Source organism: Leifsonia virtsii (assembly GCF_030433675.1).
GTDB lineage: Bacteria > Actinomycetota > Actinomycetes > Actinomycetales > Microbacteriaceae > Leifsonia > Leifsonia virtsii.
Genome location: NZ_JAROCB010000002.1, coordinates 562772 through 675315, shown reverse-complemented (window position 1 = coordinate 675315; position 112544 = coordinate 562772). Strand labels below are relative to the sequence as shown.

Genomic DNA, 112544 nt, shown 5'->3' with positions numbered 1-112544 from the left:
AGGTCCCCGTCGGCGAGCGCTATCCCGCCGCCTGACCCCCCTCCATCGAGTCCGCAAAGACTGCACGCCCGGACGGCGTGTCGCGTGCAGTCTTTGCGGACTCGACGGTGGGGGTCAGCGGGCGACGAGGGTGAGGCGCTGGGTGGGGCGCGTCATGGCGACGTAGAGGGAGGCGGCGCCGCGCGGGGACTCGGCGGCGAGGGCGTCGGGGTCCGCCAGGACGACGGCGTCGAACTCCAGGCCCTTCGCCTCGTAGCCGGTCAGGACGGCGATCGGCCGCGTCAGGCCCGCGGCGCCCCGGCCGGCCTGATCGCCGAAGCGGGCGGCGACGGCCTCGGCGACGGCGGAGAGGTCGGCGGCCGTCGCGATGACGGCGACCGTGCCGGTGTCGTCGATCCCGCGGTCGTGCGCGACGGCCTCCGCCACGGCGTCGCCGAGCGCGCCGGGCTCCGCGGAGGCGGCGGCGACCCGCCGGATCGGCCACTCGCCCTCCCGCACCGCGCGGGTCGGCGTGATCGGCAGGCCCGCGTCGGCGGCGATCCGCTCGGCCTCGCGGGTGATCTGCGCGGGCGTGCGGTAGTTGACCGTCAGCTCCTCGAGCCGCCAGGCGTCCTTGAACAGCGGCTGGAGCGCATCCCGCCAGCTGATCGCACCCGCAGCCGACGCGACCTGCGCGATGTCGCCGACGATCGTGAACGACTTCATCGGGCAGCGGCGCAGCAGCACCCGCCACTGCATCGGCGAGAGCTCCTGCGCCTCGTCCACGACGACGTGGCCGTACGTCCAGCTGCGGTCGGCGGCGGCGCGCTCGGCGGTAGTGCCGCGGTCGACCTGCTCGGCGAAGCCGTCCGCCAGCTGCTCGGCGCTGACCAGGCCCTGGACGCCCATGTTCCGGATGGCGGCCCGCGCATTCTCGAGGTCGCGCTTGCGCTGCCGCTCCCGCTCGCGGTCGGCGGGGTCCGGCCTGCCGGGGAAGTCCCCGAGCAGCTCGGCCGCCTCATCCAGCAGCGGGACGTCGGAGACTGTGAACGGCTCCGACCGGTCCCGCAGCAGGGCGGCCCGCTGCGCCTCCGACCAGCGCGGGGTCAGCTCGGCGAGCCAGGCGGGCCGTGCGTAGAGGTCCTGCAGCAGCTTCTGCGGGGTCAACGGCAGCCAGGCCGTGTTGAGCAGCACCCGGACGTCGTACGAGGTGCGCAGGTCCTCCCGCAGCACCTTCAGGTCGGCGTCGTCGATCGTGGAGCCGGACGCGCGCAGCTGGGCCGCGAGCTGGTCGGTCAACTCGGCGAGCGCGTGCTTCACGAAGGTCACCCGGGCGACGTTGTGCGGCTTGCCGGTGCGCTGGGCCTTCGCGATGGCGCGCTGGACGAGCTCCGGCGCCACCGTCAGCCGCTCGTTGTCGACGACGATCGTCTGCTCCTCGGCCGGCGCCTTCTGCCGCGACTTCACCGCGCGGGAGAGCAGCCGCGCCATCTGCGCCGAGCCCTTCAAGACCGCGGCCTCCGGCGCGTCCTCGGCCGTCGCCTCCACGCCGGGGAACAGGTCGCCGAGCGTCGACATGACGACGCCGGTCTCACCGAGCGACGGAAGCACGGCCTCGATGTACCGCAGGAAGGCGGTCGACGGGCCGACGACCAGCACACCGGAGGCGCTCAGCCGCTGCCGGTTCGCGTACAGCAGGTAGGCGGCGCGGTGCAGGGCCACCGCGGTCTTGCCGGTGCCCGGTCCGCCCTGCACGACGAGCGCGCCGCGGAGGTCGGACCGGATGATGCGGTCCTGCTCGGCCTGGATGGTCGCGACGATGTCGTGCATGCGCCCGGTGCGCTGCGCGGTCAGGGCGGCGAGCAGTGCACCCTCGCCCTGCACCTTCTCCTGCGCCTGATCGCCGTCGAGCAGCGCCTCGTCGAACACCTCGTCGTCGATGCGCGTGACCTGCCGCCCGGACATGGTCAGGTGGCGCCGGGCGCGCACCCCCATCGGCTCGCTCGCGGTCGCCTGGTAGAACGCTCCGGCCTGCTGAGCGCGCCAGTCCACCAGCACCGAGCGCTCCTCCTCGTCGCGGAGCCCCACCCGTCCGATGTAGCGGTGGTCGGAGCCGTCCATCGGCTGCTCCAGCAGCAGACGGCCGAAGACGAGGCGCGAATCCACCTCCCGCAGTTGGGTCAGCTGATCCTCGTACAGCCGCGCGAACGCGTCCCGTTCGCTGCGCGCCTGGTGGTTGCTCCCGACGCTGTCGCGGCGGACGCGGGCCAGCCGCTCCTCCGTCTCCGCGCGCAGTCGATCGAGCCGCTGGTACAGCTCCGAGACCACGGCGCGTTCGCGTTCGAGCTCCGACTCCACCACGCCCATGGCCACCTCTCGTTTCCGGGCCGACAGTCTACGACCTCCGGATGTGTCCGCGCTCTCAGCACCCGCACGGCCGTATGCCCTAGAGTGGTGGTGCGGGCCGATTCTGCCCGCTGCGTCGTAGAAACGCTTCGCGTCGCGCCGGGCCTGTGTCGGTCACCTTCCGACTCCGCCCCGCACGCTTCTCTTCATACGGCGAACGATCGCGCCGCTCGGTGCGCTCGCCATCCGCCCGGTCCGCCGCATGCCGACCGGGTCCCCGCCCGAAAGGCACACCTTTGTCTCAGACTTTCGCCGACCTCGGCGTCCCCACCCCGCTCGTCTCGGTCCTCGCGGCCGACGGCAAGACCACCGCGTTCCCCATCCAGGCCGACACGCTGCCCGACGCCCTCGCCGGCAAGGACGTTCTCGGCCGCGGCAAGACCGGCTCCGGCAAGACCATCGCCTTCGCGCTGCCGCTCGTCGCGCGCCTCGGCACCGTGCTCGCCGGCGGCCGCCGCCGGGCCGGCCGTCCGCTGGCCCTCGTGCTCGCGCCGACCCGCGAGCTGGCCACCCAGATCGCGGCCACCTTCCGCCCGCTCGCCGACGCCTACTCGCTTCGCGTGTCCACCGTCTTCGGCGGCGTCTCGCAGAACAAGCAGGTCGCCGAGCTCAAGGCCGGCGTCGACATCCTGGTCGCCTGCCCCGGTCGCCTCGAAGACCTCATGAAGCAGGGCTTCGTGTCGCTGGACGCCGTCGAGATCACCGTGCTCGACGAGGCCGACCACATGGCCGACCTGGGCTTCCTGCCCGTCGTGACCCGCATCATGTCCGCCACCCCCAAGGACGGCCAGCGCCTGCTGTTCTCGGCCACGCTGGACAACGGCGTGGACAAGCTGGTCACCCGCTTCCTGCACTCCCCCGTGCTTCACTCGGTCGACGACGAGACCAGCCCGGTCGAGGCGATGACCCACCACGTGCTGCAGGTCGACACCCCGGACGAGAAGAAGGCGCTCGTGGAGGCCCTCGCCTCCGGCACGAGCCGCCGTATCCTGTTCACCCGCACCAAGCACCAGGCGAAGAAGCTCGCCAAGCAGCTGACAGCCTCCGGCATCCCCGCCGTCGACCTGCACGGCAACCTCGCGCAGGGCGCCCGCGACCGCAACCTGGCGGCGTTCGGCGACGGCAGCGTGAAGGTGCTCGTCGCCACGGACGTCGCGGCACGCGGCGTGCACGTGGACAACGTGGAACTGGTCGTTCACGTCGACCCGCCGGCGGAGCACAAGGCGTACCTGCACCGCTCGGGCCGCACCGCCCGGGCCGGCAGCGCGGGCGACGTCGTCACCGTGATGCTGTCCTCGCAGGCGGACGACGTCCGCACCCTGCTCCGCAAGGCCGCGATCGCGGTCGCTCCGCAGCGCGTGACGGCGGGCTCGCCCGCCGTCGTCTCCCTGGTGGGCGATGTCGCGCCGCGCGTCGCGCCGGCCCCGGTGCAGCCGCGGAACGCGGGCGGCGGGACGTCGCAGGGCGCGAACGCGCAGCGCAAGCGCGCCCGCCGCGCGGGCGGTGCTGCGGCCGGTCAGGGCTCGGGAGCCGGCCGGAACGGCCAGGGCGGATCCGGCAGGCAGGGCGCCGCGTCCGGTTCCGGTCAGGGCCGCATCGACGGTGCCGGGGCGCAGGGCGGCGGCTCGCGTCGCCGCGGGCGCGGCCAGCGTCCGGGCGGGGCTCCGGCCGTAGGCGGCCGCACAGGTCACGCCGAGCACGGCGCGTCGGGTCAGCGCTCGTCCGCATCCGGTCAGCGCTCGGGCAAGCAGGGCGCGTCGCAGGGCGGCGGTCGCGCTTCGGGCGCCGTCTACTCGACCTCGTCGTCCGGCGACGGGTCGGTGCGCCGCGGTCGCGGCTCGCGTCGCGCCCAGGGCTGACGCCCACCTCCCCGAGATGTGAGTAATGGCGGCTATTCGGTCCGAATAGCCGCCATTACTCACATCTGGGGCGCTTTTGCGAGGCGCTCGATGCCGGCGGTGACGCCGTCGACCAGCACGGCATAGCTGCGGTCGAGGTCGTCGGGGAGGCCGAAGCCGCCGCCCAGCTCGAGGGTGACGAAGCCGTGGATGGCGCTGCGCAGCATTCTGATCGCATCCACCAGTTCGTCGTCGGGCAGGCCGAAGCCCCGGAGCACCCCGGCCAGCACGGCGATGGTCTCCTCGGCGCGCGCCACCAGTTCGGCGTCGGCCGGCTCCGACCCGTGCGGCGCGACCTGCGTCGCGGCGTACCGGCCCGGGTGCCGGCGGGCGAAGTCCCGAATCGCGTCCGCCGCCGCGCGCACCGCCTCGGGCCCCGCGCGGCCGATGGTCGCCGCGGCGAGCACGCGGGTGAGCTCGGCGAGCGACTCCGTCGCCACCAGCCGGCGCAGGTCGTCGAGCGATGCGACGTGCTTGTAGAGGCTCGGGACGGCGACCCCGGCACGCGCGGCCACGGCGGCGAGGGTGAGCCGCTCGAAGCCGGAGGTGCCGCCCTCGTCCACCAGCTCGATCGCCACCGCCGTGACGGCGGCCCGGGTCAGCCCCGCCCTAGGCACGCGCGGCCCAGGCCGACGCGTCGGCGGTGCGGAGGGGCGCGAGGAACTCGAGCGTGCCGGGCACCGCGACGTCGGGACGCTGCGCGTGCGGGTAGTGCGCGGCCTCCGGAACCCGGACGACCCGGACGCGCTGCGACTCCATCCACGCCACCTCGGCGTCCGTGTCGCGGTAGTCGGGGTCAAGCTCGCCGACGAACGCGAGCATCGGCGCCGTGATCTCCGGAAGGCGCGGCTCGACGACCGAGTGCGTCAGCTGCAGCGTCAGGTGGCGGAAGCCCGCGAGGCGCCCCGGCTCCTTCAGCGAGGACCGGATGGCGGCGACGTGCTCGTCCAGCCACGGCGCCTTCGTGCCGCGGTTGAGCGTGCTGCGGTAGTAGCCGGCCCACGCCGACGCCCCCCACGGCCGGGCGAACAGCACCCGGTACGAGAAGTGGAGGAGGCCGGTCATCGCGGAGCCCATCGCGGGATCGCGGAGCAGGGGGCCGTAGAACGCGAGACCGGCGATAAGATCCGGGCGCTCGGCTGCGGCCCAGGCCGCGGCGGCGGCGCCCATCGAGTTGCCGAGGACGACGGCCGGGCCGCCGAGCTCCTCCACGAGGGCGAGGACGTCGCGGGCCGTGGCGATGTCGCCGAACTCGCGGAAGGTGGTGTCGGAGTCTCCGTGGGCGCGCAGGTCGGTGACCGCGACGCGGTAGCCGGCGGCGACGAGGGCCGGAACGAGCTCGCGGTAGCTGGAGCGGAGGTCGCCCATGCCGGGGACCGCCACGACGAGTGGCCCGTGGCCCTCGACCGTATAGCTGATGCGCCCGTCGGGGCGCTGCAGGTAGCGTACCTGCGACGCGACTGAAGTGGTCATAGCCATAAAGCTAATACCACTAGCCAAGCTCGTCAAGAGGCGATCCGAAGCGGTCGCGAAGGCTCAGGCGATGCGACCGAGCGACGCCATCGCCGCCTTGACGAGCGCGCCCCTGCCCCCTTCCAGCTCCTCGCTCACCGTGAGTGACGTGGCCTCCTCCGGCGTCATCCAGGTCAGCTCCAGCGCATCCTGGCGCGGGTCGCACGTGCCCGTCACCGGGACCACGTAGGCGAGCGAGACAGCATGCTGACGCTCGTCGGTGTACGGCGACACCCCCGGCATCGGGAAGTACTCGGCTACCTGGAAGGGCACGGGGCTCGCCGGCAGCTGCGGGAAGGCCATCGGCCCGAGGTCTTTCTCCAGGTGGCGGAAGAGCGCCTCGCGCAGTGTCTCGCCGTACATCACGCGGCCGGAGACGAGCGTGCGCGTGATCTGGCCCACGGCGTTGGCCCGCAAGAGGATGCCGACCTCGGTCACCTGCCCGAGCCCGTCGACCCGCACCGGCACCGCCTCGACATAGAGCAGCGGAAGCCGCCGCCGGATCTGCTCCAGCTCGATGTCGGACAGCCAGGCGGGGCCCGGCTGCGGCCCGTCGCCGGGCAGCGGATCGGGCGTTGGGTCCGGATCGGGAGTGCGTACGCTCATGCATGAATCCTACGGAAGGGGCATGCATCCACCTACGAGGGACAAGACGATCTGTGGATGGGCGGCACTCCGACGGGGGCTGTGGACGGAATGCCGGGTGGGATCAGAATGGAGGGTGCCCTTCCCCGCTCCCGACCTGCGAATCGACCGCGACGCCGTGCTGTGGTCCGCGTCGGAGCGCGACCGCGCCGGTCGCCCCCTGCTCGTCCTCCTGCACGGGTACGCCTCAGACGAGGCCGACCTCTTCGGAATCGCCGCCTACCTCCCGCTGGAGCCGGTGATCGCGTCACTGCGCGCGCCCATCCCCGAGGGCGCGGGGTTCGCGTGGTTCTCGCGCTTCACGAACCTTCCGGGCGACCCGCTCGCGGGCAATGCCGACGCCGCCGCCCGCGCCGTGCTCGAGTGGCTCGACGAGCAGCCGCGGGTGCCCACCGGCCTGCTCGGCTTCTCCCAGGGCGGTGCGATGGCGCTACAGCTGCTCCGGCACGCACCGGAGCGCTTCGACTATGCAGTCCAGCTCTCCGGGTTCGTCGTGCAGGGCTCGCAGCCCCGGGATGCGGAGCTCGCGCAGGCGCAGGTCCCGGTGTTCTGGGGGCGCGGGACGCTCGACGACGCGATCCCGGCCACCTCGCTCTCCCGCACGACCGAGTGGCTGCCGCAGCACTCCGCCCTCGACGCGCGCATCTACGAGGGGATGGGCCACGCGATCTCGCCGCTCGAGCTCGGCGACATCTCCACGTTCATCCGCGGCAACCTGCCTCGCTGAGCGTTATCCACAGGTCTTGCGGCCGCCCCTGACAGTGTCGGTGGTCGGGTGCAGGATGGGGGGATGAGCGACGTGCTCGATCGATTCTCCCCCGCGACCCGCGAGTGGTTCCGCGGGGCCTTCGCCGCGCCCACGGCAGCGCAGCAGGGGGCGTGGGAGGCGATCTCGCATGGCAAGCACGCACTGGTGATCGCGCCCACCGGTTCGGGCAAGACGCTCGCGTCGTTCCTGTGGGCGATCGACCGGCTCGCCACCGATCCCCGCCCGGCCGAGGCCAAGGCGGGCACGCGCGTGCTGTACATCTCTCCACTCAAGGCGCTCGGCGTCGACGTCGAGCGCAACCTCCGCGCCCCTCTGGTCGGCGTCACCCAGACGGCCAAGCGCCTCGGGGCTGAGCCTCCGCACGTGAGCGTCGGCGTCCGCTCCGGCGACACCCCGGCCTCCGACCGGCGGGCGCTGCTCAGCAACCCGCCGGACATCCTGATCACCACGCCGGAGTCGCTGTTCCTGATGCTCACCTCCCAGGCGCGCGAGACGCTCGCCGGGGTGGAGACCGTGATCGTCGACGAGGTGCACGCCGTCGCGTCCACGAAGCGCGGCGCCCACCTGGCGCTGTCGCTCGAGCGTCTCGACGCGCTGCTCGAACGCCCGGCGCAGCGCATCGGGCTGTCGGCGACGGTCCGTCCTCCGGAGGAGGTGGCGCGCTTCCTGGCGGGCGACGCACCGGTGGAGGTCGTGGCGCCGCCCTCCGGCAAGCGCTTCGACCTGCGGGTCGTGGTCCCGGTCGAGGACATGAGCGAGCTCGGCACGTCGACGTACGCCAGCGAGAACCCGGGCGACGGCTCCCCGCCGCAGGCCGGCTCCATCTGGCCGCACGTCGAGGAGGCGATCGTCGACCGGGTGCTGGAGAACCGGTCCACCATCGTGTTCGCCAACTCCCGGCGGCTGGCGGAGCGGCTCACCGCCCGGTTCAACGAGATCTACGAGGAGCGCGTGCTGGGCGGCGCCGTCGACACGGGCGCCCCCGACGGCGACACCCCTCGGCGGGCGCCGGCGGAACTCATGGGCGGCTCCGGGCAGACGCGCGGGTCGCAGGCGGTCGCCGACGCCGAGACGCTGGTGCTGGCGCGGGCCCACCACGGCTCGGTGAGCAAGGAGCAGCGGGCGCTGATCGAAGACGACCTCAAGACGGGAAGGCTCCGCTGCGTCGTCGCCACGTCGAGCCTCGAGCTCGGCATCGACATGGGCGCGGTCGACCTGGTCGTGCAGGTCGAGGCACCGCCCTCCGTCGCGAGCGGTCTGCAGCGCGTCGGCCGCGCGGGCCACCAGGTGGGCGAGATCTCCCGCGGCGTGGTGTTCCCGAAGCACCGGGCCGACCTCATCCACTCGGCGGTCGCGACCGAGCGGATGACCGCCGGACTGATCGAGTCGCTGCGGGTGCCCGCGAACCCGCTCGACATCCTGGCGCAGCAGACGGTCGCCGCCACGGCGCTCGAGCCGATCGACGCCGACGACTGGTTCGACATCGTCCGCCGCAGCGCACCGTTCTCCACCCTCCCGCGCAGCGCCTACGACGCCACCCTCGACCTGCTCGCCGGCCGGTACCCGTCGGACGAGTTCGCCGAGCTGCGCCCGCGCATCGTCTGGGACCGCGACACCGGGGTGATCACCGGTCGCCCCGGCGCCCAGCGACTCGCCGTCACGAGCGGCGGCACCATCCCGGATCGCGGCCTGTTCGGCGTCTACATGGTGGGCGAGAAGGCCAGCCGGGTCGGCGAGCTCGACGAGGAGATGGTCTACGAGTCGCGGGTGGGCGACGTCTTCGCGCTGGGCTCGACCAGCTGGCGCATCCAGGAGATCACCCACGACCGCGTGCTGGTCACGCCCGCGTTCGGCGAGCCCGGGCGTCTGCCGTTCTGGAAGGGCGACGGCATCGGGCGACCGGCCGAACTCGGTCGCGCGGTGGGAGCGTTCACCCGCGAGCTCAGCAGCGCCTCCCCCGCCGACGCCGAGCTCCGCTGCGTCGAGGCCGGGCTCGACGCCTGGGCGACGAGCAACCTGCTCGCCTTCCTGCGCGAGCAGAAGGAGGCGACCGGACACGTCCCGACCGACAAGACGCTCGTCGTCGAGCGCTTCCGCGACGAGCTGGGCGACTGGCGCGTCGTGCTGCATTCCCCGTTCGGCATGCAGGTGCACTCGCCGTGGGCGCTGGCGGTGCAGGCGCGCGTGCGCGAGCGCTACGGCATCGACGCGGGGGCGATGGCGGCCGACGACGGGATCGTCGTGCGCATCCCCGACACCGAGGCGCAGCCGCCCGGCGGCGAGCTGTTCGTGTTCGAGCCGGCCGAGCTCGACGAGCTGGTGACCGCCGAGGTCGGCGGGTCGGCCCTGTTCGCCTCGCGGTTCCGCGAGTCGGCGGCTCGGGCGCTGCTGCTCCCGAAGTACAACCCGGGCAAGCGCTCCCCGCTCTGGCAGCAGCGGCAGAAGGCGGCGCAGCTGCTGGATGTGGCGCGCAAGTACCCGAGCTTCCCGATCATCCTGGAGACCATCCGCGAAGTTCTGCAAGACGTCTACGACCTCGGCGCCCTCACCGACGTCGCCAAGCAGATCGAGCAGCGCAGCATCCGGCTGGTCGAGGCCGCGACCGAGACCGCATCGCCCTTCGCCCGCTCACTGCTGTTCGGATATGTCGCTGCGTTCATGTACGAGGGCGACAGCCCGCTCGCCGAACGCCGCGCCGCCGCGCTCTCGCTCGACGCCGGTCTGCTGGCCGAGCTGCTCGGCCGTGCCGAGCTGCGTGAACTGCTCGACCCCGCGGTCATCGAGCGCGTCGAGCTGCAGCTGCAGCGGCTCGCCCCGGAGCGGCGCGTGCGCGGTGTGGAGGGCGTGGCCGATCTGCTGCGCCTGCTCGGCCCGCTGTCGGTGGACGAGGTGGCCGAACGACTCGAAGCCGACGCCGCTGCGGTCGCCAGCGCGGCGACCGATCCCGATGAGACGTCGTCGGGCCCCGACGCCGACGACGTCGCCGCGACGCCGCACGCCGACCGCGAGACGGCCTCCGCGCACCTGGCGACCCTGGTCGACACCCGCCGTGCTCTCGTGGTGACGATCGCGGGGGTGGAGCGGTTCGCCGCGATCGAGGATGCCAGCCGCCTGCGCGACGCGCTCGGCGTCCCGCTGCCGATCGGCGTGCCCGTCGCGTTCATCGAGCCTGTGGAAGACCCGCTGGGCGACCTGGTGAGCCGCTTCGCCCGCACGCACGGTCCGTTCGAGACGGCCGAGGTCGCCTCCCGGTTCGGGCTGGGGCCCGCGATCGTTCACGACGCCCTGCGCCGGCTGGCACGCGACGGACGCGTGGTGGAGGGCGAGTTCCGTCCGCACGCGCACGGCAGCGAGTGGAGCGACGCCGAAGTGCTCCGCCGGCTGCGGCGGATGTCCCTCGCGGCGCTCCGCCACGAGGTCGAGCCGGTCGACACGACCACGTACGGGCGCTTCCTTCCCGAGTGGCAGCACGTCGGCTCCACGCTGCGCGGGGTGGATGCCGTGGCCTCGGTGATCGAGCAGCTGGCCGGCGCGCGCATCCCCGCGTCCGCCTGGGAGTCCCTCGTGCTGCCCAGCCGCGTCTCCGACTACAGCCCGGCCATGCTCGACGAGCTGACCGCGACCGGCGAGGTCATCTGGGCGGGCGACGGCAGCCTGCCCGGCGACGACGGCTGGATCAGTCTGCACCTGGCCGACAGCGCCCCTCTCACGCTCGCCCCGCCCTCGGATCACGAGCCCGACGAGCTGCAGCGCGGCATCCTGGAGGCCCTGGGCCGGGGCGGCGGGTACTTCTTCCGGCAGCTCTCCGACACGCTCGGCGCCGAGCGCGGCTCGGCGATCGACGACGCCGAGCTGGTCACCGCGCTCTGGGACCTGGTCTGGGGCGGGCGCGTGACCAACGACACCCTCGCTCCCCTGCGCACGCTCACCGCCGGCGGCTCCGGCGCCCACAAGCGACCACGGCAGCCGACGCGGGCGAGGATGTACCGCGGCAGGGCGGCCACCCGCTCGGCGATGGTGACCCGGATGGGGCCGCCGACGGTCGCCGGCCGCTGGTCGCTGCTCCCCGTTCGCGACCTCGACTCGACGGTGCGCGCCCACGGGCAGGCCGAGACCCTGCTCGACCGGTACGGCGTCGTCACCCGCGGCTCGGTGATGAACGAGGGCACGCCGGGCGGCTTCGCCCTCGCCTACAAGGTGCTCAGCGGTTTCGAGGAGACAGGCCGCGCCCGGCGCGGATACTTCATCGAGACGCTCGGCGCCGCCCAGTTCGCGAGCGGCGCCACGGTGGACCGGCTGCGCTCGTACGCGCGCGACCACACCCAACAGCGTCCGTTCGAGGCGGTCGCGCTCGCGGCCACCGACCCCGCCAACCCGTACGGCGCCGCCCTGCCGTGGCCCGCGGTGCCCGGCGAGAGCGGCACGGGCCATCGGCCGGGCCGCAAGGCCGGCGCCCTGGTGGTGCTGGTCGACGGCGAGCTCGCCCTCTACGTCGAGCGCGGCGGCAAGAGCCTGCTCTGTTTCGTCCCCGGTGCCGCGACCGCTTCCGGAGGCGCTGCCGAACCCGCTGAACCGGCCGACGCCGACGCTCCCCACATGCTCGCTGCGGCGGCCCGGGCCCTCGCCGCGCTCGTCACCGGCCGCCGGGTCGACAAGCTCGCGGTCGAGACCGTCAACGGCGGTTTCGTGCTCGGCTCACCGCTCGGCGACGCACTGTCCGAGGCGGGCTTCCTCGCCACGCCGCGCGGGCTGAGGCTGCGCGGATGACCGACACGAGAACGGCCCGGTCGACACCCGCCCAGCCGACACCGGCCCTGGTCCCGGGACGCGCCCGTGCCTGAGGGCGACACCGTCTACCAGGCGGCGCAGCGGCTCCATCGCACCCTCGCCGGGCAGGTGCTCACCGCGACCGACTTCCGCGTTCCCCAGTACGCGACGGTCGACCTCTCCGGGCAGCGGATGGACGAGGTGGTGAGCCGCGGAAAGCATCTGCTGATGCACGTCGGCGACCAGACCATCCACAGCCACCTGAAGATGGAGGGCTCGTGGGAGGTGTACCCGCCGGGCGGCCGCTGGCGGCATCCCGGCTACCAGGCGCGCGCGGTGCTCACCACCGAGAGCGCGCAGGCGGTCGGGTTCCAGCTCGGGATCCTGGAGGTGCTGCCGCGCGAGCGCGAGGACGACGTGGTCGGTCACCTCGGACCGGACCTGCTCGGGCCGGATTGGGACGCCGACGAGGCTCTGCGGCGGCTCGCGGAGCATCCCGACACTCCGGTCGCGGTCGCCCTACTCGACCAGCGGAACCTCGCCGGGCTCGGCAACGTCTACGCCAACGAGCTCTGCTTCCTGCGCGGGATGCTGCCCACCCGGCCGGTGCGCGAGGCCGACCTGCCGGCGGCGGTCGCTCTCGGCCACCGTCTCATCACGGCGAACCGCGACCGCACAGTACGCGTCACCACCGGGGACACCCGGCGCGGACGGAACACCTGGGTCTACGGCCGGCGCGGCCAGCCATGTCGGCGATGCGGCACGCCCATCCGTTCGTCGTCGCTCGGGCGCACCGAGCTGGAGGAACGGGTGACGTACTACTGCCCGGTCTGCCAGACGTAGCGAAGCCGGCAGACCGGGCAGGTCTCACCCGGGACCGCGGTGACGGCGGCGCCGGAAGCGATGTGCGCGAAGCGGGTCAGGCCGCGGCGTCGTCCTCGTCCTGGTCCTCGTCCGAGGCGGAGGCCGTACGGACGGTGGCGAGGGCGCCGGACCACGACTCGAGCTGGTCGAACAGCGGCGTCAGCGCGGCCGTCTGCTGCTCGGTCGGCTTCAGCTGCCAGTTCTCGAAGTCGTGCGCGAGGCTCAGGCCCACGAAGGCGCTCACGGTCGCGACCTGCAGCTGCGACAGCACGAGACGGAGGTGCTCGACCGCGCGGGCGCCGCCGAAGACGCCGTAGCTGACGAAACCGGCCGCCTTGTTGTACCACTCAGCGCCGACGTAGTCGATCGCGTTCTTGAGCGCGCCGGAGGTGCTGTGGTTGTACTCGGGGGTGACGAACAGGTAGCCGTCGAACTCGGCGATCTTCGCCGCCCAGGCCTTGGTGTGCTCTCCCGCGTACTGCCCCATGGCGGCGGGCATCGCCTCGTCGAGGTGCGGGAGGTCCCAGTCCTTCAGGTCGACGAGCTCGTACTCGACGCCGGTGCGCTTTGCGGCGTTCTCGTACACCCAGCGGGCGACGGCCTCGCCGTTGCGTCCGGGGCGGGTGCTCCCGATGATGATCGCGATCTTCGTCATGTCAGCCTTCCTTTTGATGACGTGTCATCCAACGCGAACGCGGTCACTGCGCCGATCATTCCCGGGCCTCCCGCTAGGCTCGCGGCATGTCCGACGAGCGCATCCACCGCAACGACGACACGCATCTCCCGCCCGACGCGACGGAGGAGGAACGCCGCCAGGCCGGCGACCGCCTGCGCGAGCGGATCTACGTCACGTTCACGACGCTCGCCATCCTGATGGCGACGAACGCGCACGGCGACGCGCTCGACTCCCCCGGCATCCTGTGGACGCTGGTCGTCTCGGTCATCGGCGTCCTGCTCGCGGGCCTCGCCTCCGACCTCGTTTCGCACATGATCGCGCACAGCACCCTGCCGTCGGTGCGGGAGTTCCGGCACATGGTGGCGGTGTCGTCGCGCGCTCTCGGCGTGCTGGTCGTGCCGCTGATCAGCATCGGGCTGGCCGTGTTCGACGTGATCGAGGACCGCACAGGACTCGTCATCGCGATCGTCGCCCTCATCGCCTCGCTCGCCGTCATCGCACGCATCGCGGTGTCGCGCACCGGTCTCTCCGGCTGGAGGCAGTTCGCGGTGCTGCTGGTGCTCGTCGCGCTCGGTGTGCTGGTCGTCTTCCTGGAGTCGCTCGCGCACTGAGGCCACTGCATCGCCTGCCCGACGTGTCAGGATGGCGTATGGCCACCGCGCGCACCCGTCCGGACCCGCGCAAGCTCACGGACGACGAGCTGGAGCTGTTCCGCGCCTTCCACCTCATGCGCCGCGGATTCGACCGTACCCTCGACGCTCAGCTCCAGCACGACGACGGCATCTCCATCTCCGAGCTGGAGGTGCTGATGGCTCTCGTGCGCTCGCCCGGCCGACGACTTCGGGTACGCGACCTGGTCGATATCACCGGCTGGGAGAAGAGCCGCGTCTCGCACCAGGTGACGCGGATGGTGTCCCGCGGCCTCGTCGAACGGCAGGAGTGCGCGGAGGACCGGCGCGCCATGTGGATCCACCTCACGGGCGAGGGACGCCGCGTGGTCGTGCGTGCGCTGCCGAAGCACTCCGCGACCATCCGCCGCATCCTGTTCGACGCGCTGACATCGGATCAGCAGGACGCCCTGCTCGGGATCGCGCGGACGATGAACACGGCGATCTCGGACGAGGACTGCCCGCAGCAGGACGACTGCGACGACTGACCGCGGGCACGCCGGCACGCCCGGCACCGCCGCGAAGGTGAGCGTTCTCACACGGCCGCGGCCCCGATCGACCGCCGTCCGCTGGGAGGCCGTGGCGGAATTCCTGGCGATTCGTCGGGAACACGGCGCGAAACCAGCGGGTTCCAAGCCGACGCCCCCTAGCGTTTCCGTGTGCGACGCCCGAATTTCCCCGCCTCCGGGCCCGGCGCCGACGGCAGCGACCAGCAGCCGCCGGCGACCGAGGTCTTCGGACGCGTGCCACCGACCGACCCGCGCCGACCCGTCCGCGCCACGAGGCCGGCCTCCGGCGTGCCGACGGGGGGCGGGACGCCCGCGCCGTTCGACCCGTTCGGGCTCGGCGGCGACGCGCCCGGGCTCGGCGGTGAGGGCGCCGGACGCAACGGCGGAGGCGGACGCAACGGCGGAGGCCGCGGCGGCGACGGCGGAGGCCGCGGCGGCGACGACGGCACGGGCGGAGCCGGCGGCACGGGCCCCGGCCGCGGCAAGGGCTCCCGCAAGCGCCGCCGCACCAAGCGGATCATCGCCTGGACGGCCGGCGCCCTCGCCGTGCTGCTGATCGTGGTCGGCGGCTATGCCGCCTACAGCTACTTCCGGTTCGTCGGCGGTGTGAAGCACGTCGACGTCATCTCCAAGTCGGGCAACGACGTGGACGGCCAGGACCAGAACATCCTGCTCGTCGGCGACGACCACCGCCCGGCCGGGGCGACCCAGGCCGAGCTGGACCAGCTGAGCACCACAGAGGACGGCGGCGGCACCAACACCGACACGATGATGGTGCTGCACATCCCCGCCAATGGGAAGTCGGCCACGCTCATCTCGCTCCCGCGCGACTCGTGGGTGGACGTGCCCGGCCACGGCATGAACAAGCTCAACGCCGCCTTCTCCCTCGGCGGCGGAGCGTCCGACCCGACGGCCGGCGCGAAGCTGCTCATCCAGACGGTGCAGAACCTGACCGGGCTCAGCATCGACCACTACGTGCGCGTCTCGCTGCTCGGCTTCTACACGATCGCCCAGGCGCTGGGTCCGGTGCAGGTGTGCCTCAACGAGGCCGTCGACGACCCGTACTCCGGCGCGAACTTCCCGGCCGGGGTCTCGACCCTCGACGCCAAGCAGGCGCTGTCGTTCGTGCGTCAGCGCCACGGGCTCCCCCGCGGCGACCTGGACCGCGTGGTGCGGCAGCAGTACTTCCTCTCGGTCGAGGCGCACAAGTTCCTCTCCGCGGGGACGCTGCTGAACCCGGGCAAGCTGACCAAGGTGCTGGATGCGGTGAGCGGCTCGCTCGAGACCGATCCGGGCCTCAACTTCCTCCAGCTCGCGGCGCAGCTGCAGGGCCTGACCGGCGGCAAGATCCAGTCGGCGACCATCCCGATCACCGGCACGCCGACGATCACGGTCGACGGCGAGGACCTGTCCATCGTCGAGGTGGACACGGCGGCGATGCCCGCGTTCATCCAGAGCCTCATGGGCACCCCGAGCGACTACGACAAGGCGACCGCGGCGAAGCCGGCCGACACCTCGGTCACGGTCCTGAACGGCGGCAGCGAGAACGGTGCGGCGACCACGGGCACCCAGACGCTCGCCGCCGCGGGCTTCCGCACGGGCACCCCTGGCGACGCCGACTCGCGGCCGACCACGGTCATCCAGTACCCGGCGGGCAAGGAGGCGCAGGCCAAGGCCGTGGCCGCCTACCTGCCGGGCGCGGCGGTGCAGCAGACCGCCGACGTCAGCACGGTCACCGTCATCCTCGGCGAGGACGGCATCATGCCCACTGCGCCGGGCGCCGGCGGCTCGAGCGGCGGGGGCTCGGGCGGCGGCACCACCGCACCGCAGCCCTCGCCCACGCCGACCGGCCCCGCCACCAACTACAGCGACAAGGTCTGCATCAACTAGCTCAGCGTCTGCTTCTCGCCGGTCGAGGTGACGTTGAGGACGACCGTGTCGCCCGGCTTCAGCGTGACCGTCCTCGAGTAGACGGTGTAGCCCGGTGCCGAACCCAGGTCGAGGTAGTAGGCGTACGGGCCGCTGACGTGTCCGGAGTACGCACCGTTGACCCGGGCAGACACGTCGGGCGTCTGGTACAGCGTGTTCAGCGGGACCCACACCTGGAGCGAGTAGGTCGTGTCGCCCGTGCGGACCAGCTGGCCGGTCACCCCTCGGAAGGAATCGGGAAGCGGCGTCAGCACCTGACGGGTGCCGTTCTGGTACACCCGCAGCTCGACCTGATCGCGCGGCGCCACGGTCACGGGCTGGGCGTACGTGATGGTCTGGGCGCCGACGCGCTTACTCAGGTAGTAGCCGCTGCCTCCCTTGACGTTGGCCAGGTACTGGCCGTTCTTCGACGCGAAGACGTCGGGCATGTCGCCGAGCGTCTTCGGCACCACGATCTGCAGCTCGTACGCGTCGCCTCCCTGCGGCACGAGCTGGCCGCGGATGCCCTGGAAGGCCGCCCGCGTGCTCAGCGCCGACGTGGCCGACTGCCCGGCGAACGCGAGCCCCGCCTCGTTGGGGTGCAGCGAGGTCGGCGTCGCACCGGAGAGTCCGTTGATCGTGAGCGGTGCGATGTACGGAGCGCCGGCCGCCGAGCAGGCCGTGTGACCGGCCGCCACCGTCAGCTGGGAGAGGTACTCGACGCCCGCGTCCTCCGCCGCCCGGTCGAACTGCACGTCCATCGCGCGCTGGATGGAGTTCATCCACTCGAGGTCGCTCGTGACGAACGGGAAGCTCGTGCCCTGGAAGGTGAGCTTGGAGTAGCAGCCTCCGGCCGGCGTGTGCGCCGCGTCGGGCATCAGCGGAAGGTAGCCGACGACCATGATCCGCGCGGCCGGGTACGTGGAGCGCAGTTTCGCCAGCGTCGCGGCGAACTTCGGCGTCACCTCGTTCGTCAGCTTCGCCAGCACGTCGTCCGTGCCGTTCGCGGTGTGCTTCGCCTTGCAGGACGCGTCGCCGCCGGTGAGCGGGCCGGCGGGCGAGACCGCGAGGCACTGGGTGAGGATGGGCGCGAAGCCGAGGTCGTTGCCGCCCATGGTGAGCGTGATCAGCGAGATCGAGTCGGCGGGTGCGCTCGCCTGCGGCGCCCGGCCGGCCGCCGACGTGGTGAACACGTCGTCGAGCACGGCCCCGCTGCAGGTGTTGTCGGTGAGTGTCAGCCCGAGGTTCTCGGCCACCTGCGAGGGGTAGTTGTGCGCCGACTGCAGACAGGCGGCGTCCGCTCCCTTCACCCCGCCGATCGCCTGCCCGGCGGCGTAGGAGTCGCCAAGAGCGAGGTAGCCCTTCGGCGCGGCGCTGGCGGCCGTCCCGGTGAGCAACGAGAGCGCGACGGCGGTCGCGGCGGCCGCCGCCGCGACGAACCGCGTGCGGCGCGACCAGGGCCGGAGCCCCGTGTGTTTCCGGCGTTCGAGCATGATCCATCCCTTCGTCGTGAAGACGACTGGAGCATCGCCCTCACTCCTGTAGACGGATCAGTTCACCGTTGATAACGCGGAATACAGAAATTCGTTGTTCTCAGTCGAAGAGGCGCCGGAACACGTTCGTGTCGGCGAGGTCGATGAGCTCGTCGCCACGGCCGTTCATGATGGTCCGCAGGGCGTAGAGCGTGAACCCGCCGACCTGCTTGGCCGTGATCGCCGGCGGGATGCTGAGCTCCTGCCGCGCGGTCACCACGTCCACCAGCGCGGGGCCGTCGTGCGCGAACGCGTCGCGGAGGGCGCCCTCCAGCTCGTCCGGCCGCTCGACGCGCCGCCCGTAGAACCCGACCGCCTCGGCCACCTTGGCGAAGTCCGGGTTCTCGAGGCCCGTGCCGAAGGTGACGAACCCGGCCGCCTTCATCTCCACCTCCACGAAGTTCAGCGAGGAGTTGTTGAAGACGACGATCTTCACCGGAAGCTTGTTCTGCCGGAGGGTGAGCAGCTCGCCGAGCAGCATGGCGAGCCCGCCGTCGCCGGCGAGCGCCACCACCTGCCGCCCCGGGAACGCGGTCTGCGCCCCGATCGCCTGCGGCAGCGCGTTGGCCATGCTGCCGTGGGTGAACGACCCGATCAGCCGCCGCTTGCCGTTCATGTGCAGGTAGCGGGCCGCCCAGACCACCGGCGATCCGACGTCCGGGATGAACACCGCGTCGTCGGAGGCCAGCTCGCTCACCAGCCGCGCGACGTACTGCGGGTGGATGGGCGTGCGGTTGCGGTCGTTGACGGCCAGGTCGTCGAGGCTCTTGCGGGTCTTGGCGTAGTGGGCCAGCGACGAGTCGAGGTGCTTGCGGTCGGTGCGCTGGTCGAGCAGCGGGAGCAGCGCCTCCACCGTGTCCTTGACGCTGCCGACGAGGCCGAGGTCGAGCGGGACGCGCCTGCCGAGGTTCTCGCCGCGGATGTCGACCTGGACGATCTTCGCCTTCGACGGATAGAACTGCTGGTACGGGAAGTCGGTGCCGAGCATGAGCAGCGCGTCGCACGACTCCATCGCGCGGTAGCCGGAGGAGAAGCCGAGCAGTCCGGTCATGCCGACGTCGTACGGGTTGTCGTACTCGACGAACTCCTTGCCGCGCATGGCGTGCACGATCGGGGCCTTGAGGGCGCCCGCGATCTCGACCAGCTGCGCGTGCGCGCCCTCGGCGCCCGCGCCGGCGAGGATCGTGACGCGCTTCGCGGAGTTCAGGATGTCGGCGGCGGCGGCCAGCTCGGGATCGGTGGGCCGGGTCACGCGCGGCGAGAACGTGATCGGGGCCGACTTCTTGCGGCCCGCGCTGTCGGCCAGGAAGATCTCGCCGGGGACGACCACGACGGCGACCCCGCGGCGCTCGACCGCGGTGCGCATCGCGATCTCGAGGATGCGCGGCATCTGGTCGGCCTGGCTGACCAGCTCCGTGTAGACCGCGGCCTCGCGGAAGAGCTCCTGCGGGTGCGTCTCCTGGAAGTAGCCGCTGCCGATCTCCGCTCCGGGGATCTGCGCGGCGATGGCGAGCACGGGGACACGGCTGCGGTTGGCGTCGTACAGGCCGTTGATGAGGTGGGTGTTGCCGGGGCCGCAGCTGCCCGCGCACACCGCGAGCTCTCCGGTCAGCGCCGCCTCCGCCGAGGCCGCGAACGCCGCCGCCTCCTCATGCCGCACGTGCTCCCAGCGGATGGCGCCGCTGCTGCGGCGGAGCGCATCCGTGAAGCCGTTCAGCGAGTCGCCGGGAATGCCGTAGACGCGGCTCACCCCGGCATCCTGGAGGATCTCGACGATGGTGTCGGCGACAGTCGGCATGCGGTGCTCCCTCGGCTCGGTCGATGATGGTCCGAGCGCACGGAGCGCACCCGGCAAGCCCAACGCTACGCTGTGCGAGCAGATCATCCATCCCGCGCACGGGAACTGTGCGTTAACGTGAGGGCCATCATGGTGAAGCAGGAGCGGGCGCACGTCACACGCGGGACGATCGTGGCGGGTGCCGCCGCGGTGTTCGGCCGCCGGGGCTACGGCCTCGCCTCCATCGCGGACATCGCCACGGAGGCCGGCGTCACCAAGGGCGCTCTGTACTTCCACTTCCCGTCGAAGGACGACCTGGCGCGCGCCGTCATCGCCGAGCAGCACGCGCGGACGATGACGATTGCGGCCCGCGTGGTCGACGAGGGGCGGCCGGGGCTGGAGACGATGGTGCTGCTCAGCGTCGCGCTCGCACGGCAATTGCTGACCGACCCCGTGGTGTCGGCCGGCATCCGGCTGACGACGGACGTGTCGCTGTTCGACCCGCCGGTGACCGAGCCCTACGAGGACTGGCTGCACACGGCCGAGTCCCTGTTCCGCCGCGCGGCCGAGGAGGGCGACCTGCGGCCGGAGATCGACACGACGATGCTCGCGAGCGTCGTGGTGCCGGCGTACACCGGCATCCAGCTGGTCTCGGAGACTCTGACGCACCGGGCCGACCTGCTCGCGCGGGTCAGGGACCTGTGGACGGTGCTGCTGCCCGGGATCGTGCCGCCGGCCGAGTTCGAGCGGCTGCGGTCGCTGACGGAGCTCGTGCGCTGAGTCCGCGGCCTTCGCGTCGCAGCCGACCCGGCCGCAGCGCCCCCAATCCGCTACGGCCGCGCCGGGAGACATCCCGAGTCTACCCCCGGAACCGGACGATCGGTATGGACTCTCAGGCTCGGCCTCCGGGTGCAGCGGCGGCCGTCCCGTAGACTGGCGGCCGGGGAGCGCCGGCGACGGCCGGAGCTGCAGTGGGGAAGGTCGGGAATGGCGTCTCGGGGCAAGAAGCAGAAGAAGCGCGCGACGATGCGGCTGGTCTACATCGACTTCTGGTCCGCCCTGAAGATCTCGTTCCTGGTGAGCATCATCGTGGCCGTGATCACGGTCGCCCTGGGGCTGGGCGCGTGGTGGCTGCTCGACCGCTTCGGCGTGGTCGGCTCGGTGAGCGCCTTCCTGGCCGACATCGCCGGCGACCAGGGCGCCGCGCTGGTCGCGGGACTGACGTTCTCGAACGTGATGACCTTCACGCTGGTCGTCGCGCTGCTCGAGGTGATCGTGGTGTCCGCCCTCGGCGCGATCTTCGCCGCCCTCTACAACCTGGCCGTGCACGTCGTGGGCGGCTGGAAGGTCACCTTCGGGAGCGACTGAGCTCCAGTCCCCCGACCAGCAGCCCAACGCCGAACGCGAAGGCAGCAGCCGGGTCGTCCTCGTCGAGCGGCGACGTCTCGGCGTCGGCGAGCACGCCGAGGGAGTCGTACTGCAGCCGCTGCTGCTCGTGCGAGACGTGACCGAGCACGAAGTGCAGGAGCGCGGTCGCCGCGCGACGTGAGGTCTCCTCGTCGAAGCCGCCCAGCGCCACCGCCCGGGCCAGGCGCTCCACAGTCTCGGGCGAACCGAGCCCGAGGGCGAGCGTGCTGGAGACGACTTCAGCGCCGTCGCGGTAGGCGAGCAGCGCGTCGCGCAGGGCGTCGGCTTCGGCGCGCACGGCGGCCTGCCACGGAGCGACGTCTGGCTGAGCCACGGGGCGGCGGGCCGCAACGATGCGGTCGGCGACCTCGGCCAGCATCGACTGCTTGTTCGGGAAGTGATGGTATAGCGCGCTCGGCTGCACATCCAGCGCCGACGCAAGCCGCCGCATCGTGAGGTCGGGCAGGCCGAGGTCATCGAGGATGCGAAGGGCCGCCTCCGCCACGTCGTCGCGCGAGTGCCGCCGTCCGGTTTCGTTCCCTGCCATCTCGTCAGTATAGTGAACGCTGTTCAGGTGAACACCGTTCAGGTAAGGATGCGCCCGTGACCCTCTCGACTCCCACCCGACGCCGGCTCGACGCCACCGACCTCGCCCGCGTCGCCGTCTTCGCGGCGATCGTCGCCGTTCTCGGCCTCCCCGGCGGCATCAGCGTCTTCGGCTCCGTGCCGATCACGGCGCAGACACTCGGCGTGATGCTGGCCGGCGCCATCCTGGGCCCGTGGCTCGGCGCCCTCTCGATGGCGGTCCTCCTGGCGCTCGTCGCCCTCGGCCTGCCCCTGCTCTCCGGCGGGACGGGCGGCCTGGGCGTGTTCGTCGGCCCGACCGCCGGCTACCTGTTCGGCTGGATCGTCGGGGCGTTCGTCATCGGGCTCATCGTCCACGCGGGCAACCGCAGGCCGGTGTGGTGGCGCACGCTCCTCGGGATGGTCGTGGGCGGCATCCTCGTCGTCTACGCCTTCGGGGTGCCGGTGACGAGCCTGGTGCTGCGGCTGCCGCTCGACGTGATCGCGAAGTCGAGTCTCGTGTTCGTACCGGGCGACCTGGCCAAGGCCGTGATCGCGACCGCGATCGTGATGACGCTGGTGCGGGCGTACCCGCGGGCCTTCCGACGGAACTGGGTGACGCCGCGCGGCGCGGCTGCGCCGGAGGCGGAGGCTGCCGTCGCCCCGGCGTCGGAGGCGTCCGAGCCGCGGGTGCCGTGACCTCGCGCGCTCTGCTGCTCGACGGGGTCGGCGTGCGCCTGGGCGAGGTCGACGCCCTCCGCGGCGTCGACCTCGACCTCGACGCGCGAACGGTCGCCGTCGTGGGAGAGAACGGCTCGGGCAAGTCGACCTTCGCGCGCCTCGCCGCGGGCTTGGTGGCGCCGACCGCGGGCACCGCGCGCATCCTGGGTCTCGATCCGGTGCGGCAGGCAGCCGAGCTGCGCCGCCGCGTCGCCGTGGTGTTCAGCAACCCGGACGCGCAGATCGTCATGCCGACGGTCGCCGAGGATGTCGCCTTCTCGCTTCGTCCCGACCGGCTCGGCCGGGACGAGACACGGCGACGGGTGCAGGAGACGCTCGCACGCTTCGGGCTGTCCGAGTTGCGGGAGCGGTCATCGCACGAGCTCTCCGGCGGCCAGAAGCAGCTGCTCGCCCTCGCCGGCGCGTTCGTGCGCCGTCCCGAGCTGGTGATCGCCGACGAGCCGACCACCTACCTCGACGCACGCAACGCGCGACTCGTGGCCGACCACCTGCTGGCGGACGCCGGTCATCGGCTCGTGCTGGTCACGCACGACCTCGCCCTGGCGGCTCGCTGCGACGCGGCCGTCCTGTTCGCGGGCGGGCGCGTGGAGGCGGTCGGGCGTCCGGCCGACGTCATCGCCGAGTACGAGGCGGTGCTCGCGTGCTGAGCCTGTACCGGCCGGGGGACGGCATCCTGCACCGGATGCCCGCCGGTCCGAAGCTGCTGCTCCTGCTGGCACTGGTGCTCGCGGTGTCGCTCCTTCCATCGTGGTGGTGGTCGGCCGCCGTGGCCGCCGGCGTGGTCGTCGTCGTCTACGCGTGTGCGGGGCTGGGCGACGGGCTGCTCGGAATGCGCGAGCTGGCGCGCCAGACGCTCGCGCTCCGCTGGCTGATCGTCATCACCCTCGGCTTGCAGTCGATCCTCCTCGGGCCGGAGGCGGCGGTCGCGAACACGGCGCGGGTCACGGCGGCGGTGCTATTGGCCGGCCTGGTGTCGCTGACCACCCGCCTGACCGACCTCCTGGACGCGGTGGAGCGCGGGCTGCGCCCCCTCGACCGCCTCGGCCTCGACTCCGAGCGCGCCGCTGTGCTGCTGACCGTGACCTTGACGACCGTGCCCGTCGTCGCCCGCCTCGCCGGCGACGTGCGGGAGGCGCAGCGGGCGCGTGGCGCGCGCCCGGGGTTACGCTTCTTCGCGGTGCCCTTCCTCATCCTCTCGCTCAAGCACGCCGACCAGCTCGGCGAGGCCCTGGCCGCGCGGGGCGTGCGATGACCGGCCGGCCGCGCGTGCTCGGACCGGTCGTCGACGACGCGACCCGCTGCATCCACTACCGGACGCCGCTCGACGTCGTCGCGCTGAAGTTCGCCTGCTGCGGCGAGTACTACCCGTGCCACCTCTGCCACGCCGAGGCGGCCGGCCATCCGGCCCGGCAGTGGCCGCGGTCGGACCGCCGCGAGCACGCCGTGCTGTGCGGCGTCTGCGGGCACGAGCTGACCATCGCGGAGTACCTGGAGGTGGACGCCTGCCCGCGCTGCGCCGCCGCGTTCAACCCCGGCTGCAGCCTCCACGCGCACCTGTACTTCGAGGTCTGACCCGACTCAGCCGTCGAGAAGGGAGGAGCCGGCGGGTCTGCCAGCCGCGGAGTTCCTCCCTTCCCCGCAGTCGACGGCGTGTCGCCGGCCGACCTCCTCCGTTTCCGGCCGTCGTCGAGAAGGGAGGAGCTGCGGCCCGGATCGGCGGTGTGGCGCGCCGAGCGGCGGAGGATCGCGAAGGAACCGCGTCACTCCTCCTCCGTTCTCCACTGCTCCGGGAACGCGGAAACGCCGGGCGCGCCATCAGCGCGCCCGGCGTCCGCCGCGTTCCGGCTAGAACCAGCCGAAGATGCGGTCCAGCAGGTCGAGCAGCCAGTCGAGCACCGGGATGCCGGTGTGCGGCTTGTCGGCCTTCACCTTCAGTGTCGTCCAGCCGATCACGTCGCCCGTCGCGCTCTGCACCGACAGCTTGTGCTGGCCGTTGCCCGCGTCCTTCGGAAGCGTGAGCTTCAGGACGCCGTCCGCCGGCACCTGCACCCAGCCGCCGCCGACGTTCTGCGCCGGCGAGTACAGCCAGACGGAGACCCACTCGCCCGCGTGCGCGGCGCCCACGGTGACGCGGATCGCCTCACCCGGCTTGTAGGTGTCCTTGTCGACGGTCACCTTGTCCTCGAGCGCCTTCTTGAGCGCCGACTCCTTGGCGGCCTTGGGGTCGGTGCCCGGCTTCGGGTTCGACGGGGCGTCGGCCACGGCGAGCGGGACGCGCACGACCGTTCCCGAGTCCGGCGCGGTCAGCACCAGCGTGCTGGCGCCTGCCGCATCCGCCGGGACCGTGAAGGTCACCGTCGCGTTGCCCGCGGCGTCCACCGGGGCGGAGCCGAGAGCGGCCGAGCCGTTCCAGGTGAGGTCCAGCTTCGTGTTGGCCGGGCTGCCGAGCGAGGTCAGGTTCAGCTTGGACACCTGGAGGGTGACCTGCTGGCCGCGCTGCAGCGTGCCGGTCGGCACCCCGCTGACGCCGACGCCGAGCTTCGCGAAGCTGGGCGAGAGCGGGCTGTTCTTCTGGATGTAGGAGATCCAGGCGTCCCGGTCGATCAGGCCGGAGTCCTTGGTGTCCTTCCCTGCCGCGAAGGCGCGGAAGTTGTCACCGCCCTGGAGCAGGAAGGAGAACGACCCGATGCGGTACGACTTCGCCGGGTCGATCGGCTTCCCATTCACGATGATGCTCGTGATGCGGTCGCCCTCGGCGCGGCCGGCGTCGTACGTGTACGAGACGTTCTTCGACAGCCCCAGGTTGAGGAACGGCCGGCTCGGCACGGTGCCGTCGGCGTTGCGCTGCCACTGCTGCTCGAGCGCCTGCTTGAACTGGGCCCCGGTGAGGGTCGTGGTCCACAGGTTGTTCACGAACGGCAGCACCGCGTTGGCCTGGGCGTAGGTGACGCTGCCGTCGGTGCCGTAGAGCAGCTCCGCACGGAGGCCGCCCGGGTTGACGACGCCGATCTCGGCGCCACCGAGCTCCGCCGGCGACAGGGTCGACAGCAGGGAGTCGGCGACGAGGTTCCCGAGGGTGGACTCGCTCATCCGGTCATCGCGCGCACCGTTCAGGTAGGCGGTGGTGATGTCCTTCGTCACCGAGCCGACCTTCTGGTTGCCGATCACGGCCGCATCCGCGAGCGCCTTGTCGACGATCGTCTTGACCGCCGCGACCCGCGGGTACGCGGCGACGAGGGCGGTGTCGGCGTCCGTCGTGCGGGCGACGTTGCGGGCGGTGTAGGCGGTGACCGCGTCCGACTCCGGGTCGACCGTCAGCGTGATCTGGCCGATGTTCTCGCCATAGCTGCCGGTCTGGAGGATCGGGCGGGTCTTGCCGGAGACACCCGGGATCGGGGCGTCCCACGCGTACTGCTTGTGCGTGTGACCGGTGAAGATCGCCGAGACCTTCGCACTCGTCTTGGTGACGATGTCGGCGAACGCTCCGCCCGCCGCCACCTCCTGGTCGAGCGTCGCACCCTCGGGCGTGCCGAAGCCGGCGCCCTCGTGGTACTCGGCCACGATCACATCCGCCTCGCCGTTGGACGGGTCGCCGTCGGTGAGCTGGCCGGCGACGCGGTTGACCGCATCCACCGGGTCGCCGAAGTCGACCGTCGAGACTCCGCCGGGCGAGACCAGGGTCGGGGTCTCCTCGGTGACCGCGCCGATGACGCCGACCGTCAGGCCGTCGACCTGGAAGGTCGCGTACTCGGGCAGCGCCGGGTCCTTCGTGCCCTTCTTGTAGACGTTCGCGCCGAGGTAGGAGAACGCCGCGGCGTCCTTCACACGCCCGGTCAGGTCGGCGTAGCCCTTGTCGAACTCGTGGTTGCCGACCGCGCTCGTCTTGAGGTCGAGGGCGTTCAGCACGTCGATCGTCGGGATGTCGCCGGCCGAGGCCGAGGCGAACAGGGAGGCGCCGATGTTGTCGCCCGCGGAGAGGAAGAGCGAGTTGGCCTCGCCCGCCTCTGAACGGAGCTTCTCGATCGTGCCCGCGAACTTCACGGTGTTGGCGTCGATCCGGCCGTGGAAGTCGTTGATGTTCATCAGGTTGAGCGTCACCGGCTTCGGCAGGAGCCCGAGCCCCACGACGATCGGGTCGTGGTCGGAGGACCGGTACGGTCCTGGCTCGTAGAAGTTCGTGACGTTGTAGTTGTAGCGGCTGTACTCCAGCGCCACCGACTCGCCCGAGTTGATGTTCCAGACGTCCGCGCCGGTGATCGTGCTGTTCAGCGCGGGCGAGGCGAGCACGTGGTCGAGGGAGCCGACCGTGCCGCCGAAGGAGTACGTGGCCTTCGACGTGCGGGTGCTGACCTGGTCGACGTAGCCGGCGTCGGTCAGGACCTTGATCGGGTCCTCCTTCAGGTACGCGTTGAAGTCGCCGATGAGGAGCACCTTGTCGGTCTTCAGCGCCGCCTTGCGCTCGTCGGCGAAGGCCACCAGGGCCTGCGCCTGCTTGACGCGCGAGGCGTTCGAGGCGCCCTGTCCGTCGCCCTGGTCCGCGTCGGCGCCCGAGCCGGAACCCTTCGACTTGAAATGGTTCACGATCGCGAGGAACGCCGTGGAGTCCTTCGCGCCGACCTTCTTGAAGGCCTGCGCGAGCGGCTGTCGGGCATTGGAGAAGGCCGGGTCGTCGAGGATCTTCGACGCGCCGACCGGCTCCGCGGTCGCCTTCTTGTAGATGAACGCGGTGCGGATGACGTCCTCGGTCGCCGGCAGTGCCGACGGGGACTTCACGTAGCCCCAAACCTCTCCGCCTGCGGCCGCATTGAGCGCCGCCACGAGGGTGCTGAGGGCGGAGTCGCGGTCCTCGCCGAAGCGGGCCGAGTTCTCGATCTCCTCCAGCGAGACGACGTCCGCCGTGAGGCCGTTGATGGCCGAGACGATCTTGTCCTGCTGGCGCTTCAGATTCTCCGCGTTCGCGGCACCGCGGGCGTCGCAGCCGCTGTTGACCGTGATGGGGTTGCCGTCGCGGTCGGTGTAGAACGTGCAGCCGGTCAGCTGGTCACCGGTGGTGGTGAAGTAGTTGAGCACGTTGAAGGTCGCCAGGCGCAGGTCGCCTCCGACGTTCTCCGGGGCCGCCGCTCGGGTGTTGGTGAACGTCACCGGCTGGACCGCGTCCGCGTTCGCCGGGGTCAGCTCGCTGGTCGGCTGGAACTTCCACGTGTTGTTGCGGTAGTCGAGGATGACCGGCTTGGTGAACGCGACCGGGGCGCCCACGCGCACCGGGTTCGTGACCGACAGGTAGGGCAGCGGCTTCGACTTGTTCGCGTTGCTGAGGAAGTTGGTCGACGCGCCGTCGTCGAGCGTGACCGCGCGCGCCGCGTTGTCGGCGACGACGGCGGTGTACTCCGCGGTGCCGGGGCGCGCGGCCTCGGTCGGCTGCACGAGCGGCTTGTCGCCCGCCGCAAGACCGATCTCGCCGTACTGGTTCGCCGAGTAGACGTCGGTGACGGTGAACGCGCCCTGCGGCGCGATCAGCATGCCCTCCAGGCTCTCGCGCTGCGCCGCGGTCGCGGGCAGGCCGACGGTCGCCGGCACCGGTGCGGTGACGGTCGAGGCGTCGAGCTTGGTCACACCGGTCGCGGTGATCTCCGTGAGCCCGTTGAACTCGCTGACCGCTCCGGTGACCTTCACGTAGTCGCCCGCGGCGACCTGTCCGGCGAAGGACGAGCCGAAGACGAAGACGGCGTCGGACGCGGTGTGCGTCGCGAGGTCGACCGCGCCGCCGGTGCCCGGGGTCTGGATGTAGAAGCCGTTGAAGCCGCCGGTCGCGTACTGCGCGGTCACGACGCCGGAGGTGGTCACCGTGGTTCCCGCCTTCGGGCTTGTGTCGCCGGTGCCCTGGATCTCGGCGATCGGGAGGGTGTCTCCCGGGGTGCCGGGGTCGCCGGTCCCGGGGTCTCCCGTGCCCGGGTCGCCGGGCGCCGACGCCGCGTTCTGCGGGGTGATCGTCGCGCTCAGGGTGAAGTCGGCGCTGTTGTCGTCCGTGTCCTTCGCGCTCGTGCGCACCAGCGACTTCACGTCGGTGTTGCCGCTGGGTGCGGTCGCCTTCGCGGTCTCGAACGTGTTGGAGGTGCCGTAGCCGAGGAGATCGGCGACGCTCGCGTTCCCGGTCACCGAGCCGGTCGGCAGCGTGAGGGCGGAGGCCGTCTTGGCCAGGATCAGCGTGCCCGTCGTGCCGCTGGGGTTCAGGGCGTTGCTCGCCAGGTCCGGCGTCGGCAGCGCCTGGCCGTTCGAGCCGTTGGAGCCGCCGCCGACGAGGTAGTAGCCCTTCGCGCCGATCGAGCCGGTCAGCGGCACGACGCCGGTGGAGGCCGCCGTGCCGGTCGCGGGGCGGTACTGCAGGCTCCAGCCGGCCAGGCTGACCGCGCTGTCGCCCGGGTTGTAGAGCTCGACGAACTTGTTCGTGAAGGCCGCCCCGGCGCTGCCGCCGGAGAGGTAGGCCTCATTGATGACGACACCGCTGCCGTCCGTGCTGGCGAACGCGGGGGTCGCGACGAGCGCACCGGCCGCGAGGCCGGCTCCCGCGATGGCGGCGGCCGCGGCGCGCGCCAGCCTGCCGAATCTGGTTGACATTGTTCTCCTCGGTCGGTGAGGTGCGTGTGGGATGGTCCGCGGCCAACGTAGAGAATCCGTCGAACGGGACTGTTTCTCGTGTGTGAACGTACAGAAAACTCGTTCAGGGGTAGACCGCTCATTTGAGCACCGACCGGGTGACGTTCGCGATGCGCCATGATGAGAGGCATGCGGATCGACGAGATCGCCCACTTCCGGGCCCTGGCAGCGGAGGGCCATCCGGCCCTCGCCGCCGAGACCCTCGGCGTCTCGCAGTCGACCCTCACGCGCTCGCTGGCCCGGCTGGAGCAGGAGATGGGCGTCGAGCTGTTCGAACGCCGCCGCGGGCACCTGGAGCTGAACCAGTACGGCGAGATCCTCCTCGCCCACGCGGTCCGGGCCGAGTCGGAGCTGGAGAACGCCCGCGCCCGCATCGCGGCCCTGCGGGACCCGTCCGGCGGGACCGTGTCCATCGGCTACGTGTCGTCGTTCGGCGGCTGGCTCATCCCGCGCGTGATCAGCGAGTACCGCGCGCTGTTCCCCGACATCCGGTTCGTGCTGAGCGGCGGGACGGCCGACACCGTGCTCGACGCGCTGCGCGACGGCGCGACGGACGTGGCGTTCCTCAGCCCCGACCCGCGCGATCCCGAGATCGAGTGGCTGCCGCTCACCGCCGAGCGGCTCGTGCTCGGCGTGCCCGAGGGGCATCCGCTCGCCGAGCGGGATGCCGTGAGCGTGCCCGACCTCGAGCCCTACGACCTCGTCGCGCTGCGCACCGGGTCCGGCCTCCGGCACATCGCCGACGCCTACTTCGCCGCCCACGGGGTCGTGATGGATCCGGTGATCGAGGTGAGCGAGCTCTCCACGCTGCGCGGACTGGTGCGGGACGCGGTCGGGGTCGCCCTCATCCCGGACACCCCGGCCGAGCCCGGGATCGTCGCGGTGCCTCTGCGGGACGAGGCGACGCGCGTGATCGGCCTCGCCCGCAACCGCACCCGGTCGCAGTCGGCCGCGGCGGAGCAGTTCGCCCGCTTCGTGCACGAGGAGCTCGACTCCCTCGGCTGAGCCCCGTCGAGGGGTCGTCACGGCGCTGGCCCACCGGCAATGGAGGACACGCCACGTCACGAAAGACGCACAGGTCGCTCCCATGCGATTGACTGTGCCCGCTCCACCTCACCGACCACGTGGCTTGGAAAGGACTCCCCGTGACGTCTCCGCAGTATCAGCCCGCACCGCCCGCACAGAGCGGCGCCGGCGAGACCCCGCTCTGGGCCCCGCTGTACGGCGCCTCGCTCCCCCAGGCGTTCCAGCGTTTCTTCAAGAAGTACGCGGACTTCAGCGGCCGCGCCAGCCGCAGCGAGTACTGGTGGTGGTACCTCGTCAGCTTCCTGGTCACGGTCGCCCTGGAGCTGCTGGCCCTCGCGCTGGGCGGCCGGGGCACTTTCGTCAACGCCGACGGGGCGTCGACGCCCGGCCCCTTGTTCTGGGTGCCGAGTCTGCTCATCCTCGTGTGGACCTTCGGGACGCTGGTGCCGTATCTCTCGCTCACCTGGCGCCGCCTGCACGACGCCAACCTGCCGGGGCCGCTGTTCTTCCTCGGCTTCATCCCGTTCGTCCTGCTCATCCTCACGCTGCTGCCCTCCAAGCCCGAGGGCGCGCGCTTCGACCGCCCTCGGGCCTAGCGCTGACCGGGCCGGCGCCTCAGCAGGAGTCGGCCCACAGCCGGCGCGGCCGCTCGGGGTCGGTGTCGTCAAGCAGGACGGACGCGACCTCGCGCGGCGCGCCGAGCGGGTCCTTCTGGCCGGTCGTGACGAACGACCAGTCAGGGCTCCGCTCCGGGTCGTGCTCGACCCACAGCGAGAAGTTCCAGAAGCCGCGGAAGTCCGGCCCGAGCAGCCCGGGGCCGTCGACGACGAGCACCGCGTCGCGCGACCGGAACGCGCCGACCACGTCCGTCCGGAAATCGTCGGCGCCGGTCTCCAGCGAGCGCGTCGTCCGCTCCGCCTCCTGGCCCGCGTCGCGCAGCGCCGCCGCGAACCCGTCGGCGATCCGGCCGGGATCGGCGTCCGGCACCCCGGTGACCGCGACGAACCGGGGTCCGTGCGTGTAGTGCTGCAGGAACTCCCGGGCCACCTCCGCGAAGAACTCCCGCGTCCCGGTGCCTACTCCGCCCGTCTCGCTCATCGCGCTCCCTCCGTCGTCGTCCGACATCCGGAACGCTACGCGCCCGCCGCCCATTCCGGCACCGCGCGCCGACGCTCAGTCGTTGCGGTCGAGCCGCCCGATCGACTTCCCCGACGAGTCGTACATCGTCATGATGTTGCCGTCGACGGTGCCCTTCTCGGCCTTCGACATCCACGTGTCCACGTCGCTGCACTGCTTCTGGGTCATGGCCACCGTGCCGAGCTCGATCGTGTTGCCGGAGATGGTGCCCTTTCCGGTCATCGTGTTGCAGCCGTCGGAGCCACTGTAGGAGCCGTCGGAATTGACGATCAGGTTCGGCTGCCCCGGATCGGTGCTGCCCCACTTGCCCGAGACGTCCGTGCCGCCCTGCGGGCTGGTGCACGCCGTGAGGAGCAGGGCGGCGAAGAGGGCCGCCAGTCCGGCCGTGCGCATCCTGTTCATGGCCCCGGAGGCTACGCGCGGCAGGGACGCGGTGGCTAGACACGATCGACGGACGCCCTGAGTGTTCCCTGCGACCCCTGCCCAGCGGCCGAATCGCGATATATCGTGTCAGCACGGACCTGTCACCGTGTGGGGAGGAGCAGCGCATGAACGTCGCACCCGAGGAACCGTTGCGGCCCCCGGAGGCCGTGCCCGAGCTGCCGGAGGACCAGGCCGTCGGCATGGTCGCCGTATCGCCCGAGCGCGAGGCGGAGCTCGAGACGCGAGCGCGCGACTTCATCCGAGAGCTCGCCGCCGCCGAGCCGGGCAGCGAGGCCTTCACCCGCAAGATCATCGGCTTCTCGCACCTCGGCGACGCCGAGATGCGCGCGTCGAGCGACGCCTCCCGGCAGCTGCTCGACCGGCCCGCCGCGTCGCTCGCCGCCGCCCGCGGCAAGCAGATCAAGACGGACCCGCAGTACGGGGTCATCCGGACGCTGCAGGAGCTCCGAGCCACGGTCAGCGACTTCGACCCCCAGCACCTCACCGGCCGCAACCGGATGCTCACGCGGATGCCCGGCGGCCGCCGCCTGCGCGCCTACGTGCAGCGCTTCGAGTCGGCGCAGAAGCAGCTCGACGGCATCGTCGCCGCGCTCGACCACGGCGAGGAGTGGCTGCGCCGCGACAACGTCGAGATCGAGAAGGAGCGCGCGGCACTCTGGAAGACGACCGAGCGGCTCAACGAGTACGTCGTGCTGGCCGCCGCGCTCGACCGCGCCACCGTCGAGGCCGCAGCGGACCTGCGCATGACCGACCCCGACCGCGCGACGCTGCTGGAGAAGGAGGCGCTGTTCCCCATCCGCCAGCGCCGCCAGGACCTGACCACCCAGATCGCCGTCTCCGTGCAGGCCTACCTCGCGCTCGACGTGATCAAGAAGAACAACGTCGAACTCATCAAGGGCGTCGACCGGGCCAAGACCACCACCGTCTCCGCACTGCGCACCGCCGTCGTGGTCGCGCAGGCGCTGGAGAACCAGCGCCTGGTCATCGACCAGCTGTCCGCGCTGCACCAGAGCACGAACGCGCTCATCGGCCGCACCGGCGAGGTGCTGCGCACCCAGACCGAGCAGGTGCAGAAGGAGCAGACCTCCTCGGCCGTCGACGTGGAGGTGCTGCAGCGCGCCTTCGACGACGTCTTCGCGACCATGGACAGCATCGACACCTACCGGAACGAGGCGATCGGCAGCATGGAGCGGACGGTGGACGCTCTCGACCAGCAGATCGCGCGCTCGCGGCAGTACCTGCGCCGGTCGCGGCCGACGACGGAACGGAGGCCGTGATGCCCATGGACCGGCTGTTCCGGATGAGCTTCGCGAGCATCCATCCCCTCTACGTGGCGAAGGTGGAGCGCAAGGGCCGCAGCGCCGACGACGTCGACACCGTCATCTGCTGGCTGACCGGCTACGACCGGGACGGGCTGCGCGCCGCGATCGACGACGGCCGCGACCTCGAGACGTTCTTCGCCGAGGCGCCGCACCTGAACCCGGACGCGTCGCTGATCACCGGCGTCATCTGCGGGGTGCGCGTGGAGGAGATCGAGGACCCGCTCACGCAGCGCATCCGCTACATGGACAAGCTCGTGGACGAGGTGGCCCGCGGCAAGAAGATGTCGTCGATCCTGCGCGGCGCGAACGCGGGCGCCGCCCTGGCGGACCGCACCACCGGCCGCTAGCCTCGCACCAGGCGGCCACCGCGGCCGCGGATCGGAGGACATCGTGGACGACCTTCGCGGTTCGGCGAACGAACGCCTCGCCCGCCTCGACTCGGTGGTGGCCGGCGGCGAGACGTCGGAGGAGTGGCTCATCCGCCAGCTCCGCGCGGCCCTGCTGGAGCTCTCGGAACTGGAGCCGGTGGTCGACGCGGAGCAGGACCGGCGCGAGGACTACTGATCGGGGCCGCCCCTCAAACCCGCGCGACCCCCGCGATGTGCGTGTTGAACGGGACGAACGGCGTGCGCAGCCGGTAGCGCTCCACCTCCACCTCGGCGAACCCGGCGGCGCGGATGGCGCCCTCCAGGTCGCGCTCGCACGAGCAGCCCTCGAAGGTCCACGCCCACGGGCGGCGCAGCACGCGCTGGGTGGTGCGCGTCGCGGTGCCGTCGGGGGCGGCGACGTGCTCGGCGAAGCGGAAGGTGCCACCGGGGCGGAGGATGCGGCGCACCTCGGCGAGCGCGGCGGCCGGGTCGGCGACCGAGCACAGCACGAGCGACGAGATGACGGTGTCGGCGCTCGCGTCCGGCAGGCCGGTGCGCTCGGCGGTGCGCTCGTGGAGGTCGAGCCGGATGCCGTGGCGGCGTGCGGCGGCCCGCAGTCCGGCTTGCATGGCGCGGTTGGGTTCGATGGCGACGAGGGTCGCACCGGCGGGCAGGTACGGAAGGTTGGCGCCGACGCCGGGGCCGAGTTCGACGACCCGGTCCCCCAGCCCGGCGAAGACGCGCCGCTTGCGGGGGCCGAGTTCCGCATCCAGGTACGGGCCCATCGCCCGGAAGAACGCGGCGTTGAAGCGGCCTCGCCCGGCGTGCTGGCGGAAGCCGGTGTCGGACCCGGTGTCGGCGATGCTCTCGGTCATGCGTCCACTCTGGCCGCGCACCGCAGGCCGGGCAGGCGTGGAGTCACCCCACTTCGCCGCGGCCGGCCTCCTGCTGCTCCACGAACCAGGCTGCCACCTGCGCCCGCGACCGGAACCCGAGCCGCAGCAGGATACGCTCGACGTGCCCCTCGGCGGAGCGCTCGTCGATGCCGAGCCGGGCGGCGATCTGCCGGTTGGTGCAGCCCTCGGCGATCAGGGCGGCGACCTCGCGCTGCCGCGGGGTCAGCGTCCCCGGCGCGGTCCGTGCGACCCGCAGCCCGAGGAAGCGGCGGATGGTCGCCACCAGCTCCGGAGCGTCTCCCGCCCACGGGAGGTGCGACCGGCCCGGCAGCACCACCAGCTCCGCGCCCGGGATGCCGGCCGCGAGCGCCTCCGCCTGGGCGACGGGGGCCGCGCGGTCCAGGACGCGGTGCACCACCAGGGTCGGCGCGCGCACCGAGCCGAGCAGGTCGGAGACGTCGAGCCGGTAGCTGAGGGCGAGCAGCGCCCGCGCGGTCTGCGCGTCGGACGACTCGCGCTGGTACCGGCCGAAGCGCGCGCGGGCGGCGGCCGGGGCGTCGGGGGCGAAGATGTCGGTCAGCACGTCCGAGCCGAGACCCCAGTGCGACTCCACCAGCCCCAACACGTGCTCGCGGGCGCTCGGCGGCGACACGGCGTCGCCGGAGACCCAGCCGCCGTACAGCACGAGTCGGCGGACGGTTCCGGGATGCGCGGCTGTCCACGCCACGGCGACCAGCGCCCCGAGGGAGGCGCCGACGAGGTCGAACGGCTCCGGGCCGAGCGGCGCGACGACGGCGGCCAGCTGCTCGAGCTCGTAGTCCAGCGACGGCGGCCTCCCGGTCGCGGGCGACAGGCCGCAGCCGGCACGGTCGTAGCGGACCAGCCGGACGCCCTCGGCCATCCCCTCGAGGAAAGCCCGCTCCGGCGGCAGCTCCCAGCCCCGTTCGAGGTGACTGAGCCAGCCGGAGACGTACACGACCGGACGGCCCTCGCCGACGGTGGCGACGGCCAGCTCGGTGCCGTCGGTCGTCGTGACCCGACTCAGTCGCTGCTGCACGCGACCATTCTGGCGGGCGCGCGCCGCGGCGGCACGGGCCTTCTCGCTAGCGCGGTGCGCTCGGCAGGCCGGCGGCGAGCTCCGCGAACACCTCCACGGCGTCGTCGTGACGGGCGAGACCGGCGCTCTGCCCCATCCACAGAGACAGCAGATCCGCCTCGCCCTGCTGCGACGCCGCCCGGCGGAAGACGCCGGTGAGGATGTTCTGCAGCGGGAACGGCGCGATGGCGCCCGACCGCTCGATGGTGCGGACGGCACGGTTCGGCAGCCCGCGCGCCGAACGCCCGCTCATGGCCCGGGTCAGCACGGTCTCGTGCGCCTGCGCCGAGCGGATGCGGTCGCGGTGCACCGCGGGCGCGACCGACTGGCGGGTGGCGAGGAAGGCCGAGCCGACCTGCACGGCGCTCGCACCGAGGGCGAACGCGGCGGCCACGCCGCGGCGGTCCGCGATGCCTCCCGCGGCGATGACGGGGACGTCGACGGCGTCGACGACCTGCGGGATGAGCGAGAAGCTCCCCACCAGGCTCGACTCGGGGTCGGCGAGGAACGACGGGCGATGCCCGGCCGCCTCGGCTCCGGATGCGACCACCGCATCCACTCCACCCTCCTGCAGCGCCACCGCCTCGGGCACGGTCGTCGCGGTGCCGACCACGCGGATGCCGCGGCGGTGCGCTTCCTCGACCAGCTCGGGCGACGGGACGCCGAAGACGAAGCTCAGGACGGCTGGGCGCGCCGCGAGGGCGGCCTCCAGCTGCAGGTCGAAGCCCGGCAGCGGCGCGACCGGCCAGCCCGGGACCTCGGCGCCGGCCTCCTCGAACAGCGGGCGGAGGGCGTCGACGGCGCGGTCGTAGTCGCCGCGATCGAAGCCCTCACCCGGCGCGGCCTCGCCCGGGCGCCGGAGCGGAAGCCACAGATTGAGGGCGAACGGGCGCGAGGTCCGCTCCCGCAGCTCGCGGGCGACCTCGGCGATGCGGTCGGGCCCGAGGCCGTAGAGGCCGAAAGAGCCCAGGCCGCCTATCTCGCTGACGGTCGCGGTCAGCTCGACCGACGACATCCCGCCGAACGGGCCGAGCACGAGCGGCGTCTCGATGCCGAGCAGGCTGGTCAGATCCATCGGGAGCGTCCCTCCTTCGCCGCGAAGCCGTTGCGGTGTCGCAACTGCCGGCACGATCCTAGCGCGCGGGTCTGGCCGGGAGCCCGCCGCCGGAGCTACCCTGCGGGCGTGGACGACGACGACCCGGTGGTCAGCAACCCCGCGCACTACTCGGTGCTGTGGGAGAACGACCGCGTCCGCGTCCTGGCGTACCGTGACGAGCCGGGCGACCGGACGACAGAGCACCGGCATCCCGACTCGGTCATGGTCACGCTGACCGCGTTCTCCCGCCGCCTCGAATCCGGCGGCCGCAGCGCCGACGTCGAGCTGCCCGCCGGACAGGCGGTGTGGATCCCGGCGCAGACGCACGCGGGAAGCAACACCGGGGACACGCCGACGCGCACGATCATCGTGGAGCTGAAGGGCGGCAGCGGAGCCGAGCAGGGCGGCGCCACGCTCGGACCGACCATTCCCGGCTAGCGACCGCGGCGTCCCGTCACGTCTGCGCCTGCTCGCGCACCCGCAGACGACCCGAATCGCAGCAGTCGGCGCGGCGGCCGGGCCGCTGGTAGCATCCCGCGCATGGCCATCCACCTGGAGAATGTCGGCATCGCGGTCCGCGACCTGGAGGAGGCGATCTCGTTCTTCACCGACCTCGGGCTGACGGTGGTCGGCCGCGACACGGTGAGCGGCGAGTGGACGGACACCGCCGTCGGCCTCGACGGCAACCACGCGAACATCGCCATGCTGCAGACGCCCGATGGGCAGGGCAGCCTCGAACTGTTCGAGTACCTCCACCCGGACGCGATCGAGACGGAGCCGACGCTTCCGAACGAGATCGGGATGCACCGCGTCGCGTTCTCGGTCGACGACATCGACGAGGCGCTCGCGATCGCGGCGAAGCACGGCTGCCGTCCGCTGCGCGGTGTCGCGAACTACCGCGACATCTACAAGCTGACGTACCTGCGCGGACCGAGCGGCATCCTGGTCATGCTGGCGCAGGATCTGACGAAGGGCTGACGGAGACCGTCGCGGCCCGCGCGATCACCACCGGCAGGCGTGCGCGCAGCAGCACGTCGTGACCGACTGACCCGAGCACGACACGCTTCACGCCGCGCCGGTCGTGCGTGCCCAGCACGAGCATCCTGGCGCCGTGCGCCTCGGAGACGAGGCCGGCCGACGGCGCCGCCTCGACCACGCGCGTGCGCACGACGAGCCGGAGGTGCCGCCGGCGGGCGCGGTCGACGGCATCCTCGACGATCCGCTCCCGCACATCGCCCACCGTGGCCGGGCCGGCAGGTTGGCGCCCGTCGCGCACCGCACCCACGGCGTAGCCCGCGTACACGACCACCAGCGGCTCTCCCAGCCGCGCGGCCTCGTCGGCCGCGAAGTCCACCGCCGGCCCGGTCGGAGGCTCCCCGTCGACGCCGACGACGACCCCGTGCCCGTGACCGCGCCAGCCGTGCGGGACCGCCACCACCGTGCACGCGGCCGCGGACGCGACCCTCGCCGCGATCGAGCCGGCCAGGGCGCGCTGCGTCCGCGCGGCGGGCGGAGTGCCGACGACCAGGAGCACGGCTCCGGCGGAGGCCGTCACGACGTCGCGTCCGGCGTGCCCGACCACGACCCGGCTGCGGATCTCCGGCTCCGCGCGCGGCGGGTCGGCGTCCGCGTGCTCCAGGTGCAGTGCGGCACGGGCGCGCCGCAGCGCGTACCGCTCCTCCTCCGCGACCAGCGCACGCCCGGCGAGCGTCAGCATCCGGCCCGACTGCTCCCCGCTGTCGGCGAACGAGCGCTCGACGACGTGGATGAGCTCCAGCCTCGCCGGCATCCACGCGGCACGGGCGGCGGCCCAGTCGAGGGCGGCGCGGTGCTCCGGCTCCCCGTCCACCGCCACCATGATCGTGTCCGCCATCGGCCCCTCCGCGTGCTCGCCGTGACACGACAAACGGTAGCGTCCCGGCGCGCCCACGGCACGGTCGCGTGCCATCCCGGGCAGCCGCGGGCAGAATCGTCGCGAGCGCGCGCGACGGGGTGCGCGCCGCGACGGCGCAGCGACGGAGGAACCGTGACGAAGGTCAGGCTGGAAGCGTTCAGCGACGGCGTGCTGGCGGTCGCCATCACCCTCCTCGTGCTCGACCTGCACCTGGAGCCGAGCCGGGAGCACAGCCTGCTGGCGCAGCTGCTCGCGGCGTGGCCGTCGTTCGCCGCGTACGTCGTCAGCTTCCTCGTGATCGGCGTGATCTGGGTGAACCACCACTCGATCTTCCGGCTGACCACCTCCGTCGACCGGCTGCTGCTGTTCTGGAACCTCATCCTGCTGATGTTCGTCACGGCCATCCCGTTCACCACCTCCACGCTCTCCGGCGCCCTGGTGGAGGGCGACCCCGCCGACATCCGCGTCGCCGCCGTGCTGTACGGGGGCGTGTGCACGGGTTTCGCCGTGGCGTTCACGCTCCTGTACGGGCGCATCACGCTCGGCGCGGTGCGGGCGGGGGCGATGCAGCCTCCGGTCCGGCGTGCCGCGCTGCTGCGGTTCGGGGCGGGGACGCTGTTCTACCCGCTGCTCACCGTCATCGGCGTGCTCTACGCCCCGGCGATGCTCGTCGGGTTCGCGGCGCTGAGCGTGTACTACCTGTTCAATCAGACCGGGACGGCGGAGTCCGCGTAGCGCAGCCTCCGGTACTCCTCGTAGACGACCCGGCCGCCGAAGGTGCGCGTGCCGACCAGGGCGAGCGGCAGCCGCTGGTCGAGGTCCGGCCAATAGCGGGTGCCCCTGCCGATGACCACGGGGTAGCGGAACAGCCGGTACTCGTCGACGAGATCGAGCCGGATCGCCTCGGCGGCGAGGTCCGCTCCGCCGATCGAGACGTCGCCCTCCGCCGAGGCGAGGGCGGCCGCCACCTCCTCCTCGACCGAGCCGGTCGCCAGGCGGGCGTTGCCCTCGACCTCGGTCAGCGTGCGGCTGAAGACGACCTTCGGGAGCGCCGCCCAGCTCTCCGCGAACGCCGCGCCCGACCGCGGAGCGCGCAGGGACGGGTCGGTGTCCCACACGCGCATCGTCTCGTACAGCCGGCGCCCCAGCAGGTAGCCGCCCAGCCGCGCCACCTGCCCGGCCTGGAAGCGGAACTGCTCGTCACCCGGCGCCGTGAAGTCGAACGCGCCCTCGTCGTCGGCGATGAAGCCGTCGGCCGAGACCCCCATCGAGTAGATCAGCACGGGATCACGGTAGTGCGCGGCAGGCGCGGAATGAAGCCTCCGCTCGTATAGTGCAGATAGCGGAGGGAGCGACATGGCCAGGCACAGGCGGGAGCAGGAGGCGTCCGACGCCGCGGAGGCGGAGGCCCTCGCGGCCGTCCGCGCGACCGAGTCCGACGACTCGTTCGTCGACGCCGACGAAGAGCTCGAGGCCGACGAGGAGCGCGACTAGCGCCCTGCCGCAGCCGTCAACTCCTGAGTTCTTCGCGTTCTCGGCGGCGTGTCGGTCGAACAAGTCCGGAGCTGATGGCGGGGAGGTCCGGACGGTCGATCAGGTGAGGCGGACGATCGGTCGGGTGCGGCAGACCGGCCGCCGCCAGACTGAGGGCATGAGCGTCGAGACCTCCCCCGTGCCGGACACCGCCTCCGTTCCCGCCGTCAAGCCCGAAGGCCGGGCGTCGTGGGGCGGGGTCGTCGCGCTGATGGCCGGCGTGTTCGCGCTGGTGACCGCGGAGTTCCTCCCGGCCAGCCTGCTGTCGCCGATCGCCTCCGGCCTTCACATCACCGAGGGGACGGCGGGGCAGGCTGTCACGGCCACCGCCCTGATCGGCGTCGTCGCGGGCCCCGCGATCGGGCCGCTGTTCCGTCGCCTCGACCGGCGCACCCTCCTGGTCGGGCTCGCGCTGCTGGCGGCGCTGTCCAACATCCTGGTCGCCACCGCGCCGCAGTTCTGGGTGCTGCTCGTCGCCCGCGTGCTGCTCGGGATCGCGATCTCGGGCTTCTGGTCGATGGCCGTCGCCGTCGCCGCGCAACTGGTGCCGCCCGCCCACCTCGGCCGGGCGATGATGATCGTCAACACGGGCGTCTCGCTCGCCACCGTGGTCGCCGTGCCACTCGGCGCGTTCCTCGGCGCCCTCTGGGGCTGGCGTGCGGTGTTCGTGCTGGTGGCGGTCATGTCGGTCGCCGCGGCCGTCGCGCAGCGGTTCCTCCTGCCGCGGGTGGCGCCCGCCCAGGGCTCCGGAGTCCGGGCGCTCTTCGGGGCACTGCGGTCGCCGGTCATGCTCGTCGGGCTGCTCGGGATCGCGCTGCTCGCCGGGGGCCACTTCGCCGGCTTCACCTATATCCGGCTGGGGGCGGCCGACATCCCGGGCCTGACCACGGCCGGCCTCGCCGCGCTGCTCGCCGCCTACGGCCTCGGCGGTTTCGCCGGGAACCTCGTGGCCGGCGTCGTCGCCGACCGGAGGCTGCGCACCGGGCTCGTGGTGATGCCCGCCGTGCTCGGGGCCGCGGTCACGGTGTTCGCGCTGCTGCCGAACCAGGTGCCGCTCGCCGTCGCCGCCGTCGTGCTGTGGGGCTTCGCGTTCGGCGGCGTCCCGACGCTCGTGCAGACCTGGGCGGCACGCGTGGAGCCGGAGCGGATGGAGGCGGCCGGAGGGCTCGTGGTCGCCGCGTTCCAGCTCGCGATCGCGCTCGGCGCCGCGGCGGGCGGCCTGCTGGTCGACGGCGCGGGCGTCAAGGAGGCGCTCGTCGCCGGAGGCATCGTCGCCGTGCTCGGCGGTGTGCTGCTCAGCACGGCGCGCCGCCGGCGCACGGACGGCTGACACGGACGGCTGACACGGACGCCTAGGCCGGGAGCGCGGTCGCGCCCGCGGTCTCCCGCCTCCAGGTCGCCGGGCTCTCCCCGGTGTGGCGGCGGAACGCGCGGCTGAACGCGACGTCGGAGCTGTAGCCGAGACGGGATGCGACGTCGGCGACGCTCAGCCGGCCGTCGCGCAGCAGCCGTGCAGCGTGCTCCATCCGCACGGCGGTCAGGTAGCGGTTGGGCGAGTCGCCCACCAGCTCCCGGAACCGCTCGGCGAACACCGTGCGGGAGGCGCTCGCGACGCGGGCCAGCCGCTCCACCGTCCACGGCTCCCCGGGCGCCTCGCGCATCGCGGCGACGGCCCGGGCGATGTGCGGGTCGCGGACGCTGACCAGCCACTGGTCGGGAGCGCATCCGTTCTCCACCCAGGAGCGCACGGCGGCGGAGGCGATGATGGTCGCGATCCGGCTCGCCATCAGGCAGTTGCCGGTCCGCATGCGCCCGAACTCGATGCCGAGCGTCTGGATCAGCGGCCCCATGGACGGCTCGCGCACGACGAACCCGCACGCGCCGAACGACTCCGGCAGCGCGAGGGTGAACGGCTGCCCGGAGGTGCTCGCCGCGGCCAGCTCGCCGGAGGCGACGACGGCGTCCTCGCTCGCGGTGACCCGGTGCGCCCCGGCGCGCGGCAGCATCAGGAAGTCGCCCGCGGTCAGCCTGACCGGCAGCGCACACCCGGCGATCTCGACGGAGCCGGAGACCACGTAGTGGAAGCGGACCGAACCGGCGGGCACCACGGTGCTGCGGCCGGCGGCGAGCGCGGTCTGAGCGAAGCCCAGCAGCGTCCAGTCGAGGCGCAGCAGAAGGCTCTCGAGGTCTTCCAGCACCGGGCGGACGGGCGACTCTGCGGTGGCGGCGCTCGCGGTCTCACTCATGAGAGGTCGAACCCCGCGGCCGCGCCGGTCATTCCCCTGCGCTCGTCCCCGCGCTCCCCTCCCCGCATTTCCAGGATATCCGAGGGGACCCCTCTTGCAGCAAGGCCCCGGTGGTGGTCCAGAATCGTCACCCTGCGCTTTCTCGAAGGGACCCCATGACCGTTGCCGCCCTCCCTCCGTTCGCCCTCGACGCCCACCCCGCCAAGGCCGACCCCGCCCTGATCGGCGACGATGTCGAGCACTTCGCCCGGCTGGAGCGCACGCTCTCGGCGGAGGTCGAGGAGCTGGAGCGGCGGCTCGCCGCGGAGCTCGGCACGACGGCGACAGGTCAGGACGCGTACGAGCGCGACCTGGAGGTGCGCCGCATCACGCAGCGCCTCCGGCTGCTCCGCCGCTACGGACCCGACCTCTGCATCGGGCGGGTGGTGGGCGAGTCCGGGACGCTGTACATCGGCCGCGTCGGGGTGACCGACGGCGACGGCGACCGGCTGCTGGTCGACTGGCGCGCTCCCGCGGCCGAACCGTTCTTCGGTGCCACCCGGGCGGAGCCGATGGGCGCCCGGTCGCGGCGCCGCTACCGCTGGAGCGACCGCCGGATCACCGACTACTGGGACGAGGCCCTCAGCGACGACGGGCGCGGCGACGGGGAGCCGACCGCGGCGCTGGACGACCAGTCCGTCTTCATCGCGAGCCTCGGCGCCTCCCGCACCCGGCGAATGCGGGATGTGCTCGGCACCATCCAGGCGGACCAGGATCTCATCATCCGGGCGAGCGGACGCGGCACCCTCGTGGTCGACGGCGGCCCCGGCACCGGGAAGACGGTGGTGGCGCTGCACCGGGCGGCCTACCTGCTGTACTCCGACCCCGTGGTGCAGAGCGGGCACGGCGGCGTGCTGTTCGTGGGGCCGTCGCACGCGTACACCGACTACGTCGCCGACATCCTCCCCGGGCTCGGCGAGGAGGGCGTGCGCACGTCCACGCTGGCCGACCTCGTGCCCGGCGTCGACGCGGCAGTCCCGGAGGCGGACGGCCGCGTCGCACTGCTGAAGGGCGACGCGCGCATGCCCGGAGCGGTCGAGGCGGCCATCCGGCTCGCCGAACGACCGCCCGCCGGCGCGACAGTCGTCGAGACGCCGTGGGGCGACCTGCGGATCGGCCAGCGGGAGTGGGCGGAGGTGATGGGCGCCGCCGACCCCGCCGCGTCGCACAACGACGCACGCGGCGAACTGTGGCGCGCCCTCCTGGAGCTGCTGGTCGACGTCGTCTCCGCGCAGGCCGGTGACGACGGTCCGCGCCGCGACGGCCCGTGGGGCGACGGGGGATGGGGCGACGCGGGCTCCGGCTGGGACGACGAGCAGCGGCGCGGCTTCGACGACGAGGAGCAGTTCGACGCCTACGGCCTGAGCGGCCCGGACGCGGATGCCGACACGATCCGCCGCGGGCTCTCCGAGGACCCGGAGTTGCGGCGCGTGTTCGACACGGTGTGGCCGCTGCTCGATCCGTTCGCGCTCGTCCGGAGTCTGTGGGGTTCGCCCAGACTGCTGCGGCGGTGCGCGCCGTGGCTGACCGCGGAGGAGGCGGCCCTCCTGCAGCGGCCGGCGTCGAGCCCGTGGACACTGTCCGACGTCCCGCTGCTGGATGCCGCCCTCCAGCGCGCGGGCGACCCGGAGCGCGAGGTGCGCCGCCGCCGCGCGGAGGCCGCCGCCGCGGCGGACCGGGCCGTGATGGACGACGTGGTGCAGACCCTCATCGCGACCGACGACTCCGACCTCAAGACGATGTCGATGCTGCGCGGCCAGGACCTCCGCGGCGCACTCGACACCCTGGGCGCGCCGGTCACCTCGGCGGAGGAGGTGCTCGCCGGGCCGTTCGCGCACGTCGTGGTCGACGAGGCACAGGAGCTGACGCCGGCCGAGTGGGGCATGCTGCTCCGGCGAGTGCCGTCCCGCAGCCTGACCGTGGTGGGCGACCGCGCCCAGGCCCGGCACGGCTTCCCCGAGAGCTGGGAGGAGCGGCTCGGCGGCCTGGGCCTGACGGACGTGACCGTGGCCTCACTATCGATCAACTACCGGACGCCGGCCGCCGTCATGGCGGAGGCGGCGCCCGTCATCCGCGCCGTGCTGCCCGACGCGAACGTGCCGTCGTCGATCCGCGACAACGGCATCCCGGTGCGCCGCGCCGCACGCTCGGAGCGCGACCGAATCCTCCGGGAGTGGCTGGCGGCGCACGACGAGGGAACCGCCTGCGTGATCGGCGACCCCGCCTTCCGTGCGACCGAGCGCGTGCGGTCGCTGACCGCTGTCGAGGCGAAGGGACTCGAGTTCGACCTGGTGCTGCTGGCCGACGACGCTCCCGGCATCGTCGCCGACCCGGCCGCGGTGATCGAGGCGGCGGTGATCGAGGCGGCGGTGGACCGCTACGTCGCGATGACGCGCACGACCGGCGAGCTGGTGCTGCTCGGCGACGGCTGACTCGGCGAGGCCAAGGTCCCGCGCCGTCACCTCGCACCGCAGTATCCTGGCGGCGTCCGGTGCGCCCGGCGCCGGATCGAGGGGGTCACCATGATCGAGCCCGGAACGCAGGCGGCGCCGCGCGCGCCCCTGTGGGCGCCCTGCTATGGCGCCTCGTTCGGCGAGGCCTTCATCCGCTACTGGAAGAAGTACGCACGGTTCGACGGCAGGGCGAGCCGCAGCGAATACTGGTGGTGGGCGCTCGCCGACGCGCTCATCCTGTTCGCCCTGTACCTGGTCGCGCTGGCCGGTGCGATGGTCGGCTCGAGCGTCGACTCCGAGGGGAGCTTCACTCCGGGGCCGGGGATCGCGGTCGGCGTGATCCTGCTCGTCGGCTGGTGGCTCGCCACGGTCATCCCGGGGCTCGCCCTCGCGGCGCGGCGGCTCCACGACGTCGACCTGAGCGGGCTCTTCCTGCTGCTGCTCCTCATCCCGAGCCTCGGCGGCTTCGCGATCCTGGTCATGACGATCCTGCCGCCCAACCCGCGCGGTGCCCGGTTCGATCGCCCGGACGGCGAGGTGCCCGGCTACGTCGCGCCCACCCCGGGGACGTTTTCGACGCCGCAGGACTACAGCCGCCCGCAGGTCCCCCTCCCGTACGCCGGTCCGGCCGGAGGTCAGCCGCTCTATGCCGCGCCCCCGCCGGAGGAGCCGCCGGGCGACGCTCCGCGGTAGCAGACTCCTGGGTCCTCTGCGAGTACCGTGCAGCGCAGACGGGCACCCGCCGCGGGCGCCGCCGAGGAAGGAGTCGCCGTGGACATCACCGAGGTCATCCTCTCCGACCACCACGAGCAGCGTCGCATGTTCGCGATGCTGGAGGAGATCGACACGTCGGATCGGGACGCGCTGTCGGCGGTGTGGGGCCGCCTGAGGATCCTGCTGGAGGTCCACGCGAAGGCGGAGGAGCTGCTCTTCTACCCGCGGCTGGTGAAGCTGCAGCGCGACCTGGTCGAGAAGGAGTCGCCGCAGGAGGAGACCGAGGACGCCATCCACGACCACAACGAGATCCGCGACGCGATCGCGGGCGTCGACGACCACGAGGTGGGCTCGATCGACTGGCTGAAGGCGATCGCGGAGGTCAACGAGGTCAACAGCGACCACATGGCGGAGGAGGAGCGTCAGGGTCTCACCGACGTGCGACGGCACCTCGACCGCGACGAGCGGCACCGGATGGCGGTGGCGTTCCTCGCCTTCGAGTCCCGCCATGCCGCGGCCGGTGTGGCCCCGCACGACGAGGACCCGGAGGAGTACGTGGAGGAGCACTCCTGAGCGGAGACGCTCCCTACTGACCGGACCGCCGCCGAGCCACGATCGCGCCCTGGGGGCGGGCACCCGACTGCGTCCGTTCGTACGTCTCGACCACGTCGAACCCGGCGGCCTCCACCTCTGAAGCGAGGAGCGGCACAGGCCAGCGGTAGCCGTCGACCACAGCGTGCGGGAACCGTTCCAACGTCGGCCAGGTGAAGAATCCGACGAGCAGGCCTGCGCCGGGGCGCAGCACCCGGGCGAACTCGCGCAGCGGCGCCCGGATGTCGTCCGGTTCCCGGTGGATCAACGAGTACCACGACAGAACGCCGCCGATCGAGGAGGTCTCGGCGTCAAGCCGGTCGAAGCCGCCGACATCGAACCGGACTCCGGGATAGCTCCGCCGTGCTCGGGAGATGAACTCCGGCACAAGGTCGACGCCGCTCACGTCCTTCCCGCGCGAGGCGAGGTGATCCGTCCACTGCCCCGGACCGCATCCCGCATCGATCACCGGGCCCTCGAGGGAGTCGGCCCACGTGGTCACGAGTTGCAGATCGGCGGGATGCACGGGCTCCATGGAGCCGAACAGGTCGATGTATTCGGCCGACCGGCGCGCGTACGCATCCCTCACCCCACTCGACACGTCGTCCAGCTTAGGGACCGGAGGCGTGGCGACGGAACCGTCACGAGGGCGGACGACGTCAGCGCTCAGGCGATCGCCTCGTAGTCGCGGAGCGCACGGAGGACCGGCTGGGAGGCCGGGTCGGCCACGGCGTCGGCGGCTACCGCGGACGCCGTGGCGAGAGCCCTCGGCGCGTCGACGCCTGCGGCCAGGCAGAGGGCGACGGCCGCGCAATAGGCGTCGCCCGCGCCGACCGAGTTGACGACCGTCGCCTGCTTGGCGGGGACCTCCACTCGCCGCTCGCCGTTCTCGACGAGCGCGGAGCCCGCGCTGCCGGAGGTGACGATCACGCGTCGAGCTGTGCCGAGCGACAGCTGCGCATACTCGTGCTCGTTGACCACGATCAGGTCGGCCCGCCGCACGAGCGCCTCGGGGAGGTCGCGCGTCGGTGAGGCGTTCAGGACGGTGAAGGCGTCCGTGGACAGGAACGCTGCCTCCACTACCTCCACCGGCACCTCGAGCTGCGCGATCAGCAGGTCGAACCCGCCGACCGCGGGCGGCCGTGCCTCGTCGTTCGCCCCGGCGCTGACGACGATCTGGTTCTCGCCGTCGTCGCCGGTCACGATGAGCGCGACACCGGTCGGCTCGCCGACGCGACGCACGTTCTCGACGTCCACCCCCGCATCCCGCAGCGCGGCGAGGGCAAGGTCACCGTCCGCGTCCTCGCCGACTGCGCCGAACATGGTCACGTCGGCGCCCAGGCGCGCGGCGGCGATCGCCTGGTTCGCGCCCTTGCCGCCGGGCTCGCGATGGAAGCCGCGCCCGATGACCGTCTCCCCCGGCTTCGGAAGGCGAGGCGCGGTGGCGACGAGGTCGATGTTGATGCTGCCCAGCACCGCTGCCCTCATGGCGTCATCGCTCCAGCACCCGTCTCGTCGCCGCGGCGACCAGGATAGCGCGGGCGACCTCCTCACGTCGCCGCGGGCACCGCGTCCGGGCGCTTGTGCGGCAGGAACCCGGAGACCACAGCGCCGCCGAGTGCGACCACGACGAGCACCAGCATCGCGAGCACGTAGCCGCCGGCGCGCTCCCCCGCACCGAAACCGAGCACCGTCGCCACGATCGCGGTACCGAAACTCGAGCCGAGGTTGGAGACGCTGCGGGAGAGTCCGGAGATCTCCCCCTGCTGCGCCTCCGGGAAGGCGGACTGGACGACGTTGACACTCGGCGTCAGCATCACGCCGACGCCGAGCCCGATGACGAGCAGCCCGGGCGCGAACGGCCAGGCGCCCGGGATCGCGCCCACCAACAGGAGCAGCAGCGTGCCGATGCCCGTCACCACGAAGCCCACGAGGATGAGCGTGCGCTGGGCGACCAGCCGCACCAGGCGTCCCGCTGCGAGCGACGACGCGAGGATGCCGACGGTCGCCGCGGTGAAGATGACGCCGGTCTCGATCGCGCTGTACTGGCGGACCACCTGCAGGTGGCTGGAGACGAGGAACGAGATGCCCATCAGCAGCAGCCACTGGAAGTTCTGGGTGGCCAGGCCCAGGTTCGAGACCCGGTTGCGGAACAGCGCGGTGGACAGCAGCGGCTCACGACCGCGGCGTTCGAGTCGGCGGATCCAGACGAAGAAGAGTGCGACGATCCCGGCGCCGGCGATCAGCAGGACGACCGCGAGCAGCGGCACGCGGTCGATGGCGAGGATGCCGGCCACGAACACCACCAGGCCGCCGCCGGAGAGCACCGCGCCGAGCACGTCGTAGGGCCGTGAGAGGTCCGCGGCCAGCGGGTCCTTGAGCGCGAGCGCGAACACGATGATGACGACGATGATCAGTGCCTGGAAGAGGAAGGCGGCGCGCCAGCTGATGGCGCTGCAGATCCAGCCGCCGATGAGCGGACCCGTGGCGGCCCCGACGCCGCCGGCCGCGCTGACCAGGCCGAATGCCCGCGCCCGACCCTGCACGTCCTTCCAATAGAGCGTCACCAGGATGTAGACCGGCGGGATGAGCAGGGCGGTTCCCGCGCCCTCCAGGATCGAGTTGCCCAGGATGAGCAGCCCGAGCCCCGGCGACAGCGCGCTGAGCACCGCGCCGACCCCGTAGACGCCGAGGCCAAGCAGGAAGCACACCTTGCGGCCGAGCACGTCGGTCAGCTTCCCGAACGGCACCATCAGCGCTGCCATCGTGAGCAGGAACAGCGTGATCGACAGCTGGATGCCCGCGACGGTCGTGCCGAGGTCGCGGCTCATGTCGTTGAGCATCACGTTCATGTTCGAGCCGGCGAAGGAGCAGATGAACTGCGCCAGCGCCAGCGGGACGAGCGTCCACGAACCCCTCACGGCGATCCCCCGTCCGCCCGGTTCAACGCCGCGAGCGTGCCGCGAGCGCCGCGTCGAGGTCGTTCGCGGCGCGGATCAGCGCCAGATGGGTGAAGGCCTGCGGGAAGTTCCCCAGTTGCAGGCCGGAGGGGTCGATCTCCTCCGCGTACAGGCCGACGTGGTTGCCGTAGGTGAGCATCTTCTCGAAGGCGTACTCGGCCTCGTCCAGGCGCCCGGCGTCGGTCAGCGCCATCACGTAGAAGAAGGAGCAGAGCGAGAAGGTGCCCTCCTCCCCGGGCAGCCCATCGGGCGAGGCGGCCGGGTTGTAGCGGTACACCAGGCTGTCGCTGACCAGCTCGTCGCCGATCGCGTCGAGCGTCGACAGCCACTTCGGGTCCTGCGGCGAGATCATGCCCACCCTCGGCATCAGCAGGGTGATCGCATCCACAACATCGGTGCCGGGATACTGCGTGAACGCCTTCCGCTCCGGGTTCCAGCAGCGGGTGAAGACCTGCTCGTAGATCGCGTCGCGCGCGGCCATCCAGCGCTCGAGCGGCGCGGGGAGGCCCCGGTCGCGGGCGATGCGGATGGCGCGGTCGAACGCGACCCAGCACATGATCCGGCCGTAGGTGAAGTCCTTCCGGCCGCCGCGGGTCTCCCAGACGCCCTCGTCGGGCTGGTCCCAGTTCTCGGCGAGCCAGTCGAGGATGCCGCGCAGCTTGGTCCAGCCGGGGTCGCCCAGAGGCCGGAACCGCTCGCCCACGGCGAGCGCCTCCAGCGCCTCCCCGTAGATGTCGAGCTGCAGCTGGTCGGCGGCGCCGTTCCCGACGTGCACCGGGGTCGACCCGGCGTAGCCCTCGAAGTGATCGAGGGTGAGCTCCTCCAGGTCGGAGGAGCCGTCGATCCGGTACATGATCTTCAGCGGCCCGGAGTCCTCGCCCACCTGCTCGACGACGCGATCGCCCACCCAGAGCATGAACGAGACGGCCTCCTCGGTGTAGCCGAGGGACAGCAGCGACGAGACCGAGAACGACGCGTCGCGGATCCAGGTGTAGCGGTAGTCCCAGTTGCGCACGCCGCCGAGCTGCTCGGGCAGCGCAGCGGTCGGTGCGGCGACGAGGGCTCCGGTCGGGGCGTACTGCAGCAGTTTGAGGACCATGGCGGAGCGCTCCACCGCCTCGCGCCAGCGGCCGGTGTAGGTGCTCCGGGACAGCCAGTCGCGCCAGAAGGCGACGGTGTCGCGGAACAGCCGGTTGCCGCGGGCGCGGCCGAGCTCCCGGGGTTCGCCGGTCGGTTCCGTCTCGAAGGCCAAGAGCCGGCGCTCCCCCGCGGACAGCGTGATCGTGGTGTCGACGTCGTCCCCGTCGAGCGCGTCCTCGCCGACGCCGTGCAGCGCAGCGCTCATCCCGTCGGCCTCGAACAGCACGCCGTGACGGGAGGCGCGCGCGGTGTAGGACCGGCGGCCGTAGTCGAAACGCGGACGGCATTCCACGTGGAAGGTCAGCTCGCCGCGCACCACGCGCACGGCCCGCACGATGGTACGGCTGGGGGTCGCGACAGTCGGCTCGTCGGCGACGGGCATGAAGTCGATCACCTCGCCGACGCCGCCCTCCGACATGAACCGGGTGATGAGCACCGCGGTCTGCGGGAAGTACATCTGCTTCACGCGCATCCGCTCCCCGCGGGCGTGGATGCGGAAGTACCCGCCCTTCTCCCGGTCGAGCAGCGAGGCGAACACCGAGGGCGAGTCGAACCGCGGGGCGCAGAACCAGTCGATGCTCCCCGCGTCGGAGACGAGCGCGACGGTCTGCAGGTCGCCGATCATGCCGTGGTCGTCGATCTCCGGGAAGGCCTGCTCCCCGTGCGCGTCCGCGTCCATCTCCACCCCCGCGTCCCCCCGGATGACCCCGGTCTCGCGCGCATGGTAACGCCGTGCTCCGGGGCGCGGGAAGACGGATCATCGGGGGCAGTCGTCCCCTTGCCGCACCGGGCGGCGCGGAGGCATCATGCCCCCGAGCGAGGAGGCGCGGATGACCGGCGTCCGGCACGGCGGAACGGAGCGGATGTCGGCGCGTGCCGCCGCCCTCGACCTCGAAGGCGCCTCGATCGTGGTCGGCGCCGCAGCACTCGTCGTCGGCGTGATCGTGTCGGCCCCGTTCTTCTGGGGGCGGTCCCTGCCGATCGCCGGTCCCGGCTCGTGCTCCCAGTTCGCGGCCCTCGCGGCCGGGGTGATCGGCGTCGCCGCCTACGTCGTCGGCCGGCTCTGGCACCGCACGTCGCTGACCGCGTTCGGCGGCCGGCCGGACCGTCCTGCGGGCGAGTCCCCCGCCCCCGCTCGGCGACCGGGACGGCCGTCTTCGACACCGCTGTGATCGCGATCGCGCACGGCATCACCGCGACGCTGGGCTGGCTGGTGCTCGGCGCGATCCTCGCGAACGGCTTCACGGATGCGACCGTCTACGCGCTCTCGGCGAGCGTGCTGGTCGGCGCCGCCGTCGGCTTCACCGCCTACGCCGTGTTCCTCTCCGCCGCCCGCATCGACCTCATGCGGCTGTCGAGCCTGCTCGCGGTGTTCGCCGTCGTCGGTATCGTCGCCGCCATGCTGAGCGCCCCGGACCCGTACTGGTGGAAACTGCACCTGAGCGCCCTCGGGATGTCGGACAGCGTCTCGTCGCTCACCTTCAATCTGACCCTCATCGTTGCCGGGCTCATGATGGCCGCCATCGCCCGGTACGCGACGGACCTGACGCACGTCGAGCCGGCGGACCGGCCGGCGCGGCTGCGCGTGCGGGTCTGCCTCATCCTGATCGGGCTGCTCCTGGCCGGGGTCGGGCTGTTCCCGCTGGATGTCTCCCGCATCCTGCACAACGTCTCGGCGGTCGGGATGCTGATCGCGTTCACCCTGCTCGTGTTCTGGGTGCGCCGCGCGCTGCCGGAGGCGCCGCGTTCGTTCCTGGTGTTCGGCTACGTGTCGTTCGCAGTGATCGTGGTCGCGGCCGTCTTCTTCGTCACCGGCTACTACGTGCTCACCGCGACCGAGTTGATCGCCGGCGTGATCGTGTTCGCCTGGCTCACCGTGTTCCTGCGCGTGAGCGGGGCCGCGGCGCGGGTCTAGGGTGGTCGGCGATTCGGCATGTCGGTCGGGGAGGTCGTCGATGAAGCTGCTGCTCACCTCGGGCGGTGTCACGAACCAGGGCATCCGCGACGCGCTGATCGGGATGCTCGGCAAGCCGATCGCCGAGAGCGACGCCCTGTTCATCCCCACCGCTCAATGGGGACAGCCCGTCTGCGGTCCGCAGAGCGTCTGGAGGTCGACGGCAGGACGCGGTGACGGCAGCCTCGTCGGCCTCGGCTGGCGATCCGTCGGCGTGCTCGAGCTGACCGCGCTGCCCAGCATCGACGACGAGCGCTGGGTGCCGTGGGTGCGCGAGGCGGACGTGCTGCTCGTCGACGGCGGGGAGGCCCGGTACCTCGCGACCTGGCTGCAGCGCTCGAAGCTCGCCGACCTGCTGCCCGAGCTCACCGACACAGTGTGGGTCGGAGTGAGCGCGGGCAGCATGGTGCTGACCCCGCGCGTCGGCGGCGAGTTCCTCGACTGGCAGCCGGACGGCCCGGACGACACACTCGGCCTCGTCGACTTCTCGATCTTCCCCCACCTCGACTACCCCGGATGGAGCGGCAACACTCTCGAGGCCGCCCGGCGCTGGGCGACGCGCATCCCCGGCCGGTCGTACGCGATCGACGACCAGACCGCCATCGCCGTGGTCGACGGAGACATCGAGGTGGTCGGCGACGGACGCTGGGAGCGGTTCGATCACTGACCCGGAATCCGTCGCGAGGACGACGCGCGCGTTCACCTGAGGTTCCTATGCTGTGGCCATGGTGATGCGAACGGTGGATCGGCTGGTCCCCTGGATCGTCGGAGCGCTCGTGGCGACGGTGGCGATCGGCGCGGTGTACGGGGCTGTCCAGCAGGGCGACAGGTCGTCGGCCGACGACGCCCCGCAGGCGCTGATCTCGCAGCTGGTCTCGGTGTCGGGCAGCGACACCCCCGGGGCGGCGCAGAACCCCCGTGTGAACGTCGCCGAGAGCAGGATGCCGTTCTACGTCGTCTACAACGCCGACGGACGGCCGATCGCGGGCGACGGCTACCTCGACGGGAAGCGGGCACGCATCCCGGAGGGCGTGCTGCAGAGCACGGTCGCCAACGGGTCGGACCACCTCACGTGGGAGCCGGAGCCCGGGGTGCGGCTGGCCCTGACGACCGCCCGCGAGGGCCAGGTCGTGATCGCGGCCGGCCAGTCCCTCGCCGCCTTCGAGCAGCGGACCGACCGCCTCGGCCTGCTGTTCCTGCTCGGGTGGGTGCTCACTCTCGCGGCACTCGCATGCGGGGCCGTGCTGCACGTCGTCCTCGGCCGACGCCTCGACCGTCCGGGCTCTTAGCGCGAATCGATGCGATGGAAACGCAGCGCGCGCGTGAAGGCTGCGTCGGTCAGCTCGATCGGCTCTCCGCTATCGACACCCACCGGCTCGACGGATAGCCCAGCGTCGATCGTCCGCATCCAGTAGGCCCATGAGGTCCCGTCTGTCTCAGCGGAACGCCCGTACTTCGAGGTGAATCGGATGCCTAGCGGCTGCGTTCCGTCTTCCAGCGTGACCTCTTCGCGGAGCCATGTCGCGATTCGCGTCGTCAGCTTGCGGTCGTTCGAAGTGACCTCCGACAGCGTCAACGTCCCGCTGATTCCCCGCTTGAGGAGCACATCCTCGAGCCCGGCGGAGATCGCAGACAGCGTGCCGCTGCTCATTACATCGACCCACCAGCCTTCCGGGAACGTCAACTTGTATACACGCCGACCGTCGCGCCAGATGGAGGGGAGCCAGCCTGGCTGCATGTTCCCCGCCTTGAGCCAATCCGCTTCGACCATCTCGCGTGCAGCTTTTGCCGAAATCCCGAAGAGGTCTGCCGTCTTCCGAATGGCTCGGTTTCGGCTCGCGGCTTCGTCGTGAGCCCAGGCCAACGCTTCGATGAAGGCGGTCTCGGGGCTGTCGGACGCGTAGACGGTGCGGCCCGGCGTGTCCCAGCGACTCCACGCGCGCCTCTTAGTCCCCTCCCGCACGGGCGGATTCATGGGGCCGTAGGACGACTTCGCCACGCGGTAGACGGGCATCACCGGACTCGAAACGAGGTGCAGTCCGGTCGCTGCATCCACCCGATCCGTCACCCGACGAAGCCGTCCTCGACCATCGCCGCGGCGGCCGCAGCCGCCTCCTTGAATCGGTTCTCGCGAATCGCATCGACCGGGGTGTCGTAGTCCAGGAGTGGGTTCGAGCCGATGAACCACATCCGCGCCACGTGCTCGCCCTCCGATGCCGTGATCGCCAACCACTGGGTATGGGCGAACTGAAGCCTGCGTACGGCATCGTAGTTCGGCTCGGGACCGTCGGCGCGAGCCCACTTGTAGCTGATCTTCGGGTCCTTGCTCCCGGCGAGGGACGCGACCAACGTCGCCCCCAACGCGGAGTTCAGGCGCCTCGTGATCTCGCGGATGCCGATCTTCGCGGATGCCGCGTGGGCATTGCGAGTCGTCGTCGCCATGTTCATCGGGACCACCTCCGCCATCACCCTAGCACCCGGAACCCGAAAGGAGCACAGATAATCCACGGATGGATTCCTCTGAAAGCCACGACAAATCTACCGTTTCACCACCCTGACGTTCGAGCGGAGGGGCGCGTAATCTCCAGAAATGGCGAAGCGTGTTCCCGGTGCCGTAGGCATGGTCGTACTGGCGCTCGCGCTGTGCGCGTGCAGCGGGGACGCACTGCCGGCTCGCCCCGGGAGCCCGACCGGCGACGCCGGGACCAGTCCGTCGCCGACGCCGGGGGCGATCCAGCACATCGTGGTCGTCGTCGAGGAGAACAAGCCGGCGCAGTCGATCGTCGGCAACCCGGCAGCGCCGTACCTGAACGGACTCGCGCAGTCGTCGGCGCAGGCGAGTCGGTACTCGGCCGTCGCGCATCCCAGCCTGCCCAACTACCTGGCGCTGACCAGCGGCACGACCGCGGGCATCACCACCGACTGCAACCCGCCGGGCGGATCGTGCCTGGACACCGGCCCGAACATCGCACAGGCGCTCGACCCGGCCGGCCGGACCTGGCGGATGTACGCCGAGAGCATGCCGACGCCCTGCGCCACGGCCAACACCCCGCTGTACGCGGTGAAGCACAACCCGTTCCTTTACTTCCCGAGCGTCACCTCCGACCCGGCCTACTGCCGCAGCCACGACGTCCCCTACGACCGCCTGGCGGGCGACCTCGCCACGACCACGTCGCTGCCCGACTTCGCCTTCATCGGCCCGAGCCTGTGCGACGACATGCACGACTGCTCCATCGCCCACGGGGATGCGTGGCTGCGGGACAACATCCCGCGCATCCTGGAGTCGCCCGCCTTCACCGGGCAGCGCTCGCTGCTGGTGATCACCTTCGACGAGGGCGACTCGGCGGACAACACCGTGGCCTGCATCTTCGCCGGCCCCGCGGCACGCCCGCACGCCGTCGCGTCGCAGCCGTTCACCCACTACTTTTCGCTGCTGCGCACCATCGAGGACGCGTGGGGCCTGCCTCCACTGACCGCCGAGGTCGCCCAGGCGACGCCGATGACGGCCATGCTGCGCTGAGACACGGGTCACTCTGCCCGCCTCCATCTGTCAAGCGGGTCCGCCGGCGGGATTCGCGCCTACGGTGCGTGCGGTAGCGGAGCGACGCCCGGATCGGGATGAGCGAGCGCCGCCCCTCGTATCCATCGATGGAGGGAAGAAGCAATGAAAGCAGTCGTATACGACGGTCCGCGTCAGGTCAGCGTCCAGGATGTCCCGGACGCCCGGATCGAGCGGCCGACGGACGTCCTCGTGCAGATCACCTCGACCAACATCTGCGGGTCCGACCTGCACATGTACGAGGGCCGGACGGACTTCGAGACCGGGCGATGGTTCGGCCACGAGAACCTGGGCCGGGTGGTCGAGGTCGGCTCGGGTGTCGACAAGGTCCAGGTGGGCGAGTACGTCGTCCTGCCGTTCAATGTCGCGTGCGGGCACTGCAAGAACTGCGAGCGGGGCCTCACCAACTACTGTCTGACCGCGCAGCCCAAGAAGGAGTGGGCCGGGGCCGCGTACGGGTTCGCGGACATGGGTCCGTGGGCCGGCGGGCAGGCCGACCTGCTGCGGGTGCCGTGGGGCGACTTCAACTGCCTGCGGCTGGGCGAGGACGCCGCGGAGAAGCAGTCGGACTACGTGATGCTGGCCGACATCTTCCCGACCGGGTACCACGCCACCGAGATGGCCCAGGTGAAGCCGGGCGATCAGACCGTGATCTACGGCGCCGGCCCGGTCGGCCTGATGGCCGCCTACTCGGCCACGCTCAAGGGCGCGAGCCGTGTGATGGTGGTGGATCGCCATCCCGACCGCCTGAAGCTGGCGGAGGAGATCGGGGCCATCGCGATCGACGACTCCAAGGTGGACCCGGTGGAGGCCGTCAACGAGCTGACCATGGGGCTCGGAGCCGACAACGGGTGCGAGTGCGTCGGCTACCAGGCGCACGACGTCGAGGGCCACGAGCACCCGAACATGACGCTGAACCGGCTGGTGCAGTCGGTTCGATTCACCGGCACGATCGGGGTGGTCGGCGTCTACGTCCCGCAGGATCCCGGTGCATCCGACGAGCTGGCGAAGCAGGGCGAGGTCGTGTTCGACTACGGGCAGTTCTGGTTCCGTGGGCAGACCATGGGCAGCGGGCAGGCGCCGGTGAAGAAGTACAACCGGCGACTGCGCGACCTGATCGCCGCCGGCAAGGCGACCCCGTCCTGGATCGTCAGCCACGAGCTGAGCCTCGATGAGGCACCCGACGCGTACGAGCACTTCGACAACCGCGACGACGGCTGGACGAAGGTCGTCCTCCACCCGGCTGGCGCGAACGCCTGACGGCCGGATGAGCCCCGGCGGCGCCCGGCACCCTCCGGGCGCCGCCGTCCGGAGGGAATCGCCCGCGGCGCTCCCCGGTTGTCCCCGACATGGATCTCGACTTCACGAATCGCGTCGCCCTGGTCGTGGGCGGCACCGGCTTCATCGGCTCGGCGGCCGCCGACCGGCTCCGCGCCGAGGGGGCGACCGTGGTCGTCGCCTCCCGCAGCGCGGGCGAGGACGACGGCCGCGTGGCACTCGACGCCTCCGACGAGGACAGCGTGCGCCGCGCCATCGCCACCGTGCTGGAACGCCACGGCCGCATCGACGCGCTGGTGGTCACCGCCGCCCCACCCGCGCAGACCCTCGACCCGGCGCGCAGCTCGGACCCCGAGCAGATCCTGAAGGCCGTGGACGGGAAGGCGCTGGCGTTCCTCCGCGTCGCCAACGCCGCGACCCCGTCGATGCGGGAGGCCGGCTTCGGCCGGATCGTCGTCATCAGCGGCCAGAACGCCTACTTCACCGGCAGCATCACCGCGTCGGTGCGCAACGCCTCCACCATCCTCATCGCCAAGAACCTGGCCGACGAGCTGGCCGGCACCGGGGTCGCGGTCAACGTCGTCAACCCGGGGCTCGTGACGACCACGCCCGACACGACGGTCGCGCCGGGGCGCGGCGGCGAGTCGTCGCCCGAGCAGATCGCCGACCTCATCGCGTTCCTGGCGTCGCCGCGCTCGGTGGTGAGCGGCGAGTCCATCTCCGTCGCACACCGGGTGCTGGGCAGCACCCTGCTGTAGGGCCGGCGGGGGCGGCTCAGAGCGCGAGCGACCACGCGACCTCGCGGTCGAGCTGGCCGCTCTCGGTGAAGAGCCGCACCTGGTAGGCGTCGGGGAGGGCAGCGGCGAGTTCCTCGCGGTCGGCACTCGCGAAGCCCAGCTTCTGCCAGAAGCCGCCCGACCGTCGCGAGAACAGCCACGCCCGCCCGGCGCCGGCCGCACGCGCCTGCTCGATCGCGAACAGCGCCAAACGGGAGCCGGCACCGGAGGCCCGGCGGCCCGGGGCGACCGCGACGCTGCGCACGAGCGCGTGCGCGCCGTCCCTGCTCAGCTCGAAGCCCGTGCTCCCGACGATCGTTCCGGTGTCGTCCCGCTCCACCCACAGCGCCACGGTCGGCTCGTCCAGCCCGGCCAGCGTGAGGTCCGCCTGCTGCAGGAAGCCGCGGACATCGGCGACATCGGCGGCGAGGACGCGGTCGAGGGCCATGCCCCCAGTTTTCCCCGGGGGTCCGACCCGGCGCAAATGGTGCGCGCGGCGTTTAGGCTGAAGGCGCCCGCCCGATTCGGAAGGACCCCATGCGCCCCGAACTCCCCGTCGACTCCTGGCAGGCCACCCGCGAGACGCTCCACCTGTGGACGCAGATCGTCGGCAAGATCCGGATGGCCCTGACGCCGCCGGTGAACCACTGGTGGCACGTGACGCTGTACCTGAGCGCGCGCGGACTCGGCACCGGTCCCATCCCGGTGCCCGCCGGCATCCTCGACCTGGAGTTCGACTTCGTCGAGCACGAGCTGGTCGTCCGCACGAGCGACGGCGGCCGGCGCACGGTGCCCTTCGCGGGCCAGTCGGTGGCGTCGTTCTACGAGGCGACGCTGGGCGCCCTCGGCGAGCTCGGCGTCGAGGTGCGCATCCACCCGGTTCCGAACGAGGTGGAGGTCGCGATCCCGTTCGCGGAAGACACCGGCCACTGCACCTATGTGCCGGAGCAGGCGCAGGCGTTCTGGCGCCAGCTGATCGACGCCGAGCAGCAGCTGCAGCGCTTCCGTTCCGGGTTCGTCGGCAAGGTCAGCCCGGTGCACTACTTCTGGGGCGCGATGGACCTGGCGGTCACCCGGTTCTCCGGCCGCACCGCGCCGCAGCATCCCGGTGGCGCTCCGAACTGCCCTGACAGCGTGATGCACGAGGGGTACTCGCACGAGCTGAGCAGCGCGGGATTCTGGCCGGGCGGCGGTGCCGAGGGCGCGTACTACTCGTACGCGTACCCGGCGCCGGAGGGCTACGCGGACGCCCCGGTCCCGGAGGGTGCGTACTTCAGCGCGGAGCTGGGCGAGTTCCTGCTGCCGTACGAGGTGGTGCGCCGCTCCGCCGACCCGGAGGCGCTGGTGCAGGCGTTCCTGCACGCGACCCACAGCGCGGCGTCCGAGCTGGGGCGGTGGCCGGGCGAGCTCGAGGTGACCCGGTGAGCGACGCGGCCGCCGAGCTTCCGGACGCGGCCGACTCGGCCGCCTCCCTGGGCGACCGCCCGCTCGCCTTCTACAACGCGCTGCTGACGGAGCACTTCGTGCTGGAGTCGGCGCGCGGCATCACCGTCAGCGAGTCCAGCAGCCGGGCATCCCTGTACCTGATGACGCTGTCGAGCGCTCTCGTCGCCTTCGGCTTCCTCGCCGCGACGCCGTTCGCCTTCGGCTTCCTCGGCGTGATCATCCCGGTCGTCGTCATCCTCGGCGTCTTCACCTACGAGCGGCTGGTGCAGACCTCGCTGGAGGACGTGGCCGCCCTCGCGTCGATTCAGCGCATCCGCCGCTACTACGCGGGTCTCCTCCCCGGCGCCGGCGCGTACTTCCCGATGCCTGCGGGACGGGCGCCCAACGAGCTGCTGGAGATCGGCCAGCGCGGGTACCGGCGCGGCGTCTTCTTCACGATCTCCTCCGCCATCGCGATCGTCAACTCGATGGTCGCCGGGGTCGGGGTCTCGCTCCTGGTCTACCTGCCGTCGCGCAGCCTCCCGCTCAGCATCGCGGTCGGCGTCGCGGCGGCGATCGTGCTCATCGTCGTGCACGGCGCCTACCAGGAGACCCGCTACGGGCGGCTGCGCGACCTGCTGGCCGCCGGCCCGGCCTCCGCGACGGACCGCTCGTGACCGGGCAGCCGACGGCCGCGCCTGCCGCCGCGGCAGCGCCCGCCGTCTCCCCCTGGGCGCCGCTCGCCCGCACGGTGTTCCGCACGCTGTGGTTCGCCCAGCTGGGCAGCAACATCGGCACCTGGATGCAGACGGTCGGCGCGCAGTGGTTCCTGGTGGAGGCGCACGCCGACAGCATCGTCATCGCCCTGGTGCAGACCGCGAGCCTGGTGCCCGCGGTGCTGTTCTCGCTGCCGGCCGGCGTGCTCGCCGACTCGTTCGACCGCCGCAAGCTGCTGATCTGGGGGTCGGTGGCGAGCGCCGTGCTCGCGGTCGCCCTGACGATCGTGACGGCGGCGGGGGCGCTGACCGCTCCGCTGCTGCTCCTGGTGACGCTGCTGCTGGGGGTCGCCTCCACGCTCACCTCGCCGGCCTGGCAGGCCATCCAGCCGGAGCTCGTGCCCCGGGAGGAGGTGGTCGCCGCCGCCGCGCTCGGCGGCGTGACCGTCAACGGCGCCCGCGCGATCGGCCCCGCCCTGGCCGGCGTCGTGCTCTCGCTGTTCGGCACGGCGGTCGTGTTCGGCATCAACGCGCTGAGCTTCGTCGTCGCGGTGGTCGCGCTGATCTGGTGGCGCCGGCCGCAACAGCAGGGACTCGACGACCGCGAACGGTTCCTTCCTGCCCTGCGCGCGGGGGTCCGCTACACGCTCTCCGCCCACCTCGTGCGCCGCATCCTGCTGCGGTCCGTGCTGTTCGCGTTCCCGGCGAGCGCGCTGTGGGCTCTGCTGCCGCTGACCGCGACGCGGCTCGGGCTGGACTCGAGCGGCTACGGCCTGCTGCTCGGCGCGCTGGGCGTCGGCGCGGTGGCGGGCGTGTTCCTCCTGCCGCTCGCGCGGAAGCGTGTCAGCGACAATGCGATCATCGCCGCCAGCGCCGTGCTGTTCGCGGCCGGGTCGGCCGCGGCCGCCTTCGCCCCGTTCGTCGTCGCCCTCGTCGTGCTCGCCATCGCGGGCCTCGCGTGGATCGGGACGCTGACCGTGCTCAACGCCGCGCTGCAGCTGACCCTGCCGCAGTGGGTGCGGTCGCGGGCCGTCTCGGTCTACATCCTGTTCTTCATGGGCTCGATGGCCGTCGGCTCGTTCGCGTTTGGCCTGGTGGCTCAGGGCCTCGGCACGACCGCAGCCTTGATGATCGCGGCCGTGCTGCTGCTGGCCGTTGCGGCAAGCGTCGCGATCCTGCCGCTCCTGCCGGGCACCTCCACCATCGACCGCAGCATCGCGAACTCCTGGCCGGAGCCGATGCTCGTGTTCGAGCCGGAACCCACTGACGGGCCGGTACTGATCGAGATCGCCTACCGGGTGCCGCAGGCGGACCAGGCGGCGTTCGGGGAGGCGATCCGCCGCGTGGGCGACAGCCGGCGGCGCACCGGCGGTTACCGGTGGCGGCTGTACCGCAGCGGCGAGGACGCCGAGACGCTGCTCGAGACCTTCCTCGTCCCGTCGTGGGGCGAATTCGCGCGGCAGCGCACCCAGCGTTTCACCGGCCGCGACCGGGAGCTGTGGGACGCGGTACGCTCATACTGCGAAGGCGACCCGGTCGAGCGGCACTTCTTCCACGCCGCCTGACCGGGCCGCCTCCGCGGCTAGGGCTCAGTAGCTGTAGCTCGACCCGCTCGACGCGGCGATCACGCCCGCGATGATCGCGATGATCACGAACAGCACGACGAACGCGATGTACACGTAGCCGATGATGAGGCCGGCGATGGCGAGACCGCGGCCGTTCTCGCCGGTGCGCTTGATCTGGCTCAGCGCGATGTGTCCGCAGATCACGCCGGCGAGCGGGAAGACGAAGGCGCCGATGAGCGAGATGATCGCGAGCACGTTGGTGCCGGCCGGCTGCGCCGGGTACGGCGCGTACGCCGGCTGCTGCGGGTAGCCCTGCTGCGGCGCGGGCGGGTAGTTCTGCGGGTTCTGGTCGGTCATGGTGAGGTGTCTCCTGTCGGGTGAGGCGGGTGAGGTGGATGCGGCCTACGGCTGCGAGATGCTCTCGGCCAGCACGCCCGCCTGGTGGAGGGCGGAGCCGATCGCGTTGGCGGTCTGCTCGAACGCCGTGTTCGTCTTGGCGGCGCCGATGGCTCCGCCCTTCAGGGCGCCGCCGGTCATGTTGCGGTTGAGGCGCGCGACGAGCCGGCCCTGCTGGTCGACCATGAAGTCGACGACGAAGGACATGTGGAAGTTCTTGCCGGCGAGACCCCCCAGCCACACGGTGGCGGCGGCGCTCCCCCGCTTGGCGAGCAGTCCCCCGGTCGGCGTGGTGGTGACCGTGAAGCCCTCGCCCTGCAGGGTGGAGGCGACGAGGTGCTTCGCGGCCTCGTGGTCGCCGAGCAGGAAGAAATCGTGTGCAGAGGCCATGGCGGTCCCCCCGGGTCGATGGTCGGATGCGTGCCCGTCGGCACGATCCGTCACTCTAGCGAGTATCCGGCCTCCTCCGCATCCCGCTGGGCCAGCCGGATGCGGGGGTCCGACATCACGTGCTGAGGAACAGCACGCTGATGAGCAGCGCGATGATGAACGTGCTGAACGCGAACGCGATGTAGGTTTGCCCGGTCACGACCCGGCGGGCACGGGTGGTCAGGATGTTCACGTCCGACGACGAGAACGTCGTCGCGATCTGCGCCGACAGGTAGTAGAAGTCGGCGAACACGGGCCCGTCTCCCCTGTCGCCGGGCAGCTCGACCGAGCGGTGCTCCGCGTCCAGCCGGGCGTAGTGCACTGCGTAGGCGGTCACCGTGACCAGCCAGGAGCTGACGACGACGGCGAAGCTGAGGATGTTCGCCAGCACGCTGTCGAGCAGGCCCGGCAGCACCAGCACGGCGCCGACCGCGATGGTGGCGAGCACCGACCACTGGGCGTTGATGGTCGGGAGGGTGCGGATCGGACCCGCCGTCGCGGTGATCCAGCGGGCGAGCGTCCGCCGGTCCACCCGGCCGAGGAGCGCGTGCGTCATCACGAGGAACGCGACGGAGTACGCGATCCAGAAGACGAACGCCGTGACGGCGACGCTGTCGGCGGTGAAGCGCACCCGGGAGAAGGCGCCGTAGGCGAAGAACGCGACGAGGGTCACGACCGCGGCGACGCCCAGCGCGGCCAGGTTCCTGTGCCCGTCCGCGGCGAGGTACGGCACCTTCTCCGCAGCCCCCGGGGCGGGGCTCACCACACGCTGTCGCCGCGCAGGACGACGTCGCTGCCGCCGTCGACGTAGACGATCTGGCCGCAGAGGTGCGTGTTCTCCTCGCTCGTCAGCCAGGCCAGCAGGCGCGCGACGACGATCGGCTCGGCGATCCCGTTCAGCGGCATGGGCACCAGCCCGAGCAGTGCGTGGCGCGCCTCCGGCGTCCCGATCAGGTCCGCCGTCATGGGCGTCGCGATGATGCCGGGCGCGACGGCGTTCAGCGGGATGCCCGCGCCGGCCCACTGCTCGGTGGCGGCCTGGCGGCGGACCCACTTGTCGAGAGCGAGCTTCGTCGACGAGTAGATCTGCGCGCCCGTCGTCGCGGGATCCTGCGCCAGCTCCCCGGCACGGGCCAGCGCCGCGAGCTCGTCGCCCGCCGCGAGCAGCCCGACCAGCTCGCCGTCGGTCGGCATCAGGGCGGCCATCGACGAGACCAGCACCGCCCGCGGCGCCGGCGATCCGGCCAGCAGCGGCCGCAGGCCCTCGAGCGTGGCGATCGTGCCGAAGTAGTTCACCGCGACGGTCGGCGGCGCGGCGGCGGCGAGGCCGGCGATCGCGAGCACCGCGTCCACCGGTCCGTCGTCCACCCGCCGCACCCCGTCCGCGAGGCCCGCGCGGCCCTCCGCGGTCGACAGGTCGACGATCACGTCGGCGTCGTGGATGTCGACCCCGATCACGCGCTCGCCCCGGCTCTCCAAGAGCTCCTTCGTCGCCCGTCCGATCCCCGAGGCGGCACCGGTGACGACCGAGACACGAGACATGACTCCCCCCTTTCCGCGACACCGCCCGCTCCCGGGCGGCCCTGGCGTCAGGGTAGCGAGACGGAAGGTCGGTGGCTACGCCTCTGCTGCGCCGGTCTCGACGGTGAGCGATCGAACGTTCGAATCTCCTGCTGGGCTGACATCCGTCGGAGATCCGGAGGGATACCGCCCGAATCTCCGACCGTACCGTGGCGGCTGGAGATCGGTGGGTCGGACGCGAAGCGGCCGGGCCCGGAGTCTCCGGGACCCGGCCGCTCGTTGGGGGTCCGCTACTTCTTGGACTTGTCGTACGCGGCCTGCAGGGTGCTCAGGTAGTCCTTGAGCCCGAGGCCGTCGAAGCCCTTCACGTAGGAGTCCCAGTCGGTGTCGATGTTCTTCGAACCGGTGATGAAGGCGAGCGCGTTCTGCGTGACGTAGTTGTCGATGTTCGTCTGCTGCGTCGCCACCTGGGTCGCCTTCGCCGGGTCGGGCCATACCTTCCAGGTCGGGTAGATCTGGCTCTTGTCCTCGTGGCCCTTGTACAGCTGGGTGGCCTCGAAGAGCCGGCGCTCGTAGCCGGAGGTGTCGTAGATGTCGGTCGGGACGGCCTGCGAACCGCGGAACGCCGCGTTCTGGTTGTAAGTCGACAGCGCGCCCCACTGCACGGCGTTGGCCGCATCCTGGTCGAGCTGCAGGTTGACGAACGCCGCCTTCTCGCTCGGGTCGAGCGCTTTGTCGTCGGCGCCGGCCTTCGCCCAGCCCTTGCCCTCCGGGCCGAAGTTGCCGTCGAGCTGGCCCTGCTCGGTGAAGAGGTAGTTCACCATCTTGATCGCGGCGACCTGGTCGTTCTTGGACGCCTTGTTGGTGAGCAGGAAGGTGGCGCCGGGCGTGCTGCCGAACGCGTAGGTGGCGTAGTCGGCGCCGTCCGGGCCGGTCAGCGGGGGCACGGCGTCGTACTGCTTGTCACGGCCGTCCTTCGCGCCGGGGCTGACGAAGATGTACGGGTGCAGGCCGCTGGCGCTGCCGAGCAGCACCGGTCCCGCGTTGTTGCCCTCCTGGGCGAGCGCCGCCGGGTTCTGGGTGAAGGCGCCCTTGTCGATCAGGCCCGCGTCCCACAGCGACTTGATGTACTTCAGGCCCTCGCGCCAGCCGTCCTTGTTCGCCTGGATGTCGACCTTGCCCTTGTTGAGCACCGTCGTCGACTGGATGCCCTTGTCCGGGTTCTGCGGGTCGTAGATGAACGCGTTCATGAAGAACGGGATGAGCGTGTCGTGCGAGTCGCCGCTGAGCGGGATCTCGTCCTTCTGCCCGTTGCCGTTCGGGTCGTCGTTCTTGAACGCCTCGAGCACCTTCGTCATGTCGGCGGTCGTCTTCGGCATCTGGAGGTTCAGCTTCTTCAGCCAGTCCGTGTTGATCCAGAGCTTCGACGGGTACTGGATGTGCAGCGTCTCGGCCAGCTGCGGCAGGCCGTAGATCTTGCCGTCGGGCGAGGTGACCATCGCCTTGTAGTCGGCGTTGCCGTCCAGCACCTTCTGGATGTCGGGCGCGTACTGCTTGATCAGGTCGTTGAGCGGGAGGGCGACGCCCTGCTTGGCGAGCTTCTCGACGTCCACCTGGTTGAACTGGTCGACCCACGGGATCAGGAGGAAGGCGTCGGCGTAGTCGCCGCTCGCCATCAGGATCTGCCGCTTCTCGGGAGCCACCGACGAGTCCTGGGTGGTGGTCTGCCAGCTGAACTTGATGTTGAATTTCTTCTCCACCTCCTTGGTGAAGGCGTTGGTGGCCAGGTCCTGGCCGGTCCCCTGCTGCGCGAACACGGTCAGGTGGGCGGTGCCGCCGATCTTGTCGTCGGCGCTGGAGGCCGCCGGGGTGCAGGCGGAGAGGGCCATCAGTGCGGCGGTGCCGCCGACGGCGGCGACGAGTGCGCGCGTCCGCCCTCTGCGGGATCGCCGATCGGTCTTCGAGAACATGGTGCGTTCCTCCTTTGGAACCAGGATGTGTTTCGGGATACGGATGGTGCGTTGTGGTGGCTTCGTGGGGTCTTCGGGGCTCAGCCCTTGACCGACCCGATCAGCACGCCCTTGTTGAAGTAGCGCGCGACGAACGGGTAGATGATCAGCACGGGGACGCTGGTGATGACGATCAGCGCGTACTTGAGCAGGTTGACCAGCTCCTGGTTCTGCGCCTGCGCCGCCAGGTCGCTCACCCCGCCGTTGGTCGAGTTGAGGACGAGGATGTTGCGCAGCACCAGCTGGAGCGGGAAGAGATCGGAGCTCTTCAGGTAGAGGAGCGCGTCGAAGTAGCCGTTCCACTGGCCGATCGCGTACATGAGCGCGATGACGGCGATGAGGGGCTTCGACAGCGGAAGCACGACGGTCCACAGGAACCGCCAGTCGCTCGCGCCGTCGAGCGACGCCGCCTCGACGAGCTCCTCCGGGATCGCCGAGCGGAAGAAGGTGCGGGCGATGATGACCTGCCACACCGCGACGGCCTGCGGCAGCAGGAGCGCCCAGCGGGTGTCGAGCAGGCCGAGGTTCTGCACGACCATGTAGGTCGGGATGAGGCCGCCGCTGAACAGCATCGTGAACAGCAGCAGCGACATGATCACGTTGCGGCCCATGAAGGTGCGGCGCGAGAGCGGCCAGGCCAGGCAGACCGTCAGGGTCGTGCTGATCAGCGTCCCGGCGATCATGTAGAACAGCGAGTTGGCGTAGCCGAGGAGCACCTGCGGGTCGGAGAGGACCGTCTGGTAGCCCTTGAGCGTGAAGTCGACGGGCCAGAGGAACACCTGCCCGGCCGTGACCGCGTGCGGGGAGGAGAAGGAGCTGGCCACGATGTACAGCAGCGGCAGCAGCACGACCAGCACGGCCAGGGTGAGGCCGAGGTAGATGACGACCAGCAGGGCGCGATCGCCGGGCGACTCCCGGATCCTCCGCGGCTTCTTGATGTTCTTGGCCGCCGTCGCGGGCCGCACCCGCGTCCGCTCGGCCGGAGAATCGATGGTCACCACAGTCCGCTCCCACTCAGTCGGCGTGCCACCCAGTTGACGATGAGGAGCAGCACGAGGTTGACGACGGAATTGAAGAGGCCGACGGCGGTCGCCGTCCCGAAGTCGGCGTTAAGGATGCCCAGCTTGTAGACGTAGGTCGCGATGATCTCGGACTGCCCGAGGTTCAGCGGGTTCTGCAGCAGGAACACCTTCTCGAACCCGATCGCCATGATGTTGCCGACGCTCAGGATGAGCACGATCATCGCCGTGGGCATGATGCCCGGGATGTCGACGTGCCAGATCTTGCGGAGGCGGGACGCGCCGTCCACGCGCGCCGCCTCGTACAGCGAGGGGTCGATGCCGGAGAGCGCCGCCATGTAGATGACCGCGGAGTAGCCGGCGGTCTGCCACACGTCCGACCAGACGTAGATGTTGCGGAAGTAGTCGGGGTTGCCGAGGAGGTCGGGCGACTGGACGCCGAAGAACCCGAAGACCTGGCTGACGATCCCGAGCCGGGGCGCCATGATCAGGATCAGCATCGACACGACGACCACGGTGGAGATGAAGTACGGGGCGTACGTGACCAGCTGCACGGTCTTCTGGAACCAGCGGTGGCGCACCTCGTTGAGCGCGAGCGCCAGGATGATCGGGATGGGGAAGCTCGCCAGCACCGCGTATCCGGAGAGGATGAGGGTGTTGGAGACCAGGGTCGGGAACTGCGGGTTCTGCAGCATCGCCGCGAAGTTCGCGAACCCGTTCCACGGGCTCCCCCACACGCCGAGCACCGGGCTGTAGTCCTTGAACGCGATGACCGCGTTGGAGACCGGCACGTACTTGAAGATCACGAAGTACGCCAGCGGCAGGAGCGTCAGCAGGTAGAGCTGCCAGTGCCGCCGCAGCGCGATCCGCCAGCGCTGACCGAGGGTCTTGCGGCGGGTCGGGATGCGGCGGACCGGCGGTGCGGCGGTCCGTGCGGCGGGTGGGGTGGTCGTTGTGGTCACGGGCGGGGCGCTGGTCATCCGCGCACCCCCGTGTGCCCACGGTGTTGCAGCTTCGTCATCGAAGACTCCTGAACGAATCGAGCCGGGCGGGCCTTGGTCCGCCCGGACTGGGTACAGCAAAACCTATTTCCTTACCGTTGTCAATAATCTATCCTGACAGCAGGTCATCGCTCGACCGAGAACGGCGACCGCACGCGATTCGCGCCGTTGGGGGCCGTCGCGCATTCGAACACGACAGAAAGAAAGCGGCGGCATGAGCTACTCTCTCGATATGCCACTCGACGACGTTGGCACCCGCCGGAGACCGGAGCTCGGCACGCCCCGCTCCGCGGAGATCTTCACGCGGATCATCACCCACGGGCCGGTCAGCCGGCTCGACATCGGCCGCCTCACCGGACTGTCGCAGGCCAAGGTGACCAAGACGGTCAACCCGCTGATCGAGGGCGGCTACGTCACGGTGGGCGAGCACGCGGAGCACTCCTTCCCAGGGCGTCCCGTCCGTCCGCTGAGCGTCGTCCCCCGCTCGATGATCGCGATCGGGGTCAAGGTCAACCAGGACGAGATCTTCGCCGTCACCGTCAGCCTGGGCAACGAGGTCCTCGGGTCCACCCGGCGGCGGCTGAAGAGCCACGATCCGGACAGCACGGTCGACGCGATCGTGACCTCCGTGAGGTCGCTGATCGCGCAGCTCGGCGGCGACGCGGCCAGCATCGCCGGAGTCGGCGTCTCGGTCTCCGGCGACATCGACAGCAGCACCGGGCTCGTGCGGCACTCCCCGCTGCTCGGCTGGAGCCATTTCGCGCTCGGCGAGCGGCTCGCCGCCGAGCTCCCCCTCCCGATCACCGTCGAGAACGACGTGCGTGCTCTGGCGAAGTCGGAGCAGTGGTTCGGGGCGGGCAGGGACGCGGAGTCGTTCGCCATCATCACGATCGGTGCGGGCATCGGCTGCGGCATCTACGTGAACGACGACGTGGTGGTCGGCGCGCACGGTGTCGCGGGCGAGATCGGCCACCTGCCGCTGGCGTCCTCCGACGCCCTGTGCGTCTGTGGCCGTCGTGGCTGCGTGGAGGCCGTGGCATCGTCCCGGGCCATCCGCGACGCGGTGAGCCTCGAGCACGGCGACCCGGAGCTGACCCTGGCGGGTGTCATCCGGCTCGCACACGAGGGCGACCCGGCCGCGGTCGCCGCCTTCGAGCGCGCGGGCACGGCCATCGGCGCGGCCGTCGCGGCGACCGTGAACCTGTTCGGCCCGGAGGTCGTCGTGATCGCCGGCGAGGGCGTCATGGACTACGACCTCTACGAGCGCCGGTTCCGCGAGGAGTTCCTGGCGCACGCCTTCGGCGCCGCCGCCAACTGCCGCCTGGTGGTGCAGCGGCACACCTTCACCGACTGGGCCCGCGGCGCCGCCGTCGCGGCCCTGCGCGAGGCGATCACCGCGAGCACCGCGGCGACGGGGGAATGACGACGGGTCAGACCACGAGCGACCGGATGGCCGTCGCCGCCGCCCCGCGCGCCCAGTCCTCGAAGGTGTGCGGGCGCACGACGATCCGGCAGCGGTCGGCCGACGCGAAGACGTGCTCGGCGTAGACGGCTCGCAGCCGTTCCTCGTACAGGCCGAACTCGGCGACGCCCTCGCCGCCGATGATCACGAGCTCCGGGCCGACGAGGTTGACCAGGCTGGCGATGGCGGCGCCGATGACCGCTCCCGCCTCGCCGAAGGCCTCGACCGCCGCCGGGTCGCCGGCGTGCGCCAGCTCGACGACCTCCTCGATCGTCAGCGGGCGGCCGTGCGCGGCCGACGCCGCGGCGACGATGGCGCTCGTGGCGGCGACGGCCTCCACGCAGCCGCGGCGGCCGCAGGCGCAGACGCGGTCGGGCGAGGCCAGCGGAAGGTGGCCGATCTCGCCGGCGACGCCGAAGGCGCCCTCCACGACCTCGCCGTTCAGGTGCAGGCCGCTGCCGATGCCGCGCCCGATCGTGACGATGCAGAAGGAGCGAGTGCCGAGGCCGACGCCGAACCAGTGCTCGCCGATCGTGAGGGCGCGCACATCGTTGTCGACGACGACGTCCGCCTCCAGACGCTCTCGCAGGGCTGCCGCCAGGCGGACGCCGCGCCAGCCCATGATGGCCGAGTCGCGCACCACGCCGGTCGCCGTGTCCACGTCGCCCGAGACCGAGACGCCGATGCGGGCGACGCGCGAGCGGAGGCCGCCGAGCGACTGCGCCAGCCGCCCGCAGAGGGCGGCGACGGCTTCGACCACGGCCGCGGGGTCGTGCGAGGCGAGCGGCAGGCGGTCGGCGGCGAGGATGCGCGTGGTCAGGTCGGTGGCGACGCCGACCAGCTCGTCGACGTTCACCTTGATGCCGAGCGCGACCACCGCATCCGGGACGATCGCCACCGGGTTCGCCGGCCGCCCGGGCAGACCGGTCGGCGCGAGGCCGAGCGAGTCGTCCACGAGCCCGGCGGCCACCAGCGGCGTCACCGCCTTGGTCACGGCGGCCTGCGACAGGCCGGTCATCCGGGCGACGTCGATGCGGCTGACCGGGCTGCGGGTCAGGATGGTGGTGAAGACGCGGGTCGCCGCATCCGACGACGAGGCGAGCAGCGCGATGCGCTGCCGTAGCTCGTCGTCCATGCCTCCACCTTAGGGAGTCGCGACCGCCTCTCGCAGGACCCCGTCGATCGCCTGCTCGCCTCCGGCGGCAAGCCGGACCTCGACCTCCGTGCCGTCGTACCGCAGCCGCACATCGCACGGCTCAGCGCGGGGGTTCCGCAGGACGGTCGACTCCAGCCTCCCGCCGGACCAGACGAGGTCGGCGGAGAGCCCGCCGCGCACGCCGAGCCCGGTCGCCCGGCCCTCCGGCCAGGCGCTCGGCAACGCAGGCAGCAGGTGGACGACTCCCCCGTGGCTCTGCAGCAGCAGTTCGGCGATGCCCGCGGGGAAGCCGAGGTTCCCGTCGATCTGGAACGGCGGGTGCGTGCTGAACAGGTTGGGCAGCAGACCGCCCCACTCGGAGCCGTCGACCGGTCCATGCCGGCGGGCGTCACCGTCGTACGGCGTGAGCGCCTGCTGCAGCAGCTCGTGGGCCGCCTCGCCGTCGCCGAGGCGTGCGCGCAGGGCGATCTTCCAGGCCCACGACCAGCCCATCGCGCCGGGGCCGCGCGCGTCGAGGAAGCGGCGGGAGGCGTCGGCGAGCGCGGGCGTGCCCTCGGGCGTGATCAGGTCGAGCGGGTAGAGGCCGACCAGGGGCGACAGGTGCCGATGGGCGGGCTCGTGCTCCGGCACCTCCTCCGACCATTCGAGCAGGCGGCCGTCGCCGCCGACCGGGGGCTCGGGGATCGTGGCGAGCGCCGCCTCCAGCTCGCCCCGCAGCGGGTCGGGGTCGCCCAGCACCTGGATGGCGCGCAGGGTCCGCGCGAAGAGCGAGCGGATCAGCTCGAGGTCCATCGTCGCGGTGAGGCCGAGCGCGCGCGGCACCCCGTCGGCGTCCCGGTAGGAGTTCTCCGGCGAGGTCGACGGGGAGAGGAAGGCGCGGCCGTCGGGACCGACCTGGAGCCAGTCGAGGCAGAACTCGGCGGCGCCGCGCAGCAGGGGCTGGATCCGGTCGCGCAGCAGATCGTCGTCCGCCGTGAACTCGTAGTGGTCCCAGAGCGAGTGGGTGAGCCAGACGCCGCCCATCATCCAGATCGCCCAGCTCGGCGCGCCGTGACCCATGCCGACCGGCAGGCTCCAGCCCCACAGGTCGCTGTTGTGGTGCGCGACCCAGCCGCGGCAGCCGTAGAGCTCCCTGGCGACGTCGCGACCGGTCGCCGCCAACCGCTCGACCAGCGAGATCAGCGGTTCCGCGTGCTCGATGACGCCGAGCGGGCCGGCGGCCCAGTAGTTCATCTCGGTGTTGATGTTGATCGTGTAGTTCGACGACCACGCGGGGCGCAGCTCGCCGTTCCAGATGCCCTGCAGGTTGGCCGCGGGGCCGCCCGTCCGGGAGGACGACGTGAGCAGGTAGCGCCCGTACTCGGCCGCGACGGTCGCACGCAGCCCGTCGTCCGAACCGCGCAGGATGTCGGCCTCGACATCCCACCGCCCCTCGCGCCTGCCGCCGATCGCGAACCGCGCCGCCGCGGGGTGACGCAGCGCGCCTTCCCGCTGTCCCGCGCCCGCGGCGATGGCGCCGAGGGCTCGGGTGACGGCGCGGTCCCGGATCGTCTCACGGGAGACGGTCCGCCACTCGTCGTCCGCGCCGGCCCACCACGACTCAGCGCGGGTCGACGACGAGAGGGCGATCAGCAGCCGACGGCCACCGCGGACCGTGAGACCGTGGTCCCCCGGCTCCGCCGTGCCGTCGCTCCGCACCGCGAGGGCCGCGGCGGCGAAGGCGTCGTAGTCTGCGTCGCCCCGCTCCGCGTAGCGCAGCGGTGGGACGACGGACTGTTCGTGCAGGGGCGCCCCGTCGACCGGGACGGCGAGGTCGAGCGTCAGCACGCCGTCACGCAGAGACCGCGACAGCTCGCGGAGCGGCGTGGCGAGGGCGATGCGCACCTCGGGCAGCGGCTCGCTGGCCTCGATCGAGATGAAGAGGGTACGGTCTTCGACCCACGACGCGCGCTCGACGCGGGCCGCTCCGGCCTGCAGCGACTCCTCGACGACGTGCCGGTCGAGATCCAGGACCCGCGCGGGCTCCCCCTCGACCGGGGTCGCGCCGGGTAGCTCGACCGTGAGGTCGACGAACGGGAGGAACTCCTGGCTGTAGCGGCCCTCGAAGGTGAGCAGCAGCTCCTCCGCGCGGGAGAGGTCGCCGGCGGCGAGCGCCGCACGCACCTCGCGGAGGCGCTCGGGCCCCGCACCCTGCGCGACGACCCGGCGCAGTTCCTCCGCCGTGGTCTCCGGTGTGCCCGACCAGACGGTCGCGTCGTTCACCTGATAGCGGCCGCCTGCGCCGCCGTGGACCATGGCGCTGAGGAGGCCGTCCCCGATCGGGATCGCTTCCTCCCAGTGGCCTGCTGGCTCGCGCCAGGCGAGCTGGAGTGTCTCGGTGGAGATCGTCATCGGTCTTCCTTCTCGGGGTTGCATTCGAAACACTAGGCATGGTTAATTGACACTGTCAAGTAACCGGAAACGTCCGAGGAGTCCTTCATGCTCGACGGCTATGGCGCCGTTCTGAGCCTGCGCGCCGCAGGCACCTCCCTCGTCCTCGACACGGCTGGGCGCGTGCCTCGTGTGCTGCACTGGGGCGCGGATCCCGGGCCTCTCGACGACGCCGCGGCCGAAGCCCTCCGGGAGACCGGCGGCCCGGCGGTGCTCAACAATTCGCCCGATGTCCCGCGCACGTTCAGCCTGCTGCCGAGCGAGTTCGAGGGCTGGGCCGGCACGCCTGCGCAGGAGGGCCACGCGGCGGGCACGGCGACCACGCCGCGGCCGCGCACCGAGGCCGTGCGCCACCGCTCCGACGGCGAGCACGGCGGCACGATCGAGATCGACCTGGCCGACGAGATCACCGGGCTGCGCACGACGATGACGATCGCGCTCGACCGTTTCGGCGTGCTCTCGGTGGATGCGACCCTCGTCCGCGACGCATCCCTCGCCGGCGACGGCGCCACCATCCCCTACACCCTCGACGCGCTGCGCGTGATGCTGCCCGTCCCGGAGCGCGCCGTCGACATCCTCGACTTCACCGGCAAGTGGTGCCGCGAGCGGGCGCCGCAGCGCGGCCGGCTGTTCTACGGCAGCCACGTGCGCCGCGCGCGCCGAGGCAAGCCGGGGCACGACGCCCCCTTCCTCGTCGTCGCGGGCACCGAAGACCTCGGCTTCGGCCGCGGCGAGGCGTGGGCGACGCACCTGGCCTGGAGCGGCGACGGCGAATACCTCGTCGAACGGCTCACCGAGGGCGCCGGGGCGTTCTCCGCAGTGCTCGGGGCCGGCGAAGGTCTCCGCCCCGGCGAGATCGCCCTGGCCGACGGCGACCGCTACGTCGCACCGACGGCCCTCTTCGTCTGGTCAGACTCGGGCCTCGACGGGCTCGCCGACCGGCTGCACCGGCGGCTGCGGGCACGGCCGACGCACCCGCAGTCGCCGCGTCCCCTCACCCTCAACTCGTGGGAGGCGGTCTACTTCGACCACGACCTGGCGCGGCTGACCGCCCTGGTCGAGCGCGCGGCGCGGGTCGGTGCGGAGCGCTTCGTGCTCGACGACGGCTGGTTCCACGGCCGCCGCGAGGACAACGCGGGGCTCGGCGACTGGTTCGTCGACCGCACGGTGTGGCCCGACGGTCTGAGCCCGCTGGTCGACCTGGTGCGCTCGCACGGGATGCAGTTCGGCATCTGGTTCGAACCCGAGATGGTCAACCTCGACTCCGACCTCGCCCGCGAGCACCCCGACTGGGTGCTCGGGCCCCGGCAGGAGCTCGGCGCCACCGCCCGGGCGCAGTACGTGCTCGACCTGACGCGTCCCGACGCCTACGCGCACGTGCTGGAGCAGATCAGCGCCGTGGTCGACGAATACGCCGTCGACTACATCAAGTGGGACCACAACCGGGACCTCTCCGAGGCGGTCAGCGGTTACGTCGGCGTCGACCGGCCCGCCGTCCACGAGCAGACGCTCGCGCTCTACCGGATGCTCGACACGCTCCGCGCCCGCCACCCGCACCTCGAGATCGAGACCTGCTCCGGCGGCGGCGGCCGGGTCGACCTCGGCATCCTGGAGCGCACCGACCGGGTCTGGGCCTCCGACTGCAACGACCCAGTGGAGCGGCTGCAGATCGAGCGCTGGACCAGGATGCTGCTCCCGCCGGAGCTCATCGGCTCGCACCTCGGCGCCGAGCGCTCGCACACCACCTCCCGTCGCACCGACCTGTCGTTCCGGCTGATCGTCGCGCTCACCGCGCACGCCGGCATCGAGTGGGACCTGCAGGAGGCGGACGAGGACGAGCTCGACCGCATCGCCCGCTGGGCGGGGGTCTACCGCGAGCTTCGCGGCCTCATCCACTCGGGCCGGATCGTCAACGCCGACCTGGCCGACGAGGCCACCGCGTTCACCGGGATCGTTGCGCAGGACGGCTCCCGCGCCGTCTACACCTGGGCCAGGCTCGTCACCTCCGCCCCCGGCCAGTCCGGCCGGGTCCGCTTCCCCGGGCTCGACCCCGACACCCGCTACTCCGTGCGCGTCCGGAACGAGTTCGGCCAGGCGAGCAGGCATCAGGCCGCCGACCCGGCATGGATCACCGCAGCCCTGCAACCAGAGGGTGTCACGCTCCCCGGCTCCGTGCTGGCGGTCGCCGGCGTCCCCCTCCCGACCCTCAACCCGCAGCAGGCGATGCTCTTCGACCTCGTCCGGCTGGCCTAGAGCCACCGGGCGCGGCCGGGCACGCCCCACAGACGGCCCACCGCACCGAACACCCCAGGCGCACCGACGCGCCGGGGCTCTTCAGAGAGGAAGAACATGACCCGCACGACGCGTACACGACGGAGCCTCCGGGCTCTCGTCGTGACGGTCGCGGCGCTGGGGATCGTGGCGGCCGCGGCCGTCCCCGCCGGCGCCACGCCGACACCGGAGCCGACAGCGACACCGACTCCGACGGCCGCTCCGACCGGGACGCCGACGCCGACCGCGACGCCGGCCGAGACGTCCGCACCGACCGCGACACCGACCGCGACCGCGACGCCGACGGCGAAGCCGACCGCCGCGCCGAAGTCGGCCACCGCAAGCGTGCCGACGCCCATCCCGCCGGCCGCCTCCACCGCCGACCCGTGGGCACTCAAGCCCTACATGGGCTGGAGCAGCTACAGCATGCAGGTCTACTCGGGCAACGGGAAGTGGATCACCGCCGACCAGCTCATCGCCCAGTCCGACGCCATGCACAAGACACTGCAGAAGGCCGGCTACGACCGCATCAACGTCGACGCCGGCTGGAGCGACGGGGTGGACGCCAACGGCCGTCCGACCCCGAGCACCACGCTCTACCCGCAGGGGCTGAAGAAGGTCATCGACCACATCCACGCCAACAAGCAGAAGTTCGGCGTGTACCTGATCCCCGGCATCGGCCCGGAGGTATACCAGAAGGGCTACCCGATCGCGAACGCGCCGGGCTGCAACACCCACGACATCGTCAAGCAGCCGCTGCAGCAGGCCGACTACTGGAAGATCGGCTACGCGATCGACTTCTCGAACCCATGCGCGCAGAAGTACGTCGACTCCATCGTCGACCAGCTGGCGGCCTGGGGCGTGGACTTCGTCAAGTTCGACAGCGTCACCCCCGGCTCCGGCATCAGCGACGGCTCGGTGGATGCGCGCGCCGACGTCGCCGCCTGGTCGCAGGCGCTGAAGAAGCACAAGATCTGGTTCGAGCTCTCCTGGGCGCTCGACATCAACAACGCCGACTACTGGAAGAAGTACGCCAACGGCTGGCGCGTGGAGTGGGACGTCGAGTGCTACTGCAGCGGCGAGGCGCTCACCGAGTGGAACAACATCGCCCGCCTCTTCCCGCGCGCGGCAGACTGGTGGCGCTACGCCGGCCCCGGCGGCTGGAACGACTTCGACTCGCTCGACGTCGGCAACGGCAAGATGGACGGCCTGACCCCGGACGAGCGTCGCACCGCCACCACGCTGTGGGCGATCTCGGCAGCTCCGATGTACACCGGCAACGACCTGACCAAGCTCGACAAGCTGGGCGTCGACCTCCTCACCAACCCCGAGGTCGTCGGCGTCGACCAGGCCGGCGTGCCCGCACGGCCCGTCTCCTCCACCGCGAAGCAGCAGGTCTGGTACGCGCTGAACAAGGACGGCAGCTACACGGTCGCCCTGTTCAACTTGGGCCGCGCCGAGTCCGACATCACCGCGAAATGGTCCGACATCGGGCTGACCGGTTCCGCGAGCGTCCGCGACCTGTGGGCCCGCAAGAACCTCGGGCGCGCGGACGGGTCGTTCACCGCGTCCGACGTGCCGATCCACGGTGTCCGGCTGCTCAAGGTCACACCCGACAAGGGCGCGACGGTCACCGTGAACGACGACGCCCAGGGCGTCACCTACGGCGGCGACTGGACCCGCAACGGCGGAAACGAGGTCGCCTCGACCTCCCAGCCGCTCACCGTCAACGTGACCGACACGGGCACGCCGGCGCCGCCGGTCTCCACCGGCCCGACCCGCACGACGAGCGTCAACGACACCGATTCGGGCATCGCGTACTCCGGCCAGTGGGGCTACAGCAACGGGCGCGGCTTCGGCGACTACCAGGACGACGTGCACTACGCCGAGCACCCGGGCGACTCGTTCTCGTACACGTTCACCGGGACGGGAGTGTCGTACCTCACCGAGCTCGACTCCTCGGAGGGCGACGCCGACGTGTACATCGACGGGCAGTTCGTGAAGACGGTCAGCGCCAACATCCCGACCGCCTCGCACACCGCGCAGCAGACGGTGTTCACGACGAACGGCCTCACCAACGGGCAGCACACGCTGCGCGTGGTGATGAAGTCGGGGCAGTTCATGCTGCTCGACCGGCTCGACGTCATCCAGCCGAGCCTGATCGACCCGTCGAGCGTGTCGTTCGACACGAAGGCGCCGGCCCCGGCGACCTTCTCGGTGCTGCGCGACCCGGACGAGTTCACCGGCATCACGGCGAACGGCACGGCGCTCACGAAGGGCACCGACTACACCGTGTCCGGCTCGACCGTCACCCTGCAGCCGTCGTACCTGAAGACACTGCCGGTCGGGGCGAGCACGCTGAGCGTCGGCTTCCGCGGCGACTACCTCGACGACGTGCACGCCACGACCCAGGCGGGAGCCTCCGTGTCGTTCACGTTCACGGGCACGGGAGTCGACTGGCTCGCGCCGACGGGACCTGACCAGGGCGTCGTCGACGTGTACGTGGACGGCAAGCTCGTCAAGCAGGTCGACACGCACAGCGACACCCGTCGCACCCAGCAGAAGGTGTACAGCGTCTCCGGCCTCCGGAACGCGCAGCACACCATCATGGTGGTGAAGGAGTCGGGCGCCGTGATGCGCGCCGACGCCGTCCGCTACACCGTCCGCTGATCCGCCGGGTGGGCCGGGACGCGCGTCCCGGCCCACCCCCTCAGAAAGGCCGCCGCATGTCCGGCTCCCCCGCCTCCCCGGCCGCCCTGCTGGGCGCCGGGCTTCTGCCCACCCCCGACGACTACGAGGAGTACTGGGCGTCGGCGCTCGACGACGCCCGGCGGCACCCGCTCGCCATCCGCCGGGAGGCGGTGGACACCGGACTCACGGCCGTGGACGTCTTCGACGTCTCGTTCGCCGGCGCGGACGGACGCCGCGTGAGCGGCTGGCTGCGGCTGCCGCGCCACCGCACCGGCCCGCTGCCGGCCGTCGTGCACTTCAACGGGTACGGCGCCGGCCGGCTCGACCCGATCGACGACCTCACCTGGCCGGTCGCCGGCTTCGCCCAGCTCGTGATGAACACGCACGCGCAGGGCGGCGGCAGCACCGGTCACCTCCTCGACGGGATCGAGGATCCGTACCTCTTCTATTACCGCGGCGTCTTCGTGGATGCGGCGCGCGCGGTGGACGCCCTGCGCTCGCTCGACGAGGTGGACGCCGACCGCGTCGCCGCCATCGGCAACAGCCAGGGCGGCGGCATCGCCCTCGGCGTCGGCGCCCTGCAACCCGGCCTCGCCGCGGTGCTGGCGCAGGCGCCGTTCCTCACCGCGGCGCCGCTCGGCCTGAGGCTCGCGGCGAACGGTCCGTGGCTGGAGCTCCGCACCTACCTGGAGCAGCATCCCGACCGCGCCGACACGGTCGCGCGGACCCTCGCGTACGTGGACGGCGTCACCTCCGCACGCCACGCGACGGCGCCCGGCTGGATCAGCGACGGCCTGGTGGACGGCATCTGCCCTCCCGAGACCGCCCGTGCTGCGGCGGAGGCCTATGCGGGTCAGGTGACGCTGCGGGAGTGGCCGGGCGCCGGGCACGAGGCGGGCGCGACGGCCGACCGGCGCGGGGCGCTGGCGGTGCTGCGCGAGCGCTTCGGGGTCGGCGCAGGGCTCGGACTCGGCTAGGCGTCGGCGCGCTGGGCGGTGAGCGTCCAGACCAGCGGGAGCACCATCCCCTCGGGGCCCGGGCCGTCGGTCACGAAGTGGTCGACGTGACGGTTGATCGACTCCTGCCAGCGCCGGTTGGCCGGGTCGTCGTCGAGGGCCCGCATCGCGGCGGCGAAGTCGTCGCATTCGACCAGGTGGAAGAGGTCCCGGCCGCTGCGCCAGATCTGCCAGTCGTGGATGCCGACGCGCTCGAACGAGACCACCAGGTCGTCCGGGATGGCGGCGTGGTCGGCATCGTACGCGGCCTCATGGCCCTCGCGGAGAATGGAGTGAAGCGCGACGCGCATCCGGCAGCTCCCTCGCTGGTGGTGGATTGAATTCCTATAGGAAATAGTAATAGGCTCGGAGGCGGAATGCGAGCGAAAGGACCTCGATGCGATTCATGCGGCTCGGCGAGAGTGGAGCCGAGATCCCGGCCGTCGGCGACGGCACCACGACGTGGGATCTCCGCCCCCTGACCGCCGACATCGACGGCGCGTTCCTCGCCTCCGACGGGCTCGCCCGGGCCACGGCCGCAGCGGCCGCCGGCGAGCTCCCGGAGCTCGACACCGCGTGCCTGCGCATCGGAGCCCCCATCGCCCGGCCGCAGGCGGTCATCTGCATCGGCATGAACTACGCGGCGCACGCACGGGAGTCCGGCGCCGAGCCGCCGACCGACATCGTCGTGTTCTACAAGCACCCGAACACCGTAGTCGGGCCCTTCGACGACATCCTGCTGCCGCCAGGCTCGACGACCACCGACTGGGAGGTGGAGCTCGCGGCCGTCATCGGCACCCGGGCGCGCTACCTCGACTCCCCCGAGCAGGCGCTGCAGCACATCGCCGGCTTCGCCGTCGCGAACGACGTCTCCGAGCGCGAGTACCAGCTGCAGCGCTCCCTCGGCCAGTGGAGCAAGGGCAAGAGCTTCGAGACGTTCAATCCGCTCGGTCCGTGGCTGGTGCCGACGGCCGAGGTGGGCGACGGCTCCGGGCTGGGCATCCGCTCGCGCGTCAACGGCGAGCCGCGGCAGGACTCCTCCACCAGCGACCTCATCTTCGACGTCGCCGAGATCGTCTACCGGCTGAGCCGGTTCACCGTGCTCGAGCCCGGCGACCTGATCAACACCGGGACGCCGGAGGGCGTCGGCCTCTCCGGCCGCTTCCCCTACCTGGCGGCGGGCGACGTCGTCGAGGTCGAGATCGACGGGCTCGGGGCGCAGCGCTCCACGGTCCGCCCGGCTCTCTGACCGGCCCCGGATTCACACACAACGCAAGGAGACGAGGATGTCGCACTTCGATGGCCTGGTGGCCGCCGTGACGGGCGGCGCGTCCGGGCTCGGCAAAGCGATCGCCGACGAGCTGGCCGCGCAGGGCGCGCGCGTGTTCGCGCTCGACCTGGCGCCCGACGCCGTGGCCGCGCCGCACACCGGCGTCCGCTGCGACATCGGCGACGACGCCAGCGTGCGCGAAGCGATCGCCGAGGTGGTCGCGCGGGCCGGCCGCCTGGACGTCGTCATCGCCAACGCCGGCATCGGAGCGCAGGGCGACATCGAGGCGAACGATGACGACGAGTGGATGCGCGTGCTGAACGTGAACGTCATCGGCTCGGCCCGCACGGTGCGCCACGCGATGCCGCACCTGCGCGAGTCGCCCTCGCCTGCCGTGGTGCTGACGAGCTCCATCGCGGCCTGGGCGGGGCTCCCGCAGCGGGTGCTGTACTCCGCGTCGAAGGGCGCGATCTCGGCCATGACGCTCGCGATCGCCGCCGACTGCCTCCCGCTCGGGATCCGCGTCAACGCGGTCGCCCCCGGCACCGCCGACACCCCCTGGGTGGGTCGCCTGCTCGACTCGGCTGCCGACCCGGAGGCCGAGCGCGCCGCACTGGAGGCGCGTCAGCCGAGCGGCCGACTCGTGCAGCCGCAGGAGGTCGCCGAGGCCGTCGCCTATCTCGCCTCGCCGTCGTCGGGGGCGAGCAATGGCGTCATACTGCCCGTCGACGGCGGGATGTACTCGCTGCGTCCCCGGAGGTGAGCCCGCACATGGTCGATCGTCAGTTTCCGCGTCCGGCGGAGTTGCTGGAACTCATGCAGTTCAAGAAGCCGGAGCTTGATCTGAAGAAGCGTCGTCTGGAGTCGGCGTTGACGATCGAGGACCTGCGCCGGATCGCTCGCCGCAGGACGCCGAAGGCGGCGTTCGATTACACGGAAGGCGCGGCCGAGGGGGAGTTGTCGTTGGCGCGGGCCAGGCAGGCGTTCCAGGATGTGGAGTTCCACCCCTCGATCCTGAAGGACGTGTCCACCGTCGACACGTCGTGTCAGATCTGGGGTGGCCCGTCGGCTCTGCCGTTCGGGATCGCCCCGACCGGGTTCACCCGCCTGATGCAGACCGAGGGCGAGACCGCGGGCGCCGGTGCTGCCGGTGCGGCAGGGATCCCGTTCACGTTATCGACGTTGGGGACGACGTCGATCGAGGGGGTGAAAGCGGCGAACCCGCACGGGCGGAACTGGTTCCAGCTGTATGTGATGCGGCAGAAAGAGATTTCGTACGGGCTGGTCGAACGGGCCGCCGCGGCCGGGTTCGACACCCTGTTCTTCACCGTGGACACCCCGGTGGCGGGGGCGCGGTTGCGGGATAAGCGCAACGGGTTCTCCATCCCACCCCAGCTGACCCTGGGCACGATCCTGAACGCGATCCCCAGGCCGTGGTGGTGGTACGACTTCCTGACCACCCCGAAACTGGAGTTCGCGTCCCTGTCCGCGACCGGCGGCACCGTCGGCGACCTCCTCAACGCCGCCATGGACCCCTCCATCGACTACGACGACCTCGCCGAGATCCGGGCGCTCTGGCCGGGGAAACTCGTCATCAAAGGGGTGCAGACCCTGGAGGACGCGAAGACGCTCACCGACCACGGCGTCGACGGCATCGTCTTGTCCAACCACGGCGGACGGCAACTGGACCGGGCCCCCATCCCCTTCCACCTCCTCCCCACCGTCGCCCGCGAGGTCGGCCACCACACGGAGATCGCGGTGGACACCGGGATCATGAACGGCGCCGACATCATCGCCGCCTACGCCCTCGGCGCCAAGTTCACCCTCATCGGCCGCGCCTACCTCTACGGGCTCATGGCCGGCGGCCGCGAAGGCGTCGACCGCACCATCCACATCCTCACCGACCAACTCGTGCGCACCATGAAACTCCTCCAAGTCCGCACCCTCGACGAACTCACCCCCGCCCACGTCACCCAGCTGACCCGCCTCCACCCCCTCCGTCACCACGCGGCCGAGCCCACAGACGCCTGAGATTTGGCGCAAATCGCGGTCATCGCCGCACGCATACCCACGATTTGCGCCAAATCGCGCGGGTCAGGGGAGGCGGTACGCGCGGGCGGCGGAGCCGGCGAGGATGTCGTCGCGTTCGGCGGGGGTCAGCGCCGCGATCAGCTCGCGCGCGACGGCGAACGTCTCCGCGTACGGGGTCGCCAGGGTCGAGACCGGCCAGTCGCCGCCGTACAGCATGCGCGACGGGCCGAACGCGTCGAGCGCGCGGTCGACGTACGGCCGGAGGTCGCCGGCCGACGCCCGGCCGGCGGGGCCGAGCGTGGTGAGGCCCGACAGCTTCACGAAGACATTGGGCCGGCTCCCGAGCTCGTCGATGAGCCTCCCCCACTCGCCCGCCTCCGACCCGACCGGCGGCGTCCCGAGGTGGTCCACCACGAGCCGCAGCTCGGGCAGCTCGTCCGCGAGGGCGACCGCGTGCTCCAGGTGCCGGGGCAGCACCCCGATCACGTCGTAGGCGAGGCCGCGGGACGCCAGCACCGCGAGCGAGCGGTGGACAGCCGGCTGGGCGAGCCAGTCCGGGTCCGCCTCGTCGTGGATGAGGTGCCGGATGCCGACCAGCGGCCCTGCGGCGGCCCAGCTGTCGAGGGCGTCGCCGACCGCGGACGGATCCCGGAGGTCGACCCAGGCCACCACCCCGGCGACCATGGGCTGCTGCGCGGCGACCGCGAACATCGCCGCCGAGTCCTCCGACGTGCCCGCCGCCTGCACCAGCACGACCCGGTCCACTCCCGTCGCGCGCAGCTGCGGCTCGACCTCCTCGAACCGGAAGGTGCGGTTGATCGGCGCGACGGCGTCGCTCAGCCATGAGTACGTGCCGTGCTCGAGGTCCCAGAGGTGCAGGTGGGCGTCGAGCGTCATGCGGCGGCCAGGTCGAAGCGCACGAGGGTCGGCCCGGCGACGGACGGCGCCGGCAGCTCGGCCACGAGCGCGTCGCCGTCCCGCGACACCGCGAGAGCCGAGCCGTCGGCGAGCCGGGCGGTCTCGGCGAGGACGGCCGCCGAGACGCCGTCGAGACGCACCGACCCGGTCGCGCCGACGAAGGCGTTCGCCACGTCGCCGGTCCGCGTCCAGCGCAGCCACGGCTCGTCGGAGGCGGCGGCGATCGACGGGTCGAGCGGCCGGGAGCCGAACACCGCCTCCCCGTTGATCGCGTTCCAGGCCGCCAGGTGCTCCAGCGTCCGCCGCTGCAGGTCGGGAACGGTGCCGCGCGCGGTCAGCCCGACGTTGAGCAGCAGGTTGCCGCCGCGGGAGACGATGTCGACGAACGACGCGACCGCGTCCGGTCCGCTGAGCAGGTGCCGCTCGTCCTCCTGCGTGTTGTGGCCGAACGAGTAGCCGATCCCGCGGCAGTTCTCCCATGCGCCGCTGCCCTCGACGTTCGTGCCGTTCTGGTACTCGCTGGTGCGGAAGTCCCAGTGCGTCGTGCCCCAGCGGTCGTTGGAGACGCCGTCCGGCGCGGCCTCGTAGAACTTGTCGAACAGCCGCTCCATGCTGAACGGCCCGCTCGGCTTGCCCGCGTCGGGCCACTCGATGTCGCCCCACAGCACGTCGGGCCGGTAGCGGTCGATCAGGTCGGAGACGTGCTCGTAGGCGTACTCGGCGTAGGCGGCGTCGACCGGGCGACGGAACGCCTGCCCGTTGTCCGTGATCGGCTCGAGGTCGGCGAAGTGCCAGTCGAGGCCTCCCGAGTAGTAGACGCCGAAGCGGATGCCCGCCGCCCGCGCCGCGCGCTCGAAGTCGCCGACCAGGTCGCGGTGCGGTCCGCGGGCCACCGTGTTGCGGCCGTCGGTGCCGGGCGCATCCCACAGGGTCACACCGTCGTGATGCTTGGTCGTCGGCACGAAGTAGCGGGCGCCGGTGCTCTTGACCAGGGCCATGAACGCGTCGGGGTCGAACTCGGCCGGGTCCCACTGGTCGAGGAAGTCGTCGTAGGGCGCGCCCCCGTACACCTCGCGCTGGTGCTCGGCCGCCGGGCTGCCCGGGATGCGGATGGTGTTGTAGTACCACTCGGCGTACGGGTTGTGCGCGAACCAGTACTTCGGGTCGATGGTGCCCAGCTCGCCGATCGGCTCGGCCCACGCCGGGACCGAGTACGGGCCCCAGTGCACGAAGATGCCCAGCTTCGCGTCGGTGAACCATTCCGGCACCTCGCGCTCGAAGCGGCGGTAGTTCTCCGGGCGGACGGGGTCGTCTGTGAACATGGCCACGCTGGGTCTCCTTCGTCGTCGAATGGATGCCGGCCGCGATTGTGGAATGCCGACCGCGTCCATATCCTATAGGCAATAGCATCTGCGCTCAATGACTCGAAGGAGAGCCTTGTGACCACCACGCTCGACGCACCACCCGCCTCGTTCGTCCGGCCCACCGACTTCCGCCTGCCGGGCGGCGAGTGGTTCATCGGAGCAGGCTTCGGACTGTTCGTGCATTGGGACCACGCCAGCCAGCAGGGCATCGAGATCTCCTGGCCGCTGGTCGGCCGTTCCATCATCCCGGGTTCCGACGGCGTCGAGGACACCGTGACGGTCGAGGAGTACCAGTCGACGGCGGCGACCTTCGACCCCGTGGAGTGGGATGCGGTCGCGCTCGCCCGCCTCGCCAAGCGCGCCGGCGCCCGCTACGTCGTCTTCACGGCCCGCCACCACGCCGGCTACGCCATGTTCCACACCGAGCACTCGGACTTCGGCATCGAGCACTCGCCGTTCGGCCGCGACATCACGCGGGAGTTCGTCGAGGCGATCCGCGCGGAGGGCATCCGCGTCGGCATCTACTACAGCCTCCCGGACTGGAACCACCCCGACTACCCGGCCTTCCGGATGGAGGACCGCCCCTACGCGCTGGAGCACTGGCCGGCCGCCGGCGACCCGGCGAACGCAGGGACCCCGGTCGCGGACGACCGGCACCGCCGCCCGACCGCGGAGCAGTGGCAGCGCTACCAGCAGTACCTGCGCGGTCAGCTCACCGAGCTCCTGACGGAGTACGGCACCATCGACCTGCTCTGGTTCGACGGCGAGTGGGAGCGGTCGGAGGAGGAGTGGGACAGCGCCGGGCTGCGCAGCCTGATCAAGTCGCTCCAGCCCGACGTGGTGATCAACGACCGCCTGCTCGGCCAGGGCGACTACAAGACGCCCGAGCAGGGCTTCCCGGTGACCGCGCCGGAGGGGCCGTGGGAACTGTGCATGACGATCGGGCAGATGTGGGCCTGGCGTCCCGGCGACACGAAGAGCAAGAGCACGACCTCGCTCATCACCACGCTGATCGAGGTCGCGAGCCGCGGCGGCAACCTCCTGCTCAACATCGGCCCGAAGGGCGACGGAAGCCTGAACGAGTCGCAGGTGCGCACACTGGAGGAGATCGGCGCGTGGATGGACGTGCACGCCGAGAGCGTCGTCGGCGTCTCCCCCACGGTCGGCGTGGACTACTACGGTCCGTCGACGGCCCGGCCGGGCACGCTGTACCTGCACCTCGTCGCGCGCCCGATCGAGCAGGTCGTGGTCCGTGGCATCCCGGTCGGCCGGGTGACCCGGCGCGCGCCTGCTGGCCACCGGCGACCCGCTGCCCTACGAGGTGAACCTTGAGGTGCACGAGCAGCCGGCCCCCGGCGTCGACCCGCTCGGCGAGCTGCGCATCCCGGCTCCGCAGCCGTCCGGAGCCCCGATCGACGTGATCGCGATCGATTTCGCTTGACCGCGGCGGACTCTCACCTCTAAGCTCGCCGCAGAGCCTATATCGTAGACCCTATAGGATCTGCATCACCCGAACCGCGTGAATCCAATGGAGGAGGCACAGCACGTGACAGCACGAAGCAAGAGCAGGGCGATCCGGATCGGAACCGCCGTCCTCATCACGGGAGCCCTCACCGCCCTGGCCGGTTGTGCCGGCGGGAGCGGGGGCGACGCCAAGGGCGGCCCGATCAGCATGTACACCTGGGTCAGCAGTCAGAGCGACCGCGACCAGTGGCAGTCCTTCATCGACCTCGGCAAGAAGGTCGATCCGAGCCTCGACGTCACCATCGAGGGACCGAGCTTCAACGACTACTGGACCAAGGTCAAGACCCGCCTCAGCGGCTCCAACCCGCCCTGCCTGCTGACCACGCAGGCCGCACGGGCCCAGGAGCTGTCCGGGCTGCTCATGCCGCTCGACGACCTGATCAAGAAGTACAAGCTCGACACGTCCGCGTTCGACTCCTCGATGCTCAAGGGCATGACGGTCGACGGGACCATCCGCGCCATCCCCTACGACGCGGAGCCGATCGTCCTGTACTACAACGCGGACAACTTCGCGAAGGCCGGGCTTCAGGCGCCGAGCACCAGCTACAGCCGGGAGCAGTTCCTCGCCGACGCGAAGAAGCTGACCACGGGCGACCACAAGGCGCTCGCGATCTCCCCCGGCTTCTTCATCCCGAACGCCTGGGCGATCGCCGACGGCGCGGAGGCGGTGAAGGGCTCGAAGCTCGACCTGACCAACTCCAAGCTCGTCGACCAGGTGCAGTCGTACTTCGACCTGGTGAGCAAGGAGGGCATCGCCAAGGCGCCGGAGGCCGCCGACGGCTCCGACGCGTCGCAGGCGGCCTTCACCAGCGGAGCCGTCGACATGCTGATCGAGGGACCGTGGATGTACGGCACCTTCGCCGAGGCCGCGAAGTTCAAGATGGGCGTCACCATCGTCCCGAGCACCTCCGGCGACGCGCACGGCATGACCGCAGGCTCCGGCTTCGGCATCGCGAAGAACTGCAAGGACCCGGACGGCGCGTTCAAGGCGATCGTCGCCATGACCGACACCAGCGTCCTGAAGGGCCAGGCCGAGAAGCGCGGCATCGTCCCCTCGCGGGCCGATGCGCAGTCCGCCTGGGCGGAGGGCAAGTCGCCCGAGGCGTACGCCGCGGTGCAGGCGCTGCTGAAGAACGCGACGGCGCAGCTCACCACCCCCACCTGGAACCAGGTGGAGACCCTGTTCACCCAGTACGGCGTCGAAGGATACCGGGGTGACAAGACCGCGAAGGACGTGCTGAGCACGATCCAGAACTCGGTGGGGAACTAGGGCATGGCCTCACCGCTGATCACGGGCGCCGTCGTCTCGGAGGAGACGGCGGCGCCCGCCGCGCCCGCGACCCGCCCGTTCGGCGTGCCGCACCCCACTCCCCCGCGCCTCGGCCGCAAGCGCCGCGGCGACGGCTGGACGGCCCTCGCCTACCTGTGGCCCGGGCTCGCCGGGTTCGTCTTCTTCATCGTGGTGCCGCTGATCGGCTCGCTGGTCATCAGCCTGTTCGAGTGGCCGCTCTTCGGCTCGCCGACCTTCCTCGGCCTCGCCAACTACCAGAAGCTGTTCAGCGACCCCACCTTCTACACCGTGCTGCTCAACACGGTGATCTTCGCCTTCGTCTACACGGCGCTCAACCTGGTCCTCGCCCTTGCGGTCTCGCTCTGGCTGAACACCCGGATCAAGTTCGCGGGCTTCTGGCGGGTCGTCTTCTTCCTCCCGGCGATCACGCCGATGGTGGCCAACGCCCTCGTCTGGCGCCTGCTGCTGAGCGACGACGGACTGGTCAACTCGGCCCTCGCCGGCATCGGCATCGACGGGCCGAGCTGGCTCTCCGACTCCCGGTTCGCGCTGGCGTCGGTGATCGCGATGTCGGTGTGGCAGTCGTTCGGCTACAACGTGATCGTGCTCTCCGCCGGCCTCGGCGGCATCCCGAAGGAGATCCTCGAGGCGTCGCGGATGGACGGCACGAACGCCTGGCAGCGGCTGCGCTCGATCATCCTGCCGATGATCTCGCCCTCGCTGTTCTTCACCATGACGATGACGATGATCGGCGCCTTCCAGGTGTTCGTGCAGCCGCAGATCCTGACCCAGGGAGGCCCCGGCGAGGCGACGAACACGTTCGTGCTGTACCTGTACCGCAACGGCTTCGTCTTCGACCGTCTCGGCTACGCCTCGGCGCTGGCGTGGATGCTGTTCATCGTCGTCATGCTCATCACCGCGCTGCAGTTCGCCGGCCAGAAGAGGTGGGTCAACTATGACAAGTGACACGCTCACCCGCGGCCGCCGCCGGCTGCGCCCCGCCCAGCGCGCGGTCGTCGCCAAGACCTGGCTGAACACCCTGGTGATGGCGGTGGTGGCGTTGGTCTTCACCTTCCCGTTCATCTGGATGTTCTTCTCGGCCCTGAAGCCCGAGTCCGAGGTGTTCTCGCCGAAGCCGTCCTTCATCGGCTCCGAGGTGAAGTGGTCGAACTTCGTCGACGCCTGGACGCTGGTGCCGTTCGGGCGGTTCATCTTCAACGGCTTCTTCGTCTCGATCTGCGGCGCGCTGCTGTCGGTGATCGTGGCGGTGCTGTCCGCCTACGCGTTCTCGCGGCTGCGGTTCAAGTACCGCGACCGGCTGTTCCTGCTCTACGTGCTGACGCTGGTGCTCCCGCAGGAGGTGCTGGTCGTCCCGCTGTTCATCATGATGAACCAGCTCGGCCTGGTCGACACGTACGCGGCTCTGATCATCCCGTTCGCTTTCACCGCGTTCGGCACGTTCCTGCTGCGGCAGTTCTTCCTCACCATCCCGGTCGAGTTCGAGGAGGCCGCGCTGATCGACGGCGCCTCCCGCTTCCGGACGCTGTGGTCGGTGCTGCTCCCGCAGCTCACCGCCCCGATCTCGGTGCTCGGCGTCTTCTCCTTCGTCGGCTACTACAACTCCTACCTGTGGCCGCTCATCATCATCAACAGCCAGGAGCTTGCGACTGTGCCGCTCGGTCTCTCCATGTTCACCGGCGAGCACGGCACCCAGTGGAGCCTGATGATGGCCGCCTCCACCATCGCGATCATCCCGTCGCTGATCATCGTCGCCGTGCTGCAGCGCCAGCTGATCAAGGGCGTCGCCCTCGGCGGCTTCGGCGGACGCTGACCCGTGCCGACACCAGAAGGAAGAACCATGACCCTCGCCCCTCCCGCCTCCCGCACCTCCGTCGACGGCACGATCGTCAGCGCCGAGGCCTGGCTCAGCGACCTGGAGGTGGAGACCGTCCGCACGGATGCGGTGCAGTCGTTCCTCAAGCAGGAGACGATCTTCGTCCGCCTCCGCACCGCGGGCGGCGTCGAAGGCATCGGCTACAGCTACACCATCGGCACCGGCGGTGGCGCCGTGCTGAGCCTGCTGCGCGAGACGCTGCTCGACGTGCTCGTGGGGCTGGACGCGAACCGCCCGGAGGACGTCTGGCGCGCCCTGTTCTCCTCGACCCGGGCGACCACGGTCGGGCTGATCACCTCGCTCGCCCTGGCCGCGGTCGACACGGCCGTGTGGGACGCACGCTGCAAGGCCGCCGGGCTCCCGCTCTGGGTGGTCGCCGGCGGCGCGCAGCCGAGCATCCCGCTCTACGACACCGAGGGAGGGTGGCTGCACTTCGGCACGGACGAGCTCGTCGCTCAGGCGCTCGAGTCGCAGGCCAGGGGCCTCGGCGGAGTGAAGATCAAGGTCGGCAAGCCGCGCGCGCACGAGGACTACGACCGGCTGCTCGCCGTGCGGGAGGCCGTCGGGGACAGGATGGACATCATGGTCGACGCCAACCAGTCCATGACCGCCGCCGAGGCGATCCGCCGCGCCGCGCTGTTCGAGAAGCTGGACATCTTCTGGTTCGAGGAGCCGCTCCCCGCCGAGGACGTGGCGGGCCACCGGCGGCTCGCGGAGTCGACCAGCGTGCCGGTCGCGGTCGGCGAGTCCATCTACTCGGTCGGGCACTTCCGCGAGTACCTGCAGTCGGGTGCCGCCTCCATCGTCCAGGTGGACGTCGCCCGGGTCGGCGGGATCACCCCGTGGCTCAAGGTCGCGCACCTCGCCGAGGCCTTCAACGTCTCGGTCGCGCCGCACTTCCTGATGGAGCTGCACGTGTCGCTGTGCTGCGCGGTGCCGAACGCGCTCTACCTGGAGCACATCCCGCAGCTGCGCGCGGTGACGCGCTCGGAGCTTGCGATCCGCGACGGGCGAGCCCTCGCGCCCTCGTCTCCCGGGCTGGGCATCGAGTGGGACCTGGACGCCGTCGACGCTCTGCGGGTGGCCTGATGCTGCGCACGTCCCGGCCGTTCGGACGCGGCGGGCTCACCGTCGGGCCGATCGGCTACGGCGCTGCGGCGCTCGGCAATCTCTACGCCGCACGGCCGGAGGACGTCTGGCCGCGGATCGTCCCCGCGGCGTGGCAGGCGGGCATCCGCTATTTCGACACCGCACCGCATTACGGGGTCGGCCTCTCGGAGGAGCGGCTCGGCGCGGGCCTGCGCGACCTGCCGCGCGACGAGTACGTGCTGTCGACGAAGGTCGGCCGCGTGATCGAACCGAACCCGGACTACCGGCCGGGCGAGACCGACATCGCGAACCTGTTCGACGTGCCAGCCACGCGCCGCCGGCGGAGGGACTACTCCCGCGACGGCGTGCTGCGCTCGGTCGAGGACTCGCTGGCGCGGCTCGGCGTCGACCGCATCGACGTGCTGTTCGTGCACGACCCCGACGAGTTCGAGCGGGAGGCGCTGGAGGGCGCGTTCCCCGCCCTAGAGGAGCTGCGCTCGCAGGGCGTCATCCGCTCCTACGGCGCCGGCATGAACCAGACCGGGATGCTGACCCGCTTCATCCGCGAGACCGACCTCGACATCGTGATGTGCGCCAACCGCTACACGCTGCTCGACCCGGCCGCCGAGCACAAGCTCCTCCCCGCGGCGCAGGAGCGCGGGGTCTCGGTCGCCGTCGCGGCCGTCTTCGCCTCCGGCATCCTCGCCACGGAGCGGCCGCGTGCCGGGGCCACGTTCGAGTACAGCGCCGCCCCGCCGGAGCTCGTCGCCCGCGTCGAGCGGATCGCCGACGTCGCGGAGCGCCACGGCACGACCGTCCCGGAGCTCGCGGTGCAGTTCCCGCTCCGCCACCCGGCCGTGTCCACGGTGGTGCTCGGTGCGGACGCCCCGGAGCAGATCGAGCGCAACGCCGCCCTGGCCGACGCGCCCGTGCCCGAGGCGGTCTGGGAGGAGTTGCGGGAGGAGGGACTGCTGGGGTGAGGATCCTGCATCCTCTATCCTCTCGGAACCGCTACGGCAGACCTAGGATGTGCACATGACGATCCAATCGGGGGAACACTTCCTGCCGGCCCGCCGGGCGCTGGCGGACGACGTGTACGACGCGGTGCTCGGCCTGCTGATGGACCAGGTGATCGAGCCGGGCAGCCGGGCGAGCATCGACGGCATCGCGCGGCAGCTCAACGTCTCGCCCACGCCGGTGCGCGAGGCCCTCGCGCGTCTGGAGTCGGAGGGGCTCGTCGTCAAGAAGGCGCTCAAGGGGTACACCGCCGCTCCTCTGCTCGACAGCGACGGCCTCCGCCAGCTGTTCGAGATGCGGCGGCTGCTGGAGCCGTACGCCGCCCGCAACGCCGCGGGCGAGCTCGACGCCGAGGCGCTGAAGCAGCTGGAGGGGCTGGTCGAGGCGATGCACCGCAGCGGCCAGGCGGCGCACACCGGCGACGACCGCTTCAAGGACTACAAGGACTTCGCCAACCAGGACGCCGAGTTCCACCGGCTGATCGCCGAGCACTCGGGCAACGCCCTGCTGGCCGACGCGATCGGGCGCCTGCGCTCGCACATGCACCAGTACCGCATCTACTTCCAGCACGGCGTGGTGGAGGAGACCTCCGGCGAGCACGAGGCGGTGCTTGAGGCGCTGCGCAGCGGCAAGCCGGCGACCGCCGAGAAGTCCATGCTCGACCACATCACCAAGTCCTACGCGCGCATCTCGGCCAGCCTGGCGAAGGCCGAGCAGGCGGGCTGACCGCCGCGAAGCCCGGTTCCTTTTTCGGGGCCGGGCTTTCGTGTTGCACGAATGCGAGCTATATCCAATAGGATATTGGTTAGCCGAACGGAAGGACAACGGAGTGAGCATCGTCACCGGCTTCGAGACCCTCGACGTGCGATTCGAGACGTCGGCGATGCTCGACGGCTCCGACGCCATGAACCCCGACCCCGACTACTCCGCGGCCTACCTGCGGGTGACCACGGACGCCGGGGACGGCATCGAAGGTCACGCGTTCGTCTTCACGATCGGGCGCGGGAACGACGTGCAGGTCGCCGCCATCGACGCCGTCGCGCACCGCGTGGTCGGCCGCGACGTGGAGGCGGTGCTCGACGACCTCGGCGGCTTCTGGCGCGAGTTCGTCCACGACTCGCAGCTGCGCTGGCTCGGCCCGGAGAAGGGCGTCATGCATATGGCGATCGGCGCCGTCGTGAACGCGTTCTGGGACCTCAAGGCCAAGCGCGCCGGACTCCCCCTCTGGCAGCTGCTCTCGCGCATGAGCCCCGAGGAGCTCGTGTCGCTCGTCGACTTCCGGTACCTCACCGACGCCCTCACGCCCGACGAGGCGCTGGACCTCCTCCGCGCCGCGGCGCCCGGCCGCGCGGAGCGGGAGGCCGAGCTGCTGGCCTCCGGCTACCCCGGGTACACCACGACGCCCGGCTGGCTCGGCTACTCGGACGACAAGCTGCGTCGGCTCGCCCGCGAGGCCGTGGACGAGGGCTTCACCCAGATCAAGCTCAAGGTCGGCGACAGGCTGGAGGACGACATCCGCCGGCTCGGCATCGCCCGCGAGACCGTCGGCCCCGGCATCCGCATCGCCATCGACGCCAATCAGCGCTGGGACCGGGACCAGGCGATCGAGTGGATCCACGCGCTCGCCCCCTTCGACCTGGCCTGGGTGGAGGAGCCGACCAGCCCGGACGACGTGCTCGCGCACGCGGCCATCGCGCGGGCGGTGGCGCCCATCCGGATCGCGACCGGCGAGCACGGTATGAGCCGGGTGCTGTTCAAGCAGCTGCTGCAGGCCGAGGCGGCCTCCGTCGTCCAGATCGACTCCACGCGCGTCGCCGGCGTGAACGAGAACGTCGCCATCCTGCTGCTCGCGGCGAAGTTCGGCGTGCCCGTCTGCCCGCACGCGGGAGGCGTCGGGCTCTGCGAGGCCGTGCAGCACTTCTCGATGTTCGACTTCGTCGCCGTCTCGGGCAGCATGCACGACCGGCTGATCGAGTACACGACCCACCTGCACGAGCACTTCGTCGCCCCCGCCGTCATCGAAGGGGGACGCTACCGCGCACCCCTCACCCCGGGGACGGGGATGGAGATGCTCGCCTCCTCCCTGCACGCGCACACCGTGGACGCCGCCCTCCTGGCCTGACCGCCCGCCCGCGCCCGGTGCGCCGGGAGCGGGCGGATGCCGCCTTCATGCGCGAACGACGGCATCCGCCCGCCCCCGGCGCACCGATGCGGAGCTTGTGAACGTGCCCTCTCCCTCGCCGGTCCGGACGATGCCGGGTATGCGTACCGCAGCTGCTGAGCAGGCCCGGCGCGCTCACCCTCGACTGGTCGAGGCGAGTCCCGCGACGATGATGCCTATGGCGAAGTCGCGTCGCCTGCGCTCGTCCGCTCCTGTCAGCTGCGGCGCGAGACGACGCACCCGCGGGAACAGCTCCGGGTCGGCGTCCGTGTAGACGGCCAGGACGTCGTCGCGGTCGTCGGAGGCACCCGCGCGGTCGCGCACGGCGCGTTCGACCGCGGTGCTCGCCGCGAACTGGGCGATGAGGTCGACGGCGAGCGCGGCATCCGCTTCCGGGATGCCGCCGAGCTCCATCAGTGCCAGCTCGTGCTCGGCCAGCCGCAGCGCCCCGGGCAGCGTCGGGATGGTGCCGAGCGCCACCGCGCCGATGCCGGGATAGGACTCGAGTGCGTCGACCGTGTTGGCGATGGTCGCGCTCAGCGCGGCCCGCCAGTCGCCCTCGACCACATCCACGAGTCGGACGCTCGCGTAGACCTCGTCGAGCGCATGCTCCAGGAGAAGGTCGCGGCTGCCGAAGTAGGCGTACAGGGATGCGGGCCCGGTGTTCATCGCCGCTGCGACGTCGCGAAGAGTCACCGACTCAACCCCGCGGTCGCGGATCAGCGCGAGGACGGCATCGACGATGGCCCGGCGCGTCAGAGGCGGTTTGGCCGGGCGGTCCCGGCGCGACACGGGCTCGGCAGGCAGCGGCATGGTCCCAGCATAGCGCTTGACACGATCACCGTTCTAGACGAACATTGTTCGCGAACAGCGTTCGTCAGAGCGCGGGACGGAGGAGGAGTCATGTCGGTGCTGGTGGTCGGTGCGAGCGGCGCGATCGGGAGCCTGGTCGTCGCCGGGCTATTGGAGCGCGAGGAAGGGGTGCGGGCGACGAGCCGTCGATCCCAGACGCTCTCGCTCCCGGACCAGGTCGAGGTGATGGCCGCGGACCTCAACGACCCGTCCTCGCTCGCCCCCGCCCTGGAGGGCGTGGAGCGCGTCTTCCTCTACGCCGACCTCGACGATCCCGAAGCACTGGCCGCCCAGCTGCGCCGTTCCGGGGTGCGCCACGTCGTGCTGCTGTCCTCCTCCGCGGTGACGTTCCCCGGCGCGGAGGACGACTTCAACGGGTCGCGGTTCCTGCGCGTCGAGCGGGCGATCGTGGACTCAGGACTCGGTCACACGTTCCTTCGGCCGGGCGGCTTCGCCAGCAACGCGGCGCGCTGGAGCTGGAGCGTGAGAGCCGAGAGCGCCGTGTCGCTTCCGTATCCGGACGCCGTGCAGGTCCCGATCCACGAGGCGGACATCGCCGAGGTGGCCGTGATCGCACTGACCGGGGATGCACTCCTCGACGCCGCTCCCGTCCTCACCGGCCCCGAGCGGCTCACGCTGCGCGACCAGGTCGAGACCATCGGCTCGGTGATCGGCCGGCCGGTCTCGGTGATCGAGCAGTCCGAGGCGGAGTCGTTCGCTCTCCTGTCGCAGCACGTGCCCGAGGTGTGGGTGCGGCAGATCATCGGCGACTGGCGCGACGCCGTGGGTGCCACCCCGGAAATCTCCGGCGAGTACACCCGCATCACCGGACGCCCCTCCCGGACCTTCCGGACCTGGGTCGGCGACAACGTGGAGCTGTTCCGCTAGGGCTCCCGCAGGACCGTCGCACGCTCCTCGTCGGGCGCGTCGCTCGTCCTCCAGTCGTGGATGGCGAGCGCCGTCATGCCCACGGCCGAGATCGCGACCAGGAGCCATGCGGCGAGTGCGGTGTCCATCACGCTGTCATTCCTAACCGGTCCGCAGCGCTCCGGAGGCGGGTTTCTTCAAGCTGTTACATGGGGGCCGAAGTCTTAACAAGCCCGACACAATCCTGATGTTGAATGGGTCAACATTCTGGAGGTGGTCGTGGACATCAACACTGTCGACAGCTTCCGCCGGCCCACCCGCCCGGCCGAACTCCGCCTGGCTGAGGGCGAGACGTTCCTGGCGGGCGGCTCGTGGCTCTTCTCCGAGCCCCAGCCCGACGTCACCGGCCTCGTCGATCTGACGGCACTGGCCTGGCCGGCGGTGGAGTCCTCCGCCGCCGGTCTCCGCCTCGCGGCGACGTGCACGCTGGCCGAGCTCGCTGCCCTCCACGACACAGGCTGGACGGCCGAGCCGCTGTTCCGCGAGAGCTGCCGCGCCCTCCTCGGGTCGTTCAAGGTGTGGAACGTCGCAACGGTCGGCGGCAACCTCTGCCTGGCGCTCGCGGCCGCACCGATGGCCGCGCTGACCGTAGCCCTCGACGCCTCGCTCGAGGTGTGGGGGCCGGATGGGACCGTGCGAACGCTCGACGCCCTCGACCTCATCGTCGGCCCCGGGCGGACCGTGCTCGACCACGGCGACCTGCTGCGCGCCATCGACCTGCCAGCCCTCGCGCTCACGGGCGAGACCGCGTCGCGCAAGGCTTCCCTCCGTCCGCTGGGCCGCTCCGCCGCCTTCGTCGTCGGCCGGCGCGACGCCGACGGGAGGTTCACCGTCGTCGTGACCGCCGCCACGCCGCACCCGTATCGCTTCCGGTTCGACGGCATCCCCACCGCGCCGGAACTGCGGGCGACGCTCGACACCATCCCGGAGTGGTACGACGACCCGCACGGGAGCCCGGACTGGCGCAGGGCGATCACCCTGCGGCTGGCCGAGGAGCTCCGCACCGAGCTGGCCGAGCGAGAGGGCGCGAGATGAGTGCGAGGATCATCCGGTTCACCGTGAACGGCGAGGAGCGCACCTCCGAGCCCGCCGCCGGGCAGTGCCTGCGTACCGTGCTGCGCGAGCACGAGCACTTCGAGGTCAAGAAGGGCTGCGACGCGGGAGACTGCGGAGCGTGCACCGTGCTGGTCGACGGGTCGCCCGTCCACTCCTGCATCTTCCCGGCGCAGCGCGCGGCCGACCGCGAGATCACGACCGTCGCCGGACTCGGGTCACCCGGCGACCTGCACCCGCTGCAGCGCGCCTTCGTCGACGCCGGCGGGTTCCAGTGCGGGTACTGCACGGCGGGGATGATCGTCACCGCCTCCACCCTCGGCGACGTCCCCCGCGAGGAGCTGCCCGAGCGGATGAAGGGCAACCTCTGCCGGTGCACCGGCTACCGCTCGATCGGCGACGCGCTCTGCGGGCGCGCCAACGTCGAGCAGGCGCCGGCGGGGAGACCGTTCGGCGCGTCCGTCGCCCCGCCGGCGGCCGAGCGGGTCGTCACGGGCCGCGAGCCGTACACCCTGGATCTCGCCACCGAGGGTCTGCTGCACCTCGCGGTGGTCGGCAGCCCGCATGCGCACGCGCGCGTCACCTCCATCGACACCTCGCGAGCGCAGGTCCTGCCCGGGGTACGGCTCGTCCTCACCGCGGCCGACGCGCCCGACGTGCGCTACTCGACCGGACGCCACCAGAGCCGCACCGACGACCCCGACGACACCCGGCTGATCGACACCGTGATGCGGTTCCGCGGCCAGCGGGTCGCCGCCGTCGTCGCCGACTCCCGCGCCATCGCCGAGGAGGCCTGCCGCCTGATCGAGGTCGGCTACGAGGTCCTCCCCTCGGTCCACGACCCCGAGGCCGCGCGCTCCCCCGGCGCTCCACTCCTCCATCCCGAGCGCACCCCGGAGGACCGGGTCGACGAGGCGCACCGCAACGTGATCGCCGCGAAGCACGAGGAGGCCGGGGATGTGACGGCCGCGCTCGCGACGTCGGCCGCGGTCGTCGAGGGCGAGTGGACGACGCAGCGGGTCTCGCACGTCGCGCTCGAGACCCACGCGGCACGCGGCTGGGTCGACGACGACGGCCGGTTCGTGCTGCGGACGAGCTCCCAGGTGCCGTGGCTGGTGCGCGACGAGCTGTGCCACGTCTTCGGGCTCGGCCGCGACGAGCTGCGGGTCACCACCGTACGGGTGGGAGGCGGATTCGGCGGCAAGCAGGAGATGCTGACCGAAGACCTCGTGCTCGCCGCCGTGCTGAGGTTGCGCCGGCCGGTGCAGTACGAGTTCACCCGCGAGGACCAGTTCACGGTCGCGCCGGTGCGGCACCCGATGCGCGTCTCCGTGCGGGCCGGGGCGGACGCCGACGGCCGCCTCACCGCGATCGCGGTCGACCTGCTCTCGGACACCGGCGCCTACGGCAACCACTCGCGCGGCGTGATGTTCCACAGTGTCGGGGAGTCGCTGGCCGTCTACCGCTGCGCCAACAAGCGGGTGGATGCGGAGGTCGTCTACACGAACAACCCGCCGTCCGGCGCCTTCCGCGGCTACGGCCTCGGGCAGGTGGCGTTCGCCGTCGAGTCCGCGATGGACGAGCTCGCCCGGCGGGTGGGACTGGACCCGTTCGAGTTCCGCCGCCGCAACGTGGTGCGTCCCGGCGACGCCATGACGGTGACCGATCCGGACGAGCAGAGCGACCTCGGGTTCGGCAGCTACGGCCTCGACCAGTGCATCGACCTCGTCCAGGAGGCCCTGGCGCGGCCGGACGACAGCACGGCGCCCGTGCCCGAGGGCGGCGACTGGCGCGTCGGCGAGGGGATGGCCATCGCCATGATCGCGACCATGCCGCCGCGCGGGCACTTCGCCGACACCTCGGTCGCCCTCCTGCCGGACGGGCGCCTGCGGGTGCGGGTCGGCACGGCGGAGTTCGGCAACGGCACGACCACGGCGCACGCGCAGTTCGTGGCAGACGTGCTCGACGCCGACGTCTCGCGCATCGTCATCGAGCAGTCGGACACCGACGTGACCCCCTACGACACCGGCGCGTTCGGCTCGGCGGGCACCGTCGTCGCCGGCAAGGCGCTCGTGCTCGCGGCCGAGCGGCTGCGCGCCCGCATCGTCGCGGTCGCGGGCGACGGGGAGTTCCTGCCCGACGGCGTCCGGACCGGCGACCGGATGCTCGGCTGGGCATCGATCGTCGCCGCGGCTGCCCCGGGCGAGGAGGCTCTCGTCGCCACCGGGTCGCACGACGGCACCCCGCGGTCTGTCGCCTTCAACGTGCACGGGTTCCGCGTCGCGGTGGACGAGTCGACCGGCGAGGTGCGCATCCTGCGGTCGGTGCAGGCGGCCGACGCCGGCGTGGTCATCAACCCCGAGCAGCTGCGCGGGCAGATCGAGGGCGGCACCGCCCAGGCGATCGGGACGGCGCTGTACGAGGAGGTGCGCCTCGACGGCGCGGGCGGGGTGGCCACCCGCACCCTGCGGAACTACCACATCCCCCAGTTCGCGGATGTGCCGCGCACGGAGGTGCTCTTCGCGGAGACGGTCGACGCCATCGGCCCGAAGGGTGCGAAGTCGATGAGCGAGGCTCCGTACAACCCGGTGGCTCCCGCGCTCGCGAACGCGATCCGGGACGCGATCGGCGTGCGGCCCTACGCTCTGCCGATGGGGCGCGACCGCGTGTGGCGGCTCGCCGGGGCACAGGGCGCCTGAGCTCGCGACCCAGCTCGGCGTCAGCCGGCGACCCCGACGCTCTCGGTCGAGCGATGGATGGGCCCGGCCGTGCCGCTGAGCGACCGGCCGGAGGCGCCGCCGCGCGCGGCGATCACCTCGGCGAGGATGGACACGGCGGTCTCGGCCGGCGTCGAGGCCCCGATGTCCAGCCCGATCGGCGAATGCAGGCGTTCGAGCGCGGACTCGGGGACGCCGTGCTCGCGCAGGGCGCGCATCCGGCGCTCGTGGGTTCGTCGCGAGCCCATCGCTCCGACGTACGCGACCGGGAGTTCGAGCGCGAGCGCCAGCAGCGGCACGTCGAACTTGAGGTCGTGGGTGAGCACGCACACGACGGTGCGCTCGTCCACCGGGGCTTCGCCCAGGTAGACGTGCGGCCACGCCCGCACCACCTCGTGCGCACCAGGGAACCGCTCGGGGGTCGCGAAGACCGCGCGGGCGTCGCAGACGGTCACGTGGTAGCCGAGCAGCCGTCCGGCATCCGCCAGCGCGGCGGAGAAGTCGACGGCGCCGAAGATCAGCAGCCGCGGTGCGACGAGGGCGATGTCGGTGAAGACCGTCAGCTCCACCGGCCCGCACTGCACGCGCCATGCGGCGCTGCGTCCGGCCCGGGCGTGCGCGTCGTGCTCCGCCCGGATCCGGGAGGCGGTGACCCCCTCGGCGCCGGCATCGCGGAGCTGCGCGTCGGTGAGCTCGGAGACGCGTGCGCCGATCAGCGCCCGCGGTCCGTCGACGATCGTCCCGACGCTGGCCGCGGCGCCGTCTCGGGCAGCCTCCAGCACCGGCCGGTCCTGCGCGGGCAGGCGCTCGATGTACACGTCGAGGTCGCCCCCGCACATCAGCCCGACGCCCATGGCGGCCTCGTCGCTGATGCCGTACCGGACGACGGCGGGATCGGCGCCCTCCAGCACCGCGTGGCAGGCCTCGACGACCGCGCCTTCGACGCAGCCGCCCGAGATGCTGCCCACCACGGCGCCGTCGGCGTCCACGAACATGGTCGCGCCGACGGCCCGGGGAGCGCTGCCGTCGATCCCGACCACGGTCGCGACCGCGAGCGGCCTGCCGGAGGCGGCCCGCTCGGCCAGGGCGCGCGCGAGTTCGAGCATGCCGCGAGGCTATGCGGGGCGTGTGACCGGCACGTTTCCGGCGTGAGACGCGCCCGACACAATCGGCTGATAGACACGCAGTCATGCTGACCGTGCGCAACGCCGACGTGATCCTGATCGACCCTCAGACAGTGGCGGAGGGCGACCTCCGCATCGAGGAGGGCGTCGTGACGGCGGGACCGCCGACCACGCTGGACTCGCCCGACTCCGAGGAGCTCGACGCCGCCGGCTGCGTGGTGACGCCGGGCCTCGTGAACGCGCACCACCACCTCCTGCAGAGCGCGTTCCGGACCCTGCCGGGCACGCGCGGCGTTCCGATGGCCGACTGGCTGCCCACGATGGCGGCGGCCTACGCGCGCGCCCGGGTGGACGCGGAGTTGTGCGCCGCCGCCGCGGCTGTCGGGATCGCCGAGGGACTCCTCTGCGGCGTCACGACCGTGGCCGACCACCAGCTGACCTGGCCCGCCGGGCTCTCCGCGGCCGCGTCGGCCGACCTGGCGCGCGCGGTCGCGGGCTCCGCCGCCCGGCTCGGCTCGCGGCTGGTCTTCGTGCGCGGGTCGGCCCGCGACGACCCGCAGGAGGCCGCCGCCTCGGCCGAGGCGGTCGTGCAGGCACTCGTCCCCGGCGCCCGCGGCGGCGTCAGCGACGACGGGATGCTGCAGGTCGCGGTCGGACCGGCCGGCGTGCACAGCGACGCCCGCGAGACGTTCGAGCTCCTCGGCGAGGTCGCGGCCCGCCACGGCCTCCGCCGCCGCACCCAGGCCAACGAGCAGGTGGATGTCGCGATCGCCGCCGAGAAGTACGGCCGCCGGCCGATCGAGCTGCTCGACGAGTGGGGCTGGCTCGGCCCCGACGTCACGCTCGCCCACCTCTGCGGCGTCACCCCGGACGAGATCGCCCGGATCGCTGCGACCGGGACGACCGCGACGCACGCGCCCGGCTGCGACCTGCCGATGGGCTGGGGGATCGCGCCCGTCGCGGCCCTGCGCGCGGCCGGCATCCCGGTGGGATTGGGCACGAGCGGCGGAGGCAGCAACGACGCCGGGCACCTGCTCGCCGACGCCCGCCTCGCGATGCAGGTCGCGCCGCTCGTCGGACCGCCGCTCGCCGCGGCCGAGGTGCTGGAGATGTCGACCAGCGGCTCCGCCGCGGGCCTCGGCCGCGACGACCTCGGCCACCTGCGCCCGGGCGCCGCCGGAGACCTGTGCGTGTGGGACGTGTCGGGCGTCGCCGATGCGGGTGTCGCCGACCCGCTCGCCGGCCTGCTCTGGGCCTCCCCGGGCCGCCGCCCGCGGCACGTGGTCGTCGCGGGTCGCATCGTCGTCCGCGACTACCGCCTCGTGAACGAACCCGAGACGGACATCGTCCGGTCCCTCCGCGAGCGGATGGCCCGCGCTGCCTGAAGGCCGCCGAGTTGCACGTTGCGGCGGCTATTTCCGTTGCTTTGCCGCCACTACGTGCAACTCGGTCAGAGTTCGAGGACGAGGCGCGGGCAGGCGGCGCGCGACACGCAGATCATCATGGCCGTGTTCGCTGCCTGCTCCCCCGGGGTGAGCACCGAGTCCCGATGGTCGACCTCGCCCTCGAGCACCGGCGTCTCGCAGGTGCCGCAGGTGCCCTCCCGGCACGAGGAGAGGACCAGCGCCCCCGCCTCCTCCACGACCTCGAGGATGGAGCGGTCGGCCGGGACGGTCAGCGTGAGCCCGGACAACTCCAGCTCGACCTCGAAGGCGACGTCCGGCGAATGCTCCTCCGGCGTCTTCGGCTCGAACCGTTCGCGGTGCAGGGCGCCGGCGGGCCAGGCCGCGCTCAGCGCCTCCACCTCGTCGACCATGCGCGTGGGGCCGCAGCAGTGCACGGGCACGCCGTCGGCCGCCGCGGCCGTCCAAGCGGCGAGATCGAGCCGCCGGTCCTCGTCGCGCGCGAACACCTCCACGCGGTCGCCGTGCGCGGCGGTCAGCTCCTCGACGAAGGCCATCGTGGCCTGCGACCGCCCGGCGTAGGCCAGCCGCCAGTCGCGGCCGTCCGCCTCCGCGGCGGCGATCATCGGCAGGATCGGCGTGATGCCGATGCCGCCCGCGACGAACAGCACGGGTCCGTCGCCGTCGGCGAGGGCGAAGTGGGAGCGCGGTCCGCGCACGACGAGCCTGTCGCCGACGCGGACGGTGTCGTGCACGTGGGCCGAGCCGCCGCGGCCCTCCGGCTCGCGCAGCACGCCGATGCGCCAGACGGCGGTGTCGGCGGGGTCGCCGCAGAGCGAGTACTGCCGCTCCAGGTTCTGCTGCGGCGTCTCGCCCGGCACGAGCACGAGGTCGATGTGGGCGCCGGGGCTCCAGGCCGGCAGCGGGCTCCCGTCGGGACGGGCGAGCTCCAGCAGCACGACACCCTCTGCGGCCGGAGCCCGATGGGTGACGACGACCTCGAACTCCTGCTCGCCGGTCACTCGTCCGCACCCTTCTGCTTGACCAGGAACAGGTGGTAGCCCTCGTCGCTCAGCGCGCTCCACCGGTGCGGTGTGCCGCCGTAGTAGTAGATGGAGTCGCCCGCGTCGAGCACGAAGCGGCCCTGGTCGGCGAAGTCCGCGAGGACGCTGCCGCGCATCACGTAGATGAACTCATCCTCCTCGTGCTCGTAGTAGTCGCCGGGGTCGGTGTTGGCGCCGACGAACTCCATCGGCTCGAAACCGCGCGCACCGTGCGCGAGCAGCCGGGCCTCGCCCTCCGCGAACGGACCCCGCACGCCCTCACTGGCCCGCAGCACGTCGGGGCGGATGTCGCCGGGCCGGCGCCGTTCGGTGTCCGCCGCGGCCAGCAGCTCGACCTGGCTGCTGCCGAGCGCCCGGGCGATGCGCTCGAGCGACACCATGCTGGGCCGCGCATGACCGCGCTCGAGCTGGCTGAGGAATGGGTGCGAGAGCTCCGTCAGGGCCGCCAGCTGCACGAGGGTCATCCCGTGCGCGCGGCGCAGGGTGCGGATGCGGGAGCCGATGCGCGCGGCCTGCTCGTCGATGACGCGCGGGCCGACGGGCTCCTGCGGCGTGCCCTCACGCGGCGCCGGGCGATCGGTTGGTCGGTTCGGCATGGGGTTCAACTTCCTCCCTCGGGGGCGCTCGCCGGGGCGACGCGACGGGCAATTAACAATCGGAAATGGCCGCGTTACCTGCGGGAAACGCGCCGTGCGTAGATTCCTAGATGTTGAGGGCATCAACATTCTGCCACGATCGTTCCGCCGTCGCGACGATCGGCCCACCGGCCGCCGAGACCGCGAAGGAGGTCGCCCGTGACCACGCAACTCCCCCGAACCCTGAGCCTGCTGCGCAACGCCACGCTGCCGGACGGGGCCGTCGTGGATGTCCGCATCCAGGACGGCGTCGTCGTCTCGGTCGAGCCCGCCCACCCCGGGCCGCTCGCCGAGGACGACGCGGCGGAGACGCTCGACCTGAGCGGTCACCTGCTGCTGACGGCGCCCGCCGAGCCGCACGCTCACCTGGACAAGGCGCTCTCCTGGGACCTCATCCGGCCTCCCATGGGCGACCTGGTCTCCGCGATCGACTCCTGGCGCGCCTACTCGACCACCATGACCGTCGAGAGCATCGTCGAGCGCGCCCGCACCCAGGCGCTCGCGATGCTCGCCAACGGCACCACCGCGATCCGCTGTCACGTCGACGTGCTCGTGGGACCTGCGCCGCTGCGCGGAGCTCAGGCGCTGGTGCAGGTGCGCGAGGAGCTGAAGGGCCTCATCGACATCGAGCTGGTCGCGCTCGGCGGCCACCTCTCCCCCGACGAGGATGTGGAGGCCGTGCTCGACCTCGGCGTCGACCTGGTCGGAGGCGCACCGCATCTCGCACCGGACCCCGCGGGCGACCTCGCCCGCCTGCTGGCCATCGCCGAGCGCCGCGGTCTCGGCGTCGACCTGCACACCGACGAGAACCTCGGCGGCGTCCTCACGCTCACCCAGTACGCGCGCACGGTGCGGTCGTGGCCCGAGGGCACCTCGCTCTCGGCCGGCCACTGCGTGCGCCTCGGCACGATGGAGGCGGCGGAGCTGGCTCCCGTCATCGAGGAGGTGCTCGCCAGCAACATCGGGATCGTGACGCTGCCGATCACGAACCTCTACCTGCAGGGCTGGGAGCACGAGCACTCCGTCCCGCGCGGACTCACCGCACTGCGGGCCCTGCTCGACGCGGGGGTCCGCGTCGGCGCCGGCGCCGACAACGTGCGCGACCCGTTCAACCCCGTCGGCCGGAGCGACGCGCTGGAGACCGCGAGCCTGCTCGTCACCGCCGGGCACCTCACGCTCGACGAGGCGTACGCCGCGGTCAGCGACGGCGCCCGCTCCGTCATGCACCTCCCGCCGGCCGGCGCGACGCCCGGAGCTCGGGCGGAGTTCCTCGCCGTCCGCGCCGCCGACCTCGCCGACGCCATCGCCAACGCTCCCGACGACCGCTTCGTGATCCACGACGGCCAGCTCGTCGCCCACTGCGAAGTGCGGCGCACCGTCGCCGCACCCCTCCCCGCCCCATCGCTCCTTCTCGAAACGAGGTGACCGGTCGCATGACCCTCGCTGAATCACCCGCGCCGCCCACGACGACGGCCCCGCTGCTCGACTTCCGCAACGTCGAGATGACCTTCCCGAACGGCACCGTGGCCCTCCGCGGCGTCGACCTTTCCGTCTCGCGCGGCGAGTTCGTCAGCGTCGTCGGCCCGTCGGGCTGCGGCAAGAGCACGCTGCTGCGCATCGCCTCCGGCCTCGAGTCCGCCTCCGACGGCACCGCCGAACTGCGGACGGACCGCATCGGCTACGTCTTCCAGGACGCGACCCTGCTCCCCTGGCGCAACGTGAACGCCAACGTGCAGCTGCTGGCCGAGCTCGGCGGCGTCCCGCGCGCCGAGCGGGCCGCGAAGGCCGAGAAGGCGATCGAGCTGGTCGGCCTGAAGGGCTTCGAGAAGCACCTGCCGAAGCAGCTCTCCGGCGGCATGCGGATGCGCACCTCGCTGGCGCGCTCGCTCACCCTCGACCCCGAGCTGTTCCTCTTCGACGAGCCGTTCGGCGCGCTCGACGAGATCACCCGCGAGCGCCTGAACGACGAGCTGCTGCGTCTGTTCGCCGAGCAGCAGTTCGCCGGGCTGTTCATCACCCACTCGGTGTCGGAGGCGGTCTACCTCTCCACCAAGGTGGTCGTCATGTCCGGCCGCCCTGGATCGATCGTCACCACGTTCGACGTCCCGTTCCCGATGCCGCGCGACCCCGACATCCGCTTCACCCCCGAGTTCGCCGACCTCGTCGGCCGGGTCTCGCACTCCCTCCGAGAAGGGCACAACTGATGACGAACGTCGCCGAGAACGTGGCCGTCACGGCCGATGCCTCGCCCGCCGCCTCCGCTCGGGCCGGCCAGCGCGCCGCCCGGGAGGCCAGGATCCGCCGCTCCTACAAGTCGCTGCAGTGGTGGCAGCCGCTGGCCGTGCTCGTCGTGCTCATCGGGCTCTGGTACGCCGCGGCCTGGTACTACGCGTCGCAGCAGCTGGCGTTCCTCGTGCCCTACCCGCACCTGGTGCTGGTGTCGATGTTCGCCGATCCGTACTTCACGCCGCAGCTCGGCGCCGACCTCCTGAACTCCACGGTGGTCGCACTGACCGGCCTGAGCGTCGCCATCGTCATCGGCGTCGCGTGGGCGGTGCTGATGTCGCAGGCCAAGTGGATCGAGCGCTCGCTCTACCCGTACGCCGTGATCCTGCAGTGCATCCCGATCCTCGCCCTCGTGCCGCTGATCGGCGCCCTGTTCGGCTACGAGTTCCTCTCCCGGGTGATCGTCACCGTGATGATCTCGATCTTCCCGATGGTCTCCAACACCCTGTTCGGCCTGCAGTCCGCGGACCGCGGCCAGCGCGAGCTGTTCCAGCTCCAGGGCGCAGGACGCTGGACGCGGCTGACCAAGCTCCAGTTCCCCGCCGCCCTGCCGTCGATCTTCGTCGGGCTGCGCACGGCGGCCGGACTGTCGGTCATCGGCGCGATCGTCGGCGACCAGTTCTTCCAGCGCGGCACCCCCGGCCTCGGCGTCCTCATCCAGGTGTCGACCTCCCGGCTCAACGGCCCGGGGACCTTCGCCGCGATCATCACGGCGTCACTCCTGGGCGTCGCCGTGTTCCTCTTCTTCGGCCTGCTCGGAAAGCTCGCCGTCGGCAAGTGGTACGACTTCGGCTGATCCGGCCGGTCGCGACCCCCACCCCCTGCACCACACCTGTATCGAAACGGAGTCCTGATGCACCGAACAGCACGACGCTCCACCCTGGCCGGAGGCGCGATCGTCGCCGCGGTCGTGGCCCTCACGGCCTGCGCAGGCGGCGGCGCGGCCGACGCCCCGTCGTCGACCTCGACGGCGGCCGCGGTCGACCTCTCCGGCGTCTGCCCGGCGACCGTCACCATCCAGACCGACTGGAACCCGGAGGCCGACCACGGCCACCTGTACCAGCTGCTCGGCCCCAACCCGAGCATCGACGCGAACCAGAAGTCCGTCACCGGCGACCTCTACTCCCAGGGCAAGCCCACCGGGGTCAAGGTCTCGATCCGCTCCGGCGGACCGGCGATCGGCTACCAGACGGTCAGCTCGCAGATGTACAAGGACAAGGACATCACCCTCGGCTACGTCACGACCGACGAGGCCGTGCAGCTGTCCGACAGCCTGCCGACCACCGCGGTCTTCGCCGAGAACGACATCTCGCCGCAGATGATCATGTGGGACCCGAAGACCTACCCCGACGTGAAGACGGTCAAGGACCTGGGCGCCGCGCTCGAGAAGGACGGCGGAGTCGTCCGCTACTTCAACGGCGCCGCGTACATGTCCTACCTCCAGGGCGCGGGCATCCTGCCGACCTCGGTGACCGACGGCAGCTACGACGGCACGCCGGCCAAATTCGTGACCGCGAAGGGCAAGGACGGCCAGCAGGGCTTCGCCACCGCCGAGCCGTACATCTACGAGCACGAGGTCTCGGCCTGGGGCAAGCCGGTCAAGTTCCAGCTCGTCAACGACACCGGCTACCCCATCTACCCGGAGTCCGTCTCGGTGCGCACCGGCGACCTCGAGAAGCTGACCCCGTGCCTGAAGAAGCTGGTGCCGGTCCTGCAGCAGGCCGACGTGGACTACATCCACAACCCGTCCGAGACGAACAAGCTCATCGTGCAGCTCGTCAACTCGTACAACAACGGCTGGGTGTACGACGAGCAGGTCGCCGACTTCGGCGTCTCGCAGATGAAGAAGCTGAAGATCGCCAGCAACGGCGACAACGGCTACGTCGGCGACTTCGACGAGTCCCGCGTCCAGAAGGTCATCGACATCACCACGCCGATCTTCACGAAGACCGGCTCGGCCCCCAAGGCGGGGCTGAAGGCGACGGACCTCTTCACCAACGAGTTCCTCGACAAGTCGATCGGGTTCTGACCCGTGAGCACCCCACCGGTGACGACGGCGGCGACCCCGGGCGCACGGCTGTCCGGCAAGCGGGCCGTCGTCACCGGCGGGGCGCGCGGGATCGGGGCGGCCATCGCCCGCCGGCTCGCCGCCGACGGCGCGACGGTCGCCCTGCTCGACCGGCTCGCCGACCCGGGTGAGTCGGTCGCCGCCGAGATCGACGGGCGCTTCGTCCCGGTCGACCTCTCCGACGCCCAGGCCACACGCGACGGCCTCGGCGAGGCGATCGACGGCCTCGGCGGCATCGACATCCTGGTGAACAACGCCGGCATCCTGCGCTTCTCGCCCCTGCTGGACATCCCGGTCGAGGACTGGGACCTCATGTTCGCCATCAACACCCGGCCCATGCTCGTGACCACGCAGGTCGCCGCCAGGCGCATGATCGAGGACGGCGTGGCCGGCACGATCATCAACCTCGCCAGCATGGCGGGCAAGGCCGGTGGCGCAGGTCAAGCGCACTACGCCGCCTCCAAGGCCGCCGTCATCGCCCTCACCCGTGTCACCGCTCTGGAGCTCGGCTGCCACGGGATCACCGCCAACTGCCTCTGCCCCGGGTACGTGCTCACCGAGATGGGCGCGGACACCCGGACCGCGGCGGACATCGAGCTCTGGTCCTCCTACTCCCCGCTCGGCCGCCTCGGCGAACCCGGCGACGTCTCCGCCGTCGCCGCCTTCCTCGCTTCCCCGGACGCCGCCTACCTCACCGGCCAGGCCTTCAACGTCACCGGCGGAATGGTGATGCATTGACCGCTCGAACGACAGGAACACGAATGAACGACACCGCCACCGCATCCCTCGCCTCGGAGGTCGCCGCGCTCGAAGCGGAGCTGCGTGCTCTGCTCGGCGAGCGCGGGGTGACCAGCGACCTCGCCGCCCGGGAGAAGGCCTCCATCGACGGCTCGCACCTCTCCCCGGTCATCCGCTCGAAGCTGCCGCTCGGCCTCGCCGACCTGGTCGCCTACCCGGCCACGGCGGAAGAGATCGCCCTCACCGTCGGCGCCGCCGTCCGCCACGGCGTGCCGATCACACCGCGCGGCAAGGGCACGGGCAACTACGGCCAGGGCATCCCGATGCACGGCGGCCTCGTGCTCGACATGTCTCGGGCCCGCACGATCGTGGAGGTCGGGGACGGCTTCATCACCGCCGACGCCGGAGCCACGATGGTCGCGCTGGAGCAGGCGGCGAACAAGACCGGCCAGCAGATCCTGATGTACCCCTCCACGGCGCAGTCGACCATCGGCGGCTTCCTCTCCGGCGGCTCCGGCGGCACCGGATCGATCAAGCACGGGATGCTGCACACCGGCTTCGCCCTCGCGCTCGACGTCGTGCACGCCGTCCCGGACGCGCAGCTCATCCACCTCGAGGGCGAGGCGACCGAGCCGTACATCCACAACTACGGCACCGCCGGCATCATCGCCCGCGTGACGGTCAAGCTCGAGCCGCTGCAGGACTGGCGCGGCTTCTTCGCCAGCTTCGACGACTTCGGCCAGGCGCTCTCGGTGATCCGGGAGTTCGCCGAGCTCGAGCCGACGCCGCGTCTGGTCTCGGCCGACCTGCCGACGCTGGCGAACGCGCTGCCGAGCGACCCCGGCATCCCGGCGGACCGCGCCAGCCTGCGCGCCATCCTCGACATCGCCTCCGTCGAGGCCGCGACCGCCCTGGTCGAGGCGGCGGGCGGCCGCGTGGAGGACGTCCGCGACGGCGCCCAGACCACCATGAAGATCAGCATGATCTCCTACAACCACCCGATCGAGTGGCTGCAGAAGGCCTACCCCGACACCTACTTCCACGTCGAGGTCTCCGGCGACGCCCTGGTCGAGCGCATCGACGAGGTGCACGCGGTCTACCCCGGGGGCATGCTCCACATCGAGGCGCAGCGCGGCCGGCCGATCGGGATGATCGCCGGCGTCTACGAGAGCGAGGAGCAGGTCTACGCCGGCTTCGAGCGTCTCGCCGAGCTCGGGGTCGGCTACCACAACCCGCACCAGTGGTTCGTCGACTACCAGCCCGAGCGCACCGCGGCCCTGGCCGAGCAGACCGACCCCGCCGGACTCCTGAACCCCGGCAAGCTGAAGCGCGCCGCCGTCGCCACCGGGAGCCAGCTGTGAGCGCCGCGCCGTCGCGCAAGCTGGCCGAACTCTCCGGCCCGGCGGCCGCCGCCGCGCTCGGCCCCGAGTCGATCGTGGTCGTCCCCACCGGGGCCGTCGAGCACCACGGGCCGCACCTTCCGCTCATCACCGACTACCTGCTGGCCGACGTGATCGGCAACGCGGCGGTCGAGCGCGCGGCCACCGAGGGACTCGACGTGTGGATCCTGCCCACGCTCGCGTACACCAAGTCGGACGAGCACAGCTGGGCCCCCGGCACCGTGTGGCTGCGCTGGGAGACCATGATGGAGACAGTCGTCGACCTCGGCCGGTCGGTCGCGTCCACCGGTGCCACCCGGATGGTGTTCCTCAACGGGCACGGCGGCAACGTGGCGCTGCTGCAGGTCGCGCTGCGCGAGATCCGCCGCCGGTTCGGGCTGCGCACCTTCCTCATGCCGTCGCTGGTGAACACCCCGTCGCCGGACGGGCGCGGCGCCGACGAGCGCGGCCTCGGCATCCACGGCGGCACGACCGAGACCTCGGTGCTGATGCACATCCGTCCCGACCTCGTCGACCTGTCGCTCGCCGACCGCTGGGTGCCGGAGCACATCGCCGACTTCGAGTACCTCGGCTTCAACGGCAAGCCGGTGAGCTTCGGCTGGCTGAGCGACGACTTCGGGCCAGCCGGCGTCGTCGGCGACGCGCTGCAGGCCGACGCGTCCTACGGAGCGCTCCTGTTCGAGCACTCGGTCGGGCAGGCCGTCGCCTCGCTCAAGGAGATCGCGGCCTTCCACCCGACGGAGGCGCCGGCGTGATCACCTCCAGCCCCGCCTTCGGACACGACAAGGACGACGTCGACGAGATCGACCCGGAGCCGCTCGGCCTGCTCGGCCGCTGGCTGCCGCCGGCCGAGAGCGAGCTGCGGCCCCTGATGACCCTGTCGACGATCGGGCTGGACGGCTTCCCGGACACGCGCAACGTGCTGCTCAGCGGGTTCGACGGCAACGCGCTGTCCTTCCACACCGACACCCGGTCGCGGAAGGCGCACGAGCTGGCCGCCGATCCGCGGGTCGCGCTCGCCCTGGTCTGGCCGGACGCCGGCCGCCAGGTGATCGTGCAGGGCTACGCCGTGCCGACCGACGCGGCCGCCTCCGACGCCGCCTTCGCCGAGCGCTCGCGCTACCTGCAGCTGCTCGCCTGGACCAACGACGCGCCGACCGCGGCGCTCCCGCGCAACGCACGGCGCGAGCGCTGGGACCGTTTCGGGTCCGACCACCCGGACGGCGCGCTCAGCGCACCGCCGACCTGGGTCGGCTACCGCGTCACGCCCACCCGGGTGACGTTCTGGAGGGGGGACACGGATGGACCGAGCAACCGCATCGAGTACCGTCGCAGCGGCGACGGCTGGGCCGTCAGCCACCTCCCCGGCTGAGCGCACGCTCGACCTCGTCTTCCGCGGGCGCGCGGTGCTCCCCGGCGGCGTCCGCAGCGTGGTCGTGGGTGTGCAGGACGGCAGGATCGCCGTCGTCGCCGAGCCCGGAACGCCGCTCGCCGCTGCGACGGAGGTCGTGCTGGCCGACGACGAGGTGCTGCTGCCCGGGATCGTGGACACGCACGTCCACGTCAACGAGCCCGGCCGCACGCAGTGGGAGGGCTTCGCCTCGGCCACCGCCGCCGCGGCCGCCGGCGGCGTCACGACCATCGTCGACATGCCGCTGAACAGCATCCCGCCGACCGTCGACCGGGCGGCTCTGGAGGTCAAGCGCGCCAGGGCCGCGGCGGCGGCGCGCGTCGATGTGGGGTTCTGGGGCGGGGCCATCCCCGCCAACCTGGGCCGGCTGCGCGACCTCCACGACGCGGGCGTGTTCGGCTTCAAGGCGTTCCTCGCGCCGTCGGGGGTCGACGAGTTCCCGCACCTCAGCCCGGAAGAGCTGGACCGGGCTCTCGACGAGGTCGCCGCGTTCGACGGGCTGCTGATCGTGCACGCCGAGGATCCGGGCGTGCTCGACGCGCATCCCGGGCATGTCGGCACGTCGTATCCCGCGTTCGTCGGGTCGCGGCCGCCCGAGGCGGAGGCCGTCGCGGTGCAGCGGGTCATCGACGGCGTGCGGCGCACCGGTGCCCGCGCGCACATCCTCCACGTCTCCTCCGCCGCTGTGCTGCCCCTGCTGGCGCAGGCGAAGGCCGAGGGCCTGCGGATCACGGCGGAGACCTGTCCCCACTACCTCACCATCTCCGAGGAGGAGGTGCCGGAGGGCGGCACGCAGTTCAAGTGCTGCCCGCCCATCCGGGACGCCGCCAACCGCGACCTGCTCTGGGCCGCCCTGCTCGACGGCACGCTCGACTGCGTCGTCACCGACCACTCGCCGAGCACTGTCGAGCTGAAGACCGCGGGCGGCGGCGACTTCGGCGTGGCCTGGGGCGGCATCGCCGGTCTGCAGGTCGGGCTCGCGGCGACCTGGACCGAGGCCCGGCGCCGCGGCATCCCGCTGGAAAGGGTCGTGTCGTGGATGGCGGCCTCCACCGCGGACCTGGTCGGCCTCGCCGGCAAGGGCCGCATCCGGGAAGGTGCAGACGCCGACCTCGTCGTCTTCGCCCCCGACGAGACCTTCCGCGTGGAGGCCGCCCTGCTGCGGCACAAGAACCCGGTGACCGCGTACGACGGACGACTGCTGCACGGCGTCGCCCGCGACACCTACCTGCGCGGCGGGCGGACAGACGGGGAGCCGAACGGCGCCCTCCTCACCCGGCCGCTGTGACCACCCAGAACGAGAAACGGAGCACCATGTCGTACACCCTCCAGGACCACCAGTACGGGAAGGCCGAGACCCGCCTCGTCCGCATCTACCGCGACGCCCCGCGTCACGAGATCCGGGACGTGAACGTCACGACCG

Annotated in this window: 107 protein-coding genes (2 of these 107 running past the window's edge); 66 read left to right on the top strand and 41 right to left on the bottom strand. The window is 71.7% G+C overall.

All coding sequences use genetic code 11. From position 1 onward, the window contains the following. Positions 1–35, top strand: partial view of a DUF1684 domain-containing protein gene (locus tag P5G59_RS09190; RefSeq protein WP_301218222.1) — the 3' end only. The gene continues 649 nt to the left of window position 1, outside the view; the window shows 35 of its 684 coding nt (coding positions 650–684); its start codon lies beyond the left edge, outside the window; the stop codon is at positions 33–35. A 79-nt stretch (positions 36–114) separates the two neighbouring features. Here P5G59_RS09190 and P5G59_RS09185 read toward each other — a convergent pair whose 3' ends face one another. After that, the gene (locus P5G59_RS09185; RefSeq protein WP_301218220.1) at positions 115–2346 is read right to left on the bottom strand and encodes a HelD family protein; all 2232 of its coding nucleotides are present in this window, start codon (positions 2344–2346) and stop codon (positions 115–117) included. Between the two features lie 275 nt (positions 2347–2621). On the opposite strand from P5G59_RS09185, the gene P5G59_RS09180 reads away from it, so the two are divergent. Then, positions 2622–4244 carry a DEAD/DEAH box helicase gene (locus tag P5G59_RS09180; RefSeq protein ID WP_301218217.1) on the top strand — a complete coding sequence of 541 codons (1623 nt, stop codon included), beginning with the start codon at positions 2622–2624 and terminating at the stop codon, positions 4242–4244. A gap of 59 nt (positions 4245–4303) precedes the next feature. Here P5G59_RS09180 and P5G59_RS09175 read toward each other — a convergent pair whose 3' ends face one another. From P5G59_RS09175 to P5G59_RS09165, 3 genes are all read right to left on the bottom strand, one after another. Then, complete coding sequence (locus tag P5G59_RS09175) at positions 4304–4900, bottom strand: TetR/AcrR family transcriptional regulator (RefSeq protein WP_301218215.1); 597 nt, start codon at positions 4898–4900, stop codon at positions 4304–4306. After that, on the bottom strand, positions 4893–5756 hold the full coding sequence (locus P5G59_RS09170; protein WP_301218213.1) for an alpha/beta fold hydrolase: 864 nt from the start codon (positions 5754–5756) through the stop codon (positions 4893–4895). The genes P5G59_RS09175 and P5G59_RS09170 overlap by 8 nt, the downstream gene beginning before the upstream one ends. A 63-nt stretch (positions 5757–5819) precedes the next feature. Further along, positions 5820–6401, bottom strand: coding sequence for an NUDIX hydrolase family protein (locus tag P5G59_RS09165; protein ID WP_301218210.1), 582 nt, complete (start codon positions 6399–6401; stop codon positions 5820–5822). A 115-nt stretch (positions 6402–6516) separates the two neighbouring features. Here P5G59_RS09165 and P5G59_RS09160 point away from each other — a divergent pair, with 115 nt between their 5' ends. From P5G59_RS09160 to P5G59_RS09150, 3 genes are all read left to right on the top strand, one after another. Further along, positions 6517–7167 carry an alpha/beta hydrolase gene (locus P5G59_RS09160; RefSeq protein ID WP_301218207.1) on the top strand — a complete coding sequence of 217 codons (651 nt, stop codon included), beginning with the start codon at positions 6517–6519 and terminating at the stop codon, positions 7165–7167. 63 nt (positions 7168–7230) lie between these two features. Then, on the top strand, positions 7231–11976 hold the full coding sequence (locus P5G59_RS09155; RefSeq protein ID WP_301218204.1) for an Lhr family ATP-dependent helicase: 4746 nt from the start codon (positions 7231–7233) through the stop codon (positions 11974–11976). Positions 11977–12042: 66 nt separating this feature from the next. Continuing rightward, the gene (locus P5G59_RS09150; protein WP_301218201.1) at positions 12043–12819 is read left to right on the top strand and encodes a DNA-formamidopyrimidine glycosylase family protein; all 777 of its coding nucleotides are present in this window, start codon (positions 12043–12045) and stop codon (positions 12817–12819) included. A 76-nt stretch (positions 12820–12895) separates the two neighbouring features. Here P5G59_RS09150 and P5G59_RS09145 read toward each other — a convergent pair whose 3' ends face one another. Then, a complete protein-coding gene (locus P5G59_RS09145) occupies positions 12896–13495 on the bottom strand; it encodes an NADPH-dependent FMN reductase (RefSeq protein WP_301218199.1) in 600 nt (199 codons plus the stop codon). A gap of 86 nt (positions 13496–13581) precedes the next feature. Between P5G59_RS09145 and P5G59_RS09140 the strand changes: the two genes are divergently transcribed. The 3 genes from P5G59_RS09140 (at position 13582) to P5G59_RS09130 (ending at position 16583) form a co-directional block, all read left to right on the top strand. Next, a complete protein-coding gene (locus P5G59_RS09140; protein ID WP_301218196.1) occupies positions 13582–14127 on the top strand; it encodes a hypothetical protein in 546 nt (181 codons plus the stop codon). Positions 14128–14165: 38 nt separating this feature from the next. Further along, on the top strand, positions 14166–14672 hold the full coding sequence (locus P5G59_RS09135) for a MarR family winged helix-turn-helix transcriptional regulator (protein ID WP_301218193.1): 507 nt from the start codon (positions 14166–14168) through the stop codon (positions 14670–14672). A gap of 171 nt (positions 14673–14843) precedes the next feature. Continuing rightward, positions 14844–16583, top strand: a complete 1740-nt coding sequence (locus tag P5G59_RS09130; RefSeq protein ID WP_301218190.1) for an LCP family protein — start codon at positions 14844–14846, stop codon at positions 16581–16583. On the opposite strand, the gene P5G59_RS09125 is transcribed toward P5G59_RS09130, so the two are convergent. Continuing rightward, entirely contained in the window at positions 16580–18094 is a 1515-nt protein-coding gene (locus tag P5G59_RS09125) for an SGNH/GDSL hydrolase family protein (RefSeq protein WP_301218187.1), read from the bottom strand. The genes P5G59_RS09130 and P5G59_RS09125 overlap by 4 nt on opposite strands. A gap of 100 nt (positions 18095–18194) precedes the next feature. After that, a complete protein-coding gene (gene poxB / locus P5G59_RS09120; protein ID WP_301218184.1) occupies positions 18195–19931 on the bottom strand; it encodes a ubiquinone-dependent pyruvate dehydrogenase in 1737 nt (578 codons plus the stop codon). Between the two features lie 117 nt (positions 19932–20048). Here poxB and P5G59_RS09115 point away from each other — a divergent pair, with 117 nt between their 5' ends. Next, positions 20049–20690, top strand: a complete 642-nt coding sequence (locus P5G59_RS09115; protein WP_301218182.1) for a ScbR family autoregulator-binding transcription factor — start codon at positions 20049–20051, stop codon at positions 20688–20690. Positions 20691–20897: 207 nt separating this feature from the next. Beyond that, positions 20898–21278 carry a DUF3566 domain-containing protein gene (locus P5G59_RS09110; RefSeq protein ID WP_301218179.1) on the top strand — a complete coding sequence of 127 codons (381 nt, stop codon included), beginning with the start codon at positions 20898–20900 and terminating at the stop codon, positions 21276–21278. Here the strand turns inward: P5G59_RS09110 and P5G59_RS09105 are convergent. Then, positions 21259–21864: a TetR/AcrR family transcriptional regulator C-terminal domain-containing protein gene (locus tag P5G59_RS09105; protein ID WP_301218177.1), complete on the bottom strand. Its 606-nt coding sequence runs from the start codon at positions 21862–21864 to the stop codon at positions 21259–21261. The genes P5G59_RS09110 and P5G59_RS09105 overlap by 20 nt on opposite strands. A gap of 56 nt (positions 21865–21920) precedes the next feature. On the opposite strand from P5G59_RS09105, the gene P5G59_RS09100 reads away from it, so the two are divergent. From P5G59_RS09100 to P5G59_RS09085, 4 genes are read left to right on the top strand one after another with little or no spacing between them, the layout of a single operon-like run. Continuing rightward, on the top strand, positions 21921–22580 hold the full coding sequence (locus P5G59_RS09100; protein ID WP_301218174.1) for a biotin transporter BioY: 660 nt from the start codon (positions 21921–21923) through the stop codon (positions 22578–22580). After that, positions 22577–23269: an energy-coupling factor ABC transporter ATP-binding protein gene (locus P5G59_RS09095; protein ID WP_301218172.1), complete on the top strand. Its 693-nt coding sequence runs from the start codon at positions 22577–22579 to the stop codon at positions 23267–23269. Before P5G59_RS09100 ends, P5G59_RS09095 begins: the two co-directional genes overlap by 4 nt. Then, positions 23263–23874, top strand: coding sequence for a CbiQ family ECF transporter T component (locus tag P5G59_RS09090; RefSeq protein ID WP_301218169.1), 612 nt, complete (start codon positions 23263–23265; stop codon positions 23872–23874). The genes P5G59_RS09095 and P5G59_RS09090 overlap by 7 nt, the downstream gene beginning before the upstream one ends. After that, complete coding sequence (locus P5G59_RS09085; RefSeq protein ID WP_301218167.1) at positions 23871–24194, top strand: CHY zinc finger protein; 324 nt, start codon at positions 23871–23873, stop codon at positions 24192–24194. Before P5G59_RS09090 ends, P5G59_RS09085 begins: the two co-directional genes overlap by 4 nt. Before the next feature lie 273 nt (positions 24195–24467). Here the strand turns inward: P5G59_RS09085 and P5G59_RS09080 are convergent, their stop codons facing one another. Continuing rightward, entirely contained in the window at positions 24468–29237 is a 4770-nt protein-coding gene (locus tag P5G59_RS09080; protein ID WP_301218164.1) for an ExeM/NucH family extracellular endonuclease, read from the bottom strand. 168 nt (positions 29238–29405) lie between these two features. Between P5G59_RS09080 and P5G59_RS09075 the strand changes: the two genes are divergently transcribed. Then, entirely contained in the window at positions 29406–30281 is an 876-nt protein-coding gene (locus tag P5G59_RS09075) for a LysR family transcriptional regulator (RefSeq protein ID WP_301218162.1), read from the top strand. A gap of 140 nt (positions 30282–30421) precedes the next feature. Next, a complete protein-coding gene (locus P5G59_RS09070; protein WP_301218159.1) occupies positions 30422–30898 on the top strand; it encodes a DUF805 domain-containing protein in 477 nt (158 codons plus the stop codon). A 19-nt stretch (positions 30899–30917) separates the two neighbouring features. On the opposite strand, the gene P5G59_RS09065 is transcribed toward P5G59_RS09070, so the two are convergent. Together P5G59_RS09065 and P5G59_RS09060 are read right to left on the bottom strand one after the other, a co-directional pair. Further along, a complete protein-coding gene (locus P5G59_RS09065) occupies positions 30918–31427 on the bottom strand; it encodes a nucleoside/nucleotide kinase family protein (protein WP_301218157.1) in 510 nt (169 codons plus the stop codon). A gap of 48 nt (positions 31428–31475) precedes the next feature. Continuing rightward, a complete protein-coding gene (locus tag P5G59_RS09060; RefSeq protein WP_301218155.1) occupies positions 31476–31841 on the bottom strand; it encodes an META domain-containing protein in 366 nt (121 codons plus the stop codon). A gap of 146 nt (positions 31842–31987) precedes the next feature. Here P5G59_RS09060 and P5G59_RS09055 point away from each other — a divergent pair, with 146 nt between their 5' ends. From P5G59_RS09055 to P5G59_RS09045, 3 genes are read left to right on the top strand one after another with little or no spacing between them, the layout of a single operon-like run. Then, positions 31988–33160 (top strand): toxic anion resistance protein, encoded by a 1173-nt coding sequence (locus tag P5G59_RS09055; protein ID WP_301218153.1) that lies wholly within the window; start codon positions 31988–31990, stop codon positions 33158–33160. Then, positions 33160–33552 (top strand): DUF2200 domain-containing protein, encoded by a 393-nt coding sequence (locus P5G59_RS09050; protein WP_301218150.1) that lies wholly within the window; start codon positions 33160–33162, stop codon positions 33550–33552. Before P5G59_RS09055 ends, P5G59_RS09050 begins: the two co-directional genes overlap by 1 nt. A 43-nt stretch (positions 33553–33595) precedes the next feature. Further along, positions 33596–33769, top strand: a complete 174-nt coding sequence (locus tag P5G59_RS09045; protein WP_175338499.1) for a hypothetical protein — start codon at positions 33596–33598, stop codon at positions 33767–33769. A gap of 13 nt (positions 33770–33782) precedes the next feature. Here P5G59_RS09045 and P5G59_RS09040 read toward each other — a convergent pair whose 3' ends face one another. From P5G59_RS09040 to P5G59_RS09030, 3 genes are read right to left on the bottom strand one after another with little or no spacing between them, the layout of a single operon-like run. Then, positions 33783–34448: a class I SAM-dependent methyltransferase gene (locus P5G59_RS09040; protein ID WP_301218146.1), complete on the bottom strand. Its 666-nt coding sequence runs from the start codon at positions 34446–34448 to the stop codon at positions 33783–33785. 43 nt (positions 34449–34491) lie between these two features. Next, entirely contained in the window at positions 34492–35526 is a 1035-nt protein-coding gene (locus P5G59_RS09035; protein ID WP_301218144.1) for an alpha/beta fold hydrolase, read from the bottom strand. Positions 35527–35572: 46 nt separating this feature from the next. Continuing rightward, a complete protein-coding gene (locus tag P5G59_RS09030; RefSeq protein WP_301218142.1) occupies positions 35573–36640 on the bottom strand; it encodes an NAD(P)H-dependent flavin oxidoreductase in 1068 nt (355 codons plus the stop codon). A gap of 108 nt (positions 36641–36748) precedes the next feature. Here P5G59_RS09030 and P5G59_RS09025 point away from each other — a divergent pair, with 108 nt between their 5' ends. Both P5G59_RS09025 and P5G59_RS09020 read left to right on the top strand, forming a co-directional pair. Next, complete coding sequence (locus P5G59_RS09025) at positions 36749–37099, top strand: cupin domain-containing protein (protein ID WP_301218140.1); 351 nt, start codon at positions 36749–36751, stop codon at positions 37097–37099. Between the two features lie 102 nt (positions 37100–37201). Next, on the top strand, positions 37202–37639 hold the full coding sequence (locus P5G59_RS09020; protein ID WP_301218138.1) for a VOC family protein: 438 nt from the start codon (positions 37202–37204) through the stop codon (positions 37637–37639). Here the strand turns inward: P5G59_RS09020 and P5G59_RS09015 are convergent. Further along, the gene (locus P5G59_RS09015) at positions 37608–38534 is read right to left on the bottom strand and encodes a universal stress protein (protein ID WP_301218135.1); all 927 of its coding nucleotides are present in this window, start codon (positions 38532–38534) and stop codon (positions 37608–37610) included. The two genes, P5G59_RS09020 and P5G59_RS09015, sit on opposite strands and share 32 nt — an antisense overlap. Positions 38535–38687: 153 nt before the next feature. Between P5G59_RS09015 and P5G59_RS09010 the strand changes: the two genes are divergently transcribed. Further along, positions 38688–39290 carry a TMEM175 family protein gene (locus tag P5G59_RS09010; protein ID WP_301218132.1) on the top strand — a complete coding sequence of 201 codons (603 nt, stop codon included), beginning with the start codon at positions 38688–38690 and terminating at the stop codon, positions 39288–39290. Here the strand turns inward: P5G59_RS09010 and P5G59_RS09005 are convergent. Continuing rightward, positions 39263–39838, bottom strand: a complete 576-nt coding sequence (locus P5G59_RS09005) for a dihydrofolate reductase family protein (RefSeq protein WP_301218131.1) — start codon at positions 39836–39838, stop codon at positions 39263–39265. The genes P5G59_RS09010 and P5G59_RS09005 overlap by 28 nt on opposite strands. 73 nt (positions 39839–39911) lie before the next feature. On the opposite strand from P5G59_RS09005, the gene P5G59_RS09000 reads away from it, so the two are divergent. Next, positions 39912–40049 (top strand): hypothetical protein, encoded by a 138-nt coding sequence (locus P5G59_RS09000; RefSeq protein WP_301218129.1) that lies wholly within the window; start codon positions 39912–39914, stop codon positions 40047–40049. A gap of 157 nt (positions 40050–40206) precedes the next feature. Further along, on the top strand, positions 40207–41418 hold the full coding sequence (locus P5G59_RS08995) for an MFS transporter (protein WP_301218127.1): 1212 nt from the start codon (positions 40207–40209) through the stop codon (positions 41416–41418). Positions 41419–41440: 22 nt separating this feature from the next. Here P5G59_RS08995 and P5G59_RS08990 read toward each other — a convergent pair whose 3' ends face one another. Continuing rightward, positions 41441–42334 (bottom strand): helix-turn-helix domain-containing protein, encoded by an 894-nt coding sequence (locus tag P5G59_RS08990; protein ID WP_301218125.1) that lies wholly within the window; start codon positions 42332–42334, stop codon positions 41441–41443. Between the two features lie 155 nt (positions 42335–42489). Between P5G59_RS08990 and P5G59_RS08985 the strand changes: the two genes are divergently transcribed. From P5G59_RS08985 to P5G59_RS08975, 3 genes are all read left to right on the top strand, one after another. After that, a complete protein-coding gene (locus P5G59_RS08985) occupies positions 42490–44805 on the top strand; it encodes a HelD family protein (protein ID WP_301218124.1) in 2316 nt (771 codons plus the stop codon). 90 nt (positions 44806–44895) lie between these two features. Continuing rightward, positions 44896–45519 (top strand): DUF805 domain-containing protein, encoded by a 624-nt coding sequence (locus P5G59_RS08980; RefSeq protein WP_301218121.1) that lies wholly within the window; start codon positions 44896–44898, stop codon positions 45517–45519. 78 nt (positions 45520–45597) lie between these two features. After that, the gene (locus tag P5G59_RS08975; RefSeq protein WP_301218118.1) at positions 45598–46113 is read left to right on the top strand and encodes a hemerythrin domain-containing protein; all 516 of its coding nucleotides are present in this window, start codon (positions 45598–45600) and stop codon (positions 46111–46113) included. A gap of 13 nt (positions 46114–46126) precedes the next feature. Here P5G59_RS08975 and P5G59_RS08970 read toward each other — a convergent pair whose 3' ends face one another. From P5G59_RS08970 to P5G59_RS08955, 4 genes are all read right to left on the bottom strand, one after another. Next, positions 46127–46732 carry a class I SAM-dependent methyltransferase gene (locus P5G59_RS08970; RefSeq protein WP_301218115.1) on the bottom strand — a complete coding sequence of 202 codons (606 nt, stop codon included), beginning with the start codon at positions 46730–46732 and terminating at the stop codon, positions 46127–46129. Between the two features lie 65 nt (positions 46733–46797). Next, positions 46798–47619, bottom strand: a complete 822-nt coding sequence (locus P5G59_RS08965) for a ribokinase (protein WP_301218113.1) — start codon at positions 47617–47619, stop codon at positions 46798–46800. Between the two features lie 62 nt (positions 47620–47681). Continuing rightward, positions 47682–49052: an MFS transporter gene (locus P5G59_RS08960; RefSeq protein WP_301218111.1), complete on the bottom strand. Its 1371-nt coding sequence runs from the start codon at positions 49050–49052 to the stop codon at positions 47682–47684. A 22-nt stretch (positions 49053–49074) separates the two neighbouring features. Further along, positions 49075–50910 (bottom strand): glycoside hydrolase family 15 protein, encoded by a 1836-nt coding sequence (locus tag P5G59_RS08955; protein ID WP_301218109.1) that lies wholly within the window; start codon positions 50908–50910, stop codon positions 49075–49077. A 127-nt stretch (positions 50911–51037) separates the two neighbouring features. On the opposite strand from P5G59_RS08955, the gene P5G59_RS08950 reads away from it, so the two are divergent. From P5G59_RS08950 to P5G59_RS08935, 4 genes are read left to right on the top strand one after another with little or no spacing between them, the layout of a single operon-like run. Further along, entirely contained in the window at positions 51038–51403 is a 366-nt protein-coding gene (locus P5G59_RS08950) for a hypothetical protein (RefSeq protein WP_301218107.1), read from the top strand. Further along, positions 51400–52146, top strand: coding sequence for a DUF998 domain-containing protein (locus P5G59_RS08945; RefSeq protein WP_301218105.1), 747 nt, complete (start codon positions 51400–51402; stop codon positions 52144–52146). Before P5G59_RS08950 ends, P5G59_RS08945 begins: the two co-directional genes overlap by 4 nt. A 40-nt stretch (positions 52147–52186) precedes the next feature. Next, complete coding sequence (locus P5G59_RS08940) at positions 52187–52852, top strand: Type 1 glutamine amidotransferase-like domain-containing protein (protein ID WP_301218103.1); 666 nt, start codon at positions 52187–52189, stop codon at positions 52850–52852. A gap of 58 nt (positions 52853–52910) precedes the next feature. Then, a complete protein-coding gene (locus P5G59_RS08935; RefSeq protein ID WP_301218101.1) occupies positions 52911–53474 on the top strand; it encodes a hypothetical protein in 564 nt (187 codons plus the stop codon). Here P5G59_RS08935 and P5G59_RS08930 read toward each other — a convergent pair. Further along, positions 53471–54199, bottom strand: coding sequence for an RES domain-containing protein (locus P5G59_RS08930; protein ID WP_301218099.1), 729 nt, complete (start codon positions 54197–54199; stop codon positions 53471–53473). The two genes, P5G59_RS08935 and P5G59_RS08930, sit on opposite strands and share 4 nt — an antisense overlap. 50 nt (positions 54200–54249) lie before the next feature. Next, a complete protein-coding gene (locus P5G59_RS08925; RefSeq protein ID WP_301218097.1) occupies positions 54250–54633 on the bottom strand; it encodes a hypothetical protein in 384 nt (127 codons plus the stop codon). Between the two features lie 142 nt (positions 54634–54775). On the opposite strand from P5G59_RS08925, the gene P5G59_RS08920 reads away from it, so the two are divergent. The 3 genes from P5G59_RS08920 (at position 54776) to P5G59_RS08910 (ending at position 57780) form a co-directional block, all read left to right on the top strand. Next, on the top strand, positions 54776–55705 hold the full coding sequence (locus tag P5G59_RS08920) for an alkaline phosphatase family protein (protein ID WP_301218095.1): 930 nt from the start codon (positions 54776–54778) through the stop codon (positions 55703–55705). 144 nt (positions 55706–55849) lie between these two features. Continuing rightward, positions 55850–57004, top strand: coding sequence for a glutathione-independent formaldehyde dehydrogenase (locus P5G59_RS08915; RefSeq protein WP_301218093.1), 1155 nt, complete (start codon positions 55850–55852; stop codon positions 57002–57004). Positions 57005–57093: 89 nt separating this feature from the next. Continuing rightward, a complete protein-coding gene (locus P5G59_RS08910; RefSeq protein ID WP_301218090.1) occupies positions 57094–57780 on the top strand; it encodes an SDR family NAD(P)-dependent oxidoreductase in 687 nt (228 codons plus the stop codon). A gap of 16 nt (positions 57781–57796) precedes the next feature. On the opposite strand, the gene P5G59_RS08905 is transcribed toward P5G59_RS08910, so the two are convergent. After that, positions 57797–58246, bottom strand: a complete 450-nt coding sequence (locus P5G59_RS08905) for a GNAT family N-acetyltransferase (RefSeq protein ID WP_301218088.1) — start codon at positions 58244–58246, stop codon at positions 57797–57799. 89 nt (positions 58247–58335) lie between these two features. Between P5G59_RS08905 and P5G59_RS08900 the strand changes: the two genes are divergently transcribed. The 3 genes from P5G59_RS08900 to P5G59_RS08890 are packed head-to-tail and all read left to right on the top strand — an operon-like array spanning position 58336 to position 61504. Continuing rightward, positions 58336–59223, top strand: a complete 888-nt coding sequence (locus tag P5G59_RS08900) for a DUF5996 family protein (RefSeq protein ID WP_301218086.1) — start codon at positions 58336–58338, stop codon at positions 59221–59223. Beyond that, positions 59220–59900, top strand: a complete 681-nt coding sequence (locus tag P5G59_RS08895) for a hypothetical protein (RefSeq protein ID WP_301218084.1) — start codon at positions 59220–59222, stop codon at positions 59898–59900. Before P5G59_RS08900 ends, P5G59_RS08895 begins: the two co-directional genes overlap by 4 nt. Beyond that, positions 59897–61504, top strand: coding sequence for an MFS transporter (locus P5G59_RS08890; protein ID WP_301218082.1), 1608 nt, complete (start codon positions 59897–59899; stop codon positions 61502–61504). Before P5G59_RS08895 ends, P5G59_RS08890 begins: the two co-directional genes overlap by 4 nt. Positions 61505–61528: 24 nt before the next feature. Here the strand turns inward: P5G59_RS08890 and P5G59_RS08885 are convergent, their stop codons facing one another. The 7 genes from P5G59_RS08885 to P5G59_RS08855 all read right to left on the bottom strand — a co-directional run bounded on the left by P5G59_RS08885 (position 61529) and on the right by P5G59_RS08855 (position 67858). Then, the gene (locus P5G59_RS08885) at positions 61529–61861 is read right to left on the bottom strand and encodes a DUF4190 domain-containing protein (RefSeq protein WP_301218080.1); all 333 of its coding nucleotides are present in this window, start codon (positions 61859–61861) and stop codon (positions 61529–61531) included. A gap of 45 nt (positions 61862–61906) precedes the next feature. Beyond that, positions 61907–62290 (bottom strand): hypothetical protein, encoded by a 384-nt coding sequence (locus P5G59_RS08880; RefSeq protein WP_301218078.1) that lies wholly within the window; start codon positions 62288–62290, stop codon positions 61907–61909. A 115-nt stretch (positions 62291–62405) separates the two neighbouring features. Next, positions 62406–63092 (bottom strand): DUF1345 domain-containing protein, encoded by a 687-nt coding sequence (locus tag P5G59_RS08875; RefSeq protein WP_301218076.1) that lies wholly within the window; start codon positions 63090–63092, stop codon positions 62406–62408. Further along, positions 63089–63871 (bottom strand): SDR family oxidoreductase, encoded by a 783-nt coding sequence (locus tag P5G59_RS08870; RefSeq protein ID WP_301218074.1) that lies wholly within the window; start codon positions 63869–63871, stop codon positions 63089–63091. The genes P5G59_RS08875 and P5G59_RS08870 overlap by 4 nt, the downstream gene beginning before the upstream one ends. A gap of 269 nt (positions 63872–64140) precedes the next feature. Beyond that, entirely contained in the window at positions 64141–65820 is a 1680-nt protein-coding gene (locus tag P5G59_RS08865) for a type 2 periplasmic-binding domain-containing protein (protein ID WP_301218071.1), read from the bottom strand. Between the two features lie 80 nt (positions 65821–65900). Next, positions 65901–66857 (bottom strand): carbohydrate ABC transporter permease, encoded by a 957-nt coding sequence (locus tag P5G59_RS08860; RefSeq protein ID WP_301218069.1) that lies wholly within the window; start codon positions 66855–66857, stop codon positions 65901–65903. Beyond that, entirely contained in the window at positions 66854–67858 is a 1005-nt protein-coding gene (locus P5G59_RS08855) for an ABC transporter permease (RefSeq protein ID WP_301218068.1), read from the bottom strand. The genes P5G59_RS08860 and P5G59_RS08855 overlap by 4 nt, the downstream gene beginning before the upstream one ends. A 235-nt stretch (positions 67859–68093) precedes the next feature. On the opposite strand from P5G59_RS08855, the gene P5G59_RS08850 reads away from it, so the two are divergent. Then, positions 68094–69302, top strand: coding sequence for an ROK family protein (locus P5G59_RS08850; protein ID WP_435871249.1), 1209 nt, complete (start codon positions 68094–68096; stop codon positions 69300–69302). 7 nt (positions 69303–69309) lie between these two features. Here P5G59_RS08850 and P5G59_RS08845 read toward each other — a convergent pair whose 3' ends face one another. Together P5G59_RS08845 and P5G59_RS08840 are read right to left on the bottom strand one after the other, a co-directional pair. Continuing rightward, positions 69310–70476: an ROK family protein gene (locus P5G59_RS08845; RefSeq protein WP_301218062.1), complete on the bottom strand. Its 1167-nt coding sequence runs from the start codon at positions 70474–70476 to the stop codon at positions 69310–69312. A gap of 9 nt (positions 70477–70485) precedes the next feature. After that, a complete protein-coding gene (locus tag P5G59_RS08840) occupies positions 70486–72888 on the bottom strand; it encodes a glycosyl hydrolase family 95 catalytic domain-containing protein (RefSeq protein ID WP_301218059.1) in 2403 nt (800 codons plus the stop codon). A gap of 87 nt (positions 72889–72975) precedes the next feature. Between P5G59_RS08840 and P5G59_RS08835 the strand changes: the two genes are divergently transcribed. The 3 genes from P5G59_RS08835 to P5G59_RS08825 all read left to right on the top strand — a co-directional run bounded on the left by P5G59_RS08835 (position 72976) and on the right by P5G59_RS08825 (position 78866). Next, the gene (locus tag P5G59_RS08835; protein WP_301218057.1) at positions 72976–75180 is read left to right on the top strand and encodes an alpha-galactosidase; all 2205 of its coding nucleotides are present in this window, start codon (positions 72976–72978) and stop codon (positions 75178–75180) included. 96 nt (positions 75181–75276) lie between these two features. After that, positions 75277–77868, top strand: coding sequence for a X2-like carbohydrate binding domain-containing protein (locus P5G59_RS08830; RefSeq protein ID WP_301218055.1), 2592 nt, complete (start codon positions 75277–75279; stop codon positions 77866–77868). Between the two features lie 56 nt (positions 77869–77924). Next, complete coding sequence (locus tag P5G59_RS08825) at positions 77925–78866, top strand: acetylxylan esterase (protein WP_301218054.1); 942 nt, start codon at positions 77925–77927, stop codon at positions 78864–78866. On the opposite strand, the gene P5G59_RS08820 is transcribed toward P5G59_RS08825, so the two are convergent. Next, complete coding sequence (locus P5G59_RS08820) at positions 78863–79195, bottom strand: L-rhamnose mutarotase (protein ID WP_301218052.1); 333 nt, start codon at positions 79193–79195, stop codon at positions 78863–78865. The two genes, P5G59_RS08825 and P5G59_RS08820, sit on opposite strands and share 4 nt — an antisense overlap. 86 nt (positions 79196–79281) lie before the next feature. Between P5G59_RS08820 and P5G59_RS08815 the strand changes: the two genes are divergently transcribed. From P5G59_RS08815 to P5G59_RS08805, 3 genes are read left to right on the top strand one after another with little or no spacing between them, the layout of a single operon-like run. After that, the gene (locus P5G59_RS08815) at positions 79282–80133 is read left to right on the top strand and encodes a fumarylacetoacetate hydrolase family protein (RefSeq protein ID WP_301218049.1); all 852 of its coding nucleotides are present in this window, start codon (positions 79282–79284) and stop codon (positions 80131–80133) included. Between the two features lie 37 nt (positions 80134–80170). Then, complete coding sequence (locus tag P5G59_RS08810) at positions 80171–80917, top strand: SDR family NAD(P)-dependent oxidoreductase (protein ID WP_301218046.1); 747 nt, start codon at positions 80171–80173, stop codon at positions 80915–80917. A gap of 8 nt (positions 80918–80925) precedes the next feature. After that, complete coding sequence (locus P5G59_RS08805; RefSeq protein WP_301218043.1) at positions 80926–82185, top strand: alpha-hydroxy acid oxidase; 1260 nt, start codon at positions 80926–80928, stop codon at positions 82183–82185. A gap of 63 nt (positions 82186–82248) precedes the next feature. Here the strand turns inward: P5G59_RS08805 and P5G59_RS08800 are convergent, their stop codons facing one another. Beyond that, positions 82249–83082 carry an amidohydrolase family protein gene (locus P5G59_RS08800; protein WP_301218040.1) on the bottom strand — a complete coding sequence of 278 codons (834 nt, stop codon included), beginning with the start codon at positions 83080–83082 and terminating at the stop codon, positions 82249–82251. Further along, entirely contained in the window at positions 83079–84425 is a 1347-nt protein-coding gene (locus P5G59_RS08795) for an alpha-L-fucosidase (RefSeq protein ID WP_301218805.1), read from the bottom strand. The genes P5G59_RS08800 and P5G59_RS08795 overlap by 4 nt, the downstream gene beginning before the upstream one ends. 117 nt (positions 84426–84542) lie before the next feature. On the opposite strand from P5G59_RS08795, the gene P5G59_RS08790 reads away from it, so the two are divergent. The 8 genes from P5G59_RS08790 to P5G59_RS08755 all read left to right on the top strand — a co-directional run bounded on the left by P5G59_RS08790 (position 84543) and on the right by P5G59_RS08755 (position 93404). After that, entirely contained in the window at positions 84543–85799 is a 1257-nt protein-coding gene (locus P5G59_RS08790) for an alpha-L-fucosidase (protein WP_301218037.1), read from the top strand. Positions 85800–86013: 214 nt separating this feature from the next. Then, positions 86014–87261, top strand: a complete 1248-nt coding sequence (locus P5G59_RS08785; RefSeq protein WP_301218035.1) for an ABC transporter substrate-binding protein — start codon at positions 86014–86016, stop codon at positions 87259–87261. A gap of 3 nt (positions 87262–87264) precedes the next feature. Further along, positions 87265–88248 carry a carbohydrate ABC transporter permease gene (locus tag P5G59_RS08780; RefSeq protein WP_301218033.1) on the top strand — a complete coding sequence of 328 codons (984 nt, stop codon included), beginning with the start codon at positions 87265–87267 and terminating at the stop codon, positions 88246–88248. After that, on the top strand, positions 88238–89113 hold the full coding sequence (locus tag P5G59_RS08775) for a carbohydrate ABC transporter permease (protein WP_301218030.1): 876 nt from the start codon (positions 88238–88240) through the stop codon (positions 89111–89113). Before P5G59_RS08780 ends, P5G59_RS08775 begins: the two co-directional genes overlap by 11 nt. Before the next feature lie 27 nt (positions 89114–89140). Then, positions 89141–90265, top strand: a complete 1125-nt coding sequence (locus P5G59_RS08770; protein WP_301218028.1) for a mandelate racemase/muconate lactonizing enzyme family protein — start codon at positions 89141–89143, stop codon at positions 90263–90265. Continuing rightward, positions 90265–91245 (top strand): aldo/keto reductase, encoded by a 981-nt coding sequence (locus tag P5G59_RS08765; RefSeq protein ID WP_301218026.1) that lies wholly within the window; start codon positions 90265–90267, stop codon positions 91243–91245. Before P5G59_RS08770 ends, P5G59_RS08765 begins: the two co-directional genes overlap by 1 nt. Before the next feature lie 55 nt (positions 91246–91300). Further along, positions 91301–92008, top strand: a complete 708-nt coding sequence (locus tag P5G59_RS08760; RefSeq protein ID WP_301218024.1) for a GntR family transcriptional regulator — start codon at positions 91301–91303, stop codon at positions 92006–92008. 103 nt (positions 92009–92111) lie between these two features. Continuing rightward, on the top strand, positions 92112–93404 hold the full coding sequence (locus P5G59_RS08755) for an enolase C-terminal domain-like protein (RefSeq protein WP_301218021.1): 1293 nt from the start codon (positions 92112–92114) through the stop codon (positions 93402–93404). 174 nt (positions 93405–93578) lie between these two features. On the opposite strand, the gene P5G59_RS08750 is transcribed toward P5G59_RS08755, so the two are convergent. Continuing rightward, positions 93579–94256: a TetR/AcrR family transcriptional regulator gene (locus tag P5G59_RS08750; protein ID WP_301218019.1), complete on the bottom strand. Its 678-nt coding sequence runs from the start codon at positions 94254–94256 to the stop codon at positions 93579–93581. Between the two features lie 90 nt (positions 94257–94346). Here P5G59_RS08750 and P5G59_RS08745 point away from each other — a divergent pair, with 90 nt between their 5' ends. Then, complete coding sequence (locus P5G59_RS08745) at positions 94347–95183, top strand: SDR family oxidoreductase (RefSeq protein ID WP_301218017.1); 837 nt, start codon at positions 94347–94349, stop codon at positions 95181–95183. On the opposite strand, the gene P5G59_RS08740 is transcribed toward P5G59_RS08745, so the two are convergent. Continuing rightward, a complete protein-coding gene (locus P5G59_RS08740) occupies positions 95180–95314 on the bottom strand; it encodes a hypothetical protein (RefSeq protein ID WP_301218015.1) in 135 nt (44 codons plus the stop codon). The genes P5G59_RS08745 and P5G59_RS08740 overlap by 4 nt on opposite strands. 127 nt (positions 95315–95441) lie before the next feature. Here P5G59_RS08740 and P5G59_RS08735 point away from each other — a divergent pair, with 127 nt between their 5' ends. Together P5G59_RS08735 and P5G59_RS08730 are read left to right on the top strand one after the other, a co-directional pair. After that, a complete protein-coding gene (locus P5G59_RS08735; RefSeq protein ID WP_301218013.1) occupies positions 95442–96257 on the top strand; it encodes an FAD binding domain-containing protein in 816 nt (271 codons plus the stop codon). Further along, positions 96254–98974, top strand: coding sequence for a molybdopterin-dependent oxidoreductase (locus tag P5G59_RS08730; RefSeq protein WP_301218011.1), 2721 nt, complete (start codon positions 96254–96256; stop codon positions 98972–98974). The genes P5G59_RS08735 and P5G59_RS08730 overlap by 4 nt, the downstream gene beginning before the upstream one ends. Before the next feature lie 20 nt (positions 98975–98994). Here the strand turns inward: P5G59_RS08730 and P5G59_RS08725 are convergent, their stop codons facing one another. Beyond that, positions 98995–100098: an XdhC family protein gene (locus P5G59_RS08725; RefSeq protein WP_301218008.1), complete on the bottom strand. Its 1104-nt coding sequence runs from the start codon at positions 100096–100098 to the stop codon at positions 98995–98997. Between the two features lie 83 nt (positions 100099–100181). Here P5G59_RS08725 and P5G59_RS08720 point away from each other — a divergent pair, with 83 nt between their 5' ends. After that, complete coding sequence (locus P5G59_RS08720; RefSeq protein WP_301218007.1) at positions 100182–101501, top strand: amidohydrolase family protein; 1320 nt, start codon at positions 100182–100184, stop codon at positions 101499–101501. 65 nt (positions 101502–101566) lie between these two features. Here P5G59_RS08720 and P5G59_RS08715 read toward each other — a convergent pair whose 3' ends face one another. Both P5G59_RS08715 and P5G59_RS08710 read right to left on the bottom strand, forming a co-directional pair. Further along, positions 101567–102541 carry a PDR/VanB family oxidoreductase gene (locus P5G59_RS08715; protein ID WP_301218004.1) on the bottom strand — a complete coding sequence of 325 codons (975 nt, stop codon included), beginning with the start codon at positions 102539–102541 and terminating at the stop codon, positions 101567–101569. Next, positions 102538–103179 (bottom strand): helix-turn-helix domain-containing protein, encoded by a 642-nt coding sequence (locus tag P5G59_RS08710; protein WP_301218002.1) that lies wholly within the window; start codon positions 103177–103179, stop codon positions 102538–102540. The genes P5G59_RS08715 and P5G59_RS08710 overlap by 4 nt, the downstream gene beginning before the upstream one ends. A gap of 198 nt (positions 103180–103377) precedes the next feature. Here P5G59_RS08710 and P5G59_RS08705 point away from each other — a divergent pair, with 198 nt between their 5' ends. The 10 genes in view from P5G59_RS08705 to pucL are tightly spaced (at most 57 nt apart) and all read left to right on the top strand, a layout consistent with a single transcriptional unit that may run on beyond the window. Further along, on the top strand, positions 103378–104643 hold the full coding sequence (locus tag P5G59_RS08705) for an amidohydrolase family protein (RefSeq protein WP_301218000.1): 1266 nt from the start codon (positions 103378–103380) through the stop codon (positions 104641–104643). An 8-nt stretch (positions 104644–104651) separates the two neighbouring features. Further along, positions 104652–105422, top strand: a complete 771-nt coding sequence (locus P5G59_RS08700) for an ABC transporter ATP-binding protein (protein ID WP_301217998.1) — start codon at positions 104652–104654, stop codon at positions 105420–105422. Beyond that, entirely contained in the window at positions 105422–106300 is an 879-nt protein-coding gene (locus P5G59_RS08695; RefSeq protein WP_301217995.1) for an ABC transporter permease, read from the top strand. The genes P5G59_RS08700 and P5G59_RS08695 overlap by 1 nt, the downstream gene beginning before the upstream one ends. Before the next feature lie 57 nt (positions 106301–106357). Beyond that, entirely contained in the window at positions 106358–107533 is a 1176-nt protein-coding gene (locus P5G59_RS08690) for a substrate-binding domain-containing protein (protein WP_301217992.1), read from the top strand. 3 nt (positions 107534–107536) lie between these two features. Continuing rightward, positions 107537–108310, top strand: a complete 774-nt coding sequence (locus P5G59_RS08685) for an SDR family NAD(P)-dependent oxidoreductase (RefSeq protein ID WP_301217990.1) — start codon at positions 107537–107539, stop codon at positions 108308–108310. A gap of 23 nt (positions 108311–108333) precedes the next feature. Further along, positions 108334–109671 carry an FAD-binding oxidoreductase gene (locus P5G59_RS08680; RefSeq protein ID WP_301217988.1) on the top strand — a complete coding sequence of 446 codons (1338 nt, stop codon included), beginning with the start codon at positions 108334–108336 and terminating at the stop codon, positions 109669–109671. Beyond that, positions 109668–110465 (top strand): creatininase family protein, encoded by a 798-nt coding sequence (locus P5G59_RS08675; RefSeq protein ID WP_301217986.1) that lies wholly within the window; start codon positions 109668–109670, stop codon positions 110463–110465. Before P5G59_RS08680 ends, P5G59_RS08675 begins: the two co-directional genes overlap by 4 nt. Then, the gene (locus P5G59_RS08670; RefSeq protein WP_301217984.1) at positions 110462–111082 is read left to right on the top strand and encodes a pyridoxine/pyridoxamine 5'-phosphate oxidase; all 621 of its coding nucleotides are present in this window, start codon (positions 110462–110464) and stop codon (positions 111080–111082) included. The genes P5G59_RS08675 and P5G59_RS08670 overlap by 4 nt, the downstream gene beginning before the upstream one ends. After that, on the top strand, positions 111012–112409 hold the full coding sequence (gene allB / locus P5G59_RS08665) for an allantoinase AllB (protein ID WP_301217982.1): 1398 nt from the start codon (positions 111012–111014) through the stop codon (positions 112407–112409). The genes P5G59_RS08670 and allB overlap by 71 nt, the downstream gene beginning before the upstream one ends. Before the next feature lie 26 nt (positions 112410–112435). Beyond that, on the top strand, positions 112436–112544 hold the 5' end (the start) of the coding sequence (gene pucL, locus P5G59_RS08660; protein WP_301217980.1) for a factor-independent urate hydroxylase. It continues 797 nt past the right edge of the window; the window shows 109 of its 906 coding nt (coding positions 1–109); the start codon lies at positions 112436–112438; the stop codon falls past the right edge of the window.

Excerpts from the sequence above, each read along its gene's own strand:
- P5G59_RS08805 (WP_301218043.1), top strand. The coding sequence starts at position 80,926 with ATGGTCGATCGTCAGTTTCCGCGTCCGGCGGAGTTGCTGGAACTCATG.
- P5G59_RS08855 (WP_301218068.1), bottom strand. The coding sequence starts at position 67,858 with ATGACCAGCGCCCCGCCCGTGACCACAACGACCACCCCACCCGCCGCA.
- allB (WP_301217982.1), top strand. The coding sequence starts at position 111,012 with ATGGACCGAGCAACCGCATCGAGTACCGTCGCAGCGGCGACGGCTGGG.
- P5G59_RS09135 (WP_301218193.1), top strand. The coding sequence starts at position 14,166 with ATGGCCACCGCGCGCACCCGTCCGGACCCGCGCAAGCTCACGGACGAC.
- P5G59_RS09040 (WP_301218146.1), bottom strand. The coding sequence starts at position 34,448 with ATGACCGAGAGCATCGCCGACACCGGGTCCGACACCGGCTTCCGCCAG.
- P5G59_RS09000 (WP_301218129.1), top strand. The coding sequence starts at position 39,912 with ATGGCCAGGCACAGGCGGGAGCAGGAGGCGTCCGACGCCGCGGAGGCG.
- P5G59_RS08830 (WP_301218055.1), top strand. The coding sequence starts at position 75,277 with ATGACCCGCACGACGCGTACACGACGGAGCCTCCGGGCTCTCGTCGTG.
- P5G59_RS08765 (WP_301218026.1), top strand. The coding sequence starts at position 90,265 with ATGCTGCGCACGTCCCGGCCGTTCGGACGCGGCGGGCTCACCGTCGGG.
- P5G59_RS09030 (WP_301218142.1), bottom strand. The coding sequence starts at position 36,640 with ATGGATCTGACCAGCCTGCTCGGCATCGAGACGCCGCTCGTGCTCGGC.
- P5G59_RS08760 (WP_301218024.1), top strand. The coding sequence starts at position 91,301 with ATGACGATCCAATCGGGGGAACACTTCCTGCCGGCCCGCCGGGCGCTG.
- P5G59_RS08990 (WP_301218125.1), bottom strand. The coding sequence starts at position 42,334 with ATGAGTGAGACCGCGAGCGCCGCCACCGCAGAGTCGCCCGTCCGCCCG.
- P5G59_RS09080 (WP_301218164.1), bottom strand. The coding sequence starts at position 29,237 with ATGTCAACCAGATTCGGCAGGCTGGCGCGCGCCGCGGCCGCCGCCATC.
- P5G59_RS09065 (WP_301218157.1), bottom strand. The coding sequence starts at position 31,427 with ATGTCGGACGACGACGGAGGGAGCGCGATGAGCGAGACGGGCGGAGTA.
- P5G59_RS08795 (WP_301218805.1), bottom strand. The coding sequence starts at position 84,425 with ATGTTCACAGACGACCCCGTCCGCCCGGAGAACTACCGCCGCTTCGAG.
- P5G59_RS08880 (WP_301218078.1), bottom strand. The coding sequence starts at position 62,290 with ATGGCCTCTGCACACGATTTCTTCCTGCTCGGCGACCACGAGGCCGCG.
- P5G59_RS08800 (WP_301218040.1), bottom strand. The coding sequence starts at position 83,082 with ATGACGCTCGACGCCCACCTGCACCTCTGGGACCTCGAGCACGGCACG.
- P5G59_RS09050 (WP_301218150.1), top strand. The coding sequence starts at position 33,160 with ATGCCCATGGACCGGCTGTTCCGGATGAGCTTCGCGAGCATCCATCCC.
- P5G59_RS09165 (WP_301218210.1), bottom strand. The coding sequence starts at position 6,401 with ATGAGCGTACGCACTCCCGATCCGGACCCAACGCCCGATCCGCTGCCC.
- P5G59_RS08870 (WP_301218074.1), bottom strand. The coding sequence starts at position 63,871 with ATGTCTCGTGTCTCGGTCGTCACCGGTGCCGCCTCGGGGATCGGACGG.
- P5G59_RS08825 (WP_301218054.1), top strand. The coding sequence starts at position 77,925 with ATGTCCGGCTCCCCCGCCTCCCCGGCCGCCCTGCTGGGCGCCGGGCTT.
- P5G59_RS09015 (WP_301218135.1), bottom strand. The coding sequence starts at position 38,534 with ATGGCGGACACGATCATGGTGGCGGTGGACGGGGAGCCGGAGCACCGC.
- P5G59_RS08925 (WP_301218097.1), bottom strand. The coding sequence starts at position 54,633 with ATGAACATGGCGACGACGACTCGCAATGCCCACGCGGCATCCGCGAAG.
- P5G59_RS08725 (WP_301218008.1), bottom strand. The coding sequence starts at position 100,098 with ATGCTCGAACTCGCGCGCGCCCTGGCCGAGCGGGCCGCCTCCGGCAGG.
- P5G59_RS09105 (WP_301218177.1), bottom strand. The coding sequence starts at position 21,864 with ATGGCAGGGAACGAAACCGGACGGCGGCACTCGCGCGACGACGTGGCG.
- P5G59_RS08980 (WP_301218121.1), top strand. The coding sequence starts at position 44,896 with ATGATCGAGCCCGGAACGCAGGCGGCGCCGCGCGCGCCCCTGTGGGCG.
- P5G59_RS09170 (WP_301218213.1), bottom strand. The coding sequence starts at position 5,756 with ATGACCACTTCAGTCGCGTCGCAGGTACGCTACCTGCAGCGCCCCGAC.
- P5G59_RS08680 (WP_301217988.1), top strand. The coding sequence starts at position 108,334 with ATGAACGACACCGCCACCGCATCCCTCGCCTCGGAGGTCGCCGCGCTC.
- P5G59_RS08910 (WP_301218090.1), top strand. The coding sequence starts at position 57,094 with ATGGATCTCGACTTCACGAATCGCGTCGCCCTGGTCGTGGGCGGCACC.
- P5G59_RS08900 (WP_301218086.1), top strand. The coding sequence starts at position 58,336 with ATGCGCCCCGAACTCCCCGTCGACTCCTGGCAGGCCACCCGCGAGACG.
- P5G59_RS08820 (WP_301218052.1), bottom strand. The coding sequence starts at position 79,195 with ATGCGCGTCGCGCTTCACTCCATTCTCCGCGAGGGCCATGAGGCCGCG.
- P5G59_RS09140 (WP_301218196.1), top strand. The coding sequence starts at position 13,582 with ATGTCCGACGAGCGCATCCACCGCAACGACGACACGCATCTCCCGCCC.
- P5G59_RS09075 (WP_301218162.1), top strand. The coding sequence starts at position 29,406 with ATGCGGATCGACGAGATCGCCCACTTCCGGGCCCTGGCAGCGGAGGGC.
- P5G59_RS09055 (WP_301218153.1), top strand. The coding sequence starts at position 31,988 with ATGAACGTCGCACCCGAGGAACCGTTGCGGCCCCCGGAGGCCGTGCCC.
- P5G59_RS08810 (WP_301218046.1), top strand. The coding sequence starts at position 80,171 with ATGTCGCACTTCGATGGCCTGGTGGCCGCCGTGACGGGCGGCGCGTCC.
- P5G59_RS09020 (WP_301218138.1), top strand. The coding sequence starts at position 37,202 with ATGGCCATCCACCTGGAGAATGTCGGCATCGCGGTCCGCGACCTGGAG.
- P5G59_RS09145 (WP_301218199.1), bottom strand. The coding sequence starts at position 13,495 with ATGACGAAGATCGCGATCATCATCGGGAGCACCCGCCCCGGACGCAAC.
- P5G59_RS08840 (WP_301218059.1), bottom strand. The coding sequence starts at position 72,888 with ATGACGATCTCCACCGAGACACTCCAGCTCGCCTGGCGCGAGCCAGCA.
- P5G59_RS08885 (WP_301218080.1), bottom strand. The coding sequence starts at position 61,861 with ATGACCGACCAGAACCCGCAGAACTACCCGCCCGCGCCGCAGCAGGGC.
- P5G59_RS08815 (WP_301218049.1), top strand. The coding sequence starts at position 79,282 with ATGCGATTCATGCGGCTCGGCGAGAGTGGAGCCGAGATCCCGGCCGTC.
- P5G59_RS08750 (WP_301218019.1), bottom strand. The coding sequence starts at position 94,256 with ATGCCGCTGCCTGCCGAGCCCGTGTCGCGCCGGGACCGCCCGGCCAAA.
- P5G59_RS09085 (WP_301218167.1), top strand. The coding sequence starts at position 23,871 with ATGACCGGCCGGCCGCGCGTGCTCGGACCGGTCGTCGACGACGCGACC.
- P5G59_RS08770 (WP_301218028.1), top strand. The coding sequence starts at position 89,141 with ATGACCCTCGCCCCTCCCGCCTCCCGCACCTCCGTCGACGGCACGATC.
- P5G59_RS08780 (WP_301218033.1), top strand. The coding sequence starts at position 87,265 with ATGGCCTCACCGCTGATCACGGGCGCCGTCGTCTCGGAGGAGACGGCG.
- P5G59_RS08905 (WP_301218088.1), bottom strand. The coding sequence starts at position 58,246 with ATGGCCCTCGACCGCGTCCTCGCCGCCGATGTCGCCGATGTCCGCGGC.
- P5G59_RS08835 (WP_301218057.1), top strand. The coding sequence starts at position 72,976 with ATGCTCGACGGCTATGGCGCCGTTCTGAGCCTGCGCGCCGCAGGCACC.
- P5G59_RS09185 (WP_301218220.1), bottom strand. The coding sequence starts at position 2,346 with ATGGGCGTGGTGGAGTCGGAGCTCGAACGCGAACGCGCCGTGGTCTCG.
- P5G59_RS08690 (WP_301217992.1), top strand. The coding sequence starts at position 106,358 with ATGCACCGAACAGCACGACGCTCCACCCTGGCCGGAGGCGCGATCGTC.
- P5G59_RS08935 (WP_301218101.1), top strand. The coding sequence starts at position 52,911 with ATGGTGATGCGAACGGTGGATCGGCTGGTCCCCTGGATCGTCGGAGCG.
- P5G59_RS09110 (WP_301218179.1), top strand. The coding sequence starts at position 20,898 with ATGGCGTCTCGGGGCAAGAAGCAGAAGAAGCGCGCGACGATGCGGCTG.
- P5G59_RS08845 (WP_301218062.1), bottom strand. The coding sequence starts at position 70,476 with ATGGACGACGAGCTACGGCAGCGCATCGCGCTGCTCGCCTCGTCGTCG.
- P5G59_RS08995 (WP_301218127.1), top strand. The coding sequence starts at position 40,207 with ATGAGCGTCGAGACCTCCCCCGTGCCGGACACCGCCTCCGTTCCCGCC.
- P5G59_RS08700 (WP_301217998.1), top strand. The coding sequence starts at position 104,652 with ATGACCCTCGCTGAATCACCCGCGCCGCCCACGACGACGGCCCCGCTG.
- P5G59_RS09125 (WP_301218187.1), bottom strand. The coding sequence starts at position 18,094 with ATGCTCGAACGCCGGAAACACACGGGGCTCCGGCCCTGGTCGCGCCGC.
- P5G59_RS08930 (WP_301218099.1), bottom strand. The coding sequence starts at position 54,199 with ATGCCCGTCTACCGCGTGGCGAAGTCGTCCTACGGCCCCATGAATCCG.
- P5G59_RS08950 (WP_301218107.1), top strand. The coding sequence starts at position 51,038 with ATGCCCCCGAGCGAGGAGGCGCGGATGACCGGCGTCCGGCACGGCGGA.
- P5G59_RS08940 (WP_301218103.1), top strand. The coding sequence starts at position 52,187 with ATGAAGCTGCTGCTCACCTCGGGCGGTGTCACGAACCAGGGCATCCGC.
- P5G59_RS08775 (WP_301218030.1), top strand. The coding sequence starts at position 88,238 with ATGACAAGTGACACGCTCACCCGCGGCCGCCGCCGGCTGCGCCCCGCC.
- P5G59_RS08865 (WP_301218071.1), bottom strand. The coding sequence starts at position 65,820 with ATGTTCTCGAAGACCGATCGGCGATCCCGCAGAGGGCGGACGCGCGCA.
- P5G59_RS08955 (WP_301218109.1), bottom strand. The coding sequence starts at position 50,910 with ATGGACGCGGACGCGCACGGGGAGCAGGCCTTCCCGGAGATCGACGAC.
- P5G59_RS08720 (WP_301218007.1), top strand. The coding sequence starts at position 100,182 with ATGCTGACCGTGCGCAACGCCGACGTGATCCTGATCGACCCTCAGACA.
- P5G59_RS08710 (WP_301218002.1), bottom strand. The coding sequence starts at position 103,179 with ATGCCGAACCGACCAACCGATCGCCCGGCGCCGCGTGAGGGCACGCCG.
- poxB (WP_301218184.1), bottom strand. The coding sequence starts at position 19,931 with ATGCCGACTGTCGCCGACACCATCGTCGAGATCCTCCAGGATGCCGGG.
- P5G59_RS09060 (WP_301218155.1), bottom strand. The coding sequence starts at position 31,841 with ATGAACAGGATGCGCACGGCCGGACTGGCGGCCCTCTTCGCCGCCCTG.
- P5G59_RS08920 (WP_301218095.1), top strand. The coding sequence starts at position 54,776 with ATGGCGAAGCGTGTTCCCGGTGCCGTAGGCATGGTCGTACTGGCGCTC.
- P5G59_RS08915 (WP_301218093.1), top strand. The coding sequence starts at position 55,850 with ATGAAAGCAGTCGTATACGACGGTCCGCGTCAGGTCAGCGTCCAGGAT.
- P5G59_RS08695 (WP_301217995.1), top strand. The coding sequence starts at position 105,422 with ATGACGAACGTCGCCGAGAACGTGGCCGTCACGGCCGATGCCTCGCCC.
- P5G59_RS08850 (WP_435871249.1), top strand. The coding sequence starts at position 68,094 with ATGAGCTACTCTCTCGATATGCCACTCGACGACGTTGGCACCCGCCGG.
- P5G59_RS08965 (WP_301218113.1), bottom strand. The coding sequence starts at position 47,619 with ATGAGGGCAGCGGTGCTGGGCAGCATCAACATCGACCTCGTCGCCACC.
- P5G59_RS08730 (WP_301218011.1), top strand. The coding sequence starts at position 96,254 with ATGAGTGCGAGGATCATCCGGTTCACCGTGAACGGCGAGGAGCGCACC.
- P5G59_RS08985 (WP_301218124.1), top strand. The coding sequence starts at position 42,490 with ATGACCGTTGCCGCCCTCCCTCCGTTCGCCCTCGACGCCCACCCCGCC.
- P5G59_RS08745 (WP_301218017.1), top strand. The coding sequence starts at position 94,347 with ATGTCGGTGCTGGTGGTCGGTGCGAGCGGCGCGATCGGGAGCCTGGTC.
- P5G59_RS09155 (WP_301218204.1), top strand. The coding sequence starts at position 7,231 with ATGAGCGACGTGCTCGATCGATTCTCCCCCGCGACCCGCGAGTGGTTC.